General features: G+C 53.3%; 112 protein-coding genes, 2 tRNA genes, 2 pseudogenes and 1 riboswitch. Of the genes and pseudogenes, 55 read left to right on the forward strand and 61 right to left on the reverse strand.

Annotated features, from left to right (window positions below):
- Nucleotides 1-239 precede the first annotated feature (239 nt).
- Nucleotides 240-1,514, forward strand: a complete 1,275-nt coding sequence (locus L5470_RS08330) for a glycosyltransferase (RefSeq protein ID WP_499499355.1) — start codon at nt 240-242, stop codon at nt 1,512-1,514.
- On the opposite strand, the gene L5470_RS08335 is transcribed toward L5470_RS08330, so the two are convergent.
- On the reverse strand, nt 1,499-2,740 hold the full coding sequence (locus tag L5470_RS08335) for a methionine gamma-lyase family protein (RefSeq protein ID WP_499499357.1): 1,242 nt from the start codon (nt 2,738-2,740) through the stop codon (nt 1,499-1,501). The two genes, L5470_RS08330 and L5470_RS08335, sit on opposite strands and share 16 nt — an antisense overlap.
- Nucleotides 2,741-2,899: 159 nt before the next feature.
- Here L5470_RS08335 and L5470_RS08340 point away from each other — a divergent pair, with 159 nt between their 5' ends.
- Nucleotides 2,900-3,730 carry an acyl-CoA desaturase gene (locus L5470_RS08340; RefSeq protein WP_099799718.1) on the forward strand — a complete coding sequence of 277 codons (831 nt, stop codon included), beginning with the start codon at nt 2,900-2,902 and terminating at the stop codon, nt 3,728-3,730.
- Here the strand turns inward: L5470_RS08340 and L5470_RS08345 are convergent.
- The 4 genes from L5470_RS08345 to L5470_RS08360 all read right to left on the reverse strand — a co-directional run bounded on the left by L5470_RS08345 (nt 3,727) and on the right by L5470_RS08360 (nt 10,458).
- A complete protein-coding gene (locus L5470_RS08345; RefSeq protein ID WP_499499359.1) occupies nt 3,727-5,490 on the reverse strand; it encodes an ATP-binding protein in 1,764 nt (587 codons plus the stop codon). The genes L5470_RS08340 and L5470_RS08345 overlap by 4 nt on opposite strands.
- A 585-nt stretch (nt 5,491-6,075) precedes the next feature.
- Complete coding sequence (locus tag L5470_RS08350; protein WP_227517432.1) at nt 6,076-7,407, reverse strand: UDP-N-acetylmuramoyl-tripeptide--D-alanyl-D-alanine ligase; 1,332 nt, start codon at nt 7,405-7,407, stop codon at nt 6,076-6,078.
- Entirely contained in the window at nt 7,404-8,696 is a 1,293-nt protein-coding gene (serS, locus tag L5470_RS08355) for a serine--tRNA ligase (RefSeq protein ID WP_099799715.1), read from the reverse strand. The genes L5470_RS08350 and serS overlap by 4 nt, the downstream gene beginning before the upstream one ends.
- Nucleotides 8,697-9,525: 829 nt before the next feature.
- Nucleotides 9,526-10,458 carry an ARPP-1 family domain-containing protein gene (locus tag L5470_RS08360; RefSeq protein WP_099799714.1) on the reverse strand — a complete coding sequence of 311 codons (933 nt, stop codon included), beginning with the start codon at nt 10,456-10,458 and terminating at the stop codon, nt 9,526-9,528.
- Nucleotides 10,459-10,640: 182 nt separating this feature from the next.
- Here L5470_RS08360 and thrC point away from each other — a divergent pair, with 182 nt between their 5' ends.
- The 4 genes from thrC (at nt 10,641) to L5470_RS08380 (ending at nt 14,324) form a co-directional block, all read left to right on the forward strand.
- Entirely contained in the window at nt 10,641-11,939 is a 1,299-nt protein-coding gene (thrC, locus tag L5470_RS08365; protein ID WP_499499363.1) for a threonine synthase, read from the forward strand.
- Between the two features lie 61 nt (nt 11,940-12,000).
- Nucleotides 12,001-12,276 carry a MoaD/ThiS family protein gene (locus L5470_RS08370; RefSeq protein WP_099799712.1) on the forward strand — a complete coding sequence of 92 codons (276 nt, stop codon included), beginning with the start codon at nt 12,001-12,003 and terminating at the stop codon, nt 12,274-12,276.
- A 306-nt stretch (nt 12,277-12,582) separates the two neighbouring features.
- On the forward strand, nt 12,583-13,509 hold the full coding sequence (locus L5470_RS08375; RefSeq protein ID WP_099799711.1) for a DNA methyltransferase: 927 nt from the start codon (nt 12,583-12,585) through the stop codon (nt 13,507-13,509).
- Entirely contained in the window at nt 13,506-14,324 is an 819-nt protein-coding gene (locus L5470_RS08380; RefSeq protein WP_099799710.1) for an MvaI/BcnI family restriction endonuclease, read from the forward strand. Before L5470_RS08375 ends, L5470_RS08380 begins: the two co-directional genes overlap by 4 nt.
- 65 nt (nt 14,325-14,389) lie before the next feature.
- Here the strand turns inward: L5470_RS08380 and L5470_RS08385 are convergent, their stop codons facing one another.
- The 4 genes and pseudogenes from L5470_RS08385 to L5470_RS08400 form a co-directional block, all read right to left on the reverse strand.
- A complete protein-coding gene (locus L5470_RS08385; protein WP_499499483.1) occupies nt 14,390-14,605 on the reverse strand; it encodes a DNA cytosine methyltransferase in 216 nt (71 codons plus the stop codon).
- Nucleotides 14,556-14,756: a hypothetical protein gene (locus L5470_RS08390; RefSeq protein ID WP_499499366.1), complete on the reverse strand. Its 201-nt coding sequence runs from the start codon at nt 14,754-14,756 to the stop codon at nt 14,556-14,558. The genes L5470_RS08385 and L5470_RS08390 overlap by 50 nt, the downstream gene beginning before the upstream one ends.
- Nucleotides 14,722-14,985: an Eco47II family restriction endonuclease gene (locus L5470_RS08395; protein WP_499499485.1), complete on the reverse strand. Its 264-nt coding sequence runs from the start codon at nt 14,983-14,985 to the stop codon at nt 14,722-14,724. Before L5470_RS08395 ends, L5470_RS08390 begins: the two co-directional genes overlap by 35 nt.
- A 37-nt stretch (nt 14,986-15,022) precedes the next feature.
- A pseudogene (locus tag L5470_RS08400) lies at nt 15,023-15,492 on the reverse strand (Eco47II family restriction endonuclease).
- A gap of 117 nt (nt 15,493-15,609) precedes the next feature.
- Here L5470_RS08400 and hemW point away from each other — a divergent pair.
- From hemW to larB, 4 genes are all read left to right on the forward strand, one after another.
- Nucleotides 15,610-16,812 (forward strand): radical SAM family heme chaperone HemW, encoded by a 1,203-nt coding sequence (hemW, locus tag L5470_RS08405; protein WP_499499367.1) that lies wholly within the window; start codon nt 15,610-15,612, stop codon nt 16,810-16,812.
- A gap of 67 nt (nt 16,813-16,879) precedes the next feature.
- Complete coding sequence (gene htpG / locus L5470_RS08410; RefSeq protein ID WP_099799708.1) at nt 16,880-18,820, forward strand: molecular chaperone HtpG; 1,941 nt, start codon at nt 16,880-16,882, stop codon at nt 18,818-18,820.
- Between the two features lie 54 nt (nt 18,821-18,874).
- Entirely contained in the window at nt 18,875-20,353 is a 1,479-nt protein-coding gene (locus L5470_RS08415) for a site-2 protease family protein (RefSeq protein ID WP_099799707.1), read from the forward strand.
- A gap of 48 nt (nt 20,354-20,401) precedes the next feature.
- On the forward strand, nt 20,402-21,184 hold the full coding sequence (larB, locus tag L5470_RS08420; RefSeq protein ID WP_099799706.1) for a nickel pincer cofactor biosynthesis protein LarB: 783 nt from the start codon (nt 20,402-20,404) through the stop codon (nt 21,182-21,184).
- Here larB and rpaA read toward each other — a convergent pair.
- Entirely contained in the window at nt 21,157-21,885 is a 729-nt protein-coding gene (rpaA, locus tag L5470_RS08425) for a two component system response regulator RpaA (RefSeq protein WP_099799705.1), read from the reverse strand. The genes larB and rpaA overlap by 28 nt on opposite strands.
- Before the next feature lie 449 nt (nt 21,886-22,334).
- Here rpaA and L5470_RS08430 point away from each other — a divergent pair, with 449 nt between their 5' ends.
- From L5470_RS08430 to L5470_RS08440, 3 genes and pseudogenes are all read left to right on the forward strand, one after another.
- Nucleotides 22,335-24,002: a DUF3370 domain-containing protein gene (locus L5470_RS08430; protein ID WP_499499371.1), complete on the forward strand. Its 1,668-nt coding sequence runs from the start codon at nt 22,335-22,337 to the stop codon at nt 24,000-24,002.
- Between the two features lie 7 nt (nt 24,003-24,009).
- A pseudogene (locus L5470_RS08435) lies at nt 24,010-24,513 on the forward strand (metallophosphoesterase family protein); the annotation flags it as partial.
- A 266-nt stretch (nt 24,514-24,779) separates the two neighbouring features.
- Nucleotides 24,780-25,115, forward strand: a complete 336-nt coding sequence (locus tag L5470_RS08440) for a type IV pilin-like G/H family protein (protein ID WP_499499373.1) — start codon at nt 24,780-24,782, stop codon at nt 25,113-25,115.
- Nucleotides 25,116-25,122: 7 nt separating this feature from the next.
- Here the strand turns inward: L5470_RS08440 and L5470_RS08445 are convergent, their stop codons facing one another.
- A complete protein-coding gene (locus L5470_RS08445) occupies nt 25,123-25,494 on the reverse strand; it encodes an ArsR/SmtB family transcription factor (protein WP_099799703.1) in 372 nt (123 codons plus the stop codon).
- Nucleotides 25,495-25,592: 98 nt separating this feature from the next.
- Here L5470_RS08445 and L5470_RS08450 point away from each other — a divergent pair, with 98 nt between their 5' ends.
- A complete protein-coding gene (locus L5470_RS08450) occupies nt 25,593-25,760 on the forward strand; it encodes a metallothionein (protein WP_099799702.1) in 168 nt (55 codons plus the stop codon).
- Between the two features lie 6 nt (nt 25,761-25,766).
- Here the strand turns inward: L5470_RS08450 and csaB are convergent, their stop codons facing one another.
- The 6 genes from csaB to L5470_RS08480 all read right to left on the reverse strand — a co-directional run bounded on the left by csaB (nt 25,767) and on the right by L5470_RS08480 (nt 31,648).
- Nucleotides 25,767-26,804, reverse strand: coding sequence for a polysaccharide pyruvyl transferase CsaB (gene csaB, locus L5470_RS08455; protein WP_499499376.1), 1,038 nt, complete (start codon nt 26,802-26,804; stop codon nt 25,767-25,769).
- Nucleotides 26,801-27,487 (reverse strand): sirohydrochlorin chelatase, encoded by a 687-nt coding sequence (locus tag L5470_RS08460; RefSeq protein ID WP_499499378.1) that lies wholly within the window; start codon nt 27,485-27,487, stop codon nt 26,801-26,803. The genes csaB and L5470_RS08460 overlap by 4 nt, the downstream gene beginning before the upstream one ends.
- Nucleotides 27,484-28,752 carry a histidine--tRNA ligase gene (gene hisS, locus L5470_RS08465; RefSeq protein ID WP_099799699.1) on the reverse strand — a complete coding sequence of 423 codons (1,269 nt, stop codon included), beginning with the start codon at nt 28,750-28,752 and terminating at the stop codon, nt 27,484-27,486. Before hisS ends, L5470_RS08460 begins: the two co-directional genes overlap by 4 nt.
- A 35-nt stretch (nt 28,753-28,787) precedes the next feature.
- Nucleotides 28,788-29,648 (reverse strand): fructosamine kinase family protein, encoded by an 861-nt coding sequence (locus L5470_RS08470; RefSeq protein ID WP_499499381.1) that lies wholly within the window; start codon nt 29,646-29,648, stop codon nt 28,788-28,790.
- 30 nt (nt 29,649-29,678) lie between these two features.
- The gene (locus L5470_RS08475) at nt 29,679-29,906 is read right to left on the reverse strand and encodes a Calvin cycle protein CP12 (protein ID WP_099799697.1); all 228 of its coding nucleotides are present in this window, start codon (nt 29,904-29,906) and stop codon (nt 29,679-29,681) included.
- A gap of 140 nt (nt 29,907-30,046) precedes the next feature.
- Nucleotides 30,047-31,648 carry an NAD(P)H-quinone oxidoreductase subunit 4 gene (locus L5470_RS08480; RefSeq protein WP_499499383.1) on the reverse strand — a complete coding sequence of 534 codons (1,602 nt, stop codon included), beginning with the start codon at nt 31,646-31,648 and terminating at the stop codon, nt 30,047-30,049.
- Nucleotides 31,649-32,084: 436 nt separating this feature from the next.
- On the opposite strand from L5470_RS08480, the gene L5470_RS08485 reads away from it, so the two are divergent.
- Genes L5470_RS08485 through L5470_RS08515 form a run of 7 tightly spaced genes read left to right on the forward strand, consistent with a single transcriptional unit; the run spans nt 32,085 to nt 36,024 of the window.
- On the forward strand, nt 32,085-32,429 hold the full coding sequence (locus L5470_RS08485) for a cation:proton antiporter subunit C (protein ID WP_499499385.1): 345 nt from the start codon (nt 32,085-32,087) through the stop codon (nt 32,427-32,429).
- Nucleotides 32,430-33,857: a cation:proton antiporter gene (locus L5470_RS08490; RefSeq protein WP_499499387.1), complete on the forward strand. Its 1,428-nt coding sequence runs from the start codon at nt 32,430-32,432 to the stop codon at nt 33,855-33,857.
- On the forward strand, nt 33,854-34,285 hold the full coding sequence (locus tag L5470_RS08495; protein WP_198406056.1) for a Na+/H+ antiporter subunit E: 432 nt from the start codon (nt 33,854-33,856) through the stop codon (nt 34,283-34,285). Before L5470_RS08490 ends, L5470_RS08495 begins: the two co-directional genes overlap by 4 nt.
- The gene (locus L5470_RS08500) at nt 34,282-34,542 is read left to right on the forward strand and encodes a hypothetical protein (protein ID WP_099799693.1); all 261 of its coding nucleotides are present in this window, start codon (nt 34,282-34,284) and stop codon (nt 34,540-34,542) included. Before L5470_RS08495 ends, L5470_RS08500 begins: the two co-directional genes overlap by 4 nt.
- A 12-nt stretch (nt 34,543-34,554) precedes the next feature.
- Nucleotides 34,555-34,836 (forward strand): monovalent cation/H(+) antiporter subunit G, encoded by a 282-nt coding sequence (locus tag L5470_RS08505; RefSeq protein ID WP_448527484.1) that lies wholly within the window; start codon nt 34,555-34,557, stop codon nt 34,834-34,836.
- The gene (locus L5470_RS08510; RefSeq protein WP_499499390.1) at nt 34,829-35,359 is read left to right on the forward strand and encodes a DUF4040 domain-containing protein; all 531 of its coding nucleotides are present in this window, start codon (nt 34,829-34,831) and stop codon (nt 35,357-35,359) included. Before L5470_RS08505 ends, L5470_RS08510 begins: the two co-directional genes overlap by 8 nt.
- Before the next feature lie 5 nt (nt 35,360-35,364).
- Nucleotides 35,365-36,024 (forward strand): Na(+)/H(+) antiporter subunit B, encoded by a 660-nt coding sequence (locus L5470_RS08515; protein ID WP_499499487.1) that lies wholly within the window; start codon nt 35,365-35,367, stop codon nt 36,022-36,024.
- Here L5470_RS08515 and L5470_RS08520 read toward each other — a convergent pair.
- The 5 genes from L5470_RS08520 to L5470_RS08540 all read right to left on the reverse strand — a co-directional run bounded on the left by L5470_RS08520 (nt 36,021) and on the right by L5470_RS08540 (nt 41,639).
- A complete protein-coding gene (locus L5470_RS08520) occupies nt 36,021-36,746 on the reverse strand; it encodes a segregation/condensation protein A (protein ID WP_499499392.1) in 726 nt (241 codons plus the stop codon). The two genes, L5470_RS08515 and L5470_RS08520, sit on opposite strands and share 4 nt — an antisense overlap.
- 76 nt (nt 36,747-36,822) lie before the next feature.
- Entirely contained in the window at nt 36,823-38,781 is a 1,959-nt protein-coding gene (locus L5470_RS08525) for a DICT sensory domain-containing protein (protein ID WP_499499394.1), read from the reverse strand.
- A gap of 41 nt (nt 38,782-38,822) precedes the next feature.
- Nucleotides 38,823-40,148, reverse strand: a complete 1,326-nt coding sequence (locus L5470_RS08530; RefSeq protein WP_448526908.1) for a four-carbon acid sugar kinase family protein — start codon at nt 40,146-40,148, stop codon at nt 38,823-38,825.
- A 13-nt stretch (nt 40,149-40,161) separates the two neighbouring features.
- On the reverse strand, nt 40,162-41,109 hold the full coding sequence (locus L5470_RS08535; protein WP_499499396.1) for an asparaginase: 948 nt from the start codon (nt 41,107-41,109) through the stop codon (nt 40,162-40,164).
- A 38-nt stretch (nt 41,110-41,147) separates the two neighbouring features.
- Nucleotides 41,148-41,639 carry a CGLD27 family protein gene (locus tag L5470_RS08540; RefSeq protein ID WP_099799960.1) on the reverse strand — a complete coding sequence of 164 codons (492 nt, stop codon included), beginning with the start codon at nt 41,637-41,639 and terminating at the stop codon, nt 41,148-41,150.
- Between the two features lie 187 nt (nt 41,640-41,826).
- On the opposite strand from L5470_RS08540, the gene L5470_RS08545 reads away from it, so the two are divergent.
- The 9 genes from L5470_RS08545 (at nt 41,827) to L5470_RS08585 (ending at nt 52,111) form a co-directional block, all read left to right on the forward strand.
- A complete protein-coding gene (locus L5470_RS08545) occupies nt 41,827-42,441 on the forward strand; it encodes a precorrin-8X methylmutase (protein WP_499499399.1) in 615 nt (204 codons plus the stop codon).
- Entirely contained in the window at nt 42,422-42,958 is a 537-nt protein-coding gene (gene rimM / locus L5470_RS08550) for a ribosome maturation factor RimM (protein WP_499499401.1), read from the forward strand. Before L5470_RS08545 ends, rimM begins: the two co-directional genes overlap by 20 nt.
- A 211-nt stretch (nt 42,959-43,169) precedes the next feature.
- Nucleotides 43,170-45,995, forward strand: coding sequence for a translation initiation factor IF-2 (gene infB, locus L5470_RS08555; RefSeq protein ID WP_499499403.1), 2,826 nt, complete (start codon nt 43,170-43,172; stop codon nt 45,993-45,995).
- Nucleotides 45,996-46,054: 59 nt separating this feature from the next.
- Entirely contained in the window at nt 46,055-46,978 is a 924-nt protein-coding gene (locus L5470_RS08560) for an ABC transporter substrate-binding protein (RefSeq protein WP_499499405.1), read from the forward strand.
- A gap of 9 nt (nt 46,979-46,987) precedes the next feature.
- Nucleotides 46,988-47,656 carry an amino acid ABC transporter permease gene (locus tag L5470_RS08565; RefSeq protein WP_099799684.1) on the forward strand — a complete coding sequence of 223 codons (669 nt, stop codon included), beginning with the start codon at nt 46,988-46,990 and terminating at the stop codon, nt 47,654-47,656.
- Nucleotides 47,657-47,691: 35 nt separating this feature from the next.
- Complete coding sequence (egtD, locus tag L5470_RS08570; protein WP_499499407.1) at nt 47,692-48,678, forward strand: L-histidine N(alpha)-methyltransferase; 987 nt, start codon at nt 47,692-47,694, stop codon at nt 48,676-48,678.
- A gap of 63 nt (nt 48,679-48,741) precedes the next feature.
- Nucleotides 48,742-48,874, forward strand: a riboswitch (cobalamin riboswitch).
- Between the two features lie 33 nt (nt 48,875-48,907).
- A complete protein-coding gene (locus L5470_RS08575; protein WP_099799683.1) occupies nt 48,908-49,933 on the forward strand; it encodes a sirohydrochlorin chelatase in 1,026 nt (341 codons plus the stop codon).
- A 75-nt stretch (nt 49,934-50,008) separates the two neighbouring features.
- A complete protein-coding gene (locus L5470_RS08580; protein WP_099799958.1) occupies nt 50,009-51,616 on the forward strand; it encodes a 2-isopropylmalate synthase in 1,608 nt (535 codons plus the stop codon).
- Between the two features lie 27 nt (nt 51,617-51,643).
- Nucleotides 51,644-52,111 carry a hypothetical protein gene (locus L5470_RS08585; protein ID WP_099799682.1) on the forward strand — a complete coding sequence of 156 codons (468 nt, stop codon included), beginning with the start codon at nt 51,644-51,646 and terminating at the stop codon, nt 52,109-52,111.
- A 125-nt stretch (nt 52,112-52,236) separates the two neighbouring features.
- Here L5470_RS08585 and L5470_RS08590 read toward each other — a convergent pair whose 3' ends face one another.
- Nucleotides 52,237-53,073 carry a hypothetical protein gene (locus L5470_RS08590; RefSeq protein ID WP_499499410.1) on the reverse strand — a complete coding sequence of 279 codons (837 nt, stop codon included), beginning with the start codon at nt 53,071-53,073 and terminating at the stop codon, nt 52,237-52,239.
- Nucleotides 52,991-53,716, reverse strand: a complete 726-nt coding sequence (locus L5470_RS08595) for a two-partner secretion domain-containing protein (protein WP_499499412.1) — start codon at nt 53,714-53,716, stop codon at nt 52,991-52,993. Before L5470_RS08595 ends, L5470_RS08590 begins: the two co-directional genes overlap by 83 nt.
- An 816-nt stretch (nt 53,717-54,532) precedes the next feature.
- On the opposite strand from L5470_RS08595, the gene gpmI reads away from it, so the two are divergent.
- Nucleotides 54,533-56,131, forward strand: a complete 1,599-nt coding sequence (gene gpmI / locus L5470_RS08600; protein ID WP_499499414.1) for a 2,3-bisphosphoglycerate-independent phosphoglycerate mutase — start codon at nt 54,533-54,535, stop codon at nt 56,129-56,131.
- Nucleotides 56,132-56,219: 88 nt separating this feature from the next.
- Here gpmI and cysE read toward each other — a convergent pair whose 3' ends face one another.
- Nucleotides 56,220-56,951, reverse strand: a complete 732-nt coding sequence (cysE, locus tag L5470_RS08605; protein WP_099799678.1) for a serine O-acetyltransferase — start codon at nt 56,949-56,951, stop codon at nt 56,220-56,222.
- A gap of 152 nt (nt 56,952-57,103) precedes the next feature.
- Nucleotides 57,104-57,301, reverse strand: a complete 198-nt coding sequence (locus tag L5470_RS08610) for a hypothetical protein (RefSeq protein ID WP_499499416.1) — start codon at nt 57,299-57,301, stop codon at nt 57,104-57,106.
- Between the two features lie 140 nt (nt 57,302-57,441).
- Here L5470_RS08610 and L5470_RS08615 point away from each other — a divergent pair, with 140 nt between their 5' ends.
- Together L5470_RS08615 and L5470_RS08620 are read left to right on the forward strand one after the other, a co-directional pair.
- Nucleotides 57,442-57,711: a hypothetical protein gene (locus L5470_RS08615; RefSeq protein ID WP_499499418.1), complete on the forward strand. Its 270-nt coding sequence runs from the start codon at nt 57,442-57,444 to the stop codon at nt 57,709-57,711.
- A gap of 54 nt (nt 57,712-57,765) precedes the next feature.
- Nucleotides 57,766-58,644: an FHA domain-containing protein gene (locus L5470_RS08620; RefSeq protein ID WP_499499420.1), complete on the forward strand. Its 879-nt coding sequence runs from the start codon at nt 57,766-57,768 to the stop codon at nt 58,642-58,644.
- Here the strand turns inward: L5470_RS08620 and scpB are convergent.
- From scpB to purU, 4 genes are read right to left on the reverse strand one after another with little or no spacing between them, the layout of a single operon-like run.
- Nucleotides 58,616-59,161 (reverse strand): SMC-Scp complex subunit ScpB, encoded by a 546-nt coding sequence (gene scpB / locus L5470_RS08625; RefSeq protein WP_099799674.1) that lies wholly within the window; start codon nt 59,159-59,161, stop codon nt 58,616-58,618. The genes L5470_RS08620 and scpB overlap by 29 nt on opposite strands.
- A gap of 21 nt (nt 59,162-59,182) precedes the next feature.
- The gene (gene cobA, locus L5470_RS08630; protein ID WP_499499422.1) at nt 59,183-59,941 is read right to left on the reverse strand and encodes a uroporphyrinogen-III C-methyltransferase; all 759 of its coding nucleotides are present in this window, start codon (nt 59,939-59,941) and stop codon (nt 59,183-59,185) included.
- Between the two features lie 4 nt (nt 59,942-59,945).
- Nucleotides 59,946-60,587 (reverse strand): L-threonylcarbamoyladenylate synthase, encoded by a 642-nt coding sequence (locus tag L5470_RS08635; RefSeq protein ID WP_499499424.1) that lies wholly within the window; start codon nt 60,585-60,587, stop codon nt 59,946-59,948.
- 19 nt (nt 60,588-60,606) lie between these two features.
- Nucleotides 60,607-61,482: a formyltetrahydrofolate deformylase gene (purU, locus tag L5470_RS08640; RefSeq protein ID WP_499499426.1), complete on the reverse strand. Its 876-nt coding sequence runs from the start codon at nt 61,480-61,482 to the stop codon at nt 60,607-60,609.
- Nucleotides 61,483-61,638: 156 nt separating this feature from the next.
- Here purU and pedR point away from each other — a divergent pair, with 156 nt between their 5' ends.
- From pedR to L5470_RS08675, 7 genes are all read left to right on the forward strand, one after another.
- Nucleotides 61,639-61,926: a photosynthetic electron transport-dependent transcriptional regulator PedR gene (gene pedR / locus L5470_RS08645; RefSeq protein ID WP_099799671.1), complete on the forward strand. Its 288-nt coding sequence runs from the start codon at nt 61,639-61,641 to the stop codon at nt 61,924-61,926.
- A complete protein-coding gene (locus tag L5470_RS08650; RefSeq protein WP_099799670.1) occupies nt 61,923-62,186 on the forward strand; it encodes a hypothetical protein in 264 nt (87 codons plus the stop codon). Before pedR ends, L5470_RS08650 begins: the two co-directional genes overlap by 4 nt.
- 71 nt (nt 62,187-62,257) lie before the next feature.
- Nucleotides 62,258-63,274, forward strand: coding sequence for an aspartate-semialdehyde dehydrogenase (locus L5470_RS08655; protein WP_198406054.1), 1,017 nt, complete (start codon nt 62,258-62,260; stop codon nt 63,272-63,274).
- 5 nt (nt 63,275-63,279) lie between these two features.
- Entirely contained in the window at nt 63,280-63,570 is a 291-nt protein-coding gene (locus tag L5470_RS08660) for a DUF3288 family protein (protein WP_099799668.1), read from the forward strand.
- A gap of 189 nt (nt 63,571-63,759) precedes the next feature.
- Nucleotides 63,760-64,503: a response regulator transcription factor RpaB gene (gene rpaB, locus L5470_RS08665; protein ID WP_499499429.1), complete on the forward strand. Its 744-nt coding sequence runs from the start codon at nt 63,760-63,762 to the stop codon at nt 64,501-64,503.
- A 41-nt stretch (nt 64,504-64,544) separates the two neighbouring features.
- Complete coding sequence (locus L5470_RS08670; protein WP_499499431.1) at nt 64,545-65,342, forward strand: hypothetical protein; 798 nt, start codon at nt 64,545-64,547, stop codon at nt 65,340-65,342.
- 5 nt (nt 65,343-65,347) lie between these two features.
- Nucleotides 65,348-66,544: a homocysteine biosynthesis protein gene (locus L5470_RS08675; protein ID WP_099799665.1), complete on the forward strand. Its 1,197-nt coding sequence runs from the start codon at nt 65,348-65,350 to the stop codon at nt 66,542-66,544.
- A 4-nt stretch (nt 66,545-66,548) separates the two neighbouring features.
- Here L5470_RS08675 and ubiE read toward each other — a convergent pair whose 3' ends face one another.
- The gene (gene ubiE / locus L5470_RS08680) at nt 66,549-67,244 is read right to left on the reverse strand and encodes a bifunctional demethylmenaquinone methyltransferase/2-methoxy-6-polyprenyl-1,4-benzoquinol methylase UbiE (protein ID WP_499499489.1); all 696 of its coding nucleotides are present in this window, start codon (nt 67,242-67,244) and stop codon (nt 66,549-66,551) included.
- Between the two features lie 171 nt (nt 67,245-67,415).
- On the opposite strand from ubiE, the gene L5470_RS08685 reads away from it, so the two are divergent.
- From L5470_RS08685 to L5470_RS08705, 5 genes are all read left to right on the forward strand, one after another.
- Nucleotides 67,416-67,667 carry a hypothetical protein gene (locus L5470_RS08685; RefSeq protein ID WP_499499433.1) on the forward strand — a complete coding sequence of 84 codons (252 nt, stop codon included), beginning with the start codon at nt 67,416-67,418 and terminating at the stop codon, nt 67,665-67,667.
- The gene (locus L5470_RS08690) at nt 67,660-68,379 is read left to right on the forward strand and encodes an ABC transporter ATP-binding protein (protein WP_099799663.1); all 720 of its coding nucleotides are present in this window, start codon (nt 67,660-67,662) and stop codon (nt 68,377-68,379) included. Before L5470_RS08685 ends, L5470_RS08690 begins: the two co-directional genes overlap by 8 nt.
- 18 nt (nt 68,380-68,397) lie before the next feature.
- Nucleotides 68,398-68,470, forward strand: a tRNA-Arg gene (locus tag L5470_RS08695).
- Between the two features lie 15 nt (nt 68,471-68,485).
- The gene (locus L5470_RS08700) at nt 68,486-68,770 is read left to right on the forward strand and encodes a hemagglutinin (protein ID WP_099799662.1); all 285 of its coding nucleotides are present in this window, start codon (nt 68,486-68,488) and stop codon (nt 68,768-68,770) included.
- 167 nt (nt 68,771-68,937) lie between these two features.
- On the forward strand, nt 68,938-69,234 hold the full coding sequence (locus L5470_RS08705; RefSeq protein ID WP_099799661.1) for a hemagglutinin: 297 nt from the start codon (nt 68,938-68,940) through the stop codon (nt 69,232-69,234).
- 84 nt (nt 69,235-69,318) lie between these two features.
- On the opposite strand, the gene L5470_RS08710 is transcribed toward L5470_RS08705, so the two are convergent.
- The 4 genes from L5470_RS08710 to L5470_RS08725 form a co-directional block, all read right to left on the reverse strand.
- Nucleotides 69,319-70,785 carry a polysaccharide deacetylase family protein gene (locus L5470_RS08710; protein WP_099799660.1) on the reverse strand — a complete coding sequence of 489 codons (1,467 nt, stop codon included), beginning with the start codon at nt 70,783-70,785 and terminating at the stop codon, nt 69,319-69,321.
- Nucleotides 70,786-70,788: 3 nt separating this feature from the next.
- Nucleotides 70,789-71,970: an FtsX-like permease family protein gene (locus L5470_RS08715; protein ID WP_448527897.1), complete on the reverse strand. Its 1,182-nt coding sequence runs from the start codon at nt 71,968-71,970 to the stop codon at nt 70,789-70,791.
- An 18-nt stretch (nt 71,971-71,988) separates the two neighbouring features.
- Nucleotides 71,989-72,327, reverse strand: a complete 339-nt coding sequence (gene cutA / locus L5470_RS08720) for a divalent-cation tolerance protein CutA (protein WP_099799658.1) — start codon at nt 72,325-72,327, stop codon at nt 71,989-71,991.
- Nucleotides 72,328-72,646: 319 nt separating this feature from the next.
- The gene (locus L5470_RS08725; RefSeq protein ID WP_499499439.1) at nt 72,647-72,958 is read right to left on the reverse strand and encodes a CRISPR-associated endonuclease Cas3''; all 312 of its coding nucleotides are present in this window, start codon (nt 72,956-72,958) and stop codon (nt 72,647-72,649) included.
- Between the two features lie 222 nt (nt 72,959-73,180).
- Here L5470_RS08725 and L5470_RS08730 point away from each other — a divergent pair, with 222 nt between their 5' ends.
- Complete coding sequence (locus L5470_RS08730; protein WP_499499441.1) at nt 73,181-73,576, forward strand: TrkA C-terminal domain-containing protein; 396 nt, start codon at nt 73,181-73,183, stop codon at nt 73,574-73,576.
- Here the strand turns inward: L5470_RS08730 and L5470_RS08735 are convergent.
- The 3 genes from L5470_RS08735 to L5470_RS08745 form a co-directional block, all read right to left on the reverse strand.
- Nucleotides 73,573-74,397: a carbohydrate ABC transporter permease gene (locus L5470_RS08735; protein ID WP_499499443.1), complete on the reverse strand. Its 825-nt coding sequence runs from the start codon at nt 74,395-74,397 to the stop codon at nt 73,573-73,575. The genes L5470_RS08730 and L5470_RS08735 overlap by 4 nt on opposite strands.
- A 426-nt stretch (nt 74,398-74,823) precedes the next feature.
- Nucleotides 74,824-75,648, reverse strand: coding sequence for a prepilin peptidase (locus L5470_RS08740; RefSeq protein ID WP_499499491.1), 825 nt, complete (start codon nt 75,646-75,648; stop codon nt 74,824-74,826).
- Nucleotides 75,645-75,872: a hypothetical protein gene (locus tag L5470_RS08745; RefSeq protein WP_227517397.1), complete on the reverse strand. Its 228-nt coding sequence runs from the start codon at nt 75,870-75,872 to the stop codon at nt 75,645-75,647. The genes L5470_RS08740 and L5470_RS08745 overlap by 4 nt, the downstream gene beginning before the upstream one ends.
- A 227-nt stretch (nt 75,873-76,099) precedes the next feature.
- Here L5470_RS08745 and L5470_RS08750 point away from each other — a divergent pair, with 227 nt between their 5' ends.
- Both L5470_RS08750 and L5470_RS08755 read left to right on the forward strand, forming a co-directional pair.
- On the forward strand, nt 76,100-76,639 hold the full coding sequence (locus L5470_RS08750) for a (2Fe-2S) ferredoxin domain-containing protein (protein ID WP_499499446.1): 540 nt from the start codon (nt 76,100-76,102) through the stop codon (nt 76,637-76,639).
- A gap of 139 nt (nt 76,640-76,778) precedes the next feature.
- Entirely contained in the window at nt 76,779-77,288 is a 510-nt protein-coding gene (locus L5470_RS08755; protein WP_499499448.1) for a DM13 domain-containing protein, read from the forward strand.
- 375 nt (nt 77,289-77,663) lie between these two features.
- Here L5470_RS08755 and L5470_RS08760 read toward each other — a convergent pair whose 3' ends face one another.
- A complete protein-coding gene (locus L5470_RS08760) occupies nt 77,664-78,128 on the reverse strand; it encodes a GNAT family N-acetyltransferase (RefSeq protein ID WP_099799514.1) in 465 nt (154 codons plus the stop codon).
- A gap of 175 nt (nt 78,129-78,303) precedes the next feature.
- On the opposite strand from L5470_RS08760, the gene L5470_RS08765 reads away from it, so the two are divergent.
- Both L5470_RS08765 and L5470_RS08770 read left to right on the forward strand, forming a co-directional pair.
- Nucleotides 78,304-79,218 carry a LysR family transcriptional regulator gene (locus L5470_RS08765; protein WP_499499450.1) on the forward strand — a complete coding sequence of 305 codons (915 nt, stop codon included), beginning with the start codon at nt 78,304-78,306 and terminating at the stop codon, nt 79,216-79,218.
- A complete protein-coding gene (locus L5470_RS08770; protein WP_499499452.1) occupies nt 79,199-80,248 on the forward strand; it encodes an anthranilate phosphoribosyltransferase family protein in 1,050 nt (349 codons plus the stop codon). The genes L5470_RS08765 and L5470_RS08770 overlap by 20 nt, the downstream gene beginning before the upstream one ends.
- Nucleotides 80,249-80,387: 139 nt before the next feature.
- Here L5470_RS08770 and L5470_RS08775 read toward each other — a convergent pair whose 3' ends face one another.
- The 8 genes from L5470_RS08775 to aroA form a co-directional block, all read right to left on the reverse strand.
- Nucleotides 80,388-83,060 (reverse strand): DEAD/DEAH box helicase, encoded by a 2,673-nt coding sequence (locus tag L5470_RS08775; protein ID WP_499499453.1) that lies wholly within the window; start codon nt 83,058-83,060, stop codon nt 80,388-80,390.
- Entirely contained in the window at nt 83,057-87,031 is a 3,975-nt protein-coding gene (locus L5470_RS08780; RefSeq protein ID WP_499499454.1) for a hybrid sensor histidine kinase/response regulator, read from the reverse strand. The genes L5470_RS08775 and L5470_RS08780 overlap by 4 nt, the downstream gene beginning before the upstream one ends.
- A gap of 17 nt (nt 87,032-87,048) precedes the next feature.
- A complete protein-coding gene (locus L5470_RS08785; RefSeq protein WP_499499455.1) occupies nt 87,049-90,261 on the reverse strand; it encodes a methyl-accepting chemotaxis protein in 3,213 nt (1,070 codons plus the stop codon).
- A 138-nt stretch (nt 90,262-90,399) separates the two neighbouring features.
- Entirely contained in the window at nt 90,400-90,930 is a 531-nt protein-coding gene (locus L5470_RS08790) for a chemotaxis protein CheW (RefSeq protein ID WP_099799509.1), read from the reverse strand.
- A gap of 5 nt (nt 90,931-90,935) precedes the next feature.
- A complete protein-coding gene (locus tag L5470_RS08795) occupies nt 90,936-91,301 on the reverse strand; it encodes a response regulator transcription factor (RefSeq protein WP_099799508.1) in 366 nt (121 codons plus the stop codon).
- 115 nt (nt 91,302-91,416) lie between these two features.
- A complete protein-coding gene (locus L5470_RS08800) occupies nt 91,417-92,598 on the reverse strand; it encodes a response regulator (protein ID WP_499499457.1) in 1,182 nt (393 codons plus the stop codon).
- 30 nt (nt 92,599-92,628) lie between these two features.
- Nucleotides 92,629-93,261, reverse strand: a complete 633-nt coding sequence (locus L5470_RS08805) for a MerR family transcriptional regulator (protein ID WP_448514405.1) — start codon at nt 93,259-93,261, stop codon at nt 92,629-92,631.
- Nucleotides 93,262-93,592: 331 nt separating this feature from the next.
- Complete coding sequence (aroA, locus tag L5470_RS08810) at nt 93,593-94,921, reverse strand: 3-phosphoshikimate 1-carboxyvinyltransferase (protein ID WP_499499459.1); 1,329 nt, start codon at nt 94,919-94,921, stop codon at nt 93,593-93,595.
- 604 nt (nt 94,922-95,525) lie between these two features.
- Here aroA and L5470_RS08815 point away from each other — a divergent pair.
- On the forward strand, nt 95,526-96,878 hold the full coding sequence (locus L5470_RS08815) for a M23 family metallopeptidase (RefSeq protein ID WP_227517390.1): 1,353 nt from the start codon (nt 95,526-95,528) through the stop codon (nt 96,876-96,878).
- A 3-nt stretch (nt 96,879-96,881) separates the two neighbouring features.
- Here the strand turns inward: L5470_RS08815 and L5470_RS08820 are convergent, their stop codons facing one another.
- From L5470_RS08820 to L5470_RS08835, 4 genes are all read right to left on the reverse strand, one after another.
- The gene (locus tag L5470_RS08820; protein ID WP_099799505.1) at nt 96,882-98,084 is read right to left on the reverse strand and encodes a DNA double-strand break repair nuclease NurA; all 1,203 of its coding nucleotides are present in this window, start codon (nt 98,082-98,084) and stop codon (nt 96,882-96,884) included.
- 25 nt (nt 98,085-98,109) lie between these two features.
- Nucleotides 98,110-98,181, reverse strand: a tRNA-Gly gene (locus L5470_RS08825).
- 30 nt (nt 98,182-98,211) lie between these two features.
- On the reverse strand, nt 98,212-98,598 hold the full coding sequence (gene queF / locus L5470_RS08830; protein ID WP_099799504.1) for a preQ(1) synthase: 387 nt from the start codon (nt 98,596-98,598) through the stop codon (nt 98,212-98,214).
- 211 nt (nt 98,599-98,809) lie between these two features.
- Nucleotides 98,810-99,073 (reverse strand): class I SAM-dependent methyltransferase, encoded by a 264-nt coding sequence (locus L5470_RS08835; RefSeq protein ID WP_499499461.1) that lies wholly within the window; start codon nt 99,071-99,073, stop codon nt 98,810-98,812.
- Nucleotides 99,074-99,463: 390 nt separating this feature from the next.
- Between L5470_RS08835 and L5470_RS08840 the strand changes: the two genes are divergently transcribed.
- The gene (locus tag L5470_RS08840; RefSeq protein WP_499499463.1) at nt 99,464-100,867 is read left to right on the forward strand and encodes a cation:proton antiporter; all 1,404 of its coding nucleotides are present in this window, start codon (nt 99,464-99,466) and stop codon (nt 100,865-100,867) included.
- Between the two features lie 2 nt (nt 100,868-100,869).
- Entirely contained in the window at nt 100,870-102,243 is a 1,374-nt protein-coding gene (gene trmFO / locus L5470_RS08845; RefSeq protein WP_499499465.1) for an FADH(2)-oxidizing methylenetetrahydrofolate--tRNA-(uracil(54)-C(5))-methyltransferase TrmFO, read from the forward strand.
- Here trmFO and tsaE read toward each other — a convergent pair.
- From tsaE to L5470_RS08890, 9 genes are all read right to left on the reverse strand, one after another.
- The gene (tsaE, locus tag L5470_RS08850; RefSeq protein WP_099799501.1) at nt 102,146-102,610 is read right to left on the reverse strand and encodes a tRNA (adenosine(37)-N6)-threonylcarbamoyltransferase complex ATPase subunit type 1 TsaE; all 465 of its coding nucleotides are present in this window, start codon (nt 102,608-102,610) and stop codon (nt 102,146-102,148) included. The two genes, trmFO and tsaE, sit on opposite strands and share 98 nt — an antisense overlap.
- A 3-nt stretch (nt 102,611-102,613) precedes the next feature.
- A complete protein-coding gene (gene bchM / locus L5470_RS08855) occupies nt 102,614-103,312 on the reverse strand; it encodes a magnesium protoporphyrin IX methyltransferase (RefSeq protein WP_499499468.1) in 699 nt (232 codons plus the stop codon).
- A gap of 44 nt (nt 103,313-103,356) precedes the next feature.
- The gene (locus L5470_RS08860) at nt 103,357-104,277 is read right to left on the reverse strand and encodes a cell division protein FtsX (RefSeq protein ID WP_499499470.1); all 921 of its coding nucleotides are present in this window, start codon (nt 104,275-104,277) and stop codon (nt 103,357-103,359) included.
- Entirely contained in the window at nt 104,234-104,968 is a 735-nt protein-coding gene (gene ftsE / locus L5470_RS08865; RefSeq protein ID WP_448514395.1) for a cell division ATP-binding protein FtsE, read from the reverse strand. Before ftsE ends, L5470_RS08860 begins: the two co-directional genes overlap by 44 nt.
- Before the next feature lie 8 nt (nt 104,969-104,976).
- A complete protein-coding gene (locus L5470_RS08870; RefSeq protein ID WP_499499472.1) occupies nt 104,977-105,744 on the reverse strand; it encodes a WecB/TagA/CpsF family glycosyltransferase in 768 nt (255 codons plus the stop codon).
- 58 nt (nt 105,745-105,802) lie between these two features.
- Entirely contained in the window at nt 105,803-106,648 is an 846-nt protein-coding gene (locus L5470_RS08875; protein ID WP_499499474.1) for an FAD-dependent thymidylate synthase, read from the reverse strand.
- A 71-nt stretch (nt 106,649-106,719) separates the two neighbouring features.
- Complete coding sequence (locus tag L5470_RS08880; RefSeq protein WP_499499476.1) at nt 106,720-107,439, reverse strand: SDR family oxidoreductase; 720 nt, start codon at nt 107,437-107,439, stop codon at nt 106,720-106,722.
- An 86-nt stretch (nt 107,440-107,525) separates the two neighbouring features.
- Complete coding sequence (locus L5470_RS08885) at nt 107,526-107,834, reverse strand: zinc ribbon domain-containing protein (protein ID WP_198406029.1); 309 nt, start codon at nt 107,832-107,834, stop codon at nt 107,526-107,528.
- A complete protein-coding gene (locus L5470_RS08890; protein ID WP_499499479.1) occupies nt 107,786-108,124 on the reverse strand; it encodes a helix-turn-helix domain-containing protein in 339 nt (112 codons plus the stop codon). The genes L5470_RS08885 and L5470_RS08890 overlap by 49 nt, the downstream gene beginning before the upstream one ends.
- A 153-nt stretch (nt 108,125-108,277) precedes the next feature.
- Between L5470_RS08890 and L5470_RS08895 the strand changes: the two genes are divergently transcribed.
- Together L5470_RS08895 and L5470_RS08900 are read left to right on the forward strand one after the other, a co-directional pair.
- Nucleotides 108,278-109,324 carry a zinc-dependent alcohol dehydrogenase gene (locus L5470_RS08895; RefSeq protein WP_099799495.1) on the forward strand — a complete coding sequence of 349 codons (1,047 nt, stop codon included), beginning with the start codon at nt 108,278-108,280 and terminating at the stop codon, nt 109,322-109,324.
- 80 nt (nt 109,325-109,404) lie between these two features.
- Complete coding sequence (locus L5470_RS08900; RefSeq protein ID WP_499499481.1) at nt 109,405-109,800, forward strand: hypothetical protein; 396 nt, start codon at nt 109,405-109,407, stop codon at nt 109,798-109,800.
- A gap of 8 nt (nt 109,801-109,808) precedes the next feature.
- On the opposite strand, the gene L5470_RS08905 is transcribed toward L5470_RS08900, so the two are convergent.
- Nucleotides 109,809-110,699, reverse strand: a complete 891-nt coding sequence (locus L5470_RS08905) for a Ycf66 family protein (RefSeq protein WP_099798150.1) — start codon at nt 110,697-110,699, stop codon at nt 109,809-109,811.
- Between the last annotated feature and the right edge of the window lie 324 nt (nt 110,700-111,023).

Raw genomic sequence — 111,023 nt, forward strand, 5'->3', positions numbered from 1 at the left:
TCGAAGCCCTGCAGAACTTGGTCTAGCTTGACAATTTGCTCTGCAGTGGGATTTAGTTGACAGACAATGGTCAGTATTTGCTGTGGCATGAGTTCATTTTATGCGCCTAAATGGTACTATGGCAACTGAAGTTGCTAAAGAGGCTTTCCTCCCCGCACTGAAGTACGGGGCTTCCAGCCCTACCCGATGTGAAGGGTTCTTGTTGGTTTTACTAAGGTGCAATCTTTCAGGAGAGGGGCTTGAAACCGCCGCTATCGGTTGCTGTTTTTATCTGCTTGGAATGGCAGCCCAATGCTGGGGGGCACGTCAAATGCTGGGAACGCTTTGCTGAAGCCGCCACCCAGTATCCAGAACGTGTTGATCTGACGATTTACTTTTTGGGGGCAACGGCACAAACCATTGACCTAGCTGCCAATGTACGTTACCGCTTGCTGCGACCCCAATTCAGCACGCAGCGCCTTGAAATCTTGCGCCAAGGGGCAGGACTGACAGATGTCGCACCGTTTCATTGGGAGCTATGGCGGCATCTAGCTGAGCACGATGTCTTTCACCTCACCGATACCTTTAGCTTTGCGCAAACGGTACGCCGTTTTTGCCAGCAGCAGCGCCGCCCCCTACTGAGTTCAATCCATACCGATTTACCGTTACTAACGCGCACCTATTCCCGGGAAATTATCCTGCGTATGAGTGGCCGTAGCTGGGGCAGCAAGCTATGGCAATGGCTATGGCTGGAGCAACTGAAGGTTGACCAGTGGTTTAGTCGGCGAGCCGAGCGAAAGCTCGCGGGATTTATGCGTGCTAGCGATCGCATTCTTGTTTCGCGGCAGCAGGATTATGAGTGGCTGATGAGTTTTTTACCCAAGGAACGGGTGTATTGGTTTCGCCGGGGCATCGATCGCGATCGCTTTCATCCGCGTTGGCGTCAACCGCAGTGGCTACGGGAAGAATATCACCTCCCTGATGTTCCCATCCTACTGTTTGTGGGGCGGGTAGATGCCAGTAAAAACGTCTTGCTGATGGCAGCAGCGGCAATGGAGTTAGCTAGGCAGGGCTATGATTTCCACGTGTTAGTGGTGGGGGAAGGAGCACAGGACAGGGAGGTCAAGGCGTGCTTAGGAAATCGGGTGACCCTGACGGGCAAAGTACCCCAAGAGAAACTAGGGGCGATCTACGCCAGCAGCGATGTGTTTGTGTTTCCTTCAGAGTCGGAAACAGGTCCCAATGTGGTGGTTGAGGCGCGAGCAGCAGGGCTACCGGTTGTGATTTCAGGGTTTGATGGGGGGCGCAAGTACGTGGATGCATCGGGAGTCGATGGTATGGTTGTTTTCAGCCGTGATCCGCAGGTGTGGGCGGCAGCCATTGCACCCTTGCTCACCGATCCTAGCTATCGCGAGCGGATGGGCACAGCGGCTCACGCGATAACTCAGCGCACTTGCCCCTCGTGGCAAGAGGCGTTTGAAGCGGATATTCTTAGCCATTGGGAAGCGATCGCGCCCCCTCAACAGGTCGGTTGAGGCCACAGCGTTTTATCTGCAAGGAGTGCCTCCAGAATTAAGGCCATATGAGTCCAGTGGGTACCGCCTTGGCAAAAGACAATGTAGGGGGAGCGCAGTGGGCCATCAGCAGAGAGTTCTGCCGTGCTGCCATCAATAAAGGTGCCCCCCGCCATCACTAGCTCATCGGCATAGCCGGGCATGGGCGCGGGCACTGGGTCAAGGTAGGAACCAATGGGGGAGTAGCGCTGCAACGTGCGGCAAAAGGCAATTAGTTTATCGGGACTGCCCAAAGCAATTGCTTGGATGACATCGCGGCGCGGGGCAAGCGCCGGTGGATTGACTGCATAGCCCAATTGATCAAAGACATACCCTAGCAGGTAGCTACACTTGAGGGCTTCGCCCACCATCTGCGGTGCTAAAAATAGACCTTGGAACAGGAGTCGGTGTTGGTCAAAGGTGGCTCCCCCCTCGTGGCCAATGCCGGGGGCTGTGAGCCGATAACTTGCTTGTTCGATGAGGGCGGCGTTGCCTACGAGATAACCGCCCGCTGGGGCAATGGTACCGCCGGGGTTTTTAATGAGGGAACCAGCCATTAAGTCCGCCCCTACGTGGGTGGGTTCTTGGGTCTCGACAAATTCGCCGTAGCAGTTATCGACAAAGCAAATCACAGCAGGATTTTGTGCCTTGACCAGTTGAATCATCTTGGCCATCTGATCAAGGCTGAGGCTGGGTCGCCACGTATAACCACAGGAGCGTTGAATCAGCACCATCCGCGTCTGTGGCTCTACACAGGTGGCGATCGCCCCCCAGTTCGGCTCCCCGTTTCCTTCTAAGGGAATTTCGCGATAGTGGATGCCGAAGTCCTTGAGGGAGCCTTGCCCGTGTCCCCGCAGACCAATGACCTCTTCGAGGGTGTCGTAGGGAGCGCCTGTGAGGGCAACCAGTTCATCCCCCGGACGCAGCAGCCCCAACAGAGCGGTGGCGATCGCGTGGGTTCCAGACACAAACTGTACCCGTACCAAGGCGGCTTCTGCCCCCATCACCTCAGCAAACACCCGATCGAGGGTCTCGCGCCCAAGATCACCGTGGCCGTAGCCAGTCATGCTGCTAAAGTGGTGCACCCCTACCCGTTGATTGCGAAATGAGCGTAAAACCCGATCTAAATTTTGCTTGACGCGGCTATCAATCTCGGAAAAAATAGGAGACAGGGTTTGCTCCGCTGCCGCAAGGATGTTAGCTGTCACAGTGAGGACACAACTCTCCTGAACTTAATGTCTGGCGATCGCCTGTCCTTCAGGCGATCGGGGCTTCAAGCAAGCCCATCCGCTATTATCCCTGAAATAGACCCCGGAAACGGGGTGTCTCTATAACAGGGCTTGTTATCACTGAAAAAAGAGATTTGTATGACATCTGTTTCCGTTGTGCCCACACCCCCTTCACGTCTTAATTGGGGGGTGATTCTATTTATGGTTGTTGTCCATGTGGGTGCGTTACTGGCCGTTGTGCCAAAGTTTTTTTCCGTTGAGGCAGTGATTTTGTGTGCTGTCCTTTACTGGGTGTCCGGCGGTTTAGGCATTACCCTTGGCTGGCATCGGTTAGTGACTCACCGCAGTTTCCAGTGCCCGAAATGGCTAGAATATTTCTTCGTGTTTTGCGGCAGCTTAGCCTGTGAGGGTGGTGTGATTGAGTGGGTCGGGCTGCACCGCAATCATCACCTGCACTCCGATCAAGAACAGGATCAGCATAATTCTCAACGGGGCTTTTGGTGGTCGCACATGGGGTGGATGCTGGTGACCATACCCGCTAAAGCTGAGGTGGAACGCCTCACGAAGGATATTAACGGCGATCCTATCTATCGCTTCCTCAATCAGTACTTTGTGCCGCTGCAAGTGGTCTTAGCGGTGTTGCTCTACCTTTGGGGGGGCTTACCCTTTGTGGTGTGGGGAGTTTTTGTGCGCTTGGTGTTGGTATATCACCTAACATGGTTTGTCAATAGTGCAACCCATAAATTTGGCTACCGTACCTTTGACTCTGGCGATCGCTCCACGAACTGCTGGTGGGTTGCCCTGCTCACCTTTGGCGAAGGCTGGCACAATAACCACCACACCTATCCTCACTCGGCTCGCCACGGTCTGCAATGGTGGGAATTTGACATTACTTGGATCACCATTCGTGCTCTCCAAGCGGTGGGGTTAGCCAAAAAGATCCGGCTAGTGGAGAGTACCTCTCGCTAAGGCGACATCGGCGGTTGTTGGCTCATGATCTGCCGCCATGTGGCAATGAGTTCAGCAGCCTCAGGATAGAGGGGATGGCCTTGGGGAATGAGTTCTGCGGTGGCGATCGCCTCAGCGGTATCGCGCCCCACCCAGTAGCGTGCCTGCTCTAGAATATTGTGCCCCCACTCTAGACGTAGCTGATTAGCTTCGGGGAAAATCGTGGCCTCGGGGGAAATCTCTTGGAGAATGGCGATCGCCGCAGCAAAATCCGTCGGTCGCCCACCCCGGGCACGATTTTGGGCTTGACTGAGCCGCAGGGTATCCACATCAGGGATCCAAGCCTCAGTGGTTGTAGGTGTTGCCGGAAACAGTTCAGCGATGCGGTTTTGAGCCGTCTCGTACAGGGCGCGATTCGGGCGAATTTGCTCTAGAAGTTGCCGCGCTTGCAGTAACCCTTCAGGTGTTCCGAGGCGGGCAAACGCATTCGCACGATCCAACAGTGGCTGATCTTCAGCAACTTCCACTTGCCGCTGCCAAATCCGCTGCTGGGTACGGATTTGCTCTTGGCGGTAGGGACTGGCCTCCGTGAGGGGCATCATCAACATCGCAATCGCTTGGCGGAGGTGGCCAATGTCGCCACTGCGGGCAATGGCCTGCGCCTCTGCTAGGGTTTGCAATACCTTCAGATCCGTTTGCCATCGACGAATTGCCCGCTGAGCATCAAAGTAAAGAGGACGCTGGGCACTAATGGTGCGCGCTTGGGCGATCGCACTGCCGATGTCTGCCCCCATCCCTGCCTGGGCTAATTCCTCGGCCATCGCTAGCTTCACCACATCTTGGGCTGCCCTGACACTGCTAACATCATTGGGAACGAGCCGGGCGATGCGCCGCGCCTCTGCCGCTTCGTAGCGCTCAAGAGCAGCCATGGCTTCTTGGAGCAAGCGTTCCCCCAGTTCATTGATGAGTCGCCGCGCCCCAGGATATACATCGCTGCTGCTAGGAATGCGACGGACAATGGTAATGGCAGCCGCAAGGTTATCGGCACCACCTCGCGCCATCAAGGCTCGCGCCTCATCCAGTTGCCGATCCTCTTTTTGAGCACGAATAATCCGCTGGTTAAAGGCACCAAACTGCTCCTGTGACCAATAGCGACACTCGACAAACTGGAGTTGTAGAGAAATCTCAAACGCCTCGCGCCACTCAAGGTTTTTCAGGGCAGTTTCGGCACGGCGGTAGATCCCTTCCCCCTCTTGCCAAATCTCTTGCCAACGGGCTATTTGCGCCTCAACTTTGCCATAGGCATGGACATGGCGGGGAATACGGCGGGCAAAGGTAATGGCTCGACTGAGTTGCCCCTCATGAAAGGCAGCATTCGCTAGCGCCAACACCTGATCCGACCACACTTCGAGGCGGCGGTTAACTTCGGGGGCAAGGGGATGATCTCGCGGCAAGTTGTCAATTAAGTCAATGGCGTAGAGTAAATCCTCTAAGCGTTGCTGCTCCGCTGCTGCTTGGGCACAGTACAACCGAAAGGCAGCTGAGGCAAAAGGCCAAAACACAAATTGGCAGTTCCCCGCTGTGTTGGGTTGCCGCAAGAGCAGCCATAGGGAAACGCTAGAAATTCCAAGGGACGCACACAGAGACAAGATAGCGCCAACCTGCCAATGGTGTAGCCCTAACCGTTGTAACAAAGAGTTAAGGCGCGATCGCTTCCCCAGAATGACGGGGAGCCAATCGAATCCTAGCGATCGCCAACTCAGTCGCTTTTGAATGGTCACTGCCACACCTTCTCAAATTGCTATGATGCCGATTGGTCAGTTTTGCCCAGTTCTTCTACTCACTCTTGTACGCAATTATGTTCCTGTCAACCAACCAGGCGTTGCTGAATAGGAGTATGACTTTCAGGTTTGAGTCTTTTGCCGCCCTCACCCTAGCCCTCTCCCAACGGAGAGGGAACAAGACTCTTAGCGCCCTTCTCCTTGGGGAGAAGGGTTGGGGATGAGGGCAATTCATAGTCACATTCAGCAACACAGAAGGATAGCTTGGTAGCCCCGTACTAAAGTACGGGGTGGAAAAGCCCTCAAGCAACTATAGTTGCTTTGGTATAATAGAACTACCTAAAGTTGGTGCAAAACCCGACAGGTAGTAGCCAGAAAACCCAAAAGTAAGCAGAACTTTGGGGCTTTGCCTCAAGGAACTGTGTAGGGGCGGTTTGCTCACGCCTTTACGAGTTCGTTTGTGGACTACGTAAGAATCCCCCACCTTTAGGTGGTGGGAGTGTCAATACCAGCCGAACAGCCTTGGAGATAGGCGCTAATTTCACCCTATAGACCGATGGAGAATTGCGCAACAACAGCGGACTATCAACGCGGCCAACGTTGCCGCAGTTCTGCCACAACGCGATCCAAGGCAACGGCATGGGAGGCCTTAAACAGCACGCGATCGCCCCGTTGCAAATGGGTCAATAAATACTCCACTAAGCCCCCATGGCTAGCAAATTGCTGGCTTGGCACCGTTGCTGCTCCTTGGGCAAGGGCTTTCCCTTCAGCGCCCTCATCTAAAATCAATAACCCATCGAGCCCCAACTGGGCGACCGTTGCCCCCACCTGTTGATGAAAGGGAAGCGAGAAGTCCCCTAGCTCTCGCATCGCACCCAGCACCGCCAAATGCCGCTGTCCGGGCAGGCTACGCAGGAGCTGGAGTGCCGCCACCATGGATTCGAGGCCAGCATTGTAGGTTTCATCCAGTAAAAGAATATCTGGTTCTAGCCGATACCGGCCACCTCGCCCCGCGGGCAAGTGTAGCTCTAGCTGCGGTGGCAACGCTTGAGGATTCAGCCCCAGCGCCCTGAGAACCGTTAAGGCTGCCAAAAAGTTGAGGGCATGGTGAGCACCGGCAAGGGGAACTGTGTAGGCGTGATCCCCTATCTGGAGGGTATGGGGCGGCAAATAGACCCCGCGGTGCTGACCGGCGGTTAAACCGTAGGTGAGGGTTGTTCCTGACCAGACGCGACTGGCTGTTTCTAATAGGAGAGGAGTATCGGCATTCAGTATCGCGGTGCTGGTGGCGGGCATTTCGGCCAGGAGTTCGCACTTGGCCGCAGCAATGGCTTCCCGGGATCCAAGGCGGCCAATGTGGGCTGTGCCAACGTTCGTAATCACCGCTACATCGGGCTGGGCAATTTGGCTGAGGAGGGCAATCTCCCCGGGCGATCGCATCCCCATTTCAATCACTGCAAAGTCATGCGCAGGTTCTAATTGCAGGAGGGTTTTGGGAACGCCAATCTCATTGTTGAAGTTGGCCTCAGTTTTAAGAACCCTGCCGTAGTGACGGAGGACGGCCGCAATCATTTCCTTAGTGGTGGTTTTACCCACGGAGCCAGTAATGGCAATAATGGCTGCGCGGCACTGCTTGCGCCACCACTGCCCTAAGCGTTGGTACGCAGCAAGGGTATTGGCCACCTGCAATTGGGGAAGCTGACTAACGACAGGTTCCTCCACAATCAGGGCAGTTGCCCCTGCTGTTGCCGCCTGCGCCACAAACTGATGCCCATCAAAGGTATCTCCCCGCAGTGCCACAAAGACATTGCCAGCAGCCACGTGGCGCGAATCTGTACTAATGCCGGTCACGGGTTGCTCTGGCCAGTCCCCCGTTTGACCAAGAGCTTGGGCGATCGCCGCCAGCGTTGTCTTCACAGCCTTGCTCCGGTTAAATGGGAGCAGCGCAGATAGGGCTGGAGCACCTCGGGCACAGCCACAGAGCCATCGGGTTGCTGGTAATTTTCTAAAATCGCAGCCATGGTACGCCCGACCGCCAGTCCGGAGCCGTTCAGGGTATGCACAAACTGGGTTCCCTTTTGTTTTGCCCCCTTAAAGCGAATTTTGCCGCGCCGTGCCTGAAAATCGCCAAAGTTCGAGCAACTGGAAATTTCCCGATAGCAGTTGGCCGCAGGCAGCCACACCTCCAAGTCGTAGCATTTCATGGCCGCAAACCCTAAGTCCCCCGTACATAACTCTATAACCCGATAGGGCAGCTTAAGGGCTTGGAGAATAAACTCGGCATCGGCCACTAATTGCTCGTGCTCTGCTGCGGAGGTCTCAGGGTGGACAAACTTCACTAACTCCACCTTGTCAAACTGGTGCAGGCGGATCAGCCCCCGGGTATCCTTACCGTAGCTGCCAGCTTCGCGGCGAAAACAGGGGGTATAGGCACAGTGGTAGATGGGCAACTGCTCAGCTGACAAAATTTCATCGCGGTAAAAATTGGTGACGGGAACCTCGGCGGTGGGAATGAGCCACAGATCATCCTCAGCACAGCGAAAGCTTTCTTCGGCAAACTTGGGGAGCTGCCCCGTTGCCGTTAGGGAGGCAGTATTCACCAAAAAAGGCGGCAGAATTTCGACGTAGCCCCGAGCGGTATGGGTATCCAGCATAAACTGAATGAGGGCGCGCTCGAGCGCTGCCCCCATCCCCACGAGGGTAACAAAGCGGCTTTGTGCCACCTTGACCGATCGCTCCACCTCTAGCAGCCCCAGTTGAGTGGCAACCTCCCAATGGGGTTGACAGGGATGGCTTGGTTTGAATTCATCGCCCCAGCAACGGACTTCAACATTATCTCTTTCATCGCGGCCAAGGGGGGTGGTGTCACTAGGCAGGTTGGGAATGGTTAGAAGCAGTGCCTCTAGCTGCTCCTTGAGATCACGCTCTCGGGGTTCAAGATCGGCTAATTTTTTTTTCAGGTCGTTTGCCTCTGCTTTCAGGGCTTGAATCTCTGGATCGCGCGGATCGGCTCCTGCCTTGATTTTTTTGCCGACAAGGGCACCAATTTCGTTGCTGCGTGCCTGTAGTTGGGAGCGCTGTTGCTCGAGTTGGCGTTGCTGCTCATCCAATTTAAGAATCGTTTCAAGATCGTAATCACCTTGCCGCCGTCGTAGGCGATCGCCCACCGCTTGGGGAGTCTCACGAAGCTGTTTGAGATCAATCACAGGCCGTCAATAAACGATAGACCGCATTCATCCTACCCTAGACCTGCGCTTGGCTCAACGACTAGGACGATCCCCATAGTTGCAGCGAGCCTTAAGGAAGAAGATGGCACAGTAACCACCTAGACCTCCGAGGTGCTCTCGCCACAGCGAAGCTTGGCGGTCAGGGGGGGAGGAGCGCTGTCGAGCTTCGCTCCGCCAAAGGCGTATAAGTGCGGCTCGATACCCCCGAAATCAGTAATACTCTTGGCCATTCTAGACAATCTTCACAGTGGTGGTAAAGTACCAACCATGAAACAAGTCCTGACACTCGTTGTAAAGCTTCAACCTAGGCCTGAGTAAGCGTCCAAACTGGTGGCAACTCTTCAGGCGTCTGCTGATGCGTGCAACTATGTCAATGACAACACCCATCCCAAACTCACCAACAAAATCGCTCTTCAGTCCTTGACCGACTAGACCATCAAAGAGACATTCTCCTTGGTGGCCAACATGGCGCTCAGGGCGTGCACTCGTGTGGCGGTAAGACTGCCAAACTCAAAGGCAAGCCTGTTAAACGGTTTGCACCAACCAGTATGGACTGTAACAACGATCTGTTTACCTTCAACGATAAGGAGTGGCAGGTTAGCCTTGCAACAGTTCAAGGCACAGAGAAGGTGAAGTTGAATGCAGGCCATTACCAAAGAGGCACACTCAAAGGGCGTCAGCCAACCTCGGCTCAGCTTTGCAAGCATCGAGACGGCAACGTCTATCTGCACATCCAACTGAAGACTGAAGCACCAGAGTCAGACCAATCAAGTATGGAGCAAACCTGATCAAGTGTTAGCTGTTGTGCCTAGTACGTTTCAGTGGCTAGTGTATTCGGAAAGGCACTCACGTGAATCACCCGCTCTTTAGCAACAAGGGCACTGCCAACTACTGTGGGGCTACTGAGACGGATATCCAGTCCTTCGGCCAAGGCTGGGAAGGTTTCTGCATCCGCTTGAGACAGGTTCTGAAGAAAGTCTGTCACGGCTTGGGGGGCAAGGGGAGTTGGGTCAGGGACACCCCGCACCTCAAGGGCATAGCTGGGGAGAAGTTTAGGCAACAATTGCGCAAACGTACTGGGGAAGTCAAACAACTCTAGACCCCAAATCTGTCCATTGAGTGCGAAAATAGCCCCCACTTGGTTCGTAATGGCCTGAAAAGCCGCTGTATAGTCTGCTAGCTTAGGCAACTCTTGAGCGTATAGATCCGCCATGGCAGAGGTTGGGGAGTCGCATTCAAGAACTTCAAGATGCTCATCTACCTCTGCCCAGATTTGGTGCTGATCAGCATACGGTCGTCCCTGTTGTTTCAACGCACGAGTGACTTGCTGAATTTTCTTGGCACGGCCGCTGGCGTGGTAGGTATGCTTCGCCGTCTTGAAGGTGCGAGAGCGATAACGCCAACGACCTCGCTCAACACAACTGACGGGGATGTTTAAGTTCGTATGTGCTGGCACTAGCAACGTCAGGTTGAAGATGCGATTTTGCTTTGCTCCTTCCACTTCCTCGCCATCAAGCAACAGAACCGACCGATCGCTAGTGTTGCTACACAATAGCTCAGGCACAGCACCCGCTTCAGAAACTTCAGTGATCGTCACCCAGTTATGAGCCATGGCTTCGTCTAACGTCCAATAGTCAGCAGACCCTGTGACTGATCGCACCAAGGGAATGACCGTCAATGCACCAAAGATTTGGGCGGTGCTCAATTCAATATTTTTCAGTAGCTGTTGCAGTGTTTCCATGTTTAGTGTCTCTACGACTTCAAACGGTTATCCATAGCAAAATCAGTTCCTATACAGCAGACTCTGCAAATGTCGATGCTTACAAAAATCATAAATACCCGATTATTTTAGTCGGGTATATTTGACAGGGCGATCGCCCCCTGTTAGGATGGTCAGCAACTTGTCTAAGGCCGTCTGAACCCATGACCGCAACCCTGACTTCCGCAACCAGCGATACCTACTTCACCCATCTCCAGTGCAAAGAGTGTGGAGCGGAGTATGAAGCCCAAGCCATCCACGTCTGCGAGTACTGCTTTGGCCCTCTTGAAGTCAAGTACGATCTCAGCCAGTTGTCTGAAGCCGTCAGTCGCAGCACCATTGAAGCCGGGCCACCGTCCATCTGGCGGTACCGCCCCTTTTTACCCGTTACGTCCACAGAGCCGATTGACTTAGGCACTGGCATGACCCCATTGGTCAAAGCAAGTCGCTTGGCACGACGGCTGGGGCTAAAGCATCTCTACATTAAAAATGATGCAGTGAATATGCCCACCCTCAGCTTTAAGGATCGGGTGGTATCCGTGGCATTAACGCGGGCACGGGAGCTAGGGTTTACGACGGTGTCCTGTGCCAGCACTGGTAACTTGGCCAACTCCACAGCGGCGATCGCCGCCCATGCGGGGTTAGACTGCTGCGTCTTTATTCCCGCTGACTTAGAATCGGGCAAGGTCTTGGGGACACTGATTTATGCACCCACGCTGATGGCAGTCCAAGGCAATTACGATCAGGTGAACCGATTGTGTTCCGAAGTAGCCAATACCCACGGTTGGGGCTTTGTCAACATCAACTTGCGTCCCTACTATTCCGAAGGCTCAAAAACCCTAGGGTATGAGGTCATTGAGCAGTTGGGCTGGCAGTTGCCCGATCACATTGTCGCACCCCTAGCCTCCGGGTCGCTATTTACAAAAATTTATAAGGGCTTCCGGGAATTTGTCGACGTGGGGTTAGTGGCTGATAAACCGGTGCGCTGTAGTGGTGCGCAGGCGGCGGGCTGCTCCCCCATTGCCCAAGCCTATGCCGAGGGTCGAGATTTTGTCTCACCGGTGAAACCCAACACGATTGCTAAATCTATTGCCATTGGTAMCCCTGCCGATGGCGTTTATGCCCTTGATATTGCCCGCAAAACCAACGGAGCTATTGAGTCCGCCAACGATGACGAAATCGTGGCGGGAATTAAGCTCTTGGCAGAAACTGAAGGCATCTTCACCSAAACCGCTGGGGGCACCACAATTGCCGTCCTGCAGAAATTAGTGGCAGCAGGGAAAATCGACCCTGAGGAAGTCACCGTCGTCTATATCACCGGTAATGGTCTAAAAACTCAGGAAGCAGTGCAAGACTATGTTGGCGAACCCCTGACCATTGAACCGAAGTTGAGTAGTTTCGAGCGGGCGCTGGAGCGAGCGCGCACCCTTGAGCGACTCGACTGGCAACCTGTGCTGGTTTAGATATTTTCGTCGTCTTTTGTTCTATTAACATTCCATTCACACTAGAGACCTATAGAGACCTATGGCTGTTACCGTTTTAATTCCTACCGCCTTGCAAAAACTTACCCGCGATCAGGCAACCCTTGAGTGCCATGCCCAGTCCATTGCTGATCTACTCGAAAAACTCGAGCAGGACTGCCCAGGCATCAAAGGACGTCTGTGTGACGACAGCGGTCAACTACGGCGATTTGTCAATTTTTATGTAAATAATGAGGATATTCGCTTCCTCAATGGCATTGAAACCCCCCTCAGGGATGGTGATGAAGTGAGTATCATCCCAGCGATCGCTGGCGGTTAAGATATCACTAGATGAATGCTCCTCCTTGGCTGTTGCACCTATCTGCCTAGCGGGGATGACCCGTGCTACTGAGGTGTCCGAGGGACAGTGCTCCGCTAGGTGCCGGTGATCCCCAAAAAACGGGAGGCTAACGAGTCCATGGGATGAGTGCTGTTCTACTTGTCAATCCCTAGGCTCACCTGAATGCTTGCGATCACTTTAAGGGTTTGTCCACAATTACAACCGTCTAAGAACTAGCAAATAGTTTATATACTACATTAATAAAAGATACGTTCCAACATAATTTTTTGACTGACTGTAGAGGTCATGTTGCTCACCAATACGAATACTCCGGCGGCGCTAGCTGCTTCCTTAAGCTCAGTTCCTCAAAGTCAGCAAAAGATTTCTATTGCGCATACACGAACCTGTTCTTGTCCAGCAAATCATATCAACTGTCTCAGTGCCAAAGAATGGATTAAGTGTCAGCTTGGTGTCTGGCAGTTTACTTATGAAGGCAGAGATATTCGTGATAAAAATTTACATCCAGCAACCTTTCCTATTGCTCTTGCTAAGCGCGTGATCAGCCTGTTTAGCCATGAAGGTGAACTTGTGCTCGACCCGTTTGTTGGCAGTGGTACCACTCTTGTTGCTGCTCAGGATCTAAATCGCAATGCTGTTGGGTTTGATCTGAATGCAACATATATTCAGTTATGCCAAGAACGCCTAGCTGCTAATAATTTATTCAATCAAGCCCAACAACTAGCCTTGCAAGATGATGCTAGAAATATCCCTAACTACTTTGAGCCTGAAATGATTAGCTTGATTTGGACATCTCCCCCCTACGCTAACCTACTGAATCGTAGGCGCACGAACAAGTCTAGGAGAAACCGTCGTAATGAACAATTTGGCAAGATCGAGCAGTACTCACAGGATACGCGGGACTTAGGAACAATGCCTCTGGCAGAATATACTACAGCCATGGGTGATATTTTTGAGTCACTTCTGCCACTGTTGAAGCCGAAAGCTCACTGTGTGATCAATGTTCCTGATATGTGGTGGGAAGATCAGCGTATTACCATTCATGTAGCCCTGATTGAAGAGTTAAGAAAGCGAGGCTATGAACTCAGAAATACGATTATCTGGGATAGAACCAACATTGTTAATAAAGTTGGTATATTTGGCTGGCCTAGTAATTACATTACAATGGGAACCACTTTTGAGTATCTATTAGATTTTTGGAGACCACCTCAGTGAGACTGTATACCAAAACTGAGTTAGTTGACCTTATTCGTCAGGTTGCAGCTCAGGGGTGGCATCGCAGTGTTAAAAAAACGAAAAATAGTCGTAATGATGGTGCCGTAGGAAATACTCTAGAAGCCTTACTAGGGCTTCGGGAAAATAATCTACCTATTCCAAATATGCAGGAATGGGAACTGAAGGGGCAACGACATCACACATCATCATTAGTAACCCTCAAACATATTGAGCCATCACCACGAGGTGCAAAAATAGTTTCTAACATTTTATTGCCCTATTATGGATGGGAGCATAAACAAGCAGGAAGCAAGTATCCAGCTACAGAAAAAAGTTTTCGCTCGACAACGAAAGCAACAGAATTTACTAATCGGGGTTTTAGATTAATTATGGATCGAGAAAAAGGAAAATTAAGATTTGTTTTTGATCCTTCTCAAGCTGATAAATCAGACACAAAAATTCGTGATTGGATAAAATCAATAGAAAGTAAAATTGGCTTGCAAGGAATCAATCCTGAGCCATACTGGGGTCTAGATGATTTGAAGTATGAAATAGGGGCTAAAATCAAAAATTGTTTTTATGTTATTGCAGATAGTAAAACCGAAGATGGTCATGAATTTTTTAAGTATGTAAGGTTGTTAATTCTCTCTAGATTTTCATTTGATAACTTTTTGAAATGTATTGAAAATGGAACAGTGCTTGTAGATTTTGATGCCCGAACAGGTCACAATCATGGGACTAAGTTTAGGATTCGACAAAATCAATGGCACACTCTCTACAACTCTGTTGAAGACATCAAGCTAGTAAGCCACTAATGACAAGCAGGGCTTTATTTATTATAGAATGCTTTTCGGTTGAACTGTTTTAGTTTCGATGCTATTCAACAAATGGACGAGCGATCGCCCCACAGCTTCTGCAAGATTAACCGGAACGGCATTCCCAATTTGTCGATACTGGAACCACAGAACTCCCACGAATCCAGAAACGTTTGGATACGGACATATTCCCGGATCGTTAGGGGGCGGGTTTCGTCAGGATGGCACCGCTCAGTTTGTTTTTGAGGAACACAGTAGAACAGGGCATTGAGAACCTGTATATTTTTTGCCTAATTTATCTTTATATTGACAGACTAATACACCTTGATTTTCCCACTTTTGCACTGTTGCCTTGGTTACACCAAAAATATCTGCAATCAGTTCAGCAGAAAGTACATCATTTGTTTTGTGAAGAATTCTTGAATCCTTCATAGCTCTTAAAAGTTAGAAGATACAAGGCAGTCAGTACATCGGAATTAACGTTAGCTAAATTTTGGTTAATCTCATTAGTTAAAGTAAATGTTTGATTGCCTTCATTCTTGATAACATCATTAATTATGGTTGGTAGATTTTGATATAATTTAGCAAATGGATTCTTGTCTCCAGTTGCAACTTCATAGAACTTGTCAATGGATATAAGTCTTATTCTTTCATATATTATTTATTGATTATCTAGCTTGAAATGGCACGGATCATTTCTAGATTTTTTTTGCAATCACTTCAACTAAGAAGCATGTTGCTTCTGGGTCACTATCAACTGTCTGCTTCATTTTTCGATAAACGTTTTCTTTTGAATTGCTATTCATGGTGTTAAATTTGTTTTCATTTCTACATAATAGCTGAGATTTTCATTAATTATATCATAGCCACATTCAGGAACTTGCCAATATTTAATATATCGAAATATATTTTGATGAAAATATCCAATTTGATTATTGTTTGATTTGTCAATTTGTCGCATAATTTCTCTTCTTATAAATTCATCCGCTGTTAAATTATAAATAGCCATATCAAAACTTGCTTTTATAGGATCAATTTTTAGTTTTGTAAATTCCTTAAAATTAATAGAAAGACGATATCTTAAAATAGTTTGTTTAACATGGTTATAAATATCCTGATTGCTGATAAACCCCAATTGATAATCGCCTGATTTATTCATGTTTAGCATTCATAGATTTAGTGAGAGTTTACGCAATACTATATCTAATTTTCTGCTGATTCCTAGATATGACAGTATAAAGTCCGGGAACAGTTAGAATCAATAGGCAAGGCTTTATTATTTCTCATGGTTACTGCGGCTTACCTACATCTTCCCTTTTGTCGGCGGCGGTGCTTCTACTGCGATTTTCCGATTACGGTGGTAGGTGACCGGCCTCTGGCCGCCTCTTCGCCCCTCCTGAGTGACTACATCGATGCCCTTTGCTATGAAATTAGGCAAACCCCCAGTGTGGGGGAGCCGCTGCAAACGGTGTTCTTTGGTGGGGGGACGCCTTCTCTTGTTGCGCCTGAGCAGATTGACCGGCTTTTAGGGGCACTAGATCGGCGCTTTGGTATCGCGGCGGCGGCGGAAATTTCTATGGAAATGGATCCCGGAACCTTTGATCTGCCACGGCTACGGGGGTATCTCAGAGCGGGGGTGAATCGGGTCAGCTTAGGGGTGCAAGCGTTTCAAGATAGGCTTTTGCAGGTGTGTGGTCGCAGCCATACTGTGGCCGAGGTCTATGCTGCTGTTGAGGTGATCCAGACTGCTGGGATTGACAATTGGAGCTTGGATCTTATCTGTGGGTTACCGGAACAATCGCTCCAGGAGTGGGAGCTGTCCCTCGCAGCGGCGATCGCCCTTGCACCAAGCCATCTTTCAGTCTATGACTTGATTGTGGAGCCGCAGACGGTTTTTAGCCGCCGTTACCAGCCAGAGGTGTTCCCCTTACCGTCCCAAGAGCAGGCTGCTGCGGCTTATCGCCTTGCCCATGAACGGCTGCGGGCTGCGGGCTATGAGCACTACGAAATTTCTAACTATGCCCGTTTGGGGTTCGCCTGTCGTCATAATCAGGTGTACTGGCGCAATGAGCCTTACTATGGGTTTGGCATGGGTGCCACCAGCTATCTGGGGCAGCGCCGCCTCACGCGTCCGCGCAGCCGCCGCAAATACTACGAGTGGGTGCAAACCCTACCTACAGGGCTTTGCACCGTTGCTGAGGAGACCCTTTGGGATCGGTGGCTGGAGACCCTCATGCTGGGGTTGCGTCTCAAAGAGGGGCTGTGCCTGAAGCAGTTGGCCACGGACTTTCCGCAGGAATGGGTAGAGGCACTGGTCACAGCGGCACAGCGGATTGACCCTGCCCATTTACAGCGTTGCGGCGATCGCCTATGGCTGACTCAGCCGGATGGATTCTTGCTGGCCAACAGCGTGATTGTCACCCTCTGGCAGGCGATCGAGAGATCGGTTATCCACCAACAGAGTAGGTTGCCCCTGCCGATACACTAGATCAGGAGATGAAACTGCACCAATGTGCAGGTCTCTAGTGATTCAGTAGCGCTCACGGGAACCAATCATGCTGGAACAGGGAACCATTTCAATTCATACCGAGAATATTTTCCCAATCATTAAAAAATGGCTCTACTCCGATCATGAAATTTTCCTGCGGGAGCTTGTCTCTAACGCCGTAGATGCCATCCAAAAATTACGCATGGTGGCTCGCTCTGGTGAGTACGGTGGCGATGTGGATCACCCCGAAATTACAATTACCCTCGATCGCGAGAACAAGAGGCTGGCGATCGCCGACACAGGCTTGGGCATGACCGCAGAGGAAGTGAAAAAGTACATCACCCAAGTTGCCTTTTCCAGCGCTGAAGAATTTGTCCAAAAGTACAAAGGCAATGGCGATCAAGAGATCATCGGCCATTTTGGCTTAGGGTTTTACTCCGCCTTCATGGTGGCAAGCCGCGTCGAAATCGATACCCTGTCCTATAAAGCTGGGGCAACGCCCGTCCACTGGACCTGCGATGGCTCTACGGAGTTCACTCTTGAGGATGGCCAGCGCACCAGTGTGGGTACCACCGTCACCCTCACCTTGCAAGACGATGAACTGGGTTACCTCGAACCAGCACGGATTCGTGAATTGGTGCGCAAGTACTGCGACTTTTTGCCGGTGCCCATCAAACTCGATGGCGAGCAAATCAACAAACAAATTGCGCCGTGGAAGAGCAGCCCCAGCAGCCTCAGCAAAGAAGAGTATCTAGAGTTTTATCGCTACTTGTACCCCTTCCAAGAGGATCCCTTGCTTTGGGTGCATCTGAATACCGACTATCCCTTTGTGGTTAACGGTATCCTCTACTTTCCCAAGCTCCGCCCGGATATTGATGTCACTAAAGGGCAGATCAAACTCTTTTGCAACCAAGTCTTTGTCAGCGACAACTGCGAAGAGATCATTCCCCGCTTTCTGCTGCCTTTGCGGGGCGTGATTGACAGCACCGATATTCCCCTCAATGTCTCCCGCAGCTTTTTGCAGAACGATCGCACCGTGCGTAAAATTGCTGATTATATCGCTAAAAAGGTGGGCGATCGCCTCAACGAACTGTACCGCGAAGACCCGGATGCCTACGTGCGTTCGTGGAAAGACTTGGGCACCTTTGTCAAATTTGGCTCCCTCAACGACGAGAAGTTCAAGAAACAGGTTGAGGATATTTTGATCTATCGCACCACAGCCACCTTAAGTACACCAGCAGAGAACGATGAATGGAGCACTCAAGGGGGTATTGTTGTCGATGGCCAAGCCTACACCACCCTGAAACAGTACTTAGAGCGCAACAAGGCGCGCCACGCCAACCGCGTCTATTACTGCACCGATGAGGTGAACCAAGCCACCTACGTTCAGTTACTCAAGGGGCAAGGCATTGAAGTGCTCTTTATGGATAGCTTCATTGACACCCACTTTGTGCCGTGGCTAGAGCAAACCTACAGCGATGTTAAATTCCTGCGGGTGGATGCAGAACTAGATGAAACCCTGATTGACAAAGACCAAAGCAGTGAAATAATTGACCCGGGCAGTAATAAAACCCGTAGCGAACAGATTAAGGCGCTGTTTGAGTCGGTGCTCAAGAAGCCGAAGCTCACCATTCGTACTGAAGCCCTCAAGTCTGGCAATAGCGGTGATGCCCCACCCGCCATGATTCTGCTGCCAGAAACCAGTCGGCGAATGCAGGAAATGATGGCCATGATGCAACAGCAACTCAATGTGCAACTGCCCGAGGAGCACACCTTGGTGGTGAATACCACCCATCCCCTGATTCAGAACCTGCTGAACTTGAGTCAGGGCACTATTATTCAAACCAGTGGCTCGTCAGAGACCGCAGCACTTGTAGAAAAGCTGTGCCACTATATCTATGATTTGGCCTTGATGTCCCAGCGAGGCTTTGATGCCAACGGCATGCAGCAGTTTAGTGAACGCGCCAGTCAGGTGCTTACCCAACTGACTGCAATGGCTATGCGCTAATCGATATAGCTCTTCCCCTAGCGGGTAAGGCTAGGGGGTCGTGGAGGATTCTAGATGATCATTACAGCAGGCTTACTCGCGGGGGCGATCGCCCTGTTGGGCTGGGGACTCTATCGTGCCCTACCCTACGGCAAACTCGGCATTATTGCTTGGTTGCAAACCCTAGTGCTGATGCTGCCATGGCTGGTGGTATTTGGCACCTTGAGTGTTGGCATTGTCCTCAACTTTGCCGCTGTCTTGTTTAGCCTTGTCCTCTCCATCGTGGCCTACATTGCCTTGGGTCGCTGGTTACGCCTCCTTGCTGCCACCTCCGATGCACCATTACCACCCTTGCGGTCGGGGCGACCTGAGGTTGATGACGTCCTTGCCCCCTCACAATCTACCCCTGACAGTGGCGAACCCCTCACAACCAGTGCCCCCTCTGCCTTGCCGCCAGACGATCTGCAAGGAATTCAAAGTATTTTTAGTATTGATACCTACTTTGCCACTGAGTACATTCCCTACAAAGGCGGGGTGATCTGTCGCGGCAACCTGCGCGGTGATGCGAAAGCAGTGCATGCCACTCTAACAGAACGCTTGCAAGCTACATTGCCAGATCGCTATCGCCTATTTATGGTGCCCAATAGCGAGGGCAAGGCTGTGGTCATTATTTTGCCGGCAACGACCACCATAGCTCGCTCAACGCTCTTACAAAAACTAACCGCGGTGTTGCTAGGGGTAGCGACCCTTGGCACCTGCCTAGAAACCAGTTCAGTGCTCCAGGGCTTTAGTTTACTGAATACGCCGGGTTTGTTTCAGCGATCGCTCCCTTTGGCGCTCTGTTTAGTGCTGATTGCCGGAGCGCGGGAACTAGGACATTGGCTCATGGCCAAGCGCTACGATGCTAAACTTAGCCCCCCCTTCTTTCTGCCTGCGTGGCAGTTGGGTACCTTCGGTGCTGTAACCCGCATTGAATCGTTTCTGAAAAACCGCAACGAGCTATTTGACATTGCTGCTGCAGGAGCGATTGCCTCTGGGGCATTGTCGTTGCTATTTCTGGGTATTGGCTTGGTGCTCTCTCCCAGCAGTAGCGGTTTAGAGGTGCCCACTATTTTCTTCCAAGGGTCAATTTTGGTGGGCACTCTCTCTCGTCTGTTCTTGGGCGACCACTTGCAAAGTGAGGTTGTGGCGGTGCATCCCTTGGTGATTATGGGGTGGCTAGGACTGATTATCACCGCCCTCAATCTCATGCCTGCGGGGCAATTGGATGGCGGTCGGATCATTCAAGCGATTTATGGCATTAAAACCGCTCAGCGCCTGACATGGATTACCCTGATTGTGTTGGGCTTGGTGGCGATCGTCAATCCCTTAGCCCTGTACTGGGCGCTGATTATTCTCCTGCTACAGCGTGACCTAGATCGTCCTAGTTTGGATGAAATGACCGAGCCGGACGATACCCGCGCGGGGTTGGGGCTGCTACTGCTGTTTTTAATGGCAGCGACACTGATTCCCTTAGCACCCGGCTTGGCAGGCCAGTTGGGGATTGGAGGCTAATGAGAGGAACTCCCTAGCACCAGATGACGGGATTTCGGAGGATTTTTGATGGACAGCGCCGATCCTGTGCGGCAGTTACTAGAGGCACTTGCCCGAGGACAGTTAAGCGTAGAGGCTGCCCACCGTCAACTGCAACACCTGAGCTACGAAACCATTGGCCATTTTGCCCGGATTGACCATCAACGGCAACAGCGTACAGGGTTTCCTGAAGTTGTTTGGGGGCCTGGCAAGACCCCTGAACAAATTGCCGAAATCTTGGCGCGGATGCGGCCTTACTATCCCTGTGTTATGGCCACCCGTATCTCTGCGGATGTTTTTGCGGCGGTGCGATCGCGCTTGGGAGGGCTGCACTACTTTGAAGTGGCGCAAATCTGTAGTACAGCCCCTATCTTGCCACCTGCTTACCCGGGACAGGTTGGCCTAGTCTGCGCTGGCACAGCCGATTTACCCGTTGCTGAAGAAGCCGCCATCACGCTACAACTCTCGGGGTTTGCGGTGGAGCGGTTTTGGGATGTGGGTGTGGCAGGAATTCATCGGCTGCTCAGTGTGCGCGATCGCCTTGAAACAATGCAGGTTCTCATTGTCGTGGCCGGCATGGAAGGCGCGTTACCCAGTGTTGTGGCGGGTCTAGTGAGTGCAGCGGTGATTGCCGTGCCCACCAGCATTGGCTATGGCGCAAACCTCGGAGGTCTCGCTCCCCTACTCACTATGCTCAACTCCTGTGCCCCCGGCATTGGCGTGGTGAATATTGACAATGGCTTTGGCGCAGCGATGCTAGCGGCTAAAATGTTGCGATCGCTCCCTCAACGTGCCGCCACTGGCTCAATGTGACTGGGCAGTTCAAGACAATAACCTGCCCCGTAAACCGTTTTAATGTACTTCGGGCTACGCGGGTCTGGCTCCAGCTTCGTCCGCAGATGGCGGACATGAACACGAATGGTTTCGATGTCATCATCTGGGTCATAGCCCCAAACCTCCTTGAGAATTTCGCTCGGAGACACAGTCTGGCCGTGGCGCTGCAGCAGGCAATGCAATAGTTCAAATTCCAAGCGTGTCAGCTTGATGATTTTGCTAAACCACGAGACCTCAAAGCGCTCAGGAATCAGGGTTAGAGGCCCATAACTAAGAATTTCCCGATGCCCAGCGGTGGCTGGAATGCGGTCAGCGCGCCGCAACAGCGCTCGCACCCGTGCCAACATCTCTTCTAATTCAAAGGGCTTCGTCAAATAATCATCGGCACCCGCATTAAACCCCTCTACCTTATTGTGGGTTTGACTGAGGGCAGTCAGCATCAAAATGGGAATGTCTTGGGTGCGGGGGTCGCGCCGTAGGCGCTGGCAAATCGTGAAGCCATCGACCTGCGGCAGCATCAAGTCCAATAAAATCAGATCCGGGGAAATCTGCACGGCCAACGCTTGTCCTTGCATCCCATCCAAGGACTTTGTGACATCGTAGCCTGCCATTTGCAGGTTAATTGCCAAGACATCGGCGATCGCTGGGTCATCATCAATAATTAGAATACGAGGCTTCATAGAATCGACGTTACTCAATCCTCACGGGCAAGGGACAAGCACCTCTGAGAGAATTATAAACATCTCAGCAAAATGCTTAAGACTTTGTTGGATTTCTTTAGATTGGCTCAATATTTGGCATTTGGCACTACGAGCGACGGTACACCCCAATTGCTGGCACTTTGTGTCCATGTGGCACTCAGGAGCGCAACAGCGTTGCATATTGGCCTAGGTCACTTTAAGTATTAGTAGAGTAGTGTTGGATCCCCTCAAACTAACCCCAAATCAGGAATTACGAGCAACCAGACTGCCCTTGTGGTACTAGTCGATTTTCAGTTCTATGCAGCATTAACTAGATTTTCTGCAAACCTGGGCTATACTTTGGAAATGCAACTTTGGGGCAGAGGACGTTACTCTGTCCGTTTTTGCGAACTACTCACTCAAATTAGATGCTGTGGTTTGGACATAATATGCTGGCTCCCATTCTTTTGGCTCAAGCCGCTTTACCTACTCCACCTCAACAGGTTCCGGTTGTTGTCCAGGAGCATTCGGTGCAGTCGAGTATTATTGTTCAGGCAAATGCTGCGCCTGTGGGTGCGCAAGCTCCACGCGTTAGCACACCACCTACGCCAGCCGCAACGGCTTACGTCACACCAACAAATTTTGCCTATTTTCCCCAAGATATTCGGCCTCTGCCAGGGCACCTAGACAACATCCCCGTCTTTAACAGCAACAGCCCTGAAATGGTGCGAAGTGAGGGTATTTTACTCTCTACGTTTCCCCCCCAAGGCAAATGGCAACCGGCAGCACATCTTAACTATCCCATACAAGGACGCTTTGATGTGTTTGCCCACCACATTACCCAATCTAATCGAGCCGTTAGTACACCAACAATTTATTTGGGGCTGTTGGCCTACAATCCCAGCGATCGCCCTGTTACGGTCACCTTTTACCAAGCTGCCAGTTTCTTAAGCACGCCGGATGCTCCGTTCCGCAGCTTACCGGCAATCCTCGACAACCCTATTGGCTATGTTTTTTCGGGGCCGGGCAGTCGCGTCACCAATCAGGTGTTGCGGGGGGTGCGCCAAACCTTTTTCCCCTCCCAAGTGGTTATTCCGGCACGGGAAGCACGAATGTTGAGTAATTTGCCGTTGCCTCTGCCAACCCAGTTTCCTAATGCGGTCATTAACCGCGCCCGTGCTGAGTTTATGATCAACCAAGACGGTACCGTTGGCCCGATGATGCCCTTGATTACCGATGTTAGTCCGTTTGGTGAGGTCTCGTCCTCCAATGGTCGCTCAACCCTCATGCATCTACAAAGCAACGGGCCAATCTACCTGGCCCAAATGTCGATGTTTGCCCGTATGAGTGACCATGGTACGGAGCGAGCACCAACCCTCGAAGAGTGGTGGACAATGCTCCATCGTGGACAACTGGTAACCCCCCGAGATATTCCCCCCACGCCTCCCAATAGTACGTCCCCCCGCTTTTTCTATGGCCGCGTGGCAGGCATCAGTCAAGGGTCACAGTGGAAAGCTAGCCTGACCGATGAACACGGTCAAGGGACGGCGCTAACCATTCCAGCACCCGGTCGGGCGATTTCCTACGGTATTAGTACCCTACATCGAGGCACCCTTGGCACAGGGCAAATCCAAAGTGCACCAATGTTGGCGCGCTATCCCGATACAGCTTACTATGCTCACGGTAACTATGGTGTGCACTATAGTTTGACACTGCCCTTGCTGAATGATAGCCGCAGTTTTCAGTCGGTTGTCGTAACGCTGCAAACCCCCCTCAAGCAGGATCACCGTACGGTGAGCCTGCAGTTCCTAGAGCCGCCCGCTCCCCAAGTGTTTTTCCGCGGAACAGTGCGGGTGCGTTTTACGGATGATGTGGGGCAGCCCCAAGAACGCTATGTCCATTTGGTGCAGCGGCGGGGGCAGCGGGGCGAACCGCTGGTGACCTTAAATATGCGCCCAGGCGAAAAACGAAATGTTAGCGTCGATTTGCTCTATCCTCCCGATGCCACCCCTCCCCAAGTGTTAACGGTGGCCACCTTGCTGGGCCCCAGCTATCAAAATACCACCCACGCACCGGTCACCGATTCTCTATCCTTGACACCAGTTTCTGCACCCTAGGGGCTATATGGTAGGCGATCGCCTCATCTTTATTGGAGATGTCCACGGCCATTATGAAGGGCTATGCCGTCTTTTGGACGTGGTGGCACCAACTGTGGGCGATCGCCTTTACTTTTTGGGGGATTTAGTAGATCGCGGCCCCAACAGTGCCGCAGTGGTGGAGCTACTCCGCCAGCAGCGCTATTTCACCGTGCGCGGTAACCACGAAGATATGATGTTGTTGGCCTTTGCGGACAAGCACCTTAACCCCTCACGGTTCTTTGTTTGGGCCAGCAGTGGCGGGGATGACACCCTTGCCAGCTATACCTCAACGGAACTGTTATGGGAACACATCCACTGGCTGGAAACCAATCCTCTGTACTATGACCTAGGGAATGTCTTTCTGGTGCATGCGGGGCTAGACCCAATGCTACCGCTGGCAGATCAAACAAATAGGGAGTGCTGCTGGATACGGGATTTGTTTTTAAGCCATCCCACTCCCTATTTTGCTGGTAAAACTATTGTGGTAGGACACACGATTACCTTTACATTTCGTGGGGTGCAGCCCGGTCAACTTGTGCGCGGCAACGGTTGGATTGATATTGATACCGGTGCCTATCACCACCGTAGTGGCTGGTTGACTGCCCTTGACTGGAGCCGTCAATGGGTGTGGCAAATGAATGTGTTACACGGTGGCGTTCGCCAAGGGGGGCTTGAGGAGTTTGTGGTGGACGTGGCAACTGTGGGCTGTAGCAAATCCGAATTTTGGCTATTTTGGCGGCGATCGCCTTGCCCTCCATGCTCAGTCAGGCTACAAAAGCCCGAGAATCTCAGGCCAAGACAAATATTGGAGCGGTCAACCGCGCCCAGCAAGCCTATCGTCTTGCCAATCCAACCTTTAGTGATAATATTGCAAGCCTACAAATTGGCATTAGTGAAACCCCGGACTATGACTATGCCATTACCAATGCCACATCTTTGATTGCCGAGTTTCAGGCAACTCCCAACCGGCCAGAACTCAAAGCCCTCACCGGTTGTGCCCGTGCGCTGACAACCTTTACCTTAACCTCAACAGAGATTATCGAAGTTGATCCGCCGACGTCTGGCACAGCAACACCCGCCACCTGTCCGTAAGTAGCAGCTAAGGCTCGTCCTCCTCGTCGAGGTGCTCGGCAACGGATTGGTAAAGGGCAAAAATGTGCTGATCCAGTAATTGATAGAACATATGCCGCCCTTGGCGACGAAAACTTACGAGGCGCATTGTTTTGAGGATGCGCAGTTGATGGGAGACCGCAGATTCGCTCATGCCTAAGGCAAGGGCAATATCCCCAACGCACAGTTCCCTTTCCGCTAACAGAGAAACAATCCGTAATCGATTGGTATCGGCCAGCAACCCAAAAAATTGCGCCATGCGCTGCGCTTTTTCGAGGGACAGGAGGCGATCGCCGAGCTGAGTAAGCGCTGCCGCATCATAGGGATGAGCACTGACTGTCGCAGCAGTTTTAGCATTCATACCTCCATCATAACGGCTAGACTGATCGTTAATGATGGTTGACATCTGAACGGTTGTTCAATCATAATTAAGTCATACCCCGTTTGGAGGCCATATCCATGACCACTGTTTCCCAAATGAAATGTGCTTGCCCCCACTGCCTGTGCATCGTCTCTTTGAGTGATGCCATCATGGTAGCGGATAAACCCTACTGCTCCGAGGTCTGTGCCAATGGCACCTGTAAAGCACAGGGTGGGTGCGGCCACACAGGTTGCGGCTGTAGCTAACTGTAGCTAAAACGTATCTCCCAGTCCCTCAAGGGCTGCTTGATGCACCTGTGCCGAGTCTCGATAGGCTTGGTAATTGAGGTAAGGTGGGTTGGGGTGCCAGTGCTGCTGCCATTGGCTGAGTAGGACGTGGGGGGTCGCCGGTAGAGCAGATAACTCCCAGCCGGGCATTCCGGTATCTGCCATTAAATGGCTTACTTTAGGGTCATAGCTCAGGGCAAAACAGGGACAGCCCACACTGGCGGCCATAATGAGGGCATGAAGGCGCATGGCGATCGCCCCCTGTACCCCAGCCAGCACCGCTTTGATCTGGCGTGGATCTGCAAGGCAGAGGAGGCGGGTCTGCGATGCAATGAGTTGCCCATACAGTTGCTCCGCAAGGGGTAAATCTTGGCAGGGCTGAAAGGGCAGTAGCAGAACCTCAACCCCCGCCTCTTGTTGCCAAGCCCGTAGGGCAGCCGCAATGGTTGCGAAGCGCTCAGGGGTCAAGGTGGGATGGGGGCGCAATGACACTGCAATCGTGGGGGTGCGGCTAGGTTCCGAGGGGGGGGGTGAGCGCATTAACCACACGGGATCCGCCCCCTGCTGGTGGGGAATCTGCCATTGGCGCAGCAGTGCCGCCGAACCAGAGTCACGCACGGTAACGGCAATACACCGCCGCAGTAGTTGCCGCAGCCACCACCGATAGACGGGCGATTTCACAGGCCCAATCCCCTGTGCCCATGCCACGGTGCGACAGCCCAAGTGTTGGGCAAGGGTCATTAAGCCAAGGTAGTAGAGGGGGCTACGCCAACTGGTGACATCCTGAATGAGGCTACCGCCGCCCCAAATAAAGACCTGACTGCGGCGCAGGGTGCGCAGAACCTGTCTCCACTGGTAGCGATCGCAGGCGGCCACACCATAGAGTGCTGTTGTAGCTTGGGGGTTGCCGCTGAGGACGATGGGGGTGCAGTGGGCTGGCAGTTGCTCGAGGAGGGTGGCCAACAGGGCTTCATCCCCCGCGTTGCCGTAGCCGTAGTACCCACAGAGAACCACTTGAGTCATGACACAACGTCTTGGGCTAAAATTGCGGCGATCGTGGCAATGAACTCCGGCGTGGGGGCGATCGCCGGTGTGACCGACAGCCGTTGCTGAGGGTGCTCCGTCTGTCGCTGCTGCACTTGAGCAGCAAAGGCATCAACGGTTTTGCCACCAAAGAGAAAGTAACCAAACAGATGGCTATGGGCATACCCCAATGCTTGGCGCTGTTTCAGGGCATTGCTAAGGCTCTCGGGGTCGCTGAGGAGGGCAGGCAACACCCCCAAGGAGTCACACAACTGCTGAAACCATGGCAAGACAGCATGCCGCCGACTGCCATGCCCCACCAGAATATCTGCTTTAGCATTGACAAGCTGCTGCTGGAGCCATACCTGAAAGCGCGGCTGACTCCCTAGAAATGGCAGACAATGCAACGGAAAAGGCGCGATCGCCTCAGCAGCGGCCAACGCCTTCGGTACATCCACCGCGACATGGTTTCCGGGCAGCAGAAATAGGGGCAACAGCACCACGGGCTGCTGGACTTGTTGGCAAAAGTGCAGAATTTGTAGCTCAAGGGGATGCGCTTGGCTTTCTAGGGCACCCCATCCCACCTTACCTAAGGAGGCGAGATGGCTCACAACCTGCACCATGGCCTGCTGCGGGTCAGCACTGGGGCTACCGTGGGCAATTAAAAAGTAGGCGCGGCTCATTGCTCCCCAAAAAGGCGCGATCGCCCCGCTGCTGAGAGCAAATCCGCCTGAGCAACTTGCTCCTGCTCGCCGGACGCTAACCACTTCACCTGTACCGTTTGCGCTGCTGCTTCCTCCTCACCGATCACGAGGCAGTGGGTAGCGCCACTGCGGTTTGCCCGCTTCAGTTGGTTTTTGAAGCTGCTGCCACTGAAATCTACTTCAACAATGTACCCTTGATGGCGCAGTTGTTGCGCCAAGACTAGCCCCTGCCGTTCGGCACTACTGCCCCGGGTGACTACGTAAAGATGGGGAACAGGGCTAGGTTCCTTGGGGCGATCGCCCATCAGCAGAATCAGCCGCTCTAGCCCCATTGCCCAACCAATGGCTGGGGTCGCTGGCCCGCCTAATTCCTCAACGAGGTGATCGTAGCGTCCGCCGCCACAGACAGTGCCTTCAGTGCCTAGGCTGCCCTGCTGAAATTCAAAGGCAGTGTGGGTATAGTAGTCGAGTCCCCGCACAAGGGTAGGGTTAATTTGATAGGGAATACCTAGCTCCTCCAAGAGGGACTGCACCTGCTCAAAGTGCTGCTGCGATGACGCACTTAGGTAATCCAATAGGCGGGGTGCCTCATTGACAATGGCTTGAGTGCGTGGATCTTTGCTATCGAGGATCCGCAAGGGGTTGCGGTGAAGGCGATCTTGGGAATCGGGGTCCAGATCGGCGGCGTAGGGGGTGAGATAGTCGACTAAGGCTTGGCGGTAGTGCGCGCGATCGTCGCGATCGCCCACAGAGTTGAGCATTAGGGTCACGTCCTCAAGGCCAAGGGCTTTGAGAATATCCAGCGCCAAGGCAATGACTTCCGCATCGGCGCGGGGATCGGCACTGCCGAGCACTTCTACGCCCAACTGGTGAAATTGGCGATACCGCCCGGATTGGGGACGCTCGTAGCGAAACATGGGCCCTAGGTACCAGAGGCGTTGCACCCCACCTTGGCTGTAGAGGCCATGCTCAATGTAGGCACGCACCACCCCAGCGGTGCCTTCGGGGCGCAGGGTCAAGGAGCGATCGCCCCTGTCCTGAAAAGTGTACATCTCCTTGCCGACAATATCGGTGGCCTCGCCAATGCCCCGCTCAAACAGACTGGTTTGCTCAAAAATAGGCGTACAAATTTCCCGATAGGCCGCGCGATCTAGAATCTGCCGTGCCGTCGCCTCTAGCTGCTGCCAATAGATACGCTCGGCAGGCAAAATGTCGCGGGTACCCCGTGGTGCTTGTAACCCCATGCTCCATGGCAATGGTATAGAACAGAGGTATTATATCAGCGCAACAGTTGTTGAATCATCCGCTGTGCTTGGGCTTCGTAGCTACCGCCAAAGAGGTTGAAGTGGTTGAGGATGTGATACAGGTTATAGAGTGTCTTGCGCTGCTCGTAGCCAGAGGCGAGGGGGTAGGTGTCTGCGTAGCCCTCATAAAATGCCCTAGGAAAGCCGCCAAATAGTTCAGTCATTGCTACGTCCACCTCGCGATCGCCGTAGTAGCTGGCAGGGTCAAAAATCACTGGCTCACCACCGCGGATAAACGCAGCGTTCCCTGACCACAGATCACCGTGCACAAGAGTTGGGGTGGGGTGATGATTGAGCAGGTCACTCACCCGTGCTAAGAGTGCATCCGCCTGGGGAAACACTCCGCCCCGCCGTCGGGCTAACTTAAACTGGTAGCCTAGGCGTGCCTCTGCAAAAAAGTCTGGCCAGTGGTCAGACCAAGGGTTGATCTGAGGGGTGGCACCAATGGTGTTATCTTGCACCCAGCCGTAGCGATCGCCGGTTCCCTGTCGGTGCAGCTGCGCTAGGTGCACCCCCATCTGTCGCCAGTCCCCATGGCTGGTCAGGGGCAAATACTCCAGTACTAAAAAGCTAGCCCCCGCAACGGTGCCCCAAAGGATGGGCTTAGGCACACGAATGGCTTGGACACTGGCGATCGCCTCAAGAGCCAGCGCCTCGGCAGCAAACATCGCCTCCCGCTCTGGACGATTAAACTTTACAAATAGGGTCTGCTGGGGATGCTGCCAAACGTAAGCATCGTTAATGCTGCCGCCACCCACCGCCAAGGCTTTACCGTCATGAAGTCGCTGACCGGTTGCCGCCTCAAGGCGATCCCACAGTTGTGGCCAGCGACTCATGGAAGAATACCCCGACAAGGTATGGGTGGCCTAGTCGTCGTAAATGCGACACTCCGCAGCGTCAGGATTATCGTCGCAGTATTGCTGAAACGAGGTTTTATGCTCTTGCTGTTCAGTCCGCTGATGGGCGGCTTCTGCTTGGAGTTCTTCTAGGGCATCCCATGCAGCGGCACATTGTCCAGAGGTCACACCTTCGGTATCACACACCTGATGCGCTTCCTCACGAGCTTGCTCAATTTGTTTCTCAAGATTACTCATAGAGCGTGTATTGAATCACCTTATTCAGTTTATGCAATCTGCCCAAGGGCAGGAATGCCGTTACTCCACTTTAGCAACGAATGCTCCTTGCTGCCATTGACAGTCATGGAGAGAACTGTCGGCTTGGCCAGTTAGCACCCCTAGAGGCGGTTCACCGCCACCGTGGCCTCTGTGGGTAACATCGGTGCAGACTGGGTCAGTTGCGCGTAAAGGGGTAGGTGATGCTGAGCAATGGCAGGTAAGGCCGCATGAACCTGAGTGGCGATCGCCGTGGTCGTGACATCGTAGGTTTGGGTCGCCAGCTTAGGATACATGCCCACTGCCAAAATGGGGAGCAGCAACGAAAGGGCAATAAAGGTTTCGCGGGGGTTAATGTCCAGCAACAGCTTGTCAAACATATCCCCACCCTGCTGGCCGGTGAACACCCGCCGCACCATCGAGAGCAAATACACTGGTGTAATAATCAGCCCCACTGCCGCAAGGAAAATCACGCCTACCTTGAAGGTTGTGGAGTAGGCATCACTGCTGGTCAGCCCTAAAAAGACTGTGAGTTCGCTGACAAAGCCACTCATCCCCGGCAAGGCCAAGGAGGCCATCGACCCCGCAGTAAAGAGGGCAAAGGTTTTCGGCATCGATTGGGCAATGCCACTCATTTTTTCCATCGCTAGGGTGTGGGTGCGATCGTAGGTGACGCCCGCCAAGAAGAATAACACCGCTGCAATGAGTCCGTGGGAGAGCATTTGCAACATCGCCCCATTCAGACCAACGCTATTGAGGGCACCAATCCCCAAGAGCACAAACCCCATGTGAGAAATGGAGGAGTAGGCCAGCCGCCGCTTCAGGTTTTCTTGGGCAAAAGCCGTTAGGGCGCCATAGACAATATTCACGACCCCTAGGGCAATCAAGACAGGGGCGAAGTAAATGTGCGCATCCGGCAGCATTTGTAGGTTAAAGCGAATGAGGCCATACCCCCCCATCTTCAGCAGCACCCCTGCCAAGACCATCGAGACAGGTGCGGAGGCTTCGCCATGGGCATCCGGTAGCCACGTGTGCAGCGGGAAAATGGGCAGCTTCACCCCAAAGGCCAACAGGAACCCAGCATAGGCAAACAGCTCGAGCGCCAAGGGATAGTCTTTTAACCCCAAGGCTGCCATATTCAATGTGACGTCACCGCCGTAAAAGGCCATCGCTAACCCCGCCAGGAGGATAAAGACCGAGCCAACAGCGGTGTAGAGAATAAACTTAGTGGCCGCGTACTGCCGTTTGGGGCCTCCCCAGATTGAAATCAATAAATAGACCGGCACTAACTCCAGTTCCCAAATCAGGAAAAAGAGAATTAAGTCTTGAGCGGCAAACACGCCAACTTGAGCACTATAGAGCGCCAGCATCAGGAAGTAAAACAAGCGTGGCTTTTGCCTGACCTGCCAAGCTGCAAAAATTGCCACTGTGTTGACTAGACCCGTCAGCAAAATTAGGGGAACGGCAAGACCATCCACCGCCAATGACCAATTCAGGCCAATTTGCGGCAGCCACGCCACGGTCTCCACCATCTGAATCTGGGCAGACTGACCATCGTAGTGCTGCCAAAATACGGTAGCTGAAAGGGCAAATTCAACGAGCGCGATCGCCAGTGCATACCAGCGGACTGTCTTGCCATCGCGATCGGGCAACAAGGGAATCAAAAGTGCAGCCACTAACGGCAACACCGTCAGTACAGTCAGCCAAGGAAATTGGGCATTCATTGACAAACCCCCAAGGGACGAATCCAGTAAACAGTTAGAGCATCTAAATAAGAATATATACCTATTCGTCCTAATGTTGCAAATTGTTAAGCATTTTTCTAAATTATAAACTTTGCGGTTATTTCATTTATTAAAATCTATTCAATAGGCTGTCTATATTGAACGTGACAAAGGTAAGATAATCAATTGTTGCCTGCCAAGGCTCGGCTCTTCCAACAATTTGGTGGTGCCTATCTTCTTTGTCGTAGTAGGGGCAACATCGAATGTGACCCTGCTCAATCTTTTTGTGGCCGAAAATTGCTCTGGATTAGTGCTGGCGGGGTTCCCTGTGATAATCATTGCTATGGTAAAACTGACAACTTTTGCAGCCCTCCCTGTTACGATTGGCATTTGATAGTCCTGATCCACCTATGGCCACCGTGGAGGAGCTGTCCCCATGATCTATCTGGAAGCCAGTGTCTTTATCACCATTTTGGTGGGGTTTTTAGCCACCATCATTAAAAAAAATCTCCTCATGAAAATCGTGACGATGGATGTGATGAGTACTGGGGTTGTTGCCCTCTTTGTTGTGATTGCCACCCATAGTGGGTTGGTGACACCGATTTTACGTCCGGGGGCAGCACCGACGATTGCCTACTCTGATCCAGTGCCCCAAGGGGTGATTCTGACGGCGATTGTGATTGGTTTGTCAATCCAAACGCTGATGCTGGTGGCCGCCATGAAGCTGGCGCGGGATAACCCGACCCTAGAAACAAGTGAAATTGATCAGAAGTATTTGTAGATGACTGATTTAGCGATCGCTTGGATTTTAGTCCCCTTTGTGGCCGGACTCACGCTCTATTTACTGCCGGTGTTGGCGCGGGGGTTGACCTTGGCGATCGCCGTGCTGTCGCTCTGCGTGGGGCTAGCCATCACCATCCAAGACATCAACTTCTCCTTTGTGTTGATGGATAGTTTTGGCATTGCCCTACGCATTGATAGCCTCAGTGGCTATTTCATTGTCACGAATGCCCTTGTCCTCTTGGCGGCAGTGCTCTATACCTGGCGCTGTAACTATAAGGCTTTTTTTTACGTGCTGCTGTGCCTGCTTCACGGCAGTGCCAATACGGTTTTTATCTCGGCGGATTTTCTTAGCCTCTACGTCAACCTAGAGGTGTTGGGGATAGTGGTCTTTCTTTTAATTGCCTATCCCCGGGGCGATCGCCCCCTGTGGATTGGCCTGCGCTACCTGATGGTGGGCAATGTGGCCATGCTCTTTTATTTGATGGGGGTGGGCTTAGTCTATCAGGCCAGTCACAGCTTTTCCTTTGATGTCTTGCTGCACGCTCCCCCAGAGGCGGTGGCACTGATTTTGATGGCACTGTTAGCCAAGGGGGCGATCTTTGTCAGCGGTCTTTGGCTGCCCCAAACCAATGTCGTGGCTGCGCCGGTGGTGGCGGCACTGTTAGCTGGAATTGTTGAAAATGCTGGGGTTTTTGCTTTGGTGCGGTTGAGCCTGCTCTATGGGGAAATTAGCAAGATCGTGCAACTGTTTGCTCTCGGTTCGATTTTCTTTGGCCCACTCCTAGCGTTGGTGGCTGATGATGTGCGACGATTGCTCAGCTTTAGTACCCTTGGCCAACTGGGGTGGGTGATTATTTCGCCGGCGGCGGCGGGCTTGTATGCTCTGATGCATGGACTGGCAAAAGCTGCCCTATTCCTCAGTGTAGGTGAATTGCGCCACTATCGCCTGAGTGAGCTACGACAGCACGGCATGGCGCGTCCGATCGCGATCGCCATGATCATTGCTGGCTATGGCATTGTTGGCGTGCCCCTGTTAGCAGGTTTCAGTGCCAAGGCGCTGACAATCAGTTACCTAGCGCCATGGCAACAAGGACTATTGTATGGGGCTGGCTTTTTGACCGCCACCATCTATAGCAAACTGGTGTTTATTCCGCAGCAGCCGACCTCAACCCCACTGCCCCTTGGTTATGGTGCGGCCACGTTGGTGCTGCTTGGCGGTCTGGTATTTGCTGATGCTGGTTACCTGCAAGCCTACACCCCAGCGAACCTGCTGCGGTCTCTGGTGCCGCCAGCGGTGGGGCTGCTCCTTGTGGGGCTGGGGGTGTCTCGTTGGGAGTCCTCATGGCGGGGCGCCTGGGAGCGGCTCGAGCATTTACTGGGGGTAATGCTGTTGCTGTTAATTGGCTTGGTGTGGTTGGCGCTATGACGATCAATTATCTGAATTTTGCATTGCGGTTAGCCATTTGGCTGCTGCTCACCGCAGACTTTGGACTGGTGAATGTCCTCATTGGCGTGGTGGTGGCTTTACTGCTGCCCCAAAGCCGGGTACGGGCAGCCAGCCTCAGGCAGTGGCTCAGTACCCTAGGCAAAGTGGCCATGGCCGTCCCCCGTGCCTACGCCGAAGCGATTGAAATCCTGCTGCGCCCGCATCGGCATGAAGCAGTGGTGCGTCAACCCGTCAGCCCGACGCGATCGCCAGGGTTAATTTTCCTCGATATTTTTGCCATTACCTTTACCCCCAAAACCATTGTGCTGCACTACGACGAACAGGGGTGGTTCGAGGTGCATGAACTAGTTCAGCAACGGCCACAGTTAGGGACAACCAAAAACCCCAAAGAGGATAGTGGACAATGACGGCTTTTTTAGTGCTGATGCTGTTTATCCTGTGCATTCCCCTGTACGCTGCTTGGAAAGGGGAGCATATTTGGTCGAAAATGTTGGCCTTTGCCAGCATTGCCACCAAGACGGCCATCATGATTTTGATGGTATCGGTGGATCGCGATGATTGGATGATTGGTATTGTCGGGGTTATTATTCTCAGCGTTGGCAACGGTGCATTGATGCTGCTAGCACAAATTCTCCGCCGGCTGCGGGATGTGGCCAATCTTTAGGGAGCTGGGGACATGGTTTTACAATGGCTGAGTTATGCCTGCATTAGTTTTGGCCTCTTTTTGTGGCTGTGGGGAACGTGGCCGCTAGTGGGGCGGCGATCGCCCCTCTTTAAGCTGCACTATTTATCGATTGCCGATACCCTAGGGTCGATGGCCATCATGTTGGGGGTACTGCTGCGCATTCCGCGGGAGTGGCCACTCCTGTTGTTGGCCGTTATTTCCCTTGCCCTCTGGAATACGATTCTGGGGTACGTGTTGGCCTATTGCTCCCAAGGGGAGGACAGCGATGGATAACTGGTTGATTGCTGTCACAACCCTGTTGCCCCTCACCGCCTTGATGTTAGTCTTTCAGAGCAACCCTTACCATGCTCTGGTCATCCGTGGCATTGTCGGTGCCGTTGCTGCCTTAATTTATGCGGTGCTAGGGGCAGCGGATGTGGCGCTAACGGAGGCATTGGTGGGTACCATGCTCTCGATTATGCTCTACGCTGTCGCCGTGCGCTCCTCACTGGTATTGCGCCTAGGGGTGCTCGCCTCTGCCCTGTCCACCGATACCTTAGACCATCTGTTAGAGACTCTACGGGTCGCAGTGGCTCCCTACCATTTACGGGTCGAGCTGATTGTCTATCCCACCGTTGGGCAGTTAAAAAGCGCTCTCCACCAACGCGACATTCATGTTCTGTGTGCTGAAGACGATCGACAATTGTTGACCATGACTCGTATAGCTCGCCTTTACACCCTCCTCAAACCTGCTTTGGCCGAATGGACAGACTTAGTGTACTACCCCCTGACAACGGACGAGGAGGCACCCCAATGAGCATCATGATGGTGATTTATGGACTGGCGGCGCTGCTGCTCTTGATTAAAATGCTGGCTTTACCCACCCTCTTTTCCGAACCCACGGCAGCCATTGTCAGCACCCTTGTGACAGAAGCGGGGATACCGAATGCAGTGACAGGGATTCTACTACGCAATCGTCTCTACGACACCATTTTTGAAGTTGTTGTGTTTACCATTGCCATTTTGGGGTCACAATACCTCCTCGCCAACGAAGCTCCCCTAGGGCATGTCAGCCGTTTTAACGATCAACCCTCGATTGTCCTGGCGCAGTTTGGTGCCACCATTTGTTCGCTGGTCTGCATTGAACTGGCATTGCGGGGGCACCTTAGTCCTGGCGGTGGCTTTGCAGCTGGGGTGGCTGGCGGCACGGCGATTGGTCTGGTGGCGATTACCTCTGCCCCAGAATGGCTAGAGAGTATTTACCAGCGTTTCCATGCCGCCACATGGGAGAAAGTTTCCGTTATCGTTTTTATCCTTTGTGGTGCTAGTTTGCTCATGGGGGTTGAGCTACCCACAGGGGAATTTGGCACGCTCCTCAGCGGTGGGATGATTCCTTGGCTGAATATTCTGATTGCCCTCAAAGTCGCTTTGGGGTCGTGGGCTGCGGTTCTCACCTTTATTCGCTATCGCGGCTTACTCTAGGCTTCGAGCGCAACAGCCTCGACACCGCAGGAGCGTACCTGCAACCCCTGATAGAAAGTGTCTTGACTGAGATCGACTTTGGACTGGGCGGCTAAAAATAGTAATGCCCAAAATATGCCCACGGGATCATTCTTCAGGCTGAGGAGATCCCTGAGTTCCAGCCATGTCCCTGCCGGTGCGACTCTGGCTAAGAGGGTTTCAACCTCTGCGGCTAGTTCCGTGAGGTTTTCTTGGTGCGCCAGTTGGGTAATGGCTTTGAGGGTGGTGGGACGGCGACGGCTGCGGGGGGTGTGGGGGCGCAAGACCTTGGCCCGCTCGGTCTGCACTGCCATTGTTTTGAGGTGGACAATCAGTTCATCGAGGGTTACCCGGCGGCGCTGCTGAGGAGGAGCCACCAGACGGCGGTGGAGGTGCTGCTCCAGTTGACCGGGCCAGACCACCAAGGATGGGTTGGGTGCCATATCTGTCCTGTCCGGCTCAAGATCCTCCTCCAGAGGTGCCTCGTCAACAGCCACGAGGCGATCGCTTTTGAGGAGCACCAGCATAGCCGCATACAGGAAGGCTTGGCCGGATTCACTCAGGTTGGGTTGACCGCGACTGGCCAGTTCTGCTAGGCAGCGATCGAACACATCAATGACTTGGATGTCCCACGGATCAATCTCCCCTCGCTCTGCCAGCTCAATCAAAATATCAATGGCTGTATCTGCAAACGATCGCGCCATGGCTTGTGCCCATTGTTTTTTTCACATCTTATAGGGTTATGCGTATAAGGTTATGCGTCATTGAAGGGGAAATTCATCACAAGGGGTCAGCGAGGGGAATTGTAAAGTGAAATTCACTGCCGCGATCGCGCCCAGCGGACTCTGCCCAAATTTGCCCGCCGAGGTTTGTAATGATTTGGCGGCAGATCGCCAACCCCAGACCAGTGCCCCCCGCGGATCGTCGCAGTGCGCCCTCTTCTTGGTAAAAACGGTCAAAAATAGTTTCCAGCCGATCCGGCTCAATGCCGCGGCCTGTATCGGCAATGGTTACCTCCAGTAACCCATCTTGGCGCGGTGTGGCCACAATCGAGACTTGGCCAGACTGCTCTGTAAACTTACAGGCGTTGTCGAGCAGCTTAGAGAGTACCTCCACCAGCCATTCCCCATCGGCTCGAACAAGGGGCAACTCTTGGGGGAGGGTGGCATGAATGCTGGGCAGTTGTTCTTTCGGCGTGCGCAGGCTGCTGAGGGCTAAATCCACCAGTTCCTGAATGGGCAAGGGTTCGGGTCGCCACTGGACACGGCCACTCTCTAGTTGGGACAGGGTAAGAAAGTCCTGAATGAGTTTGCGCATCCGCTCGGCATCGGCAAGAGCCGTACTCAGCATCACTTGCCGCAGTTCTGGATCCATGTCCGGTTCACTGGCGAGGCTTTCGAGGCAAATTTGGATGGTCGAAAGGGGGGTGCGCAGTTCGTGGCCGGTAATGGCAATCAAGTTGCTGCGGGTGCGATCGAGGGCTTCTAGCTGGGCGTTTAGTTCTTCGAGATCGGCATAGGCTTCCGCTTGAATGAGGGCAACCCCCACTTGGATGGCGATCGCCGCCACCAGTTCCGCATCCATATCGTGCCAAGGTACTGGGGTGGTGCGGTGCAGTTCTACCATTCCCAGTAAGCGCCCTTGGTAAAGCACAGGGGCAAGCAAGAGGGCTTGAACAGCGGCAGTTTCTAAGGGCTTAAAATACTTCGCCTCCTCAGGATGTTGCCAGCGCGGATCCGCCCTCAGATCATCGACCTGCACCGCCTGTTGATGGGCTAGGGCTTGCTGCGTGTAGGGATGCTCGGCCACAGGCCAGTACTGATGACGCAGGGAGGGGGTTCCTGCTGTGGTGTACTCGTACTCAATGCGCACCCGACTATCGGTACTGCGGCAGCGGTAGATCAAACAGCGATCGCTCTCTAGCACTGTGCCAAGTTCCGCTACTGCTTGGGTCAAAATTTCCGCTGGGTTCAGGGAGTTACGAATTGTAGTGGTCATCGCATTGGTGAGGCGTTCCTTGCGCTCTTGGATCGCAATTTGGCGATAGGCTTTAATTTGCTTGTATTGCCCCGCTTGCAGATAGGTGACTAGGCGATCGGCGAAGGGAGCCGGGTCGCCGCTACATCCCTCGCGGCAGCGAAACTGCGCCACCATGCTCAACGCTGTACTTACTTTTTGGCATAGCTCTGGGCGGTATTCCTGAATTCGTTGCAGCAGCATTGTTGCCGCTGTGGCCGTAACCTCGCGGTCAAACGTCCAAATCCCTTCAAAGCGCCGCGCCTGATCGAGGGGGGGCAGCACATCTGGTCGGGTTGCCGTGGGCGATCGCCGCACCTCACGACAGATTAAACAGGTGCTGTAGTTAGGGCTAAGCACCACCAAGTGCCACTCCTGACTGAGGGCATCCTGCGGATCAAAGGCAATGGTTTCGTAGTCTCCGGAGCAATTTGTAAACTCGGTTTCCGGTGCGGCTAAAACATAAACCTGATCTGATTTGCTGGCAATGCGCTGATAGCGATGCGCTTCTTGCCGATAAAACCGCTCCCGCTGAAAACAGGCAATAATAATTGGGGTATCAGCACTGGCCAAAACCTGATCTTCCATTGCATGGGATAAGGCAGTGAGGGAGGTCTTAAAGTACAACTGCGATCGCAAACGGGGGATCTGTGCCAACAAATCCTCAAGAACCGACCTAACAATGATCTTGTTGGCCTCTTGTTGGCCATGGAAACAATCCATCAACAATGCCCTACGCTACCATTATCAGTAATTATCCATAATTAGCCCTTTGCACAATGCAAGCGATGATAAACCGTGGCCAACCCTTGGCGATCGCCCACATTCCCCGGAAAGAGCACCACGGGTAAATTGGGGAACCGAGGGTGATCAGCACCAGTGCGCACCACCGAACAGCCCGGCAAAATTTGCCCCAACAGCCGTACCGTCGGCAGTGCCAAGCCCTTACTTAACACATCGTTAGAGGTAATCCCCCCCTTACTGATCAAAAAGCGTAGGTCTGTAGGTAACTGCTGCACAATAGCCATCAACACCTCAGACACCCGCTGGCCAAAGGCAAGACGTGTAGCCGCATCCGCAAAGGTCAGCTCCTGCCGACTGGTGAAAATCACCGGTGTTTGATCCGCCGCAACGGCACCGTTCACCGCCTCTAGCACCGTGGCAATAATCTGCGCTTCTGCGGTGGCACTGTCTTTGAGGGGAGCAACCGGCACTTCAATGGGGGCAATATCGGGTTCTGAGAGTAACACCTCTAGCTGCTCGGTGGTTTTACGGACGTGGGAACCCACCAGCACCACGCCGCGCCGCCCGGGGCGACAATAGGTCGCCATCGCCTCCGGTGGGATCGGCTGCGGCGGTAACTGAGCCAATGCCGTGAGTAAGCTCGCCGCACTGCGAAATAAAAACCGCTTGCCGCCACTGGCAACCTCAAGAACGGCAGCAGCAAACTGATCCAGATCCGCTTGGGTTTCGGCATCCACAACCCCACAGACATTCCCCGTCAAGCGTGCTAACCGCTGAGCCAACCCAGCACTGCGCAGATCTGGCAGTAAAATGCGCTCCACTGCCGCTGCAGGAATGCGTCCTGCCGTTTTTTCCGCCACATACTCCGGCAGATAACTATGGCGATAGCCAAACACTGAATCCCGGGCAAACTCCGTTTCATGCACTGGCACAGGCTGCCCCTCAACCATCAGAACATGCTGGCTGTTGCGGGTAATGCGTCCCCCCTCCAGAAAGGCTGGCACCAGAAAATGGGCATCAAACGGTCCTAGCTCCGCAGCAATGACATCGGTTTCAAGGGGATAGTGCCCCCGCAGGGTTGAGTCAGAGCGGCTAACCACGATATAGTCGCTGACTCCTGTTAGCGCCAACGCTTGCTTCAGATGACGGCAGACGGTGCGCGTGACCTCAGCCGCCTCAACCGCCGGTAAGGCGCGGGTATTGGTGAGGATAAAAAAGATGGGGACGCTATCGGTTAACCCCGTGCAGAGGGTGTCCACATCCCAGCGGGTCAACAGCAGGCAACTATGAACGGTTTGGGAGCCGGTGGGGTCATCGTCTAGCACAATGATTTTAGGTTGAGCCATGATTATTATTCCCCTAAGCGAAGGTTAGCTCGCCATTCACCTCAAGGCGGGTAAAMTGATTCAGCGTTAGGAACTGCTCTCCAAGGGCTTCTGCCACACTAGGGGTAATCCAGCCCAATTGTTTCAGCAGTTGAATGGCGACAGCATACTTCGCACGCTTAGCACCATCAGTGACTTTGATGGCCAGCCCCATCCCTTCCCCAACCCGGCCAAGGCATTGAATCCCTTCGGCACCGGATTTGCTCAGCACTTCCCCTTCCGTGAGGCGCATGAGTTCGCTGTCAAACTCCCCCGGCCCCGCCACAAAATCCGGATGGTGGGTCATGGCTCGTACAAMGCGCTCCATCSCCCAGTCATTGCCGGAGGCTAACTGACCGTAGAGGGTGGCCATTTGCACTAACTGCATCAGGTAGGTGGGGGCACCGCAGTCATCGTGGGCATAGATGAATTCTGCTGCGGGCATTTTCAACAGTTCTGCAACTTTAGTCAAAATTAGCTGTTGAACCGGATGATTTTTGTGCAAATAGCTGCCCAAAGGCCAGTTGCGTTGCTGACAGACGACGAGCATCCCTGCGTGCTTGCCAGAACAGTTATGGGCTAATGCCCCTTGCCGCCCTTGGGGAACCGGACATTGCAAGGCAGTGGGATCAACATCGCCGCGCCACAGAATATTAAAGACCTGTCGCACTTGCTCAATGCGCCCTTGGTGAGAGCTACAGATAATTGCAAGGTCGCGATCGCTGAGGTCAAACCGCTCCATGGTGCCAGTGGTGGTCACCGCCAAGGCTTGTAAGGGTTTTAGAGCTGAGCGAATAAAGGCGGCAGTTTCGGCATTGCCCGCCAAGGCAAGGATACGCCCGCGGGCATCACACACAACCCCATGGGCATGATGCTTGGATTCAATAATTCCTTCCCGTAATAAACAGACCTCAAGAGGAGGGGACTGGGTTCGTTTCGCCATAGGTTATTAATTTAGGACACCATAAAACATTGCAGGGACTACAACCAGCCCCAAAGCCCAATCAGGCTAACGGAAAAGAGAAGGAGTATGATCAAGGTAACCCGTAACCGTTGCAAAATGGGCCGTAGCTCGTAGGTGTAAATCAGCCGATCTTGAGCGAGTTCTGCTTCTGGCTTTGGCCACTCTTGACCGTCGTACCACCCTGTTTCTTCGTAGATGACGGTGGGGCGTTGCAGGCGATCGCCCACGTAGAGCCAGCCTAAGATTAACCGCACAACGACCAGTAACACGAAGAGGTTTGCTCCAAGTACCCCCGCCACTGCCACCTTAGCGGGTGCTGCTTGGCTCGTCATGCTGGCGATCGCCAGTGGCCCACTCACCACCCCCGCCATCCCCCAAAGCAGTGCTAAACGGCGTTGAAAGCGGGGCAACGGCCACATAGACCAGCCAAAAAACCACGACCCTTGTAAATCGCGGTACTCGTTAATCGGTCGCTGATCCGCCGGAACAGGACAGAGCGTTTGAGACACAGTGGCAAAATGTGAAGACACTGCCTCCAGCATACCAGTCTCTTTGGGATCGTGGATCGATTCACGAGTGGATGAAACGCTGCCCTCAGCCCGTAAACTAGGGGATGGCACCCAACACGCCTGCGCTAGTGAGGCGAGACGTTTGTTGCTATAGTGATTAGTCCTTTCCCCTTTGCGGTAAGTCTGCATGGAATGGCATCAGGCCGACGTGGCTCAACTTCGACTGATCGATCAGCTTTTGGCTGGGCATAACCTCAGTCCAGCAGAGTACGACGTTGTCCGGCGGGTGGTCTATGCCACTGGGGATCTGGAATACCTCCATCTCATTCGGTACTCAGAGCAGGCGTTGCAGTCGGGAGTGGCGGCACTAGCAGCCCACGTCCCCATTGTTGTGGRTGTCACCATGGTGCAGGTGGGACTGCTCCCTCAAACTCAAGACAGCTTTGCGAACCCCATCTATTGCGGTGCCGAAACCTTTACGCGACCGCAGCAGGAAAAGTCACGCATTGCCTTTGGCATGGAAACCTTAGCCCGTCGGCATCCAACGGCCATCTTTGTCATTAGTAGTGATTATTCTGCCCTTGAGCCGCTGCTGCTGTTGGTGGAAGCCCAAGAGATTCGACCCGCCCTCATTATCGATGCTGCCCCCAATTTTTTACCCCCCATTGGGGATCGCTTACAAAAGTCGTGGGTGCCCCATATTACGATCAAAGGCAGTAAGGGAGGGGTGGCTGTGGCTACAGCAATCGTGAATGGCCTGATTCAGTTGGCATGGACAGCCTATGGTGAACCCAACCCCTGACCCCTCTGAATGGCTGTGTATTGGCCAAGTGGTGGCTGCCCATGGCTTGCGGGGTGAGGTGCGCATCAGAGCATTTTCCGATTTTCCGGAGCGCTTTACCATCCCCGGGCAACGCTGGCTGCGCCACACCTACCGCGAGGAACCCGCCCCCGTGACGCTGGTGCGAGGGCGCTTTTTACCCCGATCCGAACAGTTTGTTGTCGCCTTTGCGGAAATTGACAACCGCACCGCTGCCGAGCACCTCAAGGGAGCAGACGTGCTAGTACCTGCCAGCGATCGCCCCCCGCTGGCGGCCAACGAGTACCATCTGATGGATTTAATTGGCCTTAGGGTTTACCAAGGCGATCGGTATGTGGGTCAGGTGGTAGGGTTAGTCAGTGCTGGCAATGACTTGCTGGAGGTAGCGCTGCCAGAGGCGGCTAATGTGTATATTCCTTTTGTGCCCGCCATTGTTACTCAGATTGACCTAGACCGCCAACGGATTGAAATTGATCCGCCTTTGGGCTTGCTCCCCTGATCATTCTCCCCCGAAATCGTTAATAATAGACTTACTTGGTTTTATTTATTTTGCCCCTAGTATTGAGAATCTGCTGAGTGAGTTGCCCCAACCAACCCCTTAAAAAGTTTTAACTCCCCCTACATTGCGGTAGCCCTGACCTGCGCAATCCCTAGCGATTGCCCTACCGCCATACAACATATTATCGCCGTCAGATATTTTGAGAGTCAGCATGAGCATTGGTAAAGTACGTATTTATGACCTATCTAAAGAATTAAACCTAGACAATCGCGAGTTACTCACGATCTGCGATCGCTTGGGCATTCCCTACAAAAGTCACAGCAGTACCATTTCTGATGTCGATGCCGATCGCATTCGCGAAACTGCTAAAACCTATACCCCTGAGCCAACCCCACCGAAAAAAGTGGCCTCCCCCCCAGGGCCAGTCAAAACAAATACCCCTCCTAAAAACCAGCAAATTGTTGCAGTTCACACCCAACCCCGCCCAGACACAGCGACTGCTTCCCCACAGTTGCAGCAACCTCCCAGCCGTCCCAAAGCTCCGGTGCGCCCCCACCCCCCTCAGCAAGCACGGGCTGAGGCTCCTAAACCCGTTCCTACCCCCGTCAAGCCAGAGCCTGCTCCTCCCAAGCCAGCCCCTGCCCTCGTAGCACCCCCAGCACGTCCCCAAAAAGCCGAGAAACCGGCACCACCGCGCAAAGAGTCTCCCAAAAAAGAGAAAGTCGCAGACGTACCCAAGGTTCATAGTCAAGATCGCATTGAAATTGTCCGTCGTCCGGCGCCACCCATCAAGCCAGAAATGGCACCCAAGCCAGCCCTGCCCGAACTGCAACCGCCGCCAAAACCCGTGGCACCAGTGCTGCGCTCCCCCACTCCACCGAAACTGCCCCCCGAGGAGTCAGGGATTGAGGTCTTGGATACCCGAACCATCAACAAAGTCATTAAAGATCGGCATCGCAATAAAGATCTTGAAGAGGAAGACAACAAGCGGAAGCTGCCGCGGAGCCTGAAGCCACGGGAAGAAACTATTGATGACGATGATGAGCTAGAGCTAAGTAGCCGTTTGGTGGGTCTGCCCCAAGTGACCGTGGATGTAAGTCAATCACTACAGCGTCCCCCCAAAGCAAAGCCCGCACGCACTAGCCGCCCTGCCACCCCAGTCACTAAACCAGAAAAACMCCCTGAGAAGAAACCGCCCCGAAGTCGCGATCGCCGCCAAGAAACCGCCCCAGAGCCCCCACCGGAACGCATCACCATTGAAGGGGCAATGTCAGTGCAAGAATTGGCCAGTTTGCTGCGCCACTCAGAAGCTGAAATCATTAAAATTTTATTCTTTAAGGGGATTGCGGCCACCATTAACCAAACCCTAGAAGTAGAAACCATTGAACTGGTTGCCAATGAGCTGGGCATTACCGTAGAAACCGCCAGCCACAGTGCCGAGGCCGCGAAGGTCACTGAAATGCTCGAGTCCAGTGACCTAGACCATTTGCAACGGCGACCACCGGTTGTGACGATCATGGGGCACGTTGACCATGGTAAAACCAGCCTTTTGGATGCCATTCGCAATGCCAAGGTTGCCCAAGGCGAGGCCGGTGGCATTACCCAGCACATTGGTGCCTACCATGTGGATGTGGAGCAAAATGGCGAGAAGCACCAGATCGTCTTTTTAGATACCCCCGGTCACGAAGCCTTTACTGCGATGCGGGCGCGGGGGGCACGGGTGACGGACATTGCCGTTCTCGTGGTGGCCGCAGACGATGGGGTGCAGCCGCAAACCATTGAAGCGATTAGCCATGCCAAAGCGGCAAAGGTGCCAATCATTGTCGCTATTAACAAAATTGATAAAGAATCGGCGCAACCCGATCGCGTCAAGCAAGAGTTAACCGAGTTTGGCCTTGTCCCTGAAGAATGGGGTGGCGAAACGATTATGGTGCCCGTCAGCGCCTTGCAACAACAAAATCTTGATACGCTGCTAGAGATGATCCTCTTGGTGGCGGAGGTTGAAGATCTCTACGCCAATCCGGATCGTCCAGCCAAGGGAACCGTTATTGAAGCCCACTTAGATCGTGCCCGTGGCCCGGTGGCAACGTTGCTTGTGCAAAACGGGACGCTGCGAGTTGGCGATATTTTGGTGGCGGGGGCGTGTTTTGGCAAAGTTCGCGCCATGATTGACGATCGCGGCCAGCGGGTGGAAACCGCTAGCCCCTCCTTTGCTGTGGAAGTCCTAGGGTTGGCAGAGGTGCCTGCGGCTGGGGATGAGTTTGAAGTCTTTAGTGATGAAAAATCTGCACGGGCGATCGCCGAAGAGCGTGCTGCGGCTCAGCGGCAATCGCGTCTGGCTCAAGCGGCTACGGCGCGGCGGGTGTCCCTGACTTCGTTGTCAGATCAAGCCCGCGAAGGAGAGCTAAAAGAGCTGAACCTCATCCTCAAAGCAGATGTCCAAGGCTCCGTAGAGGCGATCTTAGCGGCCTTGAACCAGATTCCGCAGGATCAGGTGCAGCTGCGCATTTTACTAGCGGCTCCGGGGGAGATTACAGAAACCGATATTGATCTTGCCACTGCCAGTAATGCCGTAATTATTGGCTTTAATACCACCCTTGCCAGTGGTGCGCGTCAAGCAGCGGATCAAAACAATGTTGATATCCGCGAATACAACATTATTTACAAGCTCCTCGATGACATTCAAGGGGCAATGGAAGGGTTGTTAGAGCCGGAACTCGTCGAAGAAGACCTCGGGCAAGCGGAAGTGCGGGCTGTCTTCCCCCTCAGCAAGGGGGCGGTTGCTGGCTGTTATGTCCTCAATGGCAAGCTAGTGCGCAATTGCAAGGTGCGGGTGCTGCGACAGCAGGCCGTTGTGCACACTGGCATCCTTAGCTCGTTGAAGCGCATGAAGGACGATGTCCGTGAGGTGGCTGCGGGGTACGAGTGCGGTGTTCGCCTTGACGACTTCCAACTGTGGCAAGAGGGGGACATTATTGCCGCCTATCAAACCGTGACAAAACGTCGTAGTCTTGGCAGCGGTAGCGAGAAAACCTAAACTGAAGCAGAGTTGATCATTGATTGTGATCTACTGTTCAGGTTCGTGAGGACACTGGCATGGGACTGCAACGACGGGCATTTTTGCGCCGTGTAGCTCAAGGGGCAGGGGCTTTTGTTTTGGCAGCAGGCACAAAATCCCTATTGACGGGCTGTGCCGGTAATCTCGATACCGCTACGGAAGAGGGCAGGTCTGCTGCAGGGGTTGTTTCTAGTAAGGGGCTGTTGAACCCAGGCACGCTGGCGTGGGGTGCCGAAGCCATCAGTGGTGCCCCCTACGTGTTTTATGATCCGGTCAATCCTAGTCAACTCATTGGCTTTGAGGTGGAAATTGCCGACGCGATCGCCAAACTGATGGGTGTAAAGGCCGTATTTGTTGCAACTGCCTACGATCAGCTACCCGCCGCCTTAGCTGCCAACCGCTTTGATTTCATCCTCAACGGTTGGGAAATTACCTCCGATCGCGAGCGCACTCAGCGTTTTTCCCAGCCCTATTATCGCTACGGCCAGCAAATTGTGGTTCGTACGAATGACGAGCGGTTTGCCCAGTACAATGCTGCAAGTGATGTTACCCTTGCCAACTTGGCAGGGATGACGGTGGGCACCGGCATTGGCTACAAAGCTCAAGAAATTCTGGAGCGAGCCCCTAACCTGAAAACCCGCGCTTATGACGGCAACTTGCCCTTCGATGATCTAGTGCAGGGACGGATTGATGCAGTGATGGTGGACTTTCCGATTGTGGCCTACTATGTTTTGGGATCAGGCCCCGGCGGCACGGTCAACCCAGCCCTAAAACCCATTGGAGTGCCAATTTTCCTGAACAATTACGTCATTGCCTTCAATGCCAGCAGCCCTAAAGCAAAAACCCTAGAAACAGAGGTCAATCAAGCCCTTGAAATTCTCAAGACCGATGGTACCCTGCGGCGAATTTATGAGCACTGGAAACTGTGGAATGATCAGCAAGCGCAAATTGGCATTGTTTAGGAGTAGGGGATGGAGTTAATCCAAGCGGCGTTACCGGCCTTTCTGCGGGGGGCGCTGAATACCCTTATTTACTGTGCGATTTCCTTCCCGATCGCCATTGTGCTTGGCATTCTCTTGGCAGCAATGACCACCTCCCCTTACCTGTTTTTGCGCTGGCCTGCTGCCGGATTTATTGAGGTGATGCGCGGTACCCCCATGATCACCCAACTGTTGTTGCTGTACTACGGTGTCGGGGCAGTTTTAGCGCAGATCAATTTAGCAACGTGGGTGAATGCGTGGACAGCAGGGGTCACGGCTCTAGCCCTTAACTATGCCGCTTACGAAGCAGAGGTCTTTCGGGCTGGCCTGGGCGGCGTGGATTCGGGTCAACGGGAGGCGGCGCTGTCCTTGGGGATGACCCAGCAGCAGGGGTTTGTGCGGGTGATTTTGCCGCAGGCGGCGCAAATTGTTATTCCACCCCTGATCAATGATTTCATTTATATGCTCAAGGATTCGGCCATTGTCAGTGTGATTGCAGGGGTCGATCTGACATCGGTGTTGCGGGTCTGGATCATCCGTCATAGTAGTCATCCCTTCCCCCTTTATGCCCTAGCGCTGGTGCTGTATTTGTTGATGAGTTTGCCGATCGCTGCGTGGGGGCGGCACATCGAACACCGTCTAAAGGCTAGAATGTCCTAGGGGTTGCCTCTGTTACCAGTTGCTGGAGCCAGTTGATGTTGCCTTCTGTGGGCGATCGCCTACACCTGACCTACCTGAGTGGTTCTAAAACCGATCCTGCTGGCCAAGATGTCATTGCTGGCTTGAGTTGTTCACCGCAAAAATATTTACCCTCCTACTACTTTTATGATGCCGTTGGGTCGCGGTTATTCGAGCAGATTACTGACCTGCCAGAGTACTACCTCACCCGCACCGAACTAGCGCTGCTGAGTCAACACGCCAAAGAAATTGCCACCCTGACCGGCATCTGTGAATTAATTGAGCTCGGCAGCGGCAGCGATCGCAAAATCCGCTACTTACTCTCCGCCTATGCCCAGCTACAACCTCAGCTTGTCTATCGTCCCATTGATGTCAGTGGCTCGATGCTCAAAACTAGTGCCATAGCGCTGCTGAAGGATTATCCCCAACTGTGGATCAATGGCCTTGTGGGCACCTACGATATTGGCCTAGAGCACTTGCCCCCACCCCTTGCACCGCGACGCTTACTCTGTTTCTTAGGCAGTACCCTAGGCAACCTCTCACCGGTTGAGTGCCAACGTTTCTTCAGCCAACTGTACCGGGTGCTCAATGTTGGTGACTACCTGCTCCTTGGAGTTGACCTAGTAAAAGACACCAAAGTTTTGCTTGCCGCCTACAATGATGCTCAGGGGATTACGGCTGCCTTTAATCGCAATATCCTTAGCCACCTTAACTGGCGATTTCAGGGCAACTTCGAGCCATTGGCCTTCGATCATCGAGCCATTTATAACCCAGTGGCACAGCAAATCGAAATGTATCTTGACAGCCAAAACACACAGACGGTAACCCTCACTGCCCTAGAATTGACCTGTGACATTGCCGCCGGGGAAAGCATCCTCACAGAAATCTCGCGGAAGTTTTGGCTGGATTCCCTAAGGTCAGACCTCGTGGCGGCTGGCTTGACGTGGGTTCGAGCCTTTACCGATCCAAACCACTGGTTTGCTCTATGTTTGTGTTGCCGGTGAACACACAGGAGGCGGTCTAGGGGGTAGCGAGTCCCCACCCCCCGCATAGACAGAGCCACAATACGCTCGTTAGAATTGGAAGGTTAACCGTGAAGAGCAGTTTGTAGGGAAACACCAGTGTAAATCTGGGGCTGTGCCGCAGCTGTGAGGGGAGCGATCCCTAAGCCAGAATGCCTACCTACTGCGGTTCACTCTATTTGTCTGCGTTGCACAGGCATGGAGTTATAGCGTGGTCGTTACTATTCAGCCCAACGATTCAATTCTTAATCCCCTGAGTTTTAGCCTTGATTTACCACCCTTACCCCAGCCCCGACCGCTACTGATGGTGGGTCATGGTACTCGCGATCCGCAAGGCCGCCAAGCATTTTTAGACTTTGCCCATGCGTATCATCAATTAGATCCTTGCCGCCCGGTCTTTCCTTGCTTCTTGGAGTTGACTCAACCCTCGATTTTTGAAGTTTTAAGCCAGTGTGCAGTAGAGGGCTACACCGATCTGTCGGTACTGCCGATTTTATTATTTGCGGCGCGCCACAACAAATTTGATGTGACCAATGAACTGGATCGTGCTCGCCAAGCGTTCCCGCAGTTGCGCTATCACTACGGTCGCCACTATGGCATTGCCCCTGAAATTCTCACCCTCTGGCGATCGCGCCTTGAAATGCTCGACTCACCGGAATTTAACCCCCGAGGCATTGGCCGCGACGACACGGTGTTACTGGTGGTGGGACGTGGCTCGAGTGACCCCGATGCCAACGGCGATGTCTTCAAGCTAGCGCGGATGCTCTGGGAAGGTAGTGGCTACAAGACCGTTGAGGTGTGCTTTATTGGTATTACCCATCCCCGCCTAGAGGTAGGGTTTGCCCGCGCCAATCTCTATCAGCCGCAGCGGGTGATTGTCCTGCCCCACTTTATGTTCACTGGCGCACTGGTGAAAAAAATCTATACCCTGACCGCTACTGCCCAGCAACAGTACCCGGCGGTAGAATACGTTAACTTGCCGGAAATTGGGTTACATCCGCAGTTATTTTATTTAACGCGGCAACGGGAAATAGAAACCCTCACCGGCCAAGTGGCCATGAATTGCGAAGCCTGTAAATTTCGCTTGGCGGCGATCGCCCATGGTGCCGATCATTCCCACCATCACCACCACGATCACAACCATAACCATGAGTCTCATTCCCACGGGCATCATCACCCCAGTGTGAATTTAGATCATCTACCCAGCTACCATCAACGGATTTGGCAGGTTCCCTAGGGGGATGGCCACCTAAGGAAAATGCTAGACTAGGGGGTAATGATCCCTTTTTTCAAGCTTGGACGGGGCTTGTTTATGGCGATAAAGTATCCTCCCCAGACGGTTGATCGCGTTTTGATTTTTGACACGACGCTGCGGGACGGAGAGCAGTCTCCGGGAGCCGCACTGAATGTAGATGAAAAACTCACGATCGCCCGTCAACTGGCTCGGCTAGGGGTGGATATTATCGAGGCTGGTTTCCCTTTTGCCAGCCCTGGAGATTTTGAAGCCGTGCAGCGGATTGCCGAAGTGGTGGGCACCGAAACAGGGCCAGTGATTTGTGGCCTAGCACGAGCCACCCGCTCGGATATTGAAGCGGCAGCCAACGCCTTAAAACCGGCCTACTATCCACGCATTCATACGTTCATTGCCACCTCTGACATTCACCTTGAGTACAAGCTCAAGAAAACCCGCGCAGAGGTACTAGAGATTGCCCCAGAGATGGTCGCCTATGCCAAATCCTTTGTGGAGGATGTGGAATTCTCACCGGAGGATGCTGGCCGCTCTGACCCCGAGTTTCTGTACCAAGTGCTTGAGCGGGTAATTGCGGCAGGTGCCACCACAATCAATATTCCCGATACGGTGGGCTACACCACACCGGCAGAGTTTGGAGCCTTGATCAAGGGTATCAAGGAAAATGTGCCGAACATTCAGCAAGCGGTCATTTCAGTCCACGGTCACAATGATCTTGGCTTGGCGGTGGCCAACTTTCTTGAGGCAGTTAAAAACGGTGCCCGTCAACTGGAATGTACCATCAACGGTATTGGCGAGCGTGCGGGTAATGCTGCCCTCGAAGAACTGGTGATGGCACTGTACGTGCGGCGGCAGTACTTTAACCCCTTCTTGGGTCGCCCCGCCGAGTCGGAGGCTCCCCTCACGAATATCAATACCCGCGAAATCTATAAAACCTCGCGGTTAGTCTCCAACTTAACGGGGATGCTTATCCAACCCAACAAGGCCATTGTTGGTGCTAATGCCTTTGCCCATGAGTCGGGGATTCACCAAGATGGGGTGCTCAAGAACAAGCGCACCTACGAAATTATGGATGCTCACCTAATTGGCTTGGCAGACAACCAAATCGTTTTAGGTAAACTGTCGGGTCGCAATGCTTTCGCTACCCGTTTACGGGAGTTGGGCTTTGAATTAACGGAAACTGAACTCAACAAAGCCTTCTTACGCTTTAAAGATCTGGCGGATAAGAAAAAGGAAATCACCGACTGGGATTTAGAGGCGATCGCCAAGGACGAAACCCAAGGCATCGATCTACAGGGCTACCAATTGGAGTTTGTGCAAGTCTCCTGCGGTGATCATGCCCGACCTACGGCAACAGTGACGGTACGCACCCCCAGCGGCGAAGAACTCACAGATGCAGCCATTGGCACCGGTCCTGTAGATGCGGTGTATCGTGCCATTAACCGGGTGGTGCAAATTCCTAACCGGCTTATTGAATACTCAGTGCAATCAGTAACGGCGGGCATTGATGCCATCGGTGAAGTAACTATTCGCCTGCAGCACGAAGATCGCATCTATTCCGGTCATGCGGCCAACACCGATGTGATTGTGGCTTCGGCACAAGCCTATATGAATGCCCTCAATCGGCTTTACCGTGGTTTAGAGCAGCGGGTGTTGCATCCTCAAGTGTAAGGAAGGTTCTAGAGCTTAAAGGATGTTATGGCGGAGTTGGTTCCCTCACCGAAGCTGTTAGAGCCTGAGGGGGTATATCTGTGTCCGGTGTGTCGCCATGGTCAGATTGCCCCTATGGTGCTCATGGACACCTATGCCTGTAATTTTTGCCGCCATATCCTCAGCATTGACCTCACCCATCAAACGGCACGCCTAGAAGACACGGCAATGGTGTTTCGCTGGCAGTGGACTGGCACCACGTGGCGATCGCTCAACACGCCGCCTGTCACCCTGACCTATACGGCCATTGTCCTTGGTGTGTTACTGATTACCCTGCCGCCAGGGTTAGTCTGGTTAGGGCAGCAGATGTTTCCGCCCCTCAGTGGCGATCGCTGGCACTGGTTTCCATTGTTTTGGGTGGGGTTAACATTTTTTGCCCATGCGGTTTTAGTGTTGCGTATTTTTGCCGGACTAGCACCGGTGCAACCGTTGTTTGGACGCGATCGCCACCGATGAAGGGAGTGATGCCAACGCTTCATTCGGGATCTACAGAAGCTTTACACCCTTGCCTATATGGGGTGTCGCTTAGAGTCAGCAGCCTATCATCCCGAACATTCATCAACCCCTTAGGCGACTTGCCGCTATCTACACTCCGGCAAAAAGAGCAGATCAGGATTTGCCAATATCTCAAGATTGATAATCTGCTCGTCCCCGGCAAACTCGCACAGTGCTTCAGCAAGTATTGAGTCTGTTGACTCCTGACCAAACCTACCACCACTAAAGCTGCCACCGGATGTACTGGTAGTGATTGTGACATTGCGAGGGTCAAGTAACCATAATCCTGGATTGCCAAGGGGCGCACTAGCGTCGACACTACCTGTCACACTCAGTAGCTCTCGCCCAGAGGTTTCGACAAACCCGCCATCACCCCCTAAAGCCCTACCGCGCGCTGTAATCGTGCCATGGAACTGGGTGCTGTTGTCCGCCCAATTAATCACCGTGCCGCCATTCCCTTGCGTTACCGCATCAGCATTCATGACGGTGTTGTTATCAACAAACAGGTTCTGGGCATTGAAACTACTATCTAACCGATTGGTTCCTGCGGTTCCCCCTAAATAATCGCCTCCGACCAAGACCGTGCCACCGCCCGTCGTCCCAGACGCAGTGAGACTCGCCCCAACCACCGCAATATTGTTATTGGCCAACACATTGATATGGCCGCCAACGCCAGTTGGATGCGACACATCAATCGTCCCACCCACGACCGCTGTGGCTCCCTGCATTGGAATGCTTACTTTGTTTGGGTCATGGACGAGAGCAATCGAGCCATCGGGATTGTGAATCACACTATTTACCCGCTGCTCAGGGGTGCTTCCCGTCAATAACGTGGGCAAATCAACCGCAGTAATCTCGCCGGTAATGCGCTCCTGCGGAATCTCTAAACTGAGAATCATCCCATCCTGCGAAACCCGCACCATCCCTGTTTCCGGCACCGCTTGTACCGTGGCCCCCCGGTGCCGCTAATGTGCCGCTATTCATCACTTGATGCGCCATCAGGGTCAGTTGTTGCCCCTCCTTCACCCTCAGGTGTCCTTCATTAATCAGAATTCCTTTGCTGTTGAATTCAAAGCCGGTGGGGTTGCCGAGGAGAGTCGCGTAGGTATTACTAGGACTAAAGAGGTCAAAGACCCCGCCTTCAAAATGAACCCGAGAGGCGGTACTGGCATGAAAGGCAGCGGGGACATTTAAGCGCGCATTGGAACCAAAGACAATGCCAGCGGGGTTCATTAGATAGAGATTACTAGTGCCGCCACTGACTTGAATGAGGCCATTAATGTAGCTCGCATTGCCGCCATTCACGACAGCGAGGATATTGCGGACGTGGGGGTTCGAGAGGAAGTTAGCAATTTGTCCTTGACTGAGGCCAAAGTCACGGAAGAGGTGAAAGAGGTTCTGACCATTACCTGAAAAGGTGCCGCCGCTGATGTCGAACTGTTGGCCGGTTTGGGTGACGTGGGTGCCCGTACCGTTGGGGTCTGGGATAATTTGGCCGAGGGCTGAGGCGGGTAAGAAGGTGCCTACCGCGCACAGCAGGCCTGCCCACAGAGAACGATGGTGCATTGTATTTGAGTTGCGAAGAATACTCTAGTGATAGCTGAATCCCTAGAACAACGATGCAGCTTTTACAAAACGTAAGGTGCGGTTAGGGATTTTGGTTAACTCACAAAACTCAGAAGACCCTCACCCTAAATCCTAAAAAGGCTGCATTGGGGTTTGCGGTGAAGGCTACGCGGGCTTAGCATTTGATGCGCAAGACAAAGAGCGTATTCAATCCCATAGAGCATTTTGGGTGGGAATTAAAAGCCTTTGTCCGCCGATTTAAACCCAAGGACTCGGACTCGATTCAACAGTTAGTCGAGCTTGGCATTTGACTGAACCTATCTCACCACTGCAAGAATTATTTTACTCACTGCTGCTACTATGCTAGGCTGCACCTCACTCGTAATCGCTCGTGGTCACCCCCTGCGAGGTGTCACCTGCCCCAGCGCCGCCAGGCCACTCGCTCGATGCTGACTCAGCCAGTGAGACACGGTCGTACGATGGCAGCCACTCATTTGGTCTAATTGGTCAACACTCGTTGCTTGGTCTGTTGTTAGCCACCACAGCACTTGCACCCAACTGCGTTGAGCGACCCGTTACTGCTGGGTCAAGACCGCTTTTAGCTCTGTAGAGGATTCAGCAATATCGATTTTTGAGGACTCCAGACATGGGAGGTTAGGCAATACCATCTTCCTTTATGTGTAGCAAATTTTTCGAAAATTGATATAAGTTAGGGTGTGGCGGGGATTTGTCTCCCACAGTTGGAAATGGTATGATTTGCGAGGTTACAAATTTCATCCTGTTTCCCAGAGACTTGCAGTAAGGTAGGGCATTGCCATGGCATCGTCACCCGTTGCGCCCGTTGTTTTAGTGATTTTGGATGGCTGGGGCTACCGCGAAGATTCCCATGGTAACGCAATTGCCAACGCCAAAACACCGGTGATGGATAGTCTGTGGCACGCGTATCCCCACACCTTAATTTATACCTCTGGAAAAGCAGTGGGGTTGCCGAAAGGACAGATGGGCAATTCTGAAGTTGGGCACTTAAATTTGGGTGCAGGGCGTATTGTGCCTCAAGAGTTGGTGCGTATTTCCGATGCTGTGGAAGATGGCAGCCTTTTTGACATTCCGGTGCTGGCAAATCTTTGTCAAACCCTAAAAGAGCGCAATGGCAAGTTACATTTAGTGGGGCTATGTTCAGCAGGAGGGGTTCACTCCCACATTGAGCATCTGTACGGCTTGGTGGAGTTAGCCAAACGCTATGGTATTGCCGAGGTATGCATCCATGCGATTACCGATGGCCGTGATACCCCACCGCGGGATGCCGCTGGCGTGTTGGCAGAGATGGAGCAACGATTGGCACAAATGGGGTGTGGCCAAGTTGTCACGGTGAGCGGTCGGTACTATGCCATGGATCGCGATCGCCGCTGGGATCGTACCGAAGCCGCCTACCGGGTCATGACCCAGAATGACAACATTCAGCCCCTCAGTGCCAGTGAAGTAGCCACGAAGTCCTATGCCCAGAACTTGGGGGACGAATTTATCCAACCCATCCGCATTGCCCCCGGAGCGGTAGAACCGGGAGATGGGCTTATTTTCTTCAACTTCCGCCCCGATCGCGCCCGGCAGCTAACCCAAGCCTTCATTGACCCCAACTTTAGTGGCTTTGAACGGGAATTGATTACGCCACTAGCCTTTGTCACCCTGACTCAGTATGATGCAAGCTTCAATTGTGGTGTGGCCTTTCCGCCGCAAAACCTCGACCATATTCTCGGGGAAGTGATCGCTGAGCATGGCTTGAAACAACTGCGAGCCGCAGAAACAGAAAAGTATGCTCACGTCACCTATTTCTTTAATGGGGGGTTGGAAGAGCCATTTCCAGGGGAAGACCGGATTTTAATCCCAAGTCCGATGGTGGCCACCTATGATCAAGCCCCAGCCATGTCGGCGGCAGCGGTTACCGAGGCTGTGAAAGGGGCGATTGAAACCCAAGAATATGCCCTTGTGGTGGTAAATTTTGCCAATCCAGATATGGTGGGGCATACTGGCCAAATGGCAGCAACCATTGAAGCGATTGAAACCGTGGATCGCTGCGTTGGGGTCATTGTTGAAGCGACCACAAAAGTGGGGGGAACCCTGCTCATCACTGCGGATCATGGCAATGCTGAGTATATGATTGATGCCGATGGCAATCCGTGGACTGCTCATACCACCAATCCAGTGCCGTTTATTCTTGTAGAAGGCGAAAAACGTAAAATTCCTGGGCATGGCGCACAGGTCGTTCTACGGGAGGATGGTTGTTTAGCGGATATTGCACCAACAATTCTTGAAATTTTGGGCTTGCCCCAGCCAGTGGAAATGACGGGGCGATCGCTCATTGTGAGCGCCCCCTACGAAAGCCGCCTGAACCGTACACCCCTCTCCGTCAAGCTTTAACTCATGAGGGGTTCGGGGAGTAATACGTCCCGCGCTATCGCCGTAGGATCAGCCTCGGGAGGATGTCACGAGGCATTACGTCAGCAGCTTAGATACCGGAACCGTTCAAGAATTCCTCAATGGCGCGATCGCTGAGGCGACAGTTGCGACCTTGCGCCAATACTGGCACCTTTTCCTGCTCTTGCTGTTGATTTTGTAGAGCCTGCACCTGTTTTTCTAGTAGTTCAATGCGGTCTAGCAAGTAGCGAATTGCCTCTGCCTCTGAGTCTGGTAGCTGGCCATGCTCTAGAGGGGCGATTTTGGCTCCGGCGCGATACACTACCCGCCCAGGAATACCCACCACCGTACAGTCGGAGGGGACATCCCGCAACACCACTGACCCTGCGCCAATGCGGACATTATCGCCAATCGTGAGATTGCCTAAGATCTTTGCGCCTGCGCCCACCACGACATTTTCACCAAGGGTGGGGTGCCGCTTGCCCGTTTCCTTGCCTGTACCACCGAGGGTCACTCCCTGATAGATCAGGCAGTAATTGCCCACAATTGCGGTCTCGCCAATCACAACCCCCATGCCATGGTCAATAAAGACCCCTTTGCCAAGGGTTGCGCCCGGATGAATTTCAATGCCCGTTAGAAATCGTGCTAAGTGCGACAGAGCACGGGGTACAAAGGGAAGCCCAAGCCGCCATAACCAATGACTAAAGCGGTGCAAGACAATTGCCTGTAAGCCCGGATAGCAGAACAGAACTTCTAGCCAGTTGCGCGCTGCTGGGTCGCGCTCAAAGATGATCTGAAAATCGGCCTTTAGGACACTTAGCACAGCAAGCTCCTTCGCTGCGGTTGGCAACGTTGTGCATTTTTGATCTTAACAATTTGTTGCCCAGTTGGCGATCGCCACCAAGGGAATCCACTGCCCAGAAGCACACAAAATATAAGATAAGATAGTCTTTTCATCTATTAAGGCGTACAGTTTCAATCCTCGATCGCCCCGTTGGCGAAGTTGTATTTACCGAGGTCGTGCCAGAGACCCGCATAATACCCCATTTGGGGGGTGGCTAACTTCTCTGCCAAGGTGCGCGATCGCGCCGCCACTTTTTGTAAGTGATGTGCAAGACCATGCCAGTCTCCAGATGCATTAGGGGTGTGGGCATAGGCCGACGGTTGAGTCATGATTAGTCAGCGGTAGGGGTTAGAACCGGTGGCTGTTACACTTTTGCAACGGTTTTCAGCGAACTTTATGATAGATGATAAAATCGAATTAGAAAAAAATTATAGAGTTTAGGAGTTACACGCATCACTCAGTAAATTCCATGGCACTTTGGCTATCATCATTACTCTGGGCATTACAGCCAATTTTGGTTCCCCTTTGCTTTTGTGGGGCATGGCTACTGCTAGCACTCCTCGCATGGAATCTTTGGCGGTTTTTTCAGGAGGGTTTGGCGATCGCCCAGCGAATGCACAAAATTCCCTGTTCACAGTGTCGGTTTTTTTCTGGAGACTATCGCCTCAAGTGTTCTCTCCATCCTGACTGGGCAGCAACAGAAGCGGCAATTCACTGCCCAGACTATGACATTCACTAATTACTCTCTAACATTAACATTTCACCATTGCCTACGTTTGGAAAGGGGATAACATTGCCTGCACAGTATCCGCAACTAGTCATCTCCACAGAAGCCAGCACCTACATTGTTCCCCTCACCCAAGGAAACTCGTGGGTCATTGGTCGGGGCAAAGACTGCACTATCGTCCTAGCGGATCGCTGGTCGTCTCGACGTCATGCCATGGTGCAGCGTTTAGACACCGAAGATTATTACCTCATTGACCTAGGTAGTCGCAATGGCTGCGTCCTCAATGGCCAAACCATTCAAGTGCCGACCCTCCTAAAAACCGGCGATCGCTTCATCATTGGCAAAACAACCCTTGAGTTTCGCACTGACGAAGCCGTCTCAACCATGCCGCCAGAGACCCCTACTGCGCTCCAACCGCTTGTCCTGATCATTCAACCCCCGGGCATCCAAGTCCAGATTTGGCAAGAACTATTACGCAGTCAAGGGTTGCAAGTCGTCGTTGAATCCGGAAAAATTAACAGTCGCCGCATTATTAGTGATTTTATTAGTGTCATGCACCGGAATCCTGACATATTGATGTTAGATTCCCAGCTAGAAACGCCGGATATTAGCAAGCTCTTAGAATGGGTCAAGGCCACCTATCCCAAGCTGCGCAGTTTTATTATTGACCGCTACGATAATCACATCTCCCCCATGCAGCGGCAATGGGCAACCCAGTACGGTGCCATTGATTGGTTGCCCGCACTGCCGGATGACAACTTAACCATGTACGGTGCTGAAGTTGCCGCCCAGTTAAAGCGTGTTCTCAAAGCCTTGGGTCGCAGTCAGCTAGAACAAGACAAGCTAGCCGTTTCACTGCTCAACCTGCAACTAGCCACCAATGATGATTTACCCTCGCAACTGCTCAGCGAGTATATCAATCAGCCGCCGTCTCTGCCCCAATAACTGCAGGTAATTGATCCACCTCAAAATACTGATAAAAGCGTTCTGTCACCTGTAGCGTATAGGAGCGGCCATGGCTTTCCCGCCGCCGTTGCACAAAACCGAGCTCCACTAGCTCATGAATGTGTTGATAGGCACTGGAGCCACGCAGTTCAATCAGTTCTGTTTGGCGAATGGGGCCGCGCAAGGCAACCATCGCCAAGGTACGCTGCACCGCAATCCCCAACTCAACAGGCACTAAAGACTGTACGAGGTCTTGATAGCGAGGCTTCAATTGCAGGCTATACTTCCCCTCTACTTCGACAATTTCTAAGGCTGTTTGGCGGTGAGCATAGTCATTGAATAGCTCAATCAGAGCCAGCTCCACAGCCGTTGCCTCGTGACCTGCTAGATCTGCCAATTGGTGAAGCGTGAGAGGCTGAGCTTTCAGATACAGGATGGCTTCCACCCGCATTGTTAGCTCTGCTAGGTCAGCGATGGCTGAGTCATGGGCAGGGGGGTGATCCGGTTCAGGAGCCATTGGCACGCAAAGACCTTAGAACTAGGGAGGACAGTGCCAGTATTGTCGCAGGTTGATGACGGTGCCAAGAACAATGAGGGCGGGGGTTTGGATGTGCTCCTGCTCACAGGTGGCGATCGCGTCCGCGAGAGTAGTAACAACGACGCGCTGCTGCGGTGTTGTACCTGCTTCAATAAAGGCCAAGGGGGTTTGGGGCGATCGCCCCCCCGCTAACAGTGCAGGCACAATGTCCCCTAAATGGTGCAACCCCATATAGATCACAATCGTATCCACCGCGGTTGCCAACGCGGCCCAATTCACTCGCGGCTGATAGCGACCTGCTGCCTCATGGCCTGTTACAAAGACTACAGACGAACTAAAGTCACGATGCGTCAGCGGAATCTGCGCATAGGCCGTTGCCGCAATGCCACTGGTCACTCCGGGCACTACCTCCACCGGAATCCCTGCTTGCACCAAGGCCAGACACTCCTCCCCACCACGGCCAAAAATAAAGGGATCTCCCCCCTTAAGGCGTACGATCACCGCGTGCTGCTGCGCCAACGCAATCAGGCGCTCGCTAATTTGCTCTTGAGACAGAGTATGGTTACCGCGCCGCTTCCCCACATGAACCTTCAACGCACGAGGGTTGATAATTCCAAGAATTTCTGGACTGATGAGGGCATCGTAGAGAACCACATCGGCGCACTCTAAGAGGCTTTTTGCCCGCACGGTTAAAAGGCCAACATCCCCTGGGCCTGCCCCCACCAAATACACCTTGCCGACAATTGCTGGTTTACTCATGCCTTTAGTCTATCGCCAACAATTCTGGGGGTAAGTTCTCCCACCCCTGCCCTTTACGGACTAAGGCCGGTGGCTCCACCGTGAAGTCAAGAATGCTAGACATTTGTTGTCCGGGTGGCTCGCCCGTATCGAGGATGAGATCCACACGCTTATCAAGCGTATCAAATAGCTCAGCGGTATTGATATAGTAGGTTTGGTCATCAGGCAACCGTGCTGAGGTTGAAATAATCGGGTTGCCAAGTCCCGTGAGCAGCGCTTGGCTGACCGCATGATTCGGCACACGAATTCCTGTGGTTTTCCGCTTAGGATTTTGGACTAAACGGGGTACCAGCTTAGTGGCTGGCAGTAAAAACGTATAAGGCCCCGGAACCAAGCGGCGCATCAGCCGATATGCCGCATCACTCACGTAGGCGTAATGGGCAATATTAGACAGCGACGAGCATAAAAACGTCACTGGCTTATCGTTCGAGAGTTGCTTGAGTTGGCGTACCCGCTGTACGGCTCCTTTATTATTCATGTCGCAGCCAATGGCATAGACCGTATCTGTGGGGTACAGCATAATCGCCCCCTGCCGCAGCGCTGCCACAATTTGCTCAATGGTGCGCTGTTGTGGATTAACGGGGTGGAGGGTAAACATCTCTGCCATGTTGGTATCTATGGTACACCTAGGTAAACACGGCAGTGCGGTTTCCATAGACCAGAACGCGGTTTTGTAGGTGAAGGCGCACGGCTCGCGCCAGCACAATGCGCTCTAGATCTTTACCCTTGCGAATCAGGTCGGCCACCGTATCGCGGTGGCTCACAGGAACCACAGCTTGCTCGATGATTGGGCCTTCATCTAGGTCAGCCGTGGCATAGTGGGCTGTTGCCCCAATAATTTTCACTCCCCGCTCATGGGCACGATGGTAGGGGTTTGCACCCGCAAAGGCAGGTAAAAATGAGTGGTGAATGTTAATCACCTGTGAAAACTGCTCTAAAAACTGGGGGCTGAGGACTTGCATATACTTTGCCAGAATGACTAAGTCAATCTTGTAATCGTTCAGAAGCTGTAGTTGCTTGGCCTCTGCCATAGACTTAGTGTCTGGTGTAACCGGAATGTAGTGAAAGTCAATGCCAAACTGCTCGGCGATGGGACGCATCTGTTCATGGTTACTGAGAATCAGCGGAATCTCTGCGGGTAAATCTCCCGCCCGCTGTCGCAGGATCAAGTCCCAAAGACAATGCTCCTGTCGGCTCACCCAGATCGCCAAGCGGTAGGGCACATCTGAGGCTCGGAGTTGCCAGCGTACCCCCTGCCAACTGGCAAAGAGTTTCTCTCGCTGGGCATAGTTAATAAACGTGGCGCCAATTTGCTCGCGGGGAATGCCAAACCCATCCAGTTCCCACTCCAAGCGCGACAAAAAGATACCGGCCACTGCATCGGTATGGTGATCGGCATGGATGATGTTGCCGTTGTAGCGATAGACAAACTGCGCTAGCTTAGCCACCAGTCCTCGTTGATCGGGACAGGAGATCGAGAGGGTCATGGTGGGCGATGGCATGGGCACCTCGGTCAAGACGGGTAACGGTCTCAGAGGGTTTAAGGGCGATTTGTATTCTACTGTGGCAGGKGAGGKTGTTTGTGCGCTGCTTGGCCACAAGCAAAAATTTTCCCCTACAATCAGAACAAGGGTCTAAGTAATTATACGGATTTAGGGATGTCTATACCGCAGAGTGATGGGTTTGAGTATTCACTGCTCTCAGAGCGAGAACTACAAGTACTAGAGCTAGTGGCTGCTGGCTTGACCAATCATGATATTGCTCAAAAGTTAGACATCAGTAAGCGGACAGTCGATAACCACATCAGTAATATCCTGACCAAAACAAAGTCAGAAAATCGTGTGGCCTTAGTCCGCTGGGCACTGGCGTGGGGCAAGGTTTGCTTGGATAATGTGAACTGCTGTGCCTTGCCGACCTCCACCGAAACCACACCACCAGCGCTATGAAGGAGCAGGTGTACTACAACAGCCAAATGCCCTTGGCGGTCTATCGGGAAATGGCAGCACACCTAGGGCTGCTAGAGGGCGTGGAGGTGCGCTTACTGCCCCAAACAAGTCCCCAGTTTGACTACTCCCTCAGCCAAGTTGCTGGGGTTGCCCTAGGGGTTCCTGAGAGCCTACCCCCTACCTTAGTGCGTCAGCTAGAGCACATCCTACAGCACTATGGCGATCGCTACGGCGGATGGCAAACGGTATCTTCCACTTAAGGATTGACATCGGTTGAGAGCGTCCCCCCCGCAAAAGTTAGAATAGTTTTGTTTTCTCGGAGTTTAGGATCTTGGCTCAAGGATTGCGAGTAGGGGTTTTAGGGGCAACGGGTGCCGTTGGCACCGAAATCCTTGGCATTTTAGCGCAGCGATCGCTCCCCATCGCAGACTTACGCCTGCTGGCTTCACCGCGCTCGGCGGGGCAAACCCTGACCTTTGCTGGTACCCCCCTCCCAGTGCAAGCCGTGAGTGCTGAAACGCTGCAAGGGCTAGATTTGATTTTAGCCTCTGCCGGAGCTAGCGTCTCGCGGCAGTGGTTACCCATTGCTGTTCAGGCCGGGGCGATCGCCATCGATAACTCTAGTGCCTACCGCATGGAGGCCAATGTGCCCCTAGTGGTTCCAGAAGTGAATCCCCAAGACTTAAAAGATCATCAGGGGATTATTGCCAACCCCAACTGCACCACCATTCTGATGACAGTGGCGCTATGGCCGCTGCACCAAGTCCGACCCATTCGGCGAATTATTGCCGCAACGTACCAATCTGCCAGTGGTGCCGGTGCCAAAGCCATGCAAGAACTCAAAGACCAAGCCCTTGACATACTCAAAGGAAACCCTCCCCGCACAGCAGCGTTTCCCTATCCCTTGGCATTCAATCTCTTTCCCCATAACTCGCCTCTTAATGACCAAGGCTACTGTCAAGAAGAAATGAAAATGATCAATGAAACCCGCAAAATTTTCCATACCCCTGACCTGCGCTTGAGTGCCACCTGTGTGCGGGTGCCTGTTCTGCGCGCCCATTCTGAAGCACTCAATGTCGAATTTTTTGAGCCGTTTCCTCTAGCCGAGGCTCGGAATCTCCTGCAGCAGGCGGCGGGGGTAGCGTTTGTTGAGGATTGGGAGCGCAACTACTTCCCGATGCCCCTTGAGGCCACAGGTAAAGACCCCGTCTTTGTGGGACGACTCCGGCAAGACCTCTCAGAACCCAATGCCCTAGAGTTGTGGTTGTGTGGCGATCAAATTCGTAAAGGAGCAGCCCTGAATGCGGTGCAAATTGCTGAGTCCTTAATTGCACAGGGTTTAATTTAAGATCAATGGCTGATGTGAATCTCAAACGTCAACAGCACCCTCGCGAAGCCCTTGATCGGCTGGTGATTGAGCGGCTGCTTCAAGAAGACATGAGCGACTACAATTTGGCGGAGTTAGGCCGCCTGCTCATTCGCTACGAGGGGTTTCCTGGAGCCGAGGGCATTAAGACACAGCTAGCCAACATTCTGGAACGGTGGGGGTTGACAGAGACTGAGCTTTTTGAGCGCACCCGCGCCATCCATGCCAAAGGGGGAATCTATAAAGTTGGCAGTAACAAGCGGGAGGATTGGACCTAGACCCTCAGCTTAAGGACTATTGGGTTGTTAAAAAATCTTAAAGGCTAAAGTTGGTAGAAAAATCTTACAATCGGCGCTCAGGAAGAGCTAGAGGGCTTTCTGGAGCTGGCACAAAAATGATAGAGTACAAAAAATTCCCATTTAAACTGCTGTAAATCCTGTCCTCTTGAGAAGGGAGTATTCATCACTTTGGAGAGCCATAAAGAGAAAATTCTCGTCGTTGACGATGAAGCGAGTATTCGCCGCATCCTCGAAMCCCGCCTATCCATGATTGGTTACACCGTGGTTACGGCGGCTGATGGCGAGGAAGCTCTAACCACATTTCGGCACGAACAGCCTGATTTAGTTGTGCTGGACGTGATGATGCCCAAGTTAGATGGCTATGGCGTGTGTCAGGAACTGCGTAAAGAGTCCGACGTGCCGATCATTATGCTCACGGCGTTGGGGGATGTGGCCGATCGCATCACGGGTCTGGAACTTGGGGCAGATGACTATGTGGTCAAGCCCTTTTCGCCCAAGGAACTAGAAGCGCGGATTCGCTCGGTTCTACGGCGCATTGAAAAGACCACCACCTCAGGTATTCCCAGTTCCGGTGTCATTCAGATTGGCAATATTCGCATCGATACCAATAAGCGGCAGGTGTATAAAGGGGATGAGCGCATTCGCCTAACGGGAATGGAGTTTATGCTTTTGGAACTGCTGGTGGGGCGTTCCGGGGAGCCATTTTCTCGGGGGGAAATTCTTGAGCAGGTATGGGGCTATACGCCGGAGCGGCACGTGGATACCCGGGTCGTAGATGTTCATATCTCCCGACTACGGGCTAAGCTAGAGGAAGATCCCAGTAATCCGGAGTTAATTCTCACGGCGCGGGGGACGGGGTATCTATTTCAGCGCATTATCGAACCCGGTGAAATGCTGAATAAAGCCCAGTAGTTCGTCCTAGTGCGATTCCCTCATCCAGAGGCGGGTACATCATGAAACGCGGCTGGCGATGGTCTGATGTCATTGGCTTAGCAGTGACACTGGTGGCACTCAGCAGTGTGGCCATTATGCAACGGCGATCCCTAGAGACCCTGCAAGACCCATCGGGGCAAGTGCTTACGGAGGCCGAATACCAGCGGCAAACTGCCCAGACCATTGCCCAGATGGAGGCCTTGGCGAAGCTACCGGCCTTGGGGTTTGATAATCTTGTGAGTGATTGGGCGTTCCTACAGTTTTTGCAATTTTTTGGTGACTCTGATGCCCGCCGTGTCACTGGCTATGATCAGGTGCCTGCCTTTTTTCGTGTGATTGTAGCGAAGGATCCGCGCTTTGTCCAAAGCTACCCTTACCTTTCAACGGCAATCACGGTCTATGCCAGTCAGCCCAAAACATCGGTAGAACTCATGGCGCAGGGCTTAACCCATCTCGACCCCCACTATCAACCGAGTGCGTACCTAGTGTGGGTGTTTCGGGCCATGGATGAGTTGCTCTTTTTAGGTCAGGGGCTGGCGGCGGCTCAATCCTACAATCGCGCGGCGGAGTGGGCAGAACTACAAACAGACCCACACATTCGGGAGGCGGCGCCCTACTATCGATCGCTGGCGCAGACCCTCCGCAATGACCCTGATAGTCGCATGGCGCAAATTAACGCTTGGATTTGGGCGTTGGTGAATGCTGTGAGCGATCGCTCCCGCRAAACCGCCATTGAAAATATTGAACGCTTGGGGGGGGAGGTCTCTCGCCTTCCCGATGGCAGTTGGCAAATTCGCCACCCTGAAGATTTGCGGTAACGATCGTGGAGCGCACTATTGCCGAAATTAATGCCAAGATTCGCAGTGGCCATGCTATCGTCTGGACGTTGGCAGAACTCAAAGAACGCCTCGAGAGCCTTACTGTGGCCGAAGCCACCCAGCAGGTGGACGTCATTACAACGGGTACCTTTGAGCCAATGGAGTCCTCCGGTGCCATCATTAACCTTGGCCCGACGGATCCCCCCCTCAAACTGCGGCAGTGCTGGTTAGATGGCATTCCTGCCTACAGTGGCATTGGCGCCGTTGATCTCTATTTGGGAGCGGCGCAGTCTGTGGATCTGAATCCAGAGGGAGGGGAAGCGGATACCCTGCGGGAGCGCGGCGGCGGTCATGTCATTGCGGATTTGATTGCGGGCAAGGCTATCCCATTACGGGCGCTGGGGCACGTCACTGACTGCTATCCGCGCGCCAGTCTGGAAACCATGATTAGCAAGGACACGATTAACCAGTTTTACCTCTACAATCCACGCAATCTGTACCAGAACTTTATTGTTGGGGTCAATGGTGGCGATCGCCCCCTCTATACCTATTTAGGCCCGCTCCAGCCCCAGTTAGGCAATGCGGTTTATGCCAGTAGTGGTGCCCTCTCACCACTGTTAAATGATCCGTACCTGCGCTTAGTGGGCATTGGCACCCGGATTTTTCTTGGGGGTGGCATTGGCTACATTGCCTGGGAGGGAACCCAACACTTCCCTTTACAAAAACGCCTCGCAAACGACACGCCCATTGGCCCAGCGGCAACCCTTGCCCTCATTGGCGATGCCAAGCAGATGGACCCCTTTTGGGTGCGCGGCTGTTACTTCAAAAACTATGGTGCGTCCCTGATGTTAGGGGTGGGGATTCCCCTGCCAGTGCTGGATGAAGAGGTGATTGCTCGCTGCGCCATTCGCGATGAGGACGTGGTGGCGCCAATTATTGATTTTTCAATTCCGCGCCGGGTTCGTCCCACCTTTGGCGTAGTGAACTATGCGCAATTAAAGTCCGGCACTATCAAAATCGACGGGAAAACTGTGCGCACTGCCCCGCTCACCAGTCTTTACTTTGGCCAGCAGATTGCGGAGCGCCTCAAGGAATGGATTCTTAAGGGTGAGTTTACCCTTGCAGAAGCGGTGGCTCCCTTGCCGGGCGATCGCGCCTTTTTGCCCCAACAGTCATGGACCACGCCTAGCACTCGGGAATAATCCATCACCCATCGCGCTCAGCCAGGGTAACGGCCATCAAGCCGCCGAGCAGGGGATAGTGTCGAATGGCGTGAAACCCGGTCGCCTGAATCATGGCACAGAGGTCTGCCGGTTTGGGGAAGGCTTGGATACTTGGCCATAAATAGTCGTACTCAGTGCCAAAATCGTGGGCTTGGGCCGTTGGCACCACCCACTGCTGGAGATACCATGCTTGGAACTGCTCAAGCGCAGGGGACTCGGGGTGGCTGAACTCAAGAATGGCTATCTGTCCTTGGGGTTGCAGGAGCCGGTACATTTCCCGCAATGCCTGCGGAATACTAGCCACATTGCGTAAACCGTAGCCCATGGTAATGGCTGCAAAGGTGCGATCGCCATAGGGAACGGCAAGGGCATCGCCTTGAACCCATTGAATTTGTGGGTACCCTAGACTGCGTTGCTGGGCAATGGCCAAGGGTGCCGCCGCAAAGTCCAAGCCAATCACCTGCCCTTGGCGACCGACCCGCCGTGCCAGTAAGCGGGTCAAATCTCCAGTGCCACAGCACAGGTCTAGCGCCCTAGCTCCCGCTTCTAAGCGTAACCAGTCCACCGCCATCTGTTTCCAGACGTGGTGCAAGCCAAAACTTAGGCGATCGTTGAGGCGATCGTACAGCGGGGCAATCCGCTCAAACAATGCCCGAACATCGGTCATCAGAACCTCCAACACCCCCCGCGTGAACAACAGAGGAGGATGTCATCATAAACTACCCCACCGCATCGATGGGGAATTCCGCAACACTCAGCTAACAATGATCCGTGGCTGCGCCGTTTATCATAAAAATTGTGTTCTCCCGACCCGTGGCCGTTCTTCCATCATCGCAACCGGAACCGCTCTATGGCTAGCCTGTTTGATCAAAATTTTCGCTACACCGATCGTGCCCGTGCCATCTTCAAAGAATTACAGCGCAATCTTCACCCTATCTATATGGAGCTCCTAGAGGAGGGATTTTCTCCCCGAGAAATTACAACCTTGGTCACCAGTGCCGCGGCTCAAACGGAACACGCTGCCATCTGCGAATGGGAAGAAGCCACCGTTTGCCCAAGCAGTACCATTGAACCTGAGACCTCCCATAACACTAGTGTCTAAGACAGCAGCGATTCTTGAGATTGAATCCCTCACGGTTCACTATGGGGGAATCTGTGCCCTGACAGAGGTCAGCCTCAGTATTGCTGAGGGGGAGTGTATTACCCTAGTGGGCGCAAACGGTGCCGGTAAGACCACACTGCTGCGGGCTATTTCTAAGTTAGTCCCCCTCAGTCAAGGGGTGATTCGTTTTCAAGGACAGTCACTACAGCGGCGATCGCCCCATGAACTCGTCCGCCTAGGCATTGCCCACTGTCCTGAAGGACGGCAGATATTAGCACAACAGCGAGTTCGCGATAACCTTTTGCTGGGTGCCTATACCCGTCATGACCCCATCCAAGTGAAACAAGATCTCGAGCAACAACTCACACGCTTTCCACGCTTGCGGGATCGTCAGCACCAATTGGCGGGCACCCTCAGCGGTGGTGAACAGCAAATGTTAGCCATTGCCCGCGCCCTGATGAGCCGGCCGCGCCTACTCTTGCTCGATGAACCTAGTTTAGGCCTAGCCCCCAATCTGGTGCAGGACATTTTTACGATTTTGGCAGAGCTGCGGCAGCAAGGTATCACAATACTTTTGGTAGAGCAAAATGCTCATCTTGCCCTGCAACTGGGCGATCGCGCCTATGTGCTTGAAGCTGGAAAAATTACCTTGAGTGGCACGAGCGCAGAACTGTTGCAGGATGAACGAGTGAAGCAAGCCTATCTCGGATAGTGATATGATTGATAAGCTGGACGTGTGGCTCAGTGGATAGAGCATCAGATTCCGGTTCTGAGGGTCGGGGGTTCGAATCCCTCCACGTCCGTAATGGAGACAAGCCATGAGTGAACAGATCACCGCTAGTGAAGCCAAGCAAATCATGGATATTCTCAAGGAATTGCACGGCGATATGAAAGCGGTCAAGTCTGAACTCCAGGCATTGACCATGGAAGTCAAAGTTAACCAGACGAAGAACGACGAGCAATTTAAGGCGCTCAATGAGAAGGTTGAGGAGTTACGGGATAGGCAGCGGGCGATCGATAACCGTCTGTGGAGTTTCATTGTGGCGTTAATTTTGTTGCTGGCCGCTGGGTTGGTGAAGCTCACACTGTTCGACAAGATATGACCTATGGGCTTCGGTGATAGCCACAATGTTGAGCGATGTGAAAAGAGGAATATCCTGAAGCAAGAGCAAGGAAGAATGATGGCGGCTAAAGGGATTAACTTAAGTAGCCAATGGAAGGCTAAGGCGGCGGCTATCTATGCCGCTACGTTTGTCAGTGGAGGCAAGTCATGAGTGAGCAGATCACAGCCAGTGAAGCCAAGCAAATCATGGATTTACTACAATCCATGGATAAGAAGCTAGATGTCCACATCGCTAGAACGGATGAGCAATTCAAGACGGTGAAGGCTGAAATTAAGGCGCTAGATGACAAGGTTGAGGCATTCCGCTCTGAGCTGCGAGACAATGTTACCGAGCTACGTAGCCAACAGAAGACGACGGATGCAAGGTTATGGGCGTTCATTGTGGGGCTGGTCACTCTAGTGGGTGGTAGCGTGATTAAGGTGCTCTGGTTTGACCGTGCCTAAAAAGAGCCATCAACACGAAAGCAGCACAGATCACGGCGAATCCCGTGAATTAGCTGATACTGAGCTACTGTTCCAGACATCCTCTCAGTTTGCTGCACACAGTGCCAGACCCCGTTCACAGATTGTTTTGGCATACTCTGTCCAGCGACCACTGCCCCAGTAGCGAAAACAACTGGTTTGGGAGGTCAACAGATAAAGCAGCGCTTCTTGGTACTCCGCTGTTTGGGTGATCTGGGGATCTGCTGCAACTAACGGATCGTAGCGACGATGGAACTCACGACTAAGCTGCTCCATGGGTTGCAGCACGGTTTCGTAACCCTTGACCCAACTAATGTGGTTTGTCCACGATGTGCCTGCCATCGAAAAGTGGGGGTCRGTGGCACTCAGCTGGGCGATCGCTACCGCCACTGCCTCTGGTGTACAGGAGGTGCTATCGACGTATTGCCAGAGTTTGTGCTGCTGTACCGCTTGCACGCGCGGAAACTGCGCAGCAGTGATCCCCTTGGCGGCTAATAGGGCAAGGTATTCACTGCCGTTGAGTCCCACAACCCCTGCTGCTGCCTGTGCTTTTAGCTCGTGCCACACCGGCATAAAGTCGCGGGGATACTCATTCATCATCACACCGCCATTTTCACCATCTGCAATTTGGGTCACACAGGGCGGGGCGATCGCCCCAGACCAATAGGTCGCCAGATGCTTCGCCTCATGGTAGGGCTGCATCTGCGCCACCAGCTTCGTATCTGACCCTTGGGTTTTAATCAACACGGTGATCTCGCTAACCTCGCCCTGAGAATTCCGCGCCACTAGACGATTGGGTACGTATTTTGCCGTGGCACTCAGGGGTGAGCCATCCAACTGCTCAACACTGTGCTCCTGCACCAACAACCAACGATAGCCACAGCGTTTGAGGCATTCCACGAGTGTAAACAGGGTATCAGGGTGATTGGGCAAGTGCATTTCCGGCAGCGAAAATCCCTGTACCCGCTGCAGCGCCTCAACCCCAAATAAAGCCACAAACTGATGCTGCCAAGCACGCAGGTGTAACTCAATGTCAGGGATCGGAGTAGAGGGAATAACCGCGTGCCCCCAGCAGGTGCCAAGCCACTCCACGTAAGGCGCATAAGTCGCCTCTACCGTAATGCGGCGCAGAGCATCCAGCACCCCCTCCTGACCCATTTGCTGAAGTCCCCACAGTAAATTCCCGGAGTAGTCCAGCATAATGCGGGGCTGACAGCCCTCAGCCACAAGCTCTGGAATCCAGTCCCCCATACGTTGATAACACCAGAGGAAGGTTTGGGCGTTATGGTTATCCCCTTCGTGGGGGTGCTCCAGCATATACTGCAAGTGGCTGATTAAACGGCTATCATGTCCGGCGGGAATGGTTGGTTGATGCATGTGTAGGGCACAGGCGAAGCCCGCCCGAATGATACTGTAGTCCGATGGCACAAGGGGTTCGCTGGGTCGGAGGGCAGCCAGTTGCGCCTCCCAACCACTCAGAATGGGTTGCCCCACTGGGGTAACCGCAGGCCATGGTAAAGAAAGATAGGGCATGACTTACGCTCGAAACACTTGGGCGGGGTCGAGACGCATCACCTTTTGCACAGCTAACAGTGATGCACTGACACACATCACCACCGTAGTACTAAAAACCGCGATCGCAAGCTGCGGCGTAATAATAATTTGAATAGCCCGTGCCTGCATGGTCCACATCCCTAGACCCAAACATAGCCCCAAGCCGGGCAAATAGCCAAGCACCGCCATCCACAATGCCTGCTCAATGATAATCCGGTATAGGTACCAGTCAGAAGCACCCATCGCCTTAAGGGTGCCATACTCCTGTAGGCGATCGCTCACAGAGGAGTACAGAATCTGACTCACAATCACCACACCCACAATCATCCCAACACCTGCCCCAAGCCCCAAAATAAAGCCAACACTGGTGCTGGCCAACCAATAGCGCCGAGTCAGCAGTGTCAGCTCCGCCGAACTGAGCACTGTATGGTTAGGTAAAGCTGCCTTGAGGCGCTGCTGCAGGTCAGCCAAGCTAGTCTCTGGAGACGCTTTGACCATCACGTAGGTAATGCGGCTGCTGGGTTCAATCAAGGGCAAAAAGGTAGGAGGCGGCTCCTTCTCATCAAAACGGGGAAAGTTCAGGTACAGGTTTGCTGTTTCTAACGATGTAAAAACATAAGGACTCGACACAATGGACTTAACCCCCCGCGTCCAGCCCAGCACCACCGCTGGATAGTTATTAATCTTAGCTGTTTGGTCTAGGGCAGTAATTGATAGGGCATCGAGGTCAATTTGATCCACCAGCACGGTGTAGGGCTTTTCTAATTCTGTTACCGAAGCGCCAGCTACCGTCCGCAACGGCAGTAATGAGCCTGTAGGTTCAAGACCGATGATCTGTACCGGATCAATATTAGCTGTTTCAGATCGCCGCCAAATGGCAGACTGCATCAGCAGAGGCTCCGCTGAGGCTACACCCTCCACCGATTTGGCATCAATGACCGTTTGATACTCAATGGGCAATGTTAAGCCAAAGTAGCGTAGCTCACTGGAGGCAATCCAAACATCTGCCTCGCTTTGGTTAATGAGCAGGGTTGCCGAACGGCCAAAGCCCTCCAGTAAGCCTGCTTGAATCGTGACTAGGCTGACCGCAAAGGTAATCCCCAGTTGAGCCACCAAAAAGCGGCTAAAGTCCTCTAACAGGTTTTTACGGGCAAGAGAAACCATTGCGCTATTATACTCTGTTTACTCTGTGGGGGGCACCTGTGTTTCCGCCTCCAGCCAACCCAGATAGGCAGATGAACCTGCAATGATAGGCAGGGCAATGATTTCTGGAACCTCGTAGGAGTGCCACTCCTGAAGGCGATCGCGCACCTGCGGAAACAGAGCATAGCGGGTTTTAATGAGCAATTGCCACTCCCTGTCCTGATGAACCTCTCCCTGCCAGCGATACATCGACTGAATAGGATAAATTTGTACACAGGCAGCGAGCCGAGCTTGCACCAGTTGCTGAGCTAACAGTGTTGCGTCCGCCTCTGTAGCAGTGGTTACAATGACAACACAGTACTGATAGATACTCGCCATAGCTCAACAACCGGCTCCTATCCGATACCCCCCAGCCCAACCTCTAATGGATATAGTAGTTGCCCGCAGGAATGTAAGGCGTTGGGTAAGCACACATAGGAGGCGATGGAGGATAGCCGGGATAACTCATACTTTGGATCATCACTGTTCCGGGCATACAGGCAACAGGCATCAAACCATTTTGTGCCATCACCTGATATGCTACTGGATTTCCTGTTTGCATGGTAGGAGGAAATACAGGAGGATAAACGGCGGGAGGGKATAAAATTGGTACTAGGGCAGTAGTAGTGTTAGGAACAACAATAAATAAACAACGTGCTCAACGCCTTACGGCATCAAAGGTAGAGGCACCCGCAGCGGCGATCGCCACCATCAGATCCCCCTCCCCTGTCGATAACCAATCTCTCAATTCCCAGGCCAACAAGACCGATAGCGCCTCATGTCGCATCAGTTGTGGATTGTCCATTGGTTTCTTGAACCCGCGAACCACCGCTTGAAAATGGTCATTGGCCTTACCCAAGTCATGAAGAAACGCCGCCAGCCGCGCCGTAGCCCGCAAGGTTGCAAAATCCTGAGATAGCCCAAACTGCTTGATTAATCCATCGCCCAATTCATCAAGTAAGGTCGTCACATCGGGTATGGCTGGAAGCCCCGTACTTCAGTGCGGGGAGGAAAGCTCCTTTAGCAACTTTAGTTGCCTTAGGTTATAATTGTACTGCGGACACCAGAAACGGTTGTTTAAGGCACTGGTAACGGTCGATTGGGGGTGTTGTAAACCACCCCAGAGGCTCGTGGTTGGCTTGCTAACTGCAGGGCTACTAAAAGCTCCCTGCTTTAGCTGGGAGTAGTTTACGTGATTTTACCCGCAAGTATTAGTGCCCAGCGGATGGTGCAACTCATTACCCGACCCACGGTACTGAATTTTTTAGAGGCCAAGGAGGAGCGCAGTCATCTGATTGAACTGCTGACCCAACTGGATGTGCAAATTGAGCAATTTACCCTGCCCTTGGATTCGCCACTGGTGGGGCTGGCGATCGCCGACCTCGAAGGTCGTGGGCGGGGTCATTTTATTATTATTGCCCTGCGCCGTGCCAACGGGGTGCTGGTTACCCATCCGCCCCTGACCCTTTTGCTAGAGCCTGCCGATACGATTATTGCCCTTGGTCATCTTGCGGAAATTCGACTCTTTTTCCAGCAGAATGCCTACCGCTACCAAATGCGCTATCGGGGGCGGGGGCTACCCTCTTAACCTTTGATACCACTCGCTGCTGCGGAGGGAATGATATACCGTTGTAAAAGAAGAAACACGATGAAAACGGGCACTACTGAAATCACTGAGCCAGCAGCAATTAACCGCCAATCGAGGGAGAAGGTGCCTGCCAAGGTGGCCACGCCAATGGGTAATGTATAAAGCTCCGGCTGATCGAGAACAATCAGCGGCCACAGAAAATCGCTCCAAGCGCCAATAAAGACAAAAATAGCGAGGGTGACCAAGGCTGGGCGGACAGCAGGCAGCATCACAAACCACCACAACCCTAACTCCGAGCAGCCATCGAGCCGTGCTGCTTCTTCCAGTTCTTTGGGAACTCCCATAAAGGCCTGCCGCAGCAGAAAAATACCAAAGGCGGAGGCCAACCCCGGGAGAATAACCCCAAGGTAGGTATTGCGCAGCCCCAACTGCACCGCCAAAATATACAGCGGAATCATGACAATCTGAAACGGGATCATAATAGTGGCCAGCACCGCTGCAAAAATGACCCCCCGACCGCGAAACTGCAACCGCGCTAGAGGATAGGCCGCCAAGGCAGAGGTCAGCAGGTTGCAGGCAACCGTCAAACCAGCAACGAGGGTGCTGTTGAACAGGTACTGCCCAAAGGGATTCGTCTGCCACACCGTAACAAAGTTCTCCCACGTTGGTTCCCTAGGCAGCCATTGGGGAGGGAACGCAAAAATATCTTCATTGGCAGACTTAAAGGCCGTACTCACAAGCCAGAATAGGGGCAACAGCATCCCAAGGGCTAAAAGTATCAGCAGCCCATAGGTCAATCCCAGTCGCAACCACTGTTTCATCGCCGCGTCCACAAATTAGTAAACATCATCAGTAGGCCGCCAATGACGATGGCGATCGCCAGAGCACCCGCTAACCAATCCAGTGTTGTGGTTTCCATCGCTTGTTCGTTTGAACCTCTCTATTTAGCTTAATCCCCAGAAGGCTCGGCCTTGTACCTGTATATTGACTCTCTGCTGCCCTAAGCAAGTTCATTGCCATCGCCATGAACTAGCCCACCGCATCGGTAGGAGTTCCGCGACACCAAGTTAAATTAGCCTAAAGATTTGCGGATTTTGCGTCAATTTGCCTATGGCAATTCTGAAACTGTCCCCTACAATAGAAATAGCGGAGACGCACGTTTCCGTTCACTCCTCACACCACACCCCGCCTGGACAGTTATTCGTTCGGGCGGCTTCCTTATAGCAGTGGGGCTTTTGCCTGCTTCTTTAGGGAATGCTGACTCCGGGCAAAAAGGTGTCCACATAAAACTGTATGAGATCAGCCCCGAAGAGGGCGGCAATGATAGCAGCTATGGCTAAAAAAGGACCAAAGGGAATGGGTTGACGGCGTTGAATCCAACCAAGGGCAATTCCCAGCCCCCCGACGCTGCCGCCCAGTAGTGCGGCGATAAAGAAAGTGACCAGTAGCCCTTGCCAGCCCAACCATGCACCGATCATTGCAGCGAGCTTGCCGTCACCTCCCCCCATGACTTCTTGGCCGAAGGCGATCGCCCCTCCCCAGCGAATCAGATCAAAAAGCCAAATGCCTAGCGCTGCGGCGATTATGCCATGACTAATGCTAACCAAGGCAGGCAGCCACCCCCCTGCAAGTAAGCCTTGCATGATCAGACCGGCAACCAGTCCCCACTGGGTGAGGGGATGGGGCAGCATCATTGTATCGAGATCAATGAATGCTAAGGCCAACAGCCAAGCGGTTAGTAGCCACATCTTTAGGGTTTGCCACTGCCAACCGCTGACGGCAAAGATGACCACAAATAGGAGGCCAACAAGCAGCTCAATCGCTGGATAGCGCCATGAAATTGGAGCATGGCAATAGCGACACTGCCCCCGCAACAGCAACCAACCTAGGATCGGTATATTGTCGTAGGCTCGCAGGGATGTCAGACAGGCAGGACAGCGGGAGGGCGGATACAGTAGCGATCGCCCGTTGGGAATCCGGTAAATCACTACATTCAGAAAACTGCCCACGGCAGTCCCCAACAAAAAGATGAGGCTGTAACTACTGAGGGTAAAGAGCGTAAGAGCAGTTATAGGCTGGCCACTTCTGGTAAGTGATGGTAAGGAATAAAGCACTCTTGGGGGAGAAGCACGGGTTGGGAAGTAAAGACAACATGACCACGGAGGGTTTGCCGATTTACCGCTACACCCGCAGGGGAGGGACTCACCCCATGTACTTGCTGATAGAGATTATAAATGGATTGGGCGGCAGCTAATAAAGGCGTATCTAGGGTCTCAATGGGCGGCAGAACTTGCATTTGCCCCACTCCTCGGCAATCGAACGATAGATGAAGTATTGTTGCTGGTTTTGAACCATTCATCAGTTCTGTGGAAGCTGGCAACCTATGCAAAAGCCATCCAGTGGGTGGGACAGTAATTTGCCTGATCCTTGATCATCCCTGTTTCCTTGAACCCCTTACCAGATGTCTCTGGCTATGTTAGAGTTAACTTAATTGAGAATAACTATTAATAGAGACTGACAAATATGACACTTGCTGTAGTAGCTTCGCCTCAAGTTAGTGTTGAAGGCACGGTGCAAGAGGTGATCTATAAAAAGGCGCTTCCTAAAGTTATTGTCTTGGAAACAGCCGGGCGACTCCTGTGGATTAAGCTGAAAAAGTCATTGCGTCAGGAACTTCATCCCTATCCTAGGGTGGGCGATCGCCTCCGTATCTATGGCGATCGTTGTTGTAAGGGCTCTGATACAGCGTACTACTGTAAGGCGCATCATTTAGAATTTTTAGCAGTTAGCCAACCGCCAGTGTCTGTGGCTGCCCGCCCCTGCAAAGTACTTGTTTGCCAGAAGTCCTCCTGTTGTCGGCGCGGGGCAAAACAACTGTGGCAAGAATTGCAGCAGGAGGCGATCGCTCAAGAGTTACCGATATGTTTAAAAGCTACCGGTTGCCTTGGCGAGTGTAAACGAGGCCCTGCGGTTGTGGTTCTGCCACTGAAAAAACGAGTAACCCATGCTAACGCCGAGCAGATCAAAGCATTGGTGCAGCAGCAGGCAACCTTGGACGGCTAGGGAGAATCAACCAGCATCAGTTCCTTTTGGCACTCCTCAAGAAGTACCTAACAGCTAAGCGACAGACGGTACGGTCAGGGCAGCCTTAGACTCCTCCCCCCTCAGTTCTGGGAGTTTGTCAATAGAATGGCGGTAACCCTTGCTTATTACTGAGGTTATTGTGTTACTCAAACGGTTTCTACTACTGGGGGTTCCCCTAGCTCTAACAGCAGCTTGCACGTCCCATCCTGCTGCGGAGGTGAGGGCAGACTCAGCACCTACTACACCTCTAGAGGCTGGGTCTGACGCAGCATCCGTCACCATTAAGTCGGGTAATTTTATGTCTGGCGAGCATCCGACCTCTGGGATAGCCAAAATTTTTAACAACTCTGGTCAGTTAGTCCTAGAACTCGACCAAAGCTTTGAAACCTCTCCTATGGGGCCTGATCTAGTAGTTGTCCTGCACCGTTCTGAGAACGTTCTGGGTTCAACAACTCCCCCAGCGTTCCCGCTGCGAGAAGGAGATTATGTCATTTTGGCAGAGCTGCAATCGTTTAGTGGGGATCAACGGTATGACATTCCAGCCACTGTCAACTTAGATGAGTACCGCTCAGTCGCCATTTGGTGTCGGCGATTTAATGCCACCTTTGGGGCTGCGGCACTTCAGTAGCAGCTATCACTGGCCTCAGAAAGCATGTAGGTTTTGGCTCAGCCCTGTTTCCTTGGCGAAAAACCGAGGGTATAGAACATTAATTGTGGACTTGATCGATGGCCGAAGTTTAAGTGTCCCCTGATGTTGGTATCCCCGTTTGCTGCACGCCTCTGAGGAGGAACGGCAAAACTGGCAACTCTTAGGGGATGGTTACGCGATTGAGTGAGCCGATGTGGACGAAGGGCAGGTACAGCTTATTGAGCCAATATAGGACATCGAGCACCGAGGAATAGGAACAGCAGGCTATGCTGACGTATTCTCTAGGTTTAAGGTAAAGGAGCGTGGTGGCCTATTTCATAGCTGACGTTGATTCTGTTTGCCTTAAAGCCTATCTTAGGTGCCAATCTCCTCCCTCAGTTGCCATTCCCAAACCGTACCATCTTCAGGGTGTTTAAGAGTTTCAACGTGCTGGAATCCAAGCTTCTCAAGCACTCTATGGGAGGCATTACGCTCCGGAAGTGTCTGTGCCGAGACCACAATAGATGGCCTATGATGGCGCGCAATTGCTACGAGCGCGGCAGCCATCTCGGAAGCAACGCCCCGGTTCTCAAAGTCCGGAAATGTGAAATAGGCAATTTCAATGCATCCATCGTGAGGGGGTGATTTGAAGCCACATGTGCCAACCGGTATCCCGTTTGCTAACGCAAGATAGCCGATCCACGGCTCTTCGAATCCGACCATCGTATAGAGATCAGCAGTTGCCCGGAATACTTCCTGCGTCACTTCAGGCAGGAAGCCTGTATAGCCACGTGGGGAACCGTTACGCTCAATTGGAATGAGAGACAATTTCATTTTCATTGTCTTGGGTACCTAACGGATTAAATCAGCAGTTGCTGGACTTCTCCCAATGGTAGGGAAACATTCTGCCTAATCGTATCAAGGAACACCCTTTGTCATACGAAAATTGCATACAGTAAAAGCTCACGATTAGCCTAAATAAGGCTCATCCTTTAAGGAGAACACGATAGCAACTATGCGACTCGATCAGTTGCAGTCTTTTTTGGCGGTTGCTGAAACTGGTAGCTTTCAGGCTGCGGCTCAGCGGTGTGGGGTCAGCCAACCCACCATTAGTCGGCAAATTCAAGCCCTAGAAGATAACTTAGGCATTCAGCTTCTCCATCGGTCTAGCCGAGCCAAGTTGACGGTGGCGGGGGATCTGTTTCTTCGGCGTGCCTACAGGATTTGGCAGGAATGGCAGGCAGCCAGTGCTGAACTGAAGGCGATGCAGCACGGTCAGCAACATGAACTGTGTATTGCGGCTATTCACTCTATCTGTCGCCACTTTTTACCTACCTTGTTGCCAACGTTTCATCAGAGCTTTCCGCAGATGCAATTGCGGGTGACTGCCCTAGGGAGCGATCGCGCCGTCAAGGTATTTCAGGATGGCTTGGTAGATTTGATCATTGTGATGGGCGATCGCCATCTCTTTAAGCAGTCGGAATGGGTGATTGAACCCCTCTACAGTGAACCTGTCGAGGTACTCATGGCGGCGCAGCATCCCCTCGCCTGTCACCCTACACTGACTTGGGAGACCCTAGCCCAGTATCCCCACGTCGTCTTTAAGGATGGGTATGGGATGCGCCGCTTAGTGGCAGAGGAGTTTGCCCGCCGCAATCTCCCTTGGCAACCAGCCCTAGAGCTAAATACCCCCGATGCCTTTATTGCTGTCATTCGCGAAAGTGACATGTTGGCACTATTGCCCCAATCGGCGCTAAAAGATGCCGTGAATGATGATACCTTGGTGATTCGTCACCTTGATGCTAAAGTGGCACCGCCCGACCGTCAAGTTTTGGCCATTACCACGCGCGATCGCCTGAACTTGCCTCCCATGGCCCAGTTGTTAACCCTCATTCGCCAGCAGGCTGCCCATGAGTCGCGTCTTTCGTAATCTGCTGAAAAAAGTCGGCAGTGGTGCCCATACCCACCAAGATTTGACCCGCGCTGAGGCGGCCATGGCGCTGAAACTGATGCTCGAGCAAACAGCAACCCCAGCGCAGATTGGTGCTTTTCTAATTGCCCATCGCATTAAGCGCCCCACCGCTGCCGAAATGGCCGGGATGCTAGATACCTACCAAGAGTTAGGCCCCAAGGTGGCTGCTATTGAGAGTGCCTCACCAGTGATGATCCTGAGCCAGCCCTACGATGGGCGCGATCGCACCTTTCCCTTGAGTCCCTTAACCGCTCTTGTCTTAGCGAGTGCTGGCATTCCGGTGCTACAGCATGGAGGCGATCGTATGCCTACCAAGGAAGGCGTTCCCCTGATTGATCTTTGGCGCGCCCTAGGAGTGGACTGGTCACGGGTGCCCCTTGAGCAGGTGTCAATCTGTTTGGCAAAAGCCCATCTGGGGTTTGTTTACTTACCGCGTCACTTCCCTGCGGCTCAGGGACTTGTGCCCTACCGCGAGCAAATTGGCAAACGCCCACCCATTGCCACCCTTGAGTTAATCTGGAATCCTTACCAAGGGGCAAGCCATCTGGTGGCTGGCTTTGTCCATCCCCCCACCGAAACTATCATCCGCGATGCCCTATATCTCCACGGGGTTCAAGAATTTACGACCGTTAAAGGGCTGGAGGGAAGTTGTGACTTACCCCGGGAGCGCACCGCGATTATTGGCTTAGGACGGCACCAGCCCGAGCCGTGGCAGCGATTACGCCTCCATCCCCAAGACTACGGAATGAATAGCAGCAATATACCTTGGACGACTCTCAGCGAGGCAGGTGAGGCCATGCAGCAGGTATTAACAGGTGAGCCACACCCCTTAACTGCTTCAGTCCTTTGGAATAGCGGGTTTTATCTGTGGCAAGGGGGAAAGGCAGCAACCTTAACAGAGGGGATGGCGCTCAGCCAAGACCTGCTGTGTAGTGGTACCGTTCGCCAGCACTGTCAACGACTGCAAGCTGTCGTAGAACAACTTTGATGTTGCTGTTCAGAAGAGAACATCGTCTGTCACAGGTGATGAGACGATAAGCACTTACACCGATCTCGCCCCTCGTCAGCCAAGCAAGCCAGCGTCTCTTCAGGATTTCTAGGCCTGCCCTTTAGGAATGAGGCGGGATTCAGGTCAGGGTGGCAGCCTCTAATTCAACGCCTTCTAGCAGATCATTCACGGGGAAGCGATCCAGCAGGTAACGAGCCTGTTGGGCGCTTTGGCGAAGCTGTGGGCTAGTGTGGGGGGCGTGGGGAATCTGGGAGAGAAAATCTAAGGTTCGCCGCAGTAGGCGGACAATATCGCCTGCGTCAAGGTTGGTTTGGGCACAGAGTTCGTTCCAAGGCGTTCCCAGTGCCCAGTGTTCCACCAAGCCAATTAAGTCCCACTCGTACCAGAGGGGGAAGATAATGTGTCGCCGCCGCTGAATTTGAAACAGCCGCCGTCGTATGGGGCTAAGGGCGGCTAAGCGCTCCTCCACCTCGCTAGCGATGGGATAATTACACCAACTATCAGAACGCGGTGTTTCTGTGACTAGGGCGGCTACGGCTGCCGCAAGAAGATGGGGGGGCAAATCCTCCAGTTCACCGGAGGCTAAGGCAAGGGCTAGCCAGAGTTCGTTTTCCCCCCGTAGGGCAGCAGCCATTTCGCCGAGGGGGGTGGGGGTTAATTCGTTGAGACCGCCAAAGTCTTGCAAGGCGCCCACTAGGGCGAGGAACTGATCCCAATGGCGTTGGGCTTGCAAATTGAGTTTTTGCTGGCGATCGCTCAGTTCTGTCAGGAGGCGTTCTTCGCGACGCACCAGACGTAACAGGCTGTTTACATTCTGGGGAAAACTGGCTTGCAGTTGATGCAGTTTGGCCTGTAAATCTGCGATTTTGGCCGCTTGGGCAGCCACCTGGGGTGCAGGCAGCACGGGGGGCAACTCGGGAACAGTCGTTAGCCACTGTTCGGTGTTAGGGGCTGGGCAGCTATGGCCGAGGCGCAGCGTTAAGGTTTCTGGCAATGGCGGCAGGGTGGACAAGGGGGGGCGATCGGGGTAGATCCCTAAAATATGCTCAACGGCAACCACATAAAAGCGACCATCGGCGGCAAGGCATACCCAGTGCGGCAACTGACCAGMCCCCGCCACTTGATGGCATAGCACGGCGGGKAGGGGGGGCTGCTCCGCTACGGTGGGTTTGAGGTGCACCCAAGTTCCTAAGGGAACGGCCATCAGCAGGGGCAGCAGTTCGTAGCTGCGTTCCTGCTCTGCCTGCTGCTGAAAAATTTTTAGGAGGCGCTGGTCTTGGTGGAGCCGCTCCCGTAGTTTTTGATAGGTGGCCAGTTGGCTGCGATCGATGGTTACAAGTCGCTGCTGAATGGTCTTTAGTTCGGCCTCTAGGGTGGCGATCGCCTGCCGCTGCGGCGTGAGGTGCAACGTCGCTAGGTACTGGCCAAAACTGCGCTCCACCAGTTCTTTGGCTTCTGCAAGGGTATGGCGCTGGAGTAGGTTCAAGACCATCCCATAGCTAGGGGTAAACTGGCTAATCAGTGGATCCGGGGCGGCAGTGGCCAAAAATGCGGCTTCGTTGGCCCCTTCAAAGGGGGTTTGCAAGGTCACCACGTGGCCAATGGTATCCATCCCACGCCGTCCGGCTCGTCCAGCCATCTGCAAAAATTCCGAGGCCGTCAGGAGGCGATGGCCACTGTCGGTCCGCTTCGATAGGGTGGAAATGATGGTGGTGCGTGCTGGCATGTTGATCCCCGCCGCTAGGGTTTCTGTGGCAAAGACCAATTTAATCAGTCCCTCCTGAAAGAGGGTTTCCACAAAGGTTTTCACTACGGGCAGTACGCCTGCATGGTGTGCGGCAATACCTTGGTACAGCGGTGCAATGATTTCAGGGGTTACAATTTCTTGGTGCTGCGCCAAAAACTGATCGACTCGTGCTGCCAAGGTTGCCTTTTCTGACTCGGTGAGCAAATTCATCCCTTGGACGTCTTGCACGGCTTGATCGCAGCCCCGGCGACTGAAAATAAAGTAAATGGCTGGCAGCATGTCGCGCTGTTGCAGTTGGCTGACGACATAGCGGATACTCAGGAACTCTCGCTTGCCCCCGCGCCGCCGCGTCTCGCTGTGACCGTGCAGCTTGGGGTTCAGGCGCTTGCGCTGACCATCGAGAAGCGGTACCAACCCCTTGCCATTGCAAAAGTAAAAGTGCAGCGGAATCGGTCGCCAGTCAGAGTAGATCAGCTCCGCCTCGCCATGCACTGTTTTAATCCAGTCAGTGAGTTGGGCACCGTTGGCAATGGTGGCGGAGAGGGCGACGAGTTGAATTTCTGGCGGGCAGTAAATGATGGATTCCTCCCAAACGGTGCCCCGCTGGCGATCGTTCATGTAGTGGCACTCATCCAGCACGACCACTTCTACCCCCGCAAGGGAAGTACCTACTTCACCAATGGAGGTGCCGTAGAGCATGTTGCGGAAAATTTCCGTGGTCATCACCAAAATAGGCGCATCGCGATTAATGGAGACATCGCCCGTGAGCAACCCCACCTGCTCGCTGCCAAACTGCTGCTGAAAGTCCCGTAACTTTTGGTTAGAGAGGGCTTTGAGGGGGGTGGTGTAAAACACCCGCTGCTGTCGGCTCAGGGCACGGTGAATCGCGTACTCCCCAATGAGGGTTTTACCCGATCCTGTGGGGGCACACACCACCACCGATCGCCCCGCCTCTAGGGCAGCGATGGCCGCTTCCTGAAAGGCATCCAAGGAAAACGGCAGTTGGGCAAGGAAGTCGGCTAGGGCTGGCGATCGCTCGCTCATGGGGTTGGGGTTGGCTCCTGCACAAGAACTTCACCTTGCAGTAACCGTGCTGCGGCATCCAGCAACTGCTCTTCAAGGTAGGGCTTGGTGAAATAGCCCTTGGCTCCCAGTTGCGCTGCCATCTTGCGGTGACGATCCGCCCCCCGGGAGGTGAGCATGGCAATGGGCAGTTGACTAAGCTTGGGATCTTTTTGAATCCGCGACAACAGCTCTAGGCCGTCCATCCGCGGCATCTCAATGTCACAGAAGACCAGATCGCAGGGCAGACCGGAGCGCAGTTTTTCCCACGCATCTTGGCCATCACGAGCTTGCTCCACCCGATAGCCCGCACGGGTAAAGGTCATGGATAGCAGTTCCCGTACCGTAATGGAGTCGTCAATAATCAACACCAAGGGTTCAGCGGCCACTTCGGTTGGCTCTAGCACGCCAATGGTGCGATCGTGACCAAAGGAACTGCGCCATTCACGATCCATGCGCTCTAAGGATAGGTCAATAATTTCCAGAATGTCGGCGATCGCCATCGCGCGGCCATCCCCCTGTACGGTCACCCCAGCAATGCCAACGGGTTTGGGCACAGGCCCCGACAACTGCTTGATCACAATTTCCTGTTCCCCAATCACCTGATCGACTTTGATCGCCACCAGATCATCACCGCTGCGGAGCACCACCACAGAGACCATGCCATCATCTTGGTTGCTGCCGCCATAGACGTTACTGCGGCTAATGTTTCGGCTGTAGGTGAGTAAATCACTCAGGTTGCGCAGGGGAAGTTGGCGATCGTGCCACGGCAACACCTGCTTGCCCTCCTCAAGGGTGTGGATGCGCTCCTGGGGAATATCCAGCATATCCTCGACCCCATCGATCGGAAAGGCAATGCGGCAGTGGTTGTCAATGCAGCAGAGCGCCTTGGTAATACTTAGGGTCAGGGGCAAGCGAATGGTAAAGGTCGTGCCCTTGCCCACCGTTGAATCGGTATTAATGGTGCCGCGAATATCCTCTAGGTTTTTGCGCACCACGTCCATGCCGACCCCTCGACCCGCAAGGGAGTCGGCTTGGTCTTGGGTACTAAATCCTGACCGGAATAAAAAGGCATAGACCTCTTGCCGAGATAAATTGGGGGCATCCGCAGGGTTGAGCAACCCTTTCTCAATAGCTTTCTGTTTAACCCGAGCCGGATCAATGCCGCTGCCATCATCGCTAACGGAAATAATGGCCTGACTGCCTTGGTAAAAGGCACGGACACGAATCAGTCCTTTTTCTGGTTTACCCAATTGTTTGCGAACCTCTGGCAGCTCAATGCCGTGATAGATGGCATTGTTAATAAGGTGGGTCATCGGGTCAAAAAGTTTTTCAAGAATCCCCTTATCAATGAGGGTGTCTTCGCCTTCCACCTTCAGTTCCACCTGTTTGCCAATGGTGCTAGCGACGCGCCGCACGGCCGCGGGCAAGCGGGAAGACATTTCACGGAAGGGCACCATTCGCGAGCGACTTAGCCCTTCTTGGACTTGGGTGGTCACTTGGCGAAACTGCCGTGCCACTTGCTCCACTTCGTCCACAACGTACTGGATATCGTCTGCGGCCTCCCGTACCCGCACAATCCGCTCAATGACTTCTTGAGATAGGGTGTGGAAGCCAGTAAAGCGATCCATTTCTAGGGCATCAAACTCAACCCCGGTCGCGTGGGCGCGATCCTTTTGGCCATGACCATTCGTCACTCGCGCTGTTGTAATGCCCAACAGAGAACTTTCAAGGAGCGATCGCTCGTAGAGGTCCTGCATCTGTTGGCTGACATCCCCTAACTGCTGCACCTGATAGAGCAAGTTATCTAAAAATTGCCGGAGTCGCTCTTGGCTATCTTCGAGGCTGTTACGATTGACCACCAACTCCCCAACCAAGTTACTTAAGCTATCGAGATGGCGCACGGGAACTCGCATGGTTTGCTCCACAAGGCTGCCCCCCTTGGCTGCTTCCCGTCGTCGTGGGGCGGTAGGTTTGGTCGGCGTACCGATAATACCTTCTAACTCTGCAAAGTCACTATCGGTGGCTGGACTGGCAGAACTCGGCGCCACCTCTGGAGCGCTAGGAGCACCGAGCATCTGTTCGAGATCCTCAAACACAGGGGCAGCAGCAGTAGCAGCAGATTGATCAACAAGTAACTGTTCCGGATCAGCAACAGCACTTGCCTCATGCGGTGTGGTCTGAAGGCTCTCGTTAATTAAGTTTTCTAAGTCTTCAAGGGCATCTAGGGAGTGACTGGTATCCGCCTCTGGCTGCTCTGACGTATCTGGCGTATCTGGAATTAAGGCTTCAGGGGGATTTACGGGTGCAGTGGTATCTGTTGGAATCTCTGGGGCAGCAGGTGTCTCAGCCTCTAACCATAGATCCTCAAGGGGGGGAGAGGCGACAAATTCCGCCAACACATCTGCCGCCGTATTTTCAACCACAAGGTTATCGAGGGCATCCGTCAGGCCCGGAACATCTCCTAAAAAGGCAGCGACATCAGAGAATGTATCGGCAGACAGGGGCTCACTCTCTGGCAATTCGAGATCGGCGAGAGGCGCCTCGGTACGCACCCCTTCATCCGCTGCCAGAGCATCGGCAATGGCAGCATCCGCTGGATAACTCACTGCGGTGTCACTGAACCCCTCTAAGAAGGAAGCGATATCGACTTCCTCGTGTTCCTCGCTAGGGGAGTCGGCGATCGCCGATGCAGTCTCATCCAGCAGCAGGGCATCAATGTCATCGGTGATAGTATCAGCCGGTTTGTCGTCCAAGAAGTTATCAATATCCGTCAGGAGTTGATCAATGCTCAGGTCTTCAGTACTGGCCTCAGCGGAGTCACTAGTCACCGTCAAGAAGTCGGAAATGTCTTCATCAATAAATTCATCACTCTTTAGACCCGCCAGTTGCTCATCTAGGGTATCATCGCCCCATTGTTCCCCCAAATCCCCAGCTAGGCTAAAGATGTCACTCAGTTCTTCGAGATCGGTCTGGCTATCGTCACCAAATACGGTGACCCCATCAGGCACATCGGTGATGAGATCAGCCTCCTCGACGGCGATCGCCTCGGCCACTGGTGCAACCTCCTCAACAGCAGCCTGCTCTAAGGGCGCAGAGAGATCCTGAATCGGCTCTAGCTCTGCCGCAGGCACAGGAGCGGGCTGAAGATCCAACAAGGCCTGACTAGCAGCAATGACACAACCTTGGCCGCTCAGCACCCGATCCCGCGCCGCCATAATCTCTTTGATCACCACTGGGGCAAGGACAGTGAGCGGTTGGCTATCATTACTAACAACCTGTTGGGCGATCGCCAACAGATCCACCCACTTCGGCAGCGCAAAGGTTTCCCCTAACTGACCCAAATTGGAACATGCCTCCACCAACTGCTGGCGAACCGCCGGTGAATCTGGCTGCTTAAAGAGTTGCAGCATCGCCCGCAGGCGTTCAGGCACATCCGTCTGAAAGACAAAAGTATAGCTAGGATCAACAGGGGGGGGCGGCGGCGTCTCTACAACGCCAGTAGCCACCGGTTCTGCTGGGGTAGCACCACCTTGAGTTAAGGCATTCAGGTGATCGTGAAGTTGCTTAAAAACAGGTTCAACTCTTGACAGGGTTGCGGTTGCCGTTTCCTCAGTCAAACCAAAGGGGCCTTGGAGTTCATCCAGAAGTTCCCGTAGCGCATCCACTCCCTGCAAAAACAGGTTTTCCAGCGTGCTATCTACGGTAATAGGATGCTCCCGCAGTACCTTGAAGTAGTCTTCTAGCTTGTGGGCGGTGTGCTGAATACTGTGCAGCCCCAGCATTGCTGCACCACCCTTGACAGAGTGGGCAGCCCGAAACATTTCACTCATCGCTTCGGGATCGTTTACCACCTGTTGCAGATTCATCAAGCTTTCTTCAATGGTGGTCAGGTGTTCCTGAGCCTCTTCAATGAAATAGCCGAGAATGCGCTTTTGTTGATCGCTTTGCATAGCCCCTCCCGGATTGCTTAGGCTTGGTCTTCAGTATTTTCAACGCGGAACCGTTCCACAGATGTTTGCAGGTTACGAGCCACGATCACCAGTCCCTGTAATGAGTCTGACACGCGCTGCGCTTCCTGGGAGGTAGCTTGGGCGGTCAACTCAATTGACTGCATCACCTGAGCCATGGAGCGGGCAGACTCCGTTTGCTCAACCGTAGAATTAGTAATCGAGCGCACCAGCGCATCAATCTGTGACGACACTTGAATAATGTCCTCAAGAGAGTGTTTGGCCTGCTCTGCCCGCTTCGTCCCCTCAATCACCTGTTGCGTTCCCTCTTCCATAGCGGTCATGACTGCGCCGGTTTCACTTTGAATTTGCAGCACGATCTGTTCGATCTCCTTCGAGGCCTTAGCGGCACGATCTGCCAGTTGTCGCACCTCATCGGCCACCACCGCAAAGCCACGACCCGATTCACCCGCTCGCGCTGCCTCAATACTAGCGTTCAGTGCCAAGAGGTTTGTCCGGTTGGCAATGGAGGAAATCACACCAACAATCTTGGCAATTTCTTGGGAGGACTCGGCTAAGCGCTTGACCTTGCGAGTTGTTTCCGCCACCGTTTCCCGAATTTGCAAAATCCCCGCCACGGTACGCTCCACCGCTTCACCGCCGCGCAGAGCCGTTTCAGAGGCATTACGAGCCACGGCATTGGCTTCTTGGGCGCTTTCGGCAACCCGCTGAATTGCGTTGGTCATCATCTGCACAGAGTTGAGGGTCACTGCCAACTCCTCTGCTTGCCGCAGGGCATCTGCCGAGAGGCTACGGGCAAACGTTTCGCTTTCTGCCGCACCGCGACTCACCTGCTGCGCCGCCACTTTCACCTGTTGCACAATGGTGCGCAGGTTGTGGATGGTCAGGTTAAAGGAGTCTGCGACCGCCCCCAACACATCGGCGGTCACCTCCGCTTGTACCGTCAAGTCGCCACGGGCAGCACCCTCCACATCGTCGAGGAGCCGAATCACTTGCCGTTGCAGATCATCCCGCTGACGTTCGTTCTCTTCAGCCTTTTTCTGGGCATCTGACGTGATTTGCCGAATGCTTTCGGTCATTTGGTTGAAGCTCTGAGCTAAAACCCCTAGCTCATCGTTGCCAGTGACGGGAACCTGTGCAGTCATGTCCCCAGCAATCACGGCATTACACTGGGCCTGTAGGTCGGTACAGAAGCGTTTGACCCGACTGACACTCCGCTGCCCTAAGGCGTAGGCCGCTAAGCCTGCGGTTAAGCCAGCGGCGGTGCCCCCCACGACGGGAACCGGAACTGGGGCACTAAAGCCTAATCCCACGGCACCTGCAGCCAAGGCTGATAATACCCCTGTAGCTACCGCAGAGGTGAGGTTCTGCTGCGTGAAGGAACCCCCAGCGGTTGTCGCAGGCGAAGGGGAGGTGACCGCTGCGGCTGGCACGGATCGCGGTGTAGCCACAGAACGGCTGGGCGGAGGTGCAGTTTGCTGCGCAAAGGTTGAAAGGTCATGGGCACTGTCGTGGCTGCTGCCTTGGCTGGTGGGGGCGGCTGGCTGGTTCGGCTCAAGGCTAAACTCAGCCAAATCCGCTAAGTTGTCTTGGCTGAGGTCAAATTCCTCGGGTAAAACAGCAAAGGTTTCGGTGCCCAAGTCGGTTTGTGGCTCAGGGCTACTGCCGGCAGAATGCATCTGGAGTTTAGGGTTGGCGATCGTCATTTCATCGTCAAAGCCTAACTCGGGGGTGGCAGCGTTATCAGCACCAAAGTCGTCAAGGTCAAAATCCCCAAGGTCAAAATCGGGAATGACTTCTAAGGAGTCGTCCGCAGTGGGCGCTACGCCAGTGAAGGTGTTGGGATCAAAGCTGCTCTGCTGGGAAATGGCAATGGTTTCGTCTCCCATCGCCCCTTCTTCGGAGGGGATGGGCGGCATACTCGCCATAGCAATGGTTTCATCCTCCTCTAACTCAGCCAGTGCGGCTCCTTCTTCTGCCCCAACGGGAAAGAGGGGATCGGCAGACTCAGCCGTTGGCAACTGCGCCATGGCAATGGTTTGATCGTCGCTAGTGTCAAACAGGGCAGGATCAAAGTCTGTGGTGGGAAGCGGCTCAGCCACCATATCCGCCAAACCAGAATCAATAAAGCCACCAAAGAGGTCATCCTCCTCGTCACTAGGACTGCTGGGAGGGGTAGCCGCAGGCTCTGGAAGTAGATCAACCTCAGGCTCACTGCTCAACAACTCGCTAATGGCGGCGGCAGAGGTTTCCTCTTCTAGGGGTGCGGGAGCAGCCAATTCCTCGGCAAAACTGGGGAAGAGGGCATCATCTGCTGCGGCGGGTGCAGAGATGTCAGGAGATGGTGATGGCTGGGCGAACGGGTCGCTCAACAGGGGAGTATCCGCAGTTGCAGCGAAATCAAATAACGGATCACTCGCTTCAGCAGCCGGTTCGTTTGCCGCAGGCGCATCGCTGCCAAAGGGGGAGTTACCCATCAGCATTGTCACGTCATCGTCGTCAACGGCTGCGGCTCCCATCGGTTGAACTGACTCCCCCATGGGAATTTCCGGAATATTTTCCCCAAGGCCAAAGTCATCGAGGGTGGCACTAGGTTGGGGCTCTGTTAGCGGTGGTAACCCAAAGGGATCGTCTGTACTGTTGAGGGTGGCATCTTCATCAAAGGGATTAAAGGACGGCATTTCAGCCGTCATTGGGTACTCGCTCTCAATGCCAGAAATATCTGGATCATCGAAGGGACTACTATCCCCCGCGCCGAAATCATTAAAGCTCTCTAGGCTCATCTCTTCAAGGCGGATGTTCTCATCAGCAGGGACATCAGCGGTTGCGCCCTGAAGAGTTGTGTGCTCGCCTTGGAGTATGGTGTGATCCCCTTGGAAGGTTGTCGCGGAGGAATCCTCGCTCCAGTCATGGCCACCATTGGTAGGCTCAACGGTAATAAACTCTTGAATTTTGGCAATACTCTCGTTGGCAAGGGTAATTAGATCGGGATCACTGGTGTGGCTAAGAACTGCTTGGTACTGGGCATGGGCTTCTTTGTACTGTTGTTGGCAGCAGTAAATATGTCCCCGCAGCAGCCGCAAATTGGGGTCGTCCGGTCGGGTGCCCACCAAATCGTCGGTAATCCTTGCGGCTTCGTCGTAGTGACCTTGGACGTAAGCGGCAACGGCTTTTTGATACTCTTGGGTGTGATGGGTGCTGCTGGATGCCATGGGCGTACTCCCAAAATGGACGGTAAGGGGGGAACTGGCGGAATAAGTTATGCTAGATATTTACAAAGTATGCGCCAAACCTCGGCAAAGGTGATATTGAGGTGTTAATTTTCCTGAACTGACTCCTTACTAGGGGGTCTAAATGCCCCAGCGGGCACTGCGCAGGATGGCGAGGGGGTCAAGCAGTTTTAAGACCTGTGGCTGCTCGCCGTCTAGGAGCCACTCCCCACGAATAAAAGGTGCCATTTTATCACTCAGGTTGGTGGCGGGCTTGATCTGATCGCTGTTGAGCCATTCCATGCCTTTGATCTGATGCACGGCCAAGCCCACCATGAGTTCGTCCTCTTCAATAGCAATGATGGATAACTCTGGACGATCGGTATTGAGGGGGGTCTCGTCTCCTAGGAATTGGCCAGTGTCGGCAACCCAGATGACCTGTCCACGGAGGTTGAGAATGCCCAGCAGCAATGGCGATGTGTTGGGAACTGGTGTGATGCGATCAGGGCTGACGGCCACCACCTCCCGCACGCCAACAGCTGACAACGCTAAGGCGTCCCCTGAAGCAATGGTGAAGAGAATATGCAAGTCCCCTTCTGGAGTTTTCAGGGCATCCATGTTGCCGCTTTCAAGGGAGATACTCTCTGCCATCAGGTCTGAACTACTAAACATGGCGCCTAGCCTCGTAATAGTTGTTTGATGGTACCAATCAGTTCTTTGGGGTCGAAGGGTTTTGTGATATACGCATCAGCGCCTTGTTTCATGCCCCAGTAGCGATCAAACTCTTCGCCTTTAGAACTACAAATGACAACGGGAACCGTTTGAGTGCGCGGATCTGCCTTAATTTGGCGACAGACTTCATAGCCATTCATCCGTGGCATGACAATATCTAGAACCACAAGATCAGGGGTGAAGTTCTGGAGCTGTTCAATTGCTTCGACACCATCGCTGGCAATTGTGACTTCGAAGCCTGTCTTTGCTAGTAGCTCGCTAATCATCTCCCGCTGTGGGGGGCTATCTTCAACAACTAAGACTTTACTCATAGATGTTTAATGGATGTTTAATGAGGTTTGCTGCAAAGGGATTGTCTATATTCTAAGAAACGATCTCCATTGACGGTGTGGCAGGTTTTGCATAAGGCCTGCAACGACTTGCCCCCTAAGGGGRGGATTCTAGAACTGCTTTTTGTTCTAGCACGTCTGTGAGGGTTTCGTCTGCCACATCCCTGAGGGGTGAGGCTCCGCCAATATAGCGCTGGGTGATGGTCAGTAGTTCATTGGTGGTAAAGGGTTTGCTGAGGTAGTCGGTGGCTCCGGCAATTTTTGCCCGCAACCGATCTGGTAAGCCGACAAAGCTGGTGAGCATGATGATGGGGGTGTAGCGAAAGCGTGGGGTGTGGCGTAGTAGGGTACACAGTTCATAGCCATCTAGCTCGGGCATGGCAATGTCACAAAAGATGAGATCGGGGTTGAGTTGAAAAATGAGGCTTAGGGCGGTGAGGGGATGGGCGATCGCCGTGGCTTCATACCCCGCCTCCTGTAGGGTTGACTCTACTACTTGACGCACTGTGGCAGCATCGTCAACACACACAACCCGTGGCGATCGCCGCCATGCCAAGGGCGGAAACGGACGACTTTGGCTGTTGGTAGGAAGGGGACTGAGTTGCAGATAGCCTTGATGTAGGTAGGGCAAAAGGAGCTTACCCACGGTAATGACATCTCGCCCTAGGCGGCGACTGAGGCGGCGCACGCTTAAATGCTCTTGGATAAATGGCTCTAGCTGACGCAGACGTGGTTCTGGCAGGCTGGGTTTGACATTCGTCATCTCCAAGGGCTGGTCTAGGGAGCGCAGGTACGGGTGGAGTTTTTTCCATTCCCGCAGTTGTCCGAGACTATCGTTGATCAAGCTTGTTAAGGGTAAGCTATGCCATTGGGGGGTGAGGGGACTCGCACTACAGAACTTAAACCAGCCGCGATTCAAACTGACAATATCGAAGAGACTTTCACGCAGGAGCGATCGCCAAAGCATCTGAATTTGCGCAAGGGGACAGTGGGGAACTAACCACCAAAGGCATTCGTACTCCACCCAACTGGCACCTGAGGCGCTTTCAATGAGATCTTCGGTTGCAGGTAAGGGAATCCCCTGACCGTAGAGTAAGTCTTGCAGCCGCTCTAAGCTCTGACTATGGCGATCGGCGATATAGGCAAGGTGCCCATGGTTAAGAAACAACAGCCACGTTTGACCGCGCTCATCCTCAAGGTACAGTTCCCCTGTGCGTTGCGCCAAGGCAAGGGTTTGGCACAGGGTATAGATGTCAGTATCGTTGAGGCACCCTTCCATGGTTGTGGTGATGGCGATCGCCGGTAGCAGCTAGCGTTGCGTGTAGGACGACAGTAGCTGCACTAACTGTTTCACCAGTGCCTCTTGGTCACGGTTGATCTGCGGAAAGTCAAAGTCCTCGCGGATATGCACCTCAAAGCCCGGCACCACCTCCACCCGGTTCCACGTTTCCGGCCGGGGCGAACTAGGCGGCGGGACTTCGGTAGTGCGGCGGACAGCACTGGCGCGTATTGGCTCAGGATAGCGATGTTCAGTGCGATCCTGAACCTGTTGCAAAAAGGCAAGGGCAGGATTGATCGGGGGTGGATTCAGTTGCAGGTGAACCCCTTGCTCTAGTAGTGCCCGTAGCTCAGGGGTACTCATGCGATACACCAGCTTGTAAATGGCACCCGCAGTGTAGCCTTCCATCAAAAGACGGCGCACTACTAATAATTGCACTAGGTGGCGATAGCCGTAGCGGCCTTCACGACCAATGCGGGCTGGGCGATCAATCAGCTTGCAGGAGGTATAGTGACGCACAAGACGAGGATTGACTTCCTCTAAAACACGGTTCTTAGAGTCTTCTTGAGGCAAGTGCTGGGGCAGTAGCTCGTTGGCAATTTCCACCAACTCGTCTAATGACCATTGATCCTGAACGTGAATATATTCTTGAATTGTTGCCATGGTTGAATTAGCGCAGCCTTTTTTGAAGTTAAAAACCGAGAACAACAGGGATACTGATTGTTTCTGCAATGATTGCAACAGTGCGATGGTTTATCAGCGCAGATGATGCTATAGTACCGTGTTTTTTTGATTCTATATCATTTTGGGTCTAACTTGGTCTTATGTTGAGCTTGATGACTAACGCAAGGAAGCAGTTTACAGCACAGCAATATTACAGTTTTTAACGCTAGGAATACCGTAGGGCTGTAAGACCAAAATAATTTATTTGATACTAGCACATGGGTCTAGCTGTCGGCAAAATTCTTAGCCAGTTATCCTAATTTTTAGGGTATCAAGCAATGTGTTGCAGCGTTGTTACAAAATTTGGGTAGGACACGGCAGCAGCACTCGCTTGGTGAATCCGACTCGACCCCTTTGCATTTAGTGCGGCGATCGCAAGGCTCATGGCCATCCGGTGATCCCCATAGCTCTCAAGGGCATTACCGTAGAGGGGCGTGCCGCCAGTAATGTCAAGACCATCGCTGATCTCTGTAACTGTTGCACCAAGATGTTGCAACTGAGTTGCAATTGCCGCGAGGCGATCGCTCTCTTTGACCCGCAGTTCCGCAGCATCCCGAATCTGGGTTGTGCCTGTAGCAAAGGCTGCAGCAACAGCAAGAATTGGAATTTCGTCAATTAAGCGCGGAATTAAAGCACCAGAAATCGTTGTCCCTTGGAGCTGAGTGGAGCGCACCCGCAGGTCGGCAACGGGTTCCCCTGTCGCCATGCGTTCGTTTTCTAGGGTAATATCAGCGCCCATGTTCCAGAGTGCGTCTAAAATGCCGGTGCGAGTCGGGTTCACCCCCACATTGGTCAACAGCAATTCTGAGCCAGGGGTAATCGAAGCCGCCACCAACCAAAACGCTGCCGAGCTGATATCCCCTGGGACAATCACGGTTTGGCCGCTTAACTGGCAAGGGCCTGTGAGTTCTACGGTGGCCTCTTCGGGTTCTACAGTAAGCTGGGCACCAAAGGCTTGCAGCATTCGCTCACTATGATCGCGAGAACGGTAGGGTTCTCGGAGAATCGTTGTTCCCTCAGTCGGCAGTGCCGCTAGCAAAATGGCTGATTTCACCTGTGCTGACGCAATGGGGCTAGTGTAGGTGATGGGTTTCAGCGCTTGCCCTAGGACGGCCAACGGGGCGCGGCGATGCCCATCTCGTCCCCAAATTTGGGCACCCATTTGGGTCAAGGGCTGTACGACTCGTCCCATCGGGCGCGATCGCAGGGATGCATCTCCTGTCAGCGTAAAGAAACGACCCGTTTGCGCAGCCAGTATGCCTAGCAAAAGCCGCATGGTTGTGCCAGAGTTGCCAGCATTCAGAACATCTAGAGGTTCTTTCAGGCGACCGCTTCCTATGCCCTCAACTGTTACCAAGTCTGAGTTGAGATCAGAAATGGTTGCCCCCAATTCCCGGAAACATGCCGCCGTGCTACAGGTATCGTCCCCTACTAATAGGCCTTGAATGTAGGTGGTTCCTGTTGCTAGCGCCCCTAGCATTAGTGCCCGGTGAGAGATGGATTTATCCCCCGGTACGTGAATGGTTCCCCGCAAGGGTTGGCCGTTGGGCTGAATCTGCCATGCATCATCGGAGGTAATTGTAATTGCAGCCATTGGCAAAAATTGCGAATCAACTTGCGTCTTTGATTCTCCCACGTCTGCTGCGGTTGATCACCTTCTGCGTGCAAGCCCTTCATGGAAGCCACATCACCCATCATTAGATTGTGCCACTTTGCCATGGATTGGCACAATTATACTAGGACACTTTGGCGCAAACCACCCCTGATAGGGTGATTGTTACAGAATTTACATTATTAAAAAAAACTATACTTAGTCCTGCATAAACTTTATTTTCCTTATTACTTTGAAGAGGGGCATTGATTTTATCTGCAAAAAATAAATTGTCGTGAAGCCGTTGTGAATTCAGGGTTTTTAATTAAAAATTTGCCAGAGAAATATCCCATTTATCCCCTTTTGTAGATAATTCGCTGTGGTGCATGGGTGGGAGTGGCTTGCGTCAAGGCTTGTCTTTTGCTGAGGGATTCGGTAAAGTCACCTAGAAGTTTCATTGTCTTGCAAAAACATCCTTTGCATATTCACTGCTTTGGGACAGTTTTAGGCATAGACTCAGTCAGCTACCTAGGTAGCAATCTGTTGGATTGTTGTGTTCTCAGCAAACCGATTTGTCGAATCACCAGGTATTTTGTGTGCGAGGAGGCTTACCTTGAACAACGATAGTCGTACCCCTGCTGTACTTCAGGATGCACTCGTTACCCCCTCGGTTAGGATTGGTCGGTCGCTGTGCTCAGTTTGTTCCTATCTGCCACTGCTCTCCCTTGGGACAGCAGCCGTTATCAGCCCTGCTCAGGCTCTTGATACCTCCACATTGCTCGGCGATCGCGCTGAAGTGCTTGGGTTGCCCTCCTTTTTCGCAAAATCTGTTGCCTTTAGCACAAACGCCGATGAATTTTCTACCTTTGGGCAGTCACCCGAGCGCATTGGTTTCGCTCAGGAGAGCGAGCCGCTTGCGGGAATTACCGAAGGGGCGTGGCAGCAAGCAGTTCTGCCACAGGCTAGGTTTTCCTCTCTCACGCCTGCCTCGAACCCCTTAACCCTGTCTAGTGCCGCACCTCTAGAACGCCTCAGCGGCACCTCAGAGCCGACCTTTAGGCTTGTGGATCGCCGTGCAAACACCGATAGCCTTGCGACCCTTGTGACCCGAGCAACCACTACAGTTGTGGCCTCACTGACCCTTGATGTGCCCTTGTCTGTGGGGGGGGCTCTGGAGCAGACGACAGCAGGTGTAGAGCCTGAAGCCATACCCCCACAACCAGATGTAGAACCCTCCTCTGGACGAGTGGCCTTTGCGCCCTCACAAGCCGCCAACTCGTCACAAATGAGGGTGACAGCCAATCCGGTTCCCTTTGGCCGGGCGGTTGATCGCCAACGGCGGATTGGCCCTTCTCTGGCGACTGTTCAGGCAACAACGGTTCCCGCAACCCCTGAAGTGCGGCCACAACCAACCATTGCTAATCGTTCCCAAACAACAACGGTCGCTCCTGTGGCACCGGTGCAACCCATCGCTCCCCCTGTGCCGGTACAAGTGGCGCGCTCAATTGTTACACCACCGCTACCTAGCAATCTTAATTTACCCCCCTTACCGGCCTCCGATCGCTTTTTGCCCAGCTTAACAACAAACTTCATTTGGCCTGCCCGTGGGGTATTGACATCTGGCTTTGGCCCTCGCTGGGGACGGATGCACCGTGGTATTGACATTGCTGCGCCGGTGGGTACTCCCATTTATGCCGCAGCCGCAGGGGTTGTGACCTATTCCCAGTGGAATTCTGGGGGGTATGGGAACCTAGTCGAAATTCGCCATAGTGATGGCACCTTGACTCTTTATGCCCACAATCATCGCAACTTGGTGCGCGTTGGTCAGTATGTTCAGCAGGGCGAGCAGGTTGCTGAAATGGGCAGTACTGGCCGCAGCACCGGTCCGCACGTTCATTTTGAAATTCATCCCCAAGGAGGCGGCGCGGTTGATCCGATGAGCTTTTTGCGGCGGGCACAAAGCTAGGAGCTAGCGGCGAGATTGTTTGCTCACCCACTTGCGGCTAAAGCGCAGTTCAACCCCCACTTGCTCTGCCCATTGTTGAAGCTGTTTGAGAAAGGCTTGGCGATCGCTCCTTTGGAGAACGGCCACCTGATCGGCGGCTTCTAGGGCGTAGGGATACCCCTGACCACTAATGAGTTCGCCGCACAACCAGCGGATCACACTATTTAGCAGTCCCGCTGTATAGATCCAAACCGGCAGCTCAAGGCGCACGGGGTATCCTTGGTGAGCCTTCAGGTAGCAAAAACCGATTTGGTGCGACCAAGTGCCGTAAGTACCCAAGATGGCAGCAGAACCATCCTCATCGCCGCGATCGCACACGAAAAATGGGGAGCGATCGCCCCATTGAGACAGCACGTCATTCAGCAAGTGGCAGTCAAAGATTTGGTTGGTTCTCCTAAGGTGGTGGGTATGGCACAGCAGGGTGACTAAATCCCGCGCCTGAGAATAGTCAATATACGCAACAAGAGGTACTTGCTGCTGCTCACTCTGCTGGAGAGTGTCGCAAATCCCTTGGACGTACTGCTGCTGCCACTGATGATCGTAGGATTCCGCAAAGGTAAGCACAAGAGAGCCATCAAAGAGAGCCAAGGTCTGGCGAGGAAGACTCCTCGTGGCAATTAACTGGCGCAGGGTTGCCAACTCTAACTGAAATCGCTTTAAGTGAATAAAACGCTCGCTAAAGCGGTGCGGTTGATCTTGATTGTAATGCTGCCGAGCCTGCCATAGCTCAGCAGGGGTAATTAGCTCAAGATGGATGTCTTTGCTATAGGGCTGATCAGGACAATGGGGATTAATAAACCAGCCCGCTTGAACCACCCCTACAGGGGTTGAAATCTCCTCGGTGGGTAAAATTTGCGATCCATCAACGGCGATCGTGGTTACCCCCTGCAGTTGCTCCTTTGCCCAAGATCGAGCCGCGTCGCGGTGAGGCCATGACATACCGAGGGGAATTCGCCACTCCTGTGGCCAAGGCTCCAAAGGACGGGCACCAGACCACTCAATCTCTTGCGGAATCGTGGTCAACAACTGCGCAGGGGATAGGGCTTGGGCATGATTCAAGGCTTGTTGATAGGCTCGCCAAACTTGGCTCAACTCGCTATCGTATTGCAAAAAGTCATTCTTTTTGGCGTTGAGCTGAGACACTAACTGTGCAGCAGGAAGAACCATAGGTTCGTCAAGACTGGTTGTATGAAGCGGACGATGGGACTCGAACCCACGACGTTCAGCTTGGGAAGCTGACATTCTACCACTGAATTACGTCCGCAATTTTACAATCTCTTATTTTAGCAGCAAACTAGGCACTACGGCGATGCTCCACGGTAATCACGGTATGCACATTGCCCCGCGGTGCAAAATCGCCCTTGATTTGCATGTACAGGGGGTCACAGGCTGCGACTAAGTCATCGAGAACTTGGTTCACTGCTTCTTCGTGGGAAATGTAGCGATCGCGGTAGCTGTTGATATAGAGCTTAATCGCCTTTAGCTCCACGACCTTTTCATGGGGGCTATAGCTAACGTAAAGAGTTGCAAAATCAGGATAGCCCGAAAAGGGACATTTACAGGTAAATTCAGGCAGCGTAATCTCAATTGTATAGTGCCGACCAGGGCGCGGGTTGGGAAAGGTAATCAGTTGACCTTCTTCAATAGCACGCTCACCATACTTCATTGCAGTCTCTTGCATTGATTAGCCCGAACATTCAGTATATTTATTTTACCGAAGAACGTATTTATTTTACCGAAGAACGCCGTAAAGCCCCTGCCTTTAGGCATGGGAAGGATGTCAAAGCACTCTGTTCATGCTGGGTTGCGGAACACCGTAAATGACTGGTAACCTGTATCCACAAGTAGGTGTTCAAACAAGCCTTCCTCTATCAGCTCATCAATAACTTGTTTCACAGGAGAATTATTGCGACCTTGGTCGTCGTACCAGCCATAATATAATAATCGTGCAAAATAAAATATCCCCTCGGACGTAAATACCAGGGTACATAGTTGAACACATCGGCCTTGCAGCCCTCATAACTATGATCACCGTCGATAAAAATCAGGTCAACTAACCCCTCAATCGTGACTTCATCCGAACGGGCATTAATGAACTGAACATAGTGCTTTAGGTTCGCCTCAGCAATCAAATCCTCTGCATCTGAATCGGCCAATTTCAATAATGCGGCTGGCGCGAATGCTCACTGCTAGGGAAAAGAGAGTCATACCTAAGCCCAGTTCCGACCCCCCCCGCAACCAAGGCTTTGCGCATCAAGCCAAAGAAATCACCAAAATAGCTGTCCATCCTCTGTTGATTCTGTCGAAGAGGCTCTGTTGGCATTAAGGACTCTGGACTAAAATTCATGGGGGCATTCCTACAAAAGGGTGTACGCTGCTAGTTTGCCATTCTCCTTGAGTGAGTTGCTAGACAAACCGGTTGAAGCCGCTTGGGGCTAGGCAAAAAACATCGGCCCTAACCAATATGTTCCATAAGTGTCCCTTCTAGTTGAGCACAAACAACCACCGTGCTTAACTAGGTAAAGAGTTTTTAACGATTTGCCCCTATGCCTTTCATTACGCTACCTTTTGTGCCTTCAATTGCTGATGTTGCTGCGGAAGCCCTGAATTTGGCAGAAGCTGGTCCTTTGATCCTTGCGGCGGTGCTCTTGAGCTTAGTGGTCATTTACGTTGCCAGTAAAGTGGGCGGTGAAATTTGCGCCCGCATTAACTTTCCACCCGTGTTGGGGGAACTGGTGGGAGGGGTTGTCGTTGGCATTTCGGTGCTGCATCTACTGGTATTTTCCGAAGGTGCCGTCACTGAACCGTCGGTATTGACCACATTTATTCAGCAAACAGCGGGGATGGATGGCACGGTGGCTTSGGTAGTAGCCAGTACCGCCAGTGAAGTGATCTCAGTGCTGTCAGAAATTGGCGTAATGATTTTGCTGTTTGAGATTGGCCTTGAATCGGATCTGCAGGGCTTGCTGAAGGTGGGGCCTCAGGCAGCGGTTGTGGCCATTGTGGGGGTGGTTGCCCCCTTTACTGCGGGTACCCTTGGCCTTGTCACGTTGTTTCATGTGGATCTAGTGCCAGCCATTTTTGCGGGTGCGGCACTGACCGCCACCAGTATTGGTATCACGGCAAAAGTCTTAGCAGAGATTCAACGGCTGACCTCCCGTGAAGGGCAAATCATTATTGGCGCAGCGGTGCTGGATGACATTCTTGGCATTATTGTGCTGGCAGTGGTGGCCAGTCTTGCCAAAACCGGCACCGTGGAAGTTAGCAACGTGATTTATCTGATCCTGAGTTCTGTGGTGTTTTTGGTGGGGTCGGTGGTGCTAGGGCGGCTGCTGAGTCCATTCTTTTTGGGGATGGTGGATCGGCTAACCACCCGCGGGAGCTTGCTGATTCCTTCCTTGATTTTTGCTTTTGTCTTGGGGTATGTAGCGGTAATTCTGCAACTGGAGGCAATTTTGGGGGCATTTACCGCTGGCTTGGTATTGGGAGAAACGGAAAAACGGCGGGAACTGGAGGRGCAAATTTTACCCATTGCCGATATGCTGGTGCCGGTGTTCTTTGTGTGTGTGGGAGCGCGCACGGATATTAGTGTCTTAAATCCCCTAGAGCCAGAAAATCGCGCTGGCTTGATTATTGCCTCATTTCTCGTAGTCGTCGCTATCCTTGGTAAGGTGGTAACGGGGGCAACCGTGTTTGGCCAGCCTGGGATCAATCGCTGGGCCATTGGGATTGGTATGGTTCCCCGGGGGGAAGTAGGGTTAATTTTTGCAGCGGTGGGTTCTGCCAGTGGTGTGCTCTCGAAATCCTTAGAAGCAGGCATTATTGTGATGGTGATTTTAACGACCTTCCTTGCGCCGCCGCTACTGCGATTGGTGTTTAAGCCTCAAGCAGAGGAGAACCTGCTGCCAGAGGGGGCAGGGGTTGCGGTTGAGTCACCGCCAGAAGGGTAGGCATGGAACCAATTGTAGTGATTGGCGGTGGCTTGGCAGGGACAGAGGCAGCATGGCAAATTGCCCGGGCAGGGTTGCCGGTGATCCTCTACGAGATGCGCCCCCACGTTCCCAGTCCTGCCCACCATACGGCAGAGCTAGGGGAATTGGTGTGTAGTAACTCCTTTGGTGCAAAGGCCAGCGATCGCGCCACGGGGTTATTACACCACGAATTACGCGCCCTTGGCTCCCTGATTATTGCTACAGCGGATCGCCATCCGGTGCCAGCAGGAGGAGCGCTAGCGGTGGATCGAGCCGAGTTTAGCCGTGAACTCACCCGCTGCCTTGAGACTCATCCGTTGGTGGAACTCCGACGCAGTGAGGTCTCGCGCCTCCCCGAAAGCGGCATTACAGTACTGGCCACAGGCCCGTTGACCAGTCCTTCCCTGAGTGCAGATTTGCAGCGGTTGACGGGGTTAGAGTATCTCAGTTTCTTTGACGCTGCTAGCCCCATTGTGGTGGGGGAGTCGATTAATCGCGAGATTGCATTTCTCGCCTCTCGCTACGATCGCGGCGAAGCAGCGTACCTGAACTGCCCCTTTACTGCAGACGAGTACCAGCGATTTTGGCAGGCGCTGTGTCAGGCGGAGCAGGCTCCCCTCAAGGATTTTGAGCGCGATAGTGCCCAGTTTTTTGAAGCCTGTTTACCGGTAGAGGAGTTGGCGCGGCGGGGAGTGGATACGCTGCGCTTTGGGCCACTTAAACCCGTCGGCTTACAGGATCCTCGGACAGGTAGCCGTCCCTATGCCGTTGCGCAACTGCGGCAGGAGGATCGCCACGGCCAACTGTGGAACTTGGTGGGGTTCCAGACTAATTTGCGCTGGGGTGAGCAGCAGCGGGTGTTTCGCCTGATTCCGGGGCTGGAGCAGGCGGAATTTGTGCGCATGGGGGTGATGCACCGCAACACGTTTCTGAATGCGCCGAAACTTCTGAGTGCCAGTTTGCAGTTTCGGGATCGCCCCACTCTCTTGGGGGCAGGGCAACTCACGGGCACAGAAGGCTATACGGCGGCGGCAGCGGGGGGATGGTTGGCTGGTACCAATGCGGCACGAATTGCCCAAGGGTTACCGCCGTTGGTGTTGCCCCCCACCACGATGGCCGGGGCACTGTTTCACTACATTAGTACCGCTGATAGCAAAACGTTTCAGCCGATGCCCCCGAACTTTGGTATTTTGCCGCCCTTGGCGGAGAAAGTCCGCTCCAAAGCCCTGCGCTATGCTGCCTATCGCGATCGCGCCCTCAACGATTTAAGCACATGGGCAGCAGCACTGTCGCTGCCCCTACAGCCGTTAGTGCCAGATGAGTGCGATCGCCCTGCCGCTGAAGCTCAAGTTTAAGATAATCGGTAGGCCACTGTGGTAGGCGATCGGGCCATTCAATTGCCACAATCCCTAGCTCAACCTCTTCCCCATACCAGTACCGCTGCGGTGCTAGTTCTGACACATCCGCCGCACTTAAGCGATAGAGATCAAAGTGATACAGGGGCACGCGTCCTTCGGGATACTCCTGCAGCAGGGTAAAGGTGGGACTTTGGATAACGTCTGTGATGCCTAGCCCAGCCCCGAGGGCTTGAACAAACGTGGTTTTGCCTGCCCCCAGTGCCCCCACCAGCAGCAACGTGGTGCCACTGGGCAGGTGTTGACCCCACCGGTGCGCCAAGGCTTGCAATTCAGCTAGGGTGAACACCCCCACCTCGTTGACCATGAGTTACACCCGCACCGCCTCCAAGAGGCGGGAAAARTAAAARCGGGTTTTGGTCATGGCATTGCGCTCGATACGCCAGCCGAGTGCCCTGAGGCGCTGCACAATCTCCTCTTCGCTGTGGAGATAGGCACGGGTTGCCTTGCTAGACCCCGGGAAAAACTCACCGATTTTTTTGAGCAGTGTGTATTTGAGGGTTTTAGGGGCGAAGCTGAGGATGAGTCGCTCTGTGGCTAAGGAACTCAAGTGCGCTAGCATCCCTGCCATTTGCGCATCGGGATAGTGAATGAGCACATCTAGGCAAATGACGGTGTGATACTGCCCCCGTAACGCCTCTAAGTCGCTGACGCTGAGAATTAGCTCATGGTGACCATTCAACTGGGCGGCGGCGCGATCGCGAGCCTCAGCCACCATTTTTTCAGAAATGTCACTGGCATAGACCCGTGCTCCCAACTGGGCAAGGGGGATGCTCAGGCTGCCAACCCCACAACCCGCATCACAAAACAGCTTGCCCTTGAGGTGTCCCTCGGCTTGGAGCCACGCCAAAACCGTATCAATCGTTTGCTGATGACCAAGGCGAATATCCGCCTGCACTTTGCTCACCGTATCGGTGCCATAGATGCGTCGCCAGCGATCAAAGCCGGTGGTGTTGAAGTAGTTTTGGACAATGGTTTTTTCGTCTAACGGAGGGGTAGCTTGCGTCATAACCGACAAAATTGTGATTGCCCCATTTATTGTTACACAGCCGATTAGCCTCGGGGAGCGGTTTTGATTGCTAGCAGCGTGCTCAGCCCACCCAAGCAAATCCCTGCAAGAACAAGGCTCACGCCCAGCAGCCAACTCCATTCCAGCGTTACACTGTTCGCTATGGCGCCGCCGCTAAACTGGCGGCTCAACCAGTGCTGTAGGTGCTGGCTACTGCTGGCTCCAGCCAACCAAGCCACTGCTCCGCCGATTCCCCCCAAGCCTGTTGCCTGCACAAAGAAGGGGGTATAAATCCAGCGCTGGGTTGCCCCTACCAGGATCATGATCTCAATGTCTGGCTGCCGCACTAAAATAATCAGCCGCAAAATGGTGCTCACCAGCGCCACAACAGTGACCCCCAATAACAGCACAAGGGCGATCGTGGCCGTACGGATAACTCGCTGCAGCCGTTGCAGACCGCTCAGTGCCCGCTCAAGGTACTGTACCGATTCAATTCCCTGCTGCTGAGCAATTTGAGTGGCCAAGGAAGCGACCTGATCGAGGGTCTTGGCGCGAATTTTGACTTCGTCACTCAGGGGGTTTTGCTCAAACAGGTGCAGATCTCCTTGCTGAGTGGTCAAGCCTAAATCTGCCTGTAGCTCTGCCCAAGCGCGATCGCGCCCAATCCATGTTAAGCGTTCAACGGCGGGTAATGCAGCTAACTCCTGCTTCAGACGAGCTATGGCTGTCTCCGGTAAGTCAGGGGCAACGTAGGCCGTAATTTCAAGGCGGTTGCCAAGGGCAGCCACCGCTGCACCGAGGGTATGGGACATCTGCCAGCCCCAACCAAAGAWAAAGAGGGTTACCGCCACTGCAATCACCGCAGCCCCATTGAGCCAGCCGCCGCGCCAGAGGCTGCGCCGCATTTCTGGAATTAAGAAGTCAAGGGTTGGCCATGGGTGTGGCAACCTGCTGAAGTTGGCCATGGTGTAATCGCAAAATAGGATGGGGAAGCAATTGGGTTAACGCACGATCGTGGGTGGTGAACAGCACCGTGAGGCCATGCTGGTGCAGGCGATGGAGTAAGTAGAGGATCTGTTGACTGGTCTGGGGGTCTAAGTTGCCCGTTGGCTCATCCGCTAGCAGCAGGTCGGGGCCGCCCACAATTGCGCGGGCAATACTGACGCGCTGTTGCTCGCCTCCGGAAAGAGCGTCGGGGTAGGCGCTGGCTTTGGCGGTCAGCCCCACCAGTTTGAGAGCCGTGTGCACCCGCTGCTGCAGTTCTGGTTTAGGGGTGCCGCGCACAAGGAGGGTAAAGGCCACATTGTCTGCCACGGTGCGATCGCCCAGTAACTTAAAGTCCTGAAAAATCACCCCCAACCGTCGCCGCAGCCGTGCCATCGCCCTATCATCGTGGGGGGTGAGCGCTTGTCCAAAAAGGTGTACACTGCCGTGATCCGGTGTTATCTGACCGGACAATAACTTGAGCAGGGTGGACTTCCCAGAGCCAGAGACCCCTGTTAAAAAATAGAATTCCCCCTGCCGCAGTTGCAGGCTGACGCCATTAAGACAGGGCGGATGAGCCGCAAAACACTTTGTGACTTGCCTTAGCTCGGCAATCACATCAGGACTCGATTGAGCGGTTGAAGGTCTTTGCACTGCTGTAGCGGTGACCATAGGAAGCGTTAACGTCGCCGCCCGTATAAACGACTCACAAGGGCTTTCCATGCAAACTGTGGCAGTGCCAACATCCGTCGCCAGCGCCAGGGCTCTTGGTAGAGGCGATAGAGCCACTCGAGGTGTAAATTGCGAAAGAGCTTGGGGGCGCGCTGCTTTTGCCCCGCCCAAATATCAAAACTGCCGCCCACACCTACCCAAATGGCGGTCGGACACACATGGCGATGGTCTTGAATCCAGTACTCTTGGCGGGGCACCCCTAAGGCCACAAAGATAATGTTGGGTTGTAAACGCTCTAACCGCCGGATCAGTTCAGCTTCGGTGTTGGCATCATGGTAACCTGACTCTACACCAACAACCTTCAGGTTGGGGAGCTTAGCCTGCCAGCGAATAGCCACCGTTTCAGCAACGCTCGGTGCCGCGCCATAGAAAAAGACACGATTGTGATGGTCAGACTCACTGGCCAGCTTCAGTAGGGCTTCGGCAAACTCAATTCCTGGTTGCCGTTTTACAGATAGGCCGTGGAGCTTGAGGTAAAGAATGACCCCGGAGCCGTCAGGAATCACTAAGTCTGCTTGCCGCAGAAGCTCGGCAAAGCGTGGGGTGCGCTCCGCCAGCATCACCATTTCTGAGTTGAGGGTGACAACGTGCTGACCCCGGCCACTGCGCTGCTGCATCAATAACCACTCTGGGGCATTGTCCACCAAGTGTAAGGGATAGCTAAAGACAGAGACTTTGGCAGGAACGGCAGGCATAACCCTAGATGGCTGACCCATAGAGACTTGAATAACTTGAGAGAATCCTTGAGTATCCTACCGCTATTTCCACCGTTGGTCACTCGCTTACCTGTAGATAGCCTTGAGCAGCAGCTTGTCCTTTAGGGAGATGTGCCTCTTCAAAATAGCGGAGTTGCCGCCAGCCGACAAAGTTGGCGTAGCGTCGGCGATCGCCCATGCACTCTGCCACATGCTCAAGGGGCGACAAGTGTTTGGGGTCTGCCCCAGCCAGCCGCTGATACAGTGCCAAATCCGACGCGGGATCACTGCGTTGACCATCCCGCAGGTAGTAAGACACCCTAGCACAACGAGCCACGGACATATACTTGCACTGCTCGAGGGTGTATTGTTGGCGATCGCGTTCCTCGATGTAGGGTAAATGCCATTCGCCGACGGCTAACGGTGTGGGTGTATGGGTTTCCAGCAAGTGTTGGATCATCTTGGCAAGGGACTGCATTTCTGGTTGAGCATCGGGGTGGTTGCGTAGATGTAGAAAATTTCCCCACTCAGTACTACTGACCACCGTTTGCATCCACATCCACGGCTCTAGCATCCGATTTACGACCTGCTTGTGAATTCCCAACTCGTTCAGCTTACGGGCACCCTCTAAAACGGCAAGGCGGGTTTCTAGCCAAATCTCCTTTGCCGCTTCCTTGTGCTCACTTTCTACGCGGGCTTGCATCCCTTTCTGGTTTTGCCCCCAATGGTAGGGTATCACTGGGTCTTGCCTCACCTGTTCCATCATTTTGCTGACGGGAACAGCACGAGAGCTGGCAGAATTGCGGGAAAAGACGCGGTGGGTGAGCAGTTCGCTGTGGATAAACCGTGGATAGGTTAATTGAAGTGTGACCAGCCGTATTCCTGCTGGCGAGAGGGAATCGGCAATCACCCGTCCGTCTTGCATGGAACCTCGTCTCAAATGCTGCATGTTCTAGCCTAGTCCATTGGGGCTATTGGCTCTAGAAAACATTGCCTCTAGAAAAACACATGACTATCGGGCATCAAGCTTAGCTCAAGGGGAACCGCGTGGCGATCGGTTTCCAAGGCAGCCTGGATCAGGGCTGCTGCGGCATCTGGCTGCAAGAGTTTCTGGCGATCGACTTTGAGGCTCACGCCATCCCAAAAGGGCGTATCCACGCCGCCAAAATAGAACAGGCTAAACTTAATGCCGTAGCGTTTGAGTTCCTCGGCCATGCACTTACTAAAGCCCACCACCCCGAACTTGGCGGCACAGTAGGCGGCTGCCATGGCCATCGAATGCTTCCCCAAAATTCCCACGACTGTACAGATGTGTCCTTGCTGGTGCTCTTTCATGAGTTCCGCTGCCTGCTGAGTGGTGTAGAAGCAGCCCTTCAGGTTTAACGCCAGCATCTGCTCTAGTTCTGTGGGGGTAATTTTGGCGTAGGGCTTGAGTAAGCCTGCCCCAGCAGCATTAATCAGGACATCGAGCCGCCCGTGTTGCTCGCGAATGGCCTGCATTAACTGCACAACCTGATCCGGCTGGGTAATGTCGCAGGGGTGACTCTGCACGTTACGCTCCCCTGAGAGCGTGGCGGCTAACTGCTGGAGGCGATCGCCAGAACGAGCGGCTAACACTAAGGTTGCTCCCGTGCCTTTTAACCGCTCGACAACGGCACGGCCAATCCCACCGGTGGCACCTACCACCAATACCACTTGATCCGATAAGTGAGGCATTGTTACATTTCTTTACATTCCTTTTCTATCTTAGCCCTAAAACTACGTGCAAAGAGGGCACATGGTGTGAAGTACCGCAGGTTTCGCTACGCTACACCTGCGGCTTCCTGTCCTGAACCAGTATCCCGGTTCATCCCTAGTCTTGCAACTAGCTGATCAGGCGTAGATTTCCCTTCTTCCAAGGGTATTTTTGATTCAGAGAACAGCAGCAAATTCAAGGCAGCATTAATGTCTCTGTCCCAAACAGTTTTGCATTCTGGGCACTCCCATTCACGACTAGCAAGCGTTAAATCTTGCTTGATGTACCCGCAATTGGAACATCTCTTAGAACTGGGGAAGAATCTATCTACGTAGCAAATTTCGCAACCGTAGATATACCCTTTGTATTCCAACATGGCGAGGGAGCTGCCCCACGATACATCACAAATGCCGACTCTAAATCCTTAAGAGTCTGCTGCAATGCTTGGGAATTAACTTCTTTAAGCCATTCAAACTCTGATTTTAAGCCTGTTAAACGTTTTGCCCAGTCTTTGTAGCGTAGAGATTTTTTAGACTTGGCGTATGCATCTATGGTCAACCTTAAAAAATGGTTATATACAAATCTGGAGCAACCAAAGCATTTTGCTAAAAATGCGGATTGCTCTTTGTTTGGATACAGTCGAAATTTGTAAGCTTTATTTCCCATAGTGCATGTTATACAATACTTACCCAACTCAGGTCAAATAGTTAAATGCCGCAGATTTTTGGCTTTGCTCTCATCCCCATACTCCGCTACGCTGCGTATGGGGTCTTCCCGCAAAGTTTAATAAAAACTAAGAGGTCGTCCTAGCGGGTCATCATGAAAGCGGCAGTGCTCTACGGCAAAGAAGATGTGCGTATTGAAAGCGTGGCGGATCCAACGCCAGCGGCTGGCGAAGTGGTGATCCGTGTGAAAGCGGCAACCACCTGTGGCACCGACTTGAAAGTGTGGCGGCGGGGCGGCCATGCCCGGATGTTAACCCCGCCCATTCTCTTTGGCCATGAGGCCGCAGGGGAAATTGTTGCCCTCGGTGCTGGGGTGACGGGTTGGCGACTGGGCGATCGCGTCGTGGCAAATAACTCTGCGCCCTGTGGCCAGTGCTTCTATTGCCAGCGGCAGGAGTTTTCGCTGTGTGCGCACCTTGAGTTTAACAATGGCACGTTTGCTGAGTATCTGAAGATTCCCGCCAGTATTGTTCGCCATAACCTCCTGCCAATTCCTGAGCACCTGAGCGAGGAGATGGCTGCCCTGACGGAGCCGCTGGCCTGTGTCCTGCACGGCGTGGCACGTTGCGGGTGGCAGCCCCAGATGCAGCAGTGGCCGAGTCCACCCCAGATTGTGGTGATTGGTGATGGTGCCATTGGTTTAATGTTTGTGGGGGTGTTGGCTCAGCAGGGGGCACGGGTACTCACCTTTGGCGGCTCGGATCAACGGTTGGCGATCGCCGAGACCTTCGGTGCAGAGCAGGTGGTGAACCATCATCAGTGCGAAGATATGCCAGCAGTGGTCAAAGATTGGACGACAGGACGGGGTGCTGACATTGTGATTGAAGCCACAGGCGTACCGCAGGTGTGGGAAGTGGCGATCGCCTGCGGTCGTCCGGGGGCAACGATTAATCTCTTTGGCGGCTGTCCGCGGGAAACCCGCATCAGTGTCGATACTGAGCGCCTGCACTACGAAGAACTCACCCTCAAGGGAGTGTTTCACAATACGCCCGCCTTTGTTCGTCAAGCCCTTGCCCTCATTGCCAGCCAAACCTTACCCTTTGAAATGCTTGTAAGTGGCCACGCACCCCTTACCGAGATTGAGCAGGTGCTGCAAGCGATGAAAGCACGACAAGTGATTAAGGTGGCACTGCACCCTTAGCCCTCTAGGAATTTTGAACCAGCCTTGACAGAGTAAAATAGGGCGATCGCCCCTAGCGCATTACACTCTCGAGCTACAGCATGACATCTTCTGGCAACTCCTACCCAGTGATCCTCAACCAGTTTTGTGTTAAGACCCTTGAGGAGGAGGCACGACTCCTTTATCCATTCACGTGCCGGTGGCAGCAGAATCCTGAACTAGGAACAGAAGCCTATGCCCTCAATAAGGTGTGCTACCAGTTACCGGTTCCTGCCGCTCGCTGGGGGAGTGCCATTGTGACTCGCCAGCCCCTCGAACAACTTAAGACGAAGGCGTGGCAACTGATTCCCCAGCCGTCTCGGGTCTTTGACTGCACTTGTCTTGAGCAAAACCGCCGCACATTCTACCTCCTTGTGGGTTCTGCTGCAAAATTTCTCGCGCTGCTTGACAACCCACATGGCGACCAAAGGTTTCTTCAACTAGTTGATGGGTTCTGAGTGCCCTTTTATACGCTAGTGCCCGGAGGAGGCCATGACTCACCTTCATGTGAACTAGAGCTATCCGTGGGAAATGACAAGTGCTCTGGATTTTCAATGCTTGTGGTGGGGGTTTCTTCGTCGCTGTTGTCGGGAATGTCATTGATGAGATCTACCGCTGATGCAGGGGTTTCCTCTACCTCTAAATCCGCTAAACCCGCAGACTCGTCAGTGACGGGGGTTGATACTGGCGTGTTCTCCGGAGCATCCGCTAGCTCTGCACGCTCTGGGTCTGGGGTGGCCGGTGGCTGTTCTGGCTCACTGGGTGGTGCGGCTGTTGCTGCTGTGGATGGTGAGTCTTCAACAGTTGACTCTGCTGGTGCGTCTGCGGTTGGGGACACTGTCTCAACATTCGTGGGTAAGGTGCTGCTGGCTTGGCTTTCGCTCCACAAGTCCTCCTTCATATCAGAACTTGTATCCATCAGCGGCTCTGAGCTGGGAGCAGTAGGTGGTGCAGCGGCTATCCCTTTGTCTTTGTCCTTTGCTACGGCACCACTGAATAGACGTTGGACACGGTCTTTGATCTGGGTTAGCGTACCTTCTGGAAGCAATGTTTGAATGCGTTGCCAGAGCGCTTTTGCCTTTTGGGTATCGGTGCGATCGCTAGGGTGGGTCAGTTGCCAGCGGTACTGAAAGGTTTGCCAACCAAACCAGAGAATTAGGGCAACCCCTGCGGTAGTACCCAAAAGTAAACCACCATTGACACGATCGCCGTAGATCCACAAGGTCAAGGCAAAAAAGAGACCGGCACCACTGGCTGCCAAATCAAACTTACGGTACAACTCTGGCAAAAAGAACCCGGATAAGTACAAGCCTAAACTGGCGATCGCCAGACTCCAAGCCAGTAGATTTGTTAGCATTCCCAGTCCTCAGCAAGATAACGGCGGCTGCACCCCCYAGTCGCACATTGGGGGTCTTAACCTTCTACCTTACACCGCAGTGAATTCACCTCTGCAAGAATTTATTCTTGTGATTGTCCACGGATTTCGAGCAGATTGACTTCTCTCCTCCTTGAAAGAGAGGGGATTCCCAAAGGATGCTACGCAACGGGCTGAAGCCGCGTTGCTTCGCTTTTCCCTTGAGCTGTCACCCACAACTTAATACGGGTGGGGGCAGTCAAAGACCCCCTACCAACTCCGCTCAGACTCAATCCAAGCATCGTCGCTACTTTACGCAGATCGGAA

The sequence above is a fragment of the Synechococcus sp. PCC 6717 genome (assembly GCF_022698185.1).
Classification (GTDB): Bacteria; Cyanobacteriota; Cyanobacteriia; order Thermosynechococcales; family Thermosynechococcaceae; genus Thermosynechococcus; species Thermosynechococcus lividus.

Excerpts from the sequence above, each read along its gene's own strand:
- L5470_RS08340 (WP_099799718.1), top strand. The coding sequence starts at position 2,900 with ATGACATCTGTTTCCGTTGTGCCCACACCCCCTTCACGTCTTAATTGG.
- L5470_RS08360 (WP_099799714.1), bottom strand. The coding sequence starts at position 10,458 with ATGGAAACACTGCAACAGCTACTGAAAAATATTGAATTGAGCACCGCC.
- L5470_RS08370 (WP_099799712.1), top strand. The coding sequence starts at position 12,001 with ATGGCTGTTACCGTTTTAATTCCTACCGCCTTGCAAAAACTTACCCGC.
- L5470_RS08375 (WP_099799711.1), top strand. The coding sequence starts at position 12,583 with ATGTTGCTCACCAATACGAATACTCCGGCGGCGCTAGCTGCTTCCTTA.
- L5470_RS08390 (WP_499499366.1), bottom strand. The coding sequence starts at position 14,756 with ATGAAGGATTCAAGAATTCTTCACAAAACAAATGATGTACTTTCTGCT.
- hemW (WP_499499367.1), top strand. The coding sequence starts at position 15,610 with ATGGTTACTGCGGCTTACCTACATCTTCCCTTTTGTCGGCGGCGGTGC.
- htpG (WP_099799708.1), top strand. The coding sequence starts at position 16,880 with ATGCTGGAACAGGGAACCATTTCAATTCATACCGAGAATATTTTCCCA.
- L5470_RS08415 (WP_099799707.1), top strand. The coding sequence starts at position 18,875 with ATGATCATTACAGCAGGCTTACTCGCGGGGGCGATCGCCCTGTTGGGC.
- larB (WP_099799706.1), top strand. The coding sequence starts at position 20,402 with ATGGACAGCGCCGATCCTGTGCGGCAGTTACTAGAGGCACTTGCCCGA.
- rpaA (WP_099799705.1), bottom strand. The coding sequence starts at position 21,885 with ATGAAGCCTCGTATTCTAATTATTGATGATGACCCAGCGATCGCCGAT.
- L5470_RS08430 (WP_499499371.1), top strand. The coding sequence starts at position 22,335 with ATGCTGGCTCCCATTCTTTTGGCTCAAGCCGCTTTACCTACTCCACCT.
- L5470_RS08440 (WP_499499373.1), top strand. The coding sequence starts at position 24,780 with ATGCTCAGTCAGGCTACAAAAGCCCGAGAATCTCAGGCCAAGACAAAT.
- L5470_RS08445 (WP_099799703.1), bottom strand. The coding sequence starts at position 25,494 with ATGAATGCTAAAACTGCTGCGACAGTCAGTGCTCATCCCTATGATGCG.
- L5470_RS08450 (WP_099799702.1), top strand. The coding sequence starts at position 25,593 with ATGACCACTGTTTCCCAAATGAAATGTGCTTGCCCCCACTGCCTGTGC.
- csaB (WP_499499376.1), bottom strand. The coding sequence starts at position 26,804 with ATGACTCAAGTGGTTCTCTGTGGGTACTACGGCTACGGCAACGCGGGG.
- L5470_RS08460 (WP_499499378.1), bottom strand. The coding sequence starts at position 27,487 with ATGAGCCGCGCCTACTTTTTAATTGCCCACGGTAGCCCCAGTGCTGAC.
- hisS (WP_099799699.1), bottom strand. The coding sequence starts at position 28,752 with ATGGGGTTACAAGCACCACGGGGTACCCGCGACATTTTGCCTGCCGAG.
- L5470_RS08470 (WP_499499381.1), bottom strand. The coding sequence starts at position 29,648 with ATGAGTCGCTGGCCACAACTGTGGGATCGCCTTGAGGCGGCAACCGGT.
- L5470_RS08475 (WP_099799697.1), bottom strand. The coding sequence starts at position 29,906 with ATGAGTAATCTTGAGAAACAAATTGAGCAAGCTCGTGAGGAAGCGCAT.
- L5470_RS08480 (WP_499499383.1), bottom strand. The coding sequence starts at position 31,648 with ATGAATGCCCAATTTCCTTGGCTGACTGTACTGACGGTGTTGCCGTTA.
- L5470_RS08485 (WP_499499385.1), top strand. The coding sequence starts at position 32,085 with ATGATCTATCTGGAAGCCAGTGTCTTTATCACCATTTTGGTGGGGTTT.
- L5470_RS08490 (WP_499499387.1), top strand. The coding sequence starts at position 32,430 with ATGACTGATTTAGCGATCGCTTGGATTTTAGTCCCCTTTGTGGCCGGA.
- L5470_RS08495 (WP_198406056.1), top strand. The coding sequence starts at position 33,854 with ATGACGATCAATTATCTGAATTTTGCATTGCGGTTAGCCATTTGGCTG.
- L5470_RS08500 (WP_099799693.1), top strand. The coding sequence starts at position 34,282 with ATGACGGCTTTTTTAGTGCTGATGCTGTTTATCCTGTGCATTCCCCTG.
- L5470_RS08505 (WP_448527484.1), top strand. The coding sequence starts at position 34,555 with ATGGTTTTACAATGGCTGAGTTATGCCTGCATTAGTTTTGGCCTCTTT.
- L5470_RS08510 (WP_499499390.1), top strand. The coding sequence starts at position 34,829 with ATGGATAACTGGTTGATTGCTGTCACAACCCTGTTGCCCCTCACCGCC.
- L5470_RS08515 (WP_499499487.1), top strand. The coding sequence starts at position 35,365 with ATGATGGTGATTTATGGACTGGCGGCGCTGCTGCTCTTGATTAAAATG.
- L5470_RS08520 (WP_499499392.1), bottom strand. The coding sequence starts at position 36,746 with ATGGCGCGATCGTTTGCAGATACAGCCATTGATATTTTGATTGAGCTG.
- L5470_RS08525 (WP_499499394.1), bottom strand. The coding sequence starts at position 38,781 with ATGGATTGTTTCCATGGCCAACAAGAGGCCAACAAGATCATTGTTAGG.
- L5470_RS08530 (WP_448526908.1), bottom strand. The coding sequence starts at position 40,148 with ATGGCTCAACCTAAAATCATTGTGCTAGACGATGACCCCACCGGCTCC.
- rimM (WP_499499401.1), top strand. The coding sequence starts at position 42,422 with ATGGTGAACCCAACCCCTGACCCCTCTGAATGGCTGTGTATTGGCCAA.
- L5470_RS08560 (WP_499499405.1), top strand. The coding sequence starts at position 46,055 with ATGGGACTGCAACGACGGGCATTTTTGCGCCGTGTAGCTCAAGGGGCA.
- L5470_RS08565 (WP_099799684.1), top strand. The coding sequence starts at position 46,988 with ATGGAGTTAATCCAAGCGGCGTTACCGGCCTTTCTGCGGGGGGCGCTG.
- egtD (WP_499499407.1), top strand. The coding sequence starts at position 47,692 with ATGTTGCCTTCTGTGGGCGATCGCCTACACCTGACCTACCTGAGTGGT.
- L5470_RS08580 (WP_099799958.1), top strand. The coding sequence starts at position 50,009 with ATGGCGATAAAGTATCCTCCCCAGACGGTTGATCGCGTTTTGATTTTT.
- L5470_RS08585 (WP_099799682.1), top strand. The coding sequence starts at position 51,644 with ATGGCGGAGTTGGTTCCCTCACCGAAGCTGTTAGAGCCTGAGGGGGTA.
- L5470_RS08590 (WP_499499410.1), bottom strand. The coding sequence starts at position 53,073 with ATGGTGCGGGTTTCGCAGGATGGGATGATTCTCAGTTTAGAGATTCCG.
- L5470_RS08595 (WP_499499412.1), bottom strand. The coding sequence starts at position 53,716 with ATGCACCATCGTTCTCTGTGGGCAGGCCTGCTGTGCGCGGTAGGCACC.
- gpmI (WP_499499414.1), top strand. The coding sequence starts at position 54,533 with ATGGCATCGTCACCCGTTGCGCCCGTTGTTTTAGTGATTTTGGATGGC.
- L5470_RS08610 (WP_499499416.1), bottom strand. The coding sequence starts at position 57,301 with ATGACTCAACCGTCGGCCTATGCCCACACCCCTAATGCATCTGGAGAC.
- L5470_RS08615 (WP_499499418.1), top strand. The coding sequence starts at position 57,442 with ATGGCACTTTGGCTATCATCATTACTCTGGGCATTACAGCCAATTTTG.
- scpB (WP_099799674.1), bottom strand. The coding sequence starts at position 59,161 with ATGGCTCCTGAACCGGATCACCCCCCTGCCCATGACTCAGCCATCGCT.
- cobA (WP_499499422.1), bottom strand. The coding sequence starts at position 59,941 with ATGAGTAAACCAGCAATTGTCGGCAAGGTGTATTTGGTGGGGGCAGGC.
- L5470_RS08635 (WP_499499424.1), bottom strand. The coding sequence starts at position 60,587 with ATGGCAGAGATGTTTACCCTCCACCCCGTTAATCCACAACAGCGCACC.
- purU (WP_499499426.1), bottom strand. The coding sequence starts at position 61,482 with ATGCCATCGCCCACCATGACCCTCTCGATCTCCTGTCCCGATCAACGA.
- pedR (WP_099799671.1), top strand. The coding sequence starts at position 61,639 with ATGTCTATACCGCAGAGTGATGGGTTTGAGTATTCACTGCTCTCAGAG.
- L5470_RS08650 (WP_099799670.1), top strand. The coding sequence starts at position 61,923 with ATGAAGGAGCAGGTGTACTACAACAGCCAAATGCCCTTGGCGGTCTAT.
- L5470_RS08660 (WP_099799668.1), top strand. The coding sequence starts at position 63,280 with ATGGCTGATGTGAATCTCAAACGTCAACAGCACCCTCGCGAAGCCCTT.
- L5470_RS08685 (WP_499499433.1), top strand. The coding sequence starts at position 67,416 with ATGGCTAGCCTGTTTGATCAAAATTTTCGCTACACCGATCGTGCCCGT.
- L5470_RS08700 (WP_099799662.1), top strand. The coding sequence starts at position 68,486 with ATGAGTGAACAGATCACCGCTAGTGAAGCCAAGCAAATCATGGATATT.
- L5470_RS08705 (WP_099799661.1), top strand. The coding sequence starts at position 68,938 with ATGAGTGAGCAGATCACAGCCAGTGAAGCCAAGCAAATCATGGATTTA.
- L5470_RS08715 (WP_448527897.1), bottom strand. The coding sequence starts at position 71,970 with ATGGTTTCTCTTGCCCGTAAAAACCTGTTAGAGGACTTTAGCCGCTTT.
- cutA (WP_099799658.1), bottom strand. The coding sequence starts at position 72,327 with ATGGCGAGTATCTATCAGTACTGTGTTGTCATTGTAACCACTGCTACA.
- L5470_RS08735 (WP_499499443.1), bottom strand. The coding sequence starts at position 74,397 with ATGAAACAGTGGTTGCGACTGGGATTGACCTATGGGCTGCTGATACTT.
- L5470_RS08745 (WP_227517397.1), bottom strand. The coding sequence starts at position 75,872 with ATGCAAGTTCTGCCGCCCATTGAGACCCTAGATACGCCTTTATTAGCT.
- L5470_RS08750 (WP_499499446.1), top strand. The coding sequence starts at position 76,100 with ATGACACTTGCTGTAGTAGCTTCGCCTCAAGTTAGTGTTGAAGGCACG.
- L5470_RS08760 (WP_099799514.1), bottom strand. The coding sequence starts at position 78,128 with ATGAAAATGAAATTGTCTCTCATTCCAATTGAGCGTAACGGTTCCCCA.
- L5470_RS08765 (WP_499499450.1), top strand. The coding sequence starts at position 78,304 with ATGCGACTCGATCAGTTGCAGTCTTTTTTGGCGGTTGCTGAAACTGGT.
- L5470_RS08770 (WP_499499452.1), top strand. The coding sequence starts at position 79,199 with ATGAGTCGCGTCTTTCGTAATCTGCTGAAAAAAGTCGGCAGTGGTGCC.
- L5470_RS08780 (WP_499499454.1), bottom strand. The coding sequence starts at position 87,031 with ATGCAAAGCGATCAACAAAAGCGCATTCTCGGCTATTTCATTGAAGAG.
- L5470_RS08785 (WP_499499455.1), bottom strand. The coding sequence starts at position 90,261 with ATGGCATCCAGCAGCACCCATCACACCCAAGAGTATCAAAAAGCCGTT.
- L5470_RS08790 (WP_099799509.1), bottom strand. The coding sequence starts at position 90,930 with ATGTTTAGTAGTTCAGACCTGATGGCAGAGAGTATCTCCCTTGAAAGC.
- L5470_RS08795 (WP_099799508.1), bottom strand. The coding sequence starts at position 91,301 with ATGAGTAAAGTCTTAGTTGTTGAAGATAGCCCCCCACAGCGGGAGATG.
- L5470_RS08805 (WP_448514405.1), bottom strand. The coding sequence starts at position 93,261 with ATGGCAACAATTCAAGAATATATTCACGTTCAGGATCAATGGTCATTA.
- L5470_RS08820 (WP_099799505.1), bottom strand. The coding sequence starts at position 98,084 with ATGGTTCTTCCTGCTGCACAGTTAGTGTCTCAGCTCAACGCCAAAAAG.
- queF (WP_099799504.1), bottom strand. The coding sequence starts at position 98,598 with ATGCAAGAGACTGCAATGAAGTATGGTGAGCGTGCTATTGAAGAAGGT.
- trmFO (WP_499499465.1), top strand. The coding sequence starts at position 100,870 with ATGGAACCAATTGTAGTGATTGGCGGTGGCTTGGCAGGGACAGAGGCA.
- tsaE (WP_099799501.1), bottom strand. The coding sequence starts at position 102,610 with ATGGTCAACGAGGTGGGGGTGTTCACCCTAGCTGAATTGCAAGCCTTG.
- ftsE (WP_448514395.1), bottom strand. The coding sequence starts at position 104,968 with ATGGTCACCGCTACAGCAGTGCAAAGACCTTCAACCGCTCAATCGAGT.
- L5470_RS08870 (WP_499499472.1), bottom strand. The coding sequence starts at position 105,744 with ATGGGTCAGCCATCTAGGGTTATGCCTGCCGTTCCTGCCAAAGTCTCT.
- L5470_RS08875 (WP_499499474.1), bottom strand. The coding sequence starts at position 106,648 with ATGCAAGACGGACGGGTGATTGCCGATTCCCTCTCGCCAGCAGGAATA.
- L5470_RS08880 (WP_499499476.1), bottom strand. The coding sequence starts at position 107,439 with ATGCCTCACTTATCGGATCAAGTGGTATTGGTGGTAGGTGCCACCGGT.
- L5470_RS08885 (WP_198406029.1), bottom strand. The coding sequence starts at position 107,834 with ATGTTGGAATACAAAGGGTATATCTACGGTTGCGAAATTTGCTACGTA.
- L5470_RS08890 (WP_499499479.1), bottom strand. The coding sequence starts at position 108,124 with ATGGGAAATAAAGCTTACAAATTTCGACTGTATCCAAACAAAGAGCAA.
- L5470_RS08895 (WP_099799495.1), top strand. The coding sequence starts at position 108,278 with ATGAAAGCGGCAGTGCTCTACGGCAAAGAAGATGTGCGTATTGAAAGC.
- L5470_RS08900 (WP_499499481.1), top strand. The coding sequence starts at position 109,405 with ATGACATCTTCTGGCAACTCCTACCCAGTGATCCTCAACCAGTTTTGT.
- L5470_RS08905 (WP_099798150.1), bottom strand. The coding sequence starts at position 110,699 with ATGCTAACAAATCTACTGGCTTGGAGTCTGGCGATCGCCAGTTTAGGC.